This is a genomic window from Streptomyces sp. NPDC002926, from assembly GCF_053591755.1.
In genome coordinates, this window is record NZ_JBSFUK010000007.1 from 1 (window position 1) to 111,289 (window position 111,289).

A 111,289-nucleotide genomic window follows, 5' to 3' on the forward strand; every position below is an offset into this window, starting at 1 on the left:
CGCCCGGTTACATTCCGAACCCGGAAGCTAAGCCTTTCAGCGCCGATGGTACTGCAGGGGGGACCCTGTGGGAGAGTAGGACACCGCCGAACAATTATTGTGGGAAAGCCCCGTACCGTCATGGTGCGGGGCTTTTCTGCGTTCAGAACCCATTAGGCAACGCTACGGAGCGGGCGGCGGGGCCAGGCGGTGCGCAGTACCGGAGTACGACGGTGAAACCCCGTTGCTCAGGAGCACAGGCCCGGTCAGTATCGGCAGATGGATCAGAACGACTTTGTCATCCGCGCGGTGCGCGCCGAGGAGTGGGCGAAGGCCAGGGAGCTCCGGCTCGCCGCTCTGCAGGACCCGGCCGCACCTCTCGCCTTCCTGGAGACGTACGAGCAGGCGGTGGAGCGGCCGGACGGCTTCTGGCAGGACCGGGCCTCCACAGCGGCGGAGGGGATCGTCGCCCGCCAGTTCATCGCGGAGCACGCGGACGGGCGGTGGGTCGGCACGCTCACGGTCCTCGTCGAGCGGCCGGCCGGAGAGGTGCGGTTCGGGGAGGCGGCAAAGACCGACCAGACGCACGTGGTCGGGGTGTTCGTACGGCCCGAGGTGCGAGGCGCTGGTCTTGGGGACGCGCTGTTCGAGGCGGCGCTGGAGTGGTCCTGGTCGCTGGAGGGGCCGCCTGTGGAGCGGGTGCGGCTGTATGTGCACGAGCGCAACGCACGGGCCGCGGCGTTCTACCGGCGCGTCGGGTTTGTGCCGAGCGGGGACTCCGTACCCGCGCCCGGGGATTCCACGGCCCGCGAGGTGGAGCTCGAGGTCAAGCGTTAGCTCACGCAGTCAGCAGTTCACTCCGTGGCCGGTGCTGGGCTATTGGGGGAGCGGCTCGCGCCAGCGGGCGCGCGCCTGTTCGACGGAACGGAGCAGGACCAGGGTCGGCAGGCCCTGGTCCTGACCGGTTGCCAGCAGCTCCGGAAGGCTGGGAAGGGGAGCCACGGCCGCGACGTCGTCCAGGACGAGCGTCATTGGTGGGTCGAGCCGACCGTCGGATGACCGTGCGGCCATGCGGCGGCCGTGCTCGACCACGTCTGCGGCGAGTGCGGTGAGCAGAGGCATCGCGCCGGGGTGGGTTCTGGGGTCCTCGATCTGTTCACCCACCACATAAAGGGTTCCCCCTTCGTTTATGAATGATTCCAAGGTGAGGGAATCCGTTCGGTTTGGGGTGCAAGCCTCACGAATGTGGATCGAGGAGAGCGCGGAGAGCGCGCGTACCACCAACTGCTGGGCGATCTCCCGGCGTTCGGGATGCCCGGTGAGCGCGGACTCGAGCAGCCCGGCGAGTCCGGCGGTGGCCTTGGGGTGCGTACGGAGGATGCGTACCGCGTCATGGGCGTTGCCGCCCTGTGCCCAGCGGTGGAGCTGCTTGAACGGGCGTCCGTCCACAGCGGCGGCATGCAGCCAGCAGCGTACGAGCGTCTCCGCGGTGTCGGCCATGGCCGCGTCGAGGAGAGCACGGGGTCTTATGGGCGCGAGCAGGGCGGCGGCGCGTGCGGCGGCGGTGTCGGCGTTCTCGCACTGTGCGGTGGGCGACCAGTGGAGGCGGGCGGGGGTGTCGCAGAGATGCCCGGGATCGTAGACGAGAACGGGGCCGAGCTTGGCCCGCGCGTCCTTGGTCCCGGCCCACACCGTGGGATCGGAAGTGACGACGAGCGCCGGCCCTTCGGCGTCGAGGACGGCCTGAACGGTGACCGGGCGACGGGTGGCGGGATTGCCGTAGAGGATCCGGGGGGTGCGGGGGACAGGGACGATGTGCGTCTCCCGCCCGGCCGCGCCGTGCGCCGTGAAGGGGTTGGGACCCGCGGGCTCGGCGTGCGGGCTCGCGGCTGCGCCGTCACCCGTCGTGGCATGGGCCGGGTGGGGGCTCGCGACTGCGCTGTCGCCGGGTGCGGCGGCCGGTGGGGTGCCGGGCTGGTGCCCGGTTCCCGGGTAGGCGTGGGCGTCTTGGCTCGCGGCTGGGGCGTACGGGCCCGTGGACGCTCCCGGCGAGGGGGTGACGGGGCCGGAGCCGGCCCGGGGGTCCCAGCCGTTCCCTCCCTGGTCGGCAGCCCGCGGCTGCCCGCGGCGGCTGTCGGTCGGCTTCGCCGGGTCCGGGCCTCCCGTGTACGTGTCCGCGGCCGAGGAGCCCGCCGGGTCCCAGCCCTCCGCCTTCGCGACGCGGGCGGACCGATGTGAGGGCGAGCCGGAGACGCGGCCCGCGCGGACCGCGCGCCAGCGGGCGAGCGTGCCGAGGACGAACACCGTCAGTACCACCAGCACCATCAACTCACCTATGGCCAGGCCCCAGAACAGCCCGTACCCCGACAGCTCCGCCGGCGGAGTGTCCGGCCATGCGGCCGGGAGGTCGTGCGGCTTGGACGCCAGCGCCCGCATGGCCAGCGGCGTGCGGGCGAAGGTGACGTCCGCCGGCCACGAGCCGTGCGTCATCAGGGCCGCCAGCCCCGTGGCCGTCCAGACCAGCAGGGTCAGCCCGAGCAGGAAACCGAGCAGGCCCACCAGCAGGCCGTCGGGGATGCCGCGCTCGTCCCGGTCCTCGGCGTGCTGGTAGTCACGGCGGTCGCGCATGTCATGCCACCGTTGACTCGGAGGACTCGTCCAGCTGCCGCCGCTCGACCAGGGCCGCGCGCTGCTCCGCCTCCCACTCCGCGGCGGCCACGTCCTCGGGCAGCGCAGGCCCCGAGGATTCCGTCATCGCCCGGTCCGTGAAGACCAGTGGTCTCTCCGCCTCCGTCACCAGGTGTTTGACCACCTGGACGTTGCCGTTGACGTCCCAGACCGCGATGCCGGGAGTGAGCGTCGGAATGATTTCCACCGCCCACCGCGGCAGGCCGAGCACACGGCCCGTCGCCCGTGCCTCGTCCGCCTTCTGTGCGTAGATCGTTCTCGTCGACGCCATCTTCAGGATCGCCGCCGCCTCCCGTGCCGCCGCCCCGTCGACCACGTCCGAGAGATGGTGGACGACGGCCACGAAGGACAGGCCCAGTCGGCGGCCGAATTTCAGCAGGCGCTGGAAGAGCTGTGCCACAAAGGGCGAGTTGATGATGTGCCACGCCTCCTCCACCAGGAAGATGCGCTTCTTGCGGTCCGGGCGGATCCAGGTGTGCTCCAGCCACACCCCCACGATCGCCATCAGGATCGGCATGGCGATCGAGTTCCGGTCGATGTGCGAGAGGTCGAAGACGATCAGCGGCGCGTCCAGATCGATCCCCACCGTCGTGGGTCCGTCGAACATGCCGCGCAGGTCACCGTCGACCAGTCGGTCCAGGACGAGCGCGACATCCAGGCCCCACGCGCGTACGTCGTCTATGTCGACATTCATGGACTCGGCGGACTCCGCCTCCGGGTGCCGCAGCTGGTCCACGATGTCGGTCAGCACCGGCTGCCGGTCGAGGATCGTCTCGTTGACGTATGCGTGCGCCACCTTCAGCGCGAAGCCCGAGCGCTCGTCGAGTCCGTGCCCCATGGCGACCTCGATGATCGTACGGAGCAGCGCGAGCTGTCCCGTCGTCGTGATCGCGGGGTCGAGCGGATTGAGCCGGATACCGCCGTCCAGTGCCGTCATCGGGTCCAGCCGGATGGGGGTTATCCCCAGCTCCTGGGCGACGAGGTTCCACTCGCCCACTCCGTCCTCGCCCTGCGCGTCCAGCACCACCACCTGGCGGTCGCGGAAGCGCAACTGCCGAAGTACGTAGGTCTTCTCGAGCGCGGACTTGCCGTTGCCGGACTCGCCGAGCACCAGCCAGTGGGGGGCCGGCAGCTGCTGGCCGTACAGCTGGAAGGGGTCGTAGATATAACCCTTGCCGCTGTACACCTCGCGGCCGATGATCACGCCGGAGTCACCGAGGCCGGGCGCGGCGGTGGGGAGGTAGACGGCCTGCGCCTGCCCCGTCGATGTACGGACGGGCAGACGGGTCGTCTCCACCTTCCCGAAGAGGAAGGAGGTGAAGGCATCCGTGAAGACGGACAGCGGATCTCGCATGGCGGACTGCCCTCTCGTTCAGCGTCGGATGCCGGTCGCGAACGGCAAGGTGTTCACAAAGGCCCGGTGGTGCTCGCGGTCGCACCACTCCAGCTTCAGGTACGACTTGCCGGCCGAGGCCCTGATCGTGCGCTTGTCCCGGGCCAGGGCCTCGGGCGAACGCGATGACACAGTGATGTACCCGACGAGGTTGACCCCGGCCGCACCGCTGGCCAGATCTTCACCCCGCTGGTCGAGCCGTCCGTGGGCGGCGATGTCCCGGGGGTCGACGGTCCGGTTCATCTTGGCGGCGCGGCTCGCGTCCGCCTCGTCGTTCGTCTTCTCGGTGAGCATCCGCTCGATGGCGACCTCGGTGGGCTCCAGGTCCATGCAGACCGCGACCGTACGGATCACATCGGGCGTGTGGACGAGCAGCGGCGCCAGGAAGTTGACGCCGACCGGTGTCATCGGCCACTCCTTCACCCAGGCGGTGGAGTGACACCAGGGCGCGCGGGTGGACGACTCACGGGTCTTCGCCTGCAGATACGTCGGCTGCATGGCGTCCAGCTCGGCCGGCCAGGCGTTCCGTTTCGTCATCGCCTGGATGTGGTCGATGGGGTGGTCGGGGTCGTACATCGAGTGGACGAGAGAGGCAAGACGGCCCTGGCCGAGCGGCTGGCGGACCCGGATGTCCGCCTCGGCGAGACGGGCACAGATGTCGGTGAGCTCGCGGGCCATGACGACGGCGAGGCCCGCGTCCTTGTCGAGCTTGCGGCCGGACTGCGGGCGGGCGGCACGGGCCATCGCGTGGGCCTCGGCGGCCAGTTCACGGGTGTAGTGCATGCACGCGACGAGGTACGCGCGGTGCTGCTCGCTGGAGGTGGAGACCATCGACTGGAGCTGGTCGTACGAGTCCCGCAGCCACATCGGCGTCTGCTGGTCGCCGCGCTGGGCAACGTCCTTGGCGTGCGCGTCGGGGTCGGCGGGGAGCGTACGGGCGAGCATCTGAAGGCGCGTCACAAAGCCGTCGCCGTTGGCCACATGCTTCAGCAGCGTGCCGAAGCGGTCGACGAGAGCTTCCTGGTCCTCGCTGTCGCGCAGTCCGACGCCGGGGCCCTCGATCTCGATGGCGGCGGTGACGGTACGGCGGTCGGCGTGCAGCAGTACGGCGATCTCGTCCGGACCGAAGGGTGCGGCGAGCCAGTTGATCCTGCCGATGCCCGGGGGCGGGCCGACCTCGATCTCACGGCCGTCGAGGTGGGTACCGGCCTCGGCGGCGGAGGAGCGGTAGAGGGTGCCGCCGCGCAGGGTGCGCTTGTAACTGCGGTTGATCTCGAACCACTTGTAGAAGGTGCGGTGCTTGAACGGGACGTACACGGCGGCGAGAGCGAGGAGCGGGAAGCCCATCAGCAGCACGATCCGCAGGGACAGGACGGGGACCAGCAGCCCGCTCATCATGCCGAGGAACGCGCCGGCGATGATCAGCGCGATCTCGCCGGTCTCGCGGTTCTTGCCGACGATCGCGTTCGGCCGGGCACGGCCGATGAGATACGTACGGCGGGGCGTGATCGTTTGGGACTGGGTGGTCAACGCCCTCCACCTCCTGTGCTCTTGCGGTTGCTGTGCGGGTTGCTGGTGCCGGGACTGCTACGGGGCGGGGGCGCGGCGGGGGCGGATCCGCCTCCTCCGGCGCTTCCGCCGGGGTTGCGGCTGCTGTGCGCGGCGACGCCTCCGCTGATGGGGTTGGCGGGGCGCGGGGCGCTGCCGTTGTTGCTGTCGCCGCCGCCCTGGTTGCCGCGGCTGCTGTGGGTCTTGATGCCCTGCGAGACGAGGGCGGCGGGGGAGCTGATGACGGCGGCCGCCGTGTTCTCGGCGCCGTTCTGTAGGCGGTTGTTGCGGGAGGCGACGATCTCGTCGCCGAAACCGGGGACGAAGCGGTAGATCATCGCGGAGGCGAAGATGGCGAGCAGGATGATCGCGAGGCCGGAGACGACGGCGGAGAAGGACTCGGGCCCCTTGTCGGCGGCGAGGGCGCCCGCGAGTCCGAGAACGATGGCGATCACGGGCTTGACCAGGATGATCGCGATCATGATGCCGGCCCAGCGGCGGACGTGCCCCCACATGTTCTTGTCGACGAGTCCGGCGTAGACGACGACGCCGAGAAGGGCACCGATGTAGAGCAGGACGGCGCGGATGAACAGCTCGAGATAGAGCACACCCGCGGCGAGAACGGTGACCAGCGAGACGACGATCAGCATGATCGGCCCGCCGCCGATGTCGGTGCCCTTCTTCAGAGCGCCGGCGAAGTTCCCGAAGAACTGGTCGGTCTGGCCGCTGGTGCCGCCGGCGATGACCTCGGTGACACCGTCGGTCGCGGAGACGAGGGTGTAGAGGATCAGCGGGGTGAAGGCGGACGCGAGGACGGTCAGCCAGAGGAAGCCGACGGCCTCGGAAATGGCGGTGGTGAGGGGGACGCCGCGGATGGCGCGCTTGGCGACGGCGAGGAGCCAGAGGACGAGCGTGAGGATGGTGGCGGCGGCGAAGACGACGGCGTACTGGGAGAGGAATGCGGTGTTGGTGAAGTCGACGGTGGCGGTGGACTTCACGGCTTTGGAGAGGGTGTCGACGGTCCACACGGCGGCGTCGGCGCAGCCGCGGGCGAGGGAGGAGAGGGGGTCGAGGGCGTCGGCGGGATCGGGAGGGGTGGAGCGGGGGGCGCCGCCGGGGGCGCCGTTGTCGCAGTAGTCCCGTGCGGGGCCCGCGATGAGCCCGCACGGGTTGTCGCTCTTGCTCGGCGTGGGCGTCGGCGTAGGGGCAGCGGTGGCTCGGGCCGCGAACAGGAACGCCGCCGTGTGGACGGCCGTCACGATGGTCAGGATGGAGCGCGTCCGAGGGTGAGGGTTAACGGGCATACGTGAACCCTCCGAATTCCTTGACCGCGCCGGCGATTTCGTCGGACCCGGACACGGGATTGTCACCGGTGACCGGTGTGGGTCCAGTCTTCTGGCTGGTCTCCAGGATCCTCCAGTCGGACCCGTTCCACTTCAGCTTGACGTTCACCGTGAACCAGCCGCTCGTCACCGGCTTGGTGGACTTCTCGCCCGTCAGCCCGAACAGGCCCATGCACCAGACGTCGACAGCAGCCGTCTCGCCCGCGAAGTTCAGGACCTTGGTGCCCGCGGGCAGTGTGCGATTGACGAACGTCGACCCCGCTGGGGCGGCGCCATCGGCACTCAGGCCGATCTGCGCGAGGAATGCAGTGGAATAGTCGGCGTCGAACCCCGACTGGAGCTTGTTCAGCGTGCTGGCGTCGGCGACGGACTTTACGATGTCGTGACGGCGCGTCTGGTTGAACATGCCGTCAGAACCCAGCGCCACCGCATAGTTCGCCGCCGCGCTCTGCGCCCCCTGCTCGTCCTTCGCGTACCCCGAAGGAATCCCCCCGGCCTTCTCCTCCACCGGCTTCACCCCTGTCGCCGCCGTCGGCTGCGCCGCCGCCCCCTTGCCCCCGCCCTCCGACGGGTCGGCCTCGCCCGCGCCGCCGCCCTGGTTCGCGAACGCGATAGCCGCGATCAGCAGCACCACCACGCCCATCACCGTGATGAGGGAGCGTGAGCTCCGTACGGGTCTGCGCGCGCCGCCGTAGACATCGGTTTCGCCGCCGCCCGGCAGGCGCGTACGGGTCTGGCCCGAGCCGCCGAACCCCTCCGCCGTACGGCCGCCCGACTCGCCGCCGTAGCCGTGCTCGTCACCGAGGCTCATCTCGGGTAGTCCCCCTCAACCGTTCGCAGTTCCGCGTAGTACGACGCGCATTCCGACGCGTAGTACGACGGTAGTCGTGCTGCTTCCCTTGCGGGCGTGGTGTGGTGACTCGACATCAGGGAGACGCAACCTCAAAGGGTGGGCCGGGGCACGCCCGGAGAGGACCGGCGGGGGATCAGACAGCCATCCCGTACACGATGGTGAACAAGGTCCCCAGCGACCCGATGATGAAGACGCCGGTCAGACCGGCGACGATCAGGCCCTTTCCCTGTTCGGCGCTGAAAGTGTCGCGGAGTGCCGTCGCTCCGATGCGCTGTTTGGCCGCGCCCCAGATCGCGATGCCGAGGCACAGGAGGATGGCCACGGCCATCACAACCTCGATCATCACTCTGGCCTCGTTCCCCAGACTCCCGAAAGGCCCCCAGTTCGGGGCGATTCCGCCGATGATGGTGGTGATGTCGCCCTTTTCGGCTGCCAGGATCATGTAACTCACCGCCCCTGTTGGGTTGTTCAGTGCCCTTGCCGCTCGGCATGGGCCGTCGTTCTATCTTCGCTGATGAAACCGCCCCCGTAAGCCGACTTGGAGGGTCTCTTTACCCGATCTCCGCACGTTTGACCGATCCAGCCTCCCTGACCTGCGGTGGCATCGACCGGAGAAGGCGCGAGGAGTACGTATGGTAACTCTGTGTATCACGGAGGGTGACTCCGGGCAATTACTGTCGTTGTTACACGTTTGGGCGCTGCGGACGTCCATCGTCCGCGGTTGTCGATACGACGAGGCCCCCATGCCCCGTAAGAGGACAGCGGCCCTCCCTCCTGCTCTGTCGCCGGTCTTGCAGTCCGGGTCGACGTGGGGAGCGCTCACCGGTCCGGCCGGAGCCGTGGCGGGAGACCCGATGCGGGGGAGCCGCGGCAGGACCGCCGGGCTGAATGCCCTTCGCCTCAACATCGCTCCTGCCGCGCCGAGTTGGCTATCTTGGACCGTGTGACCGATAACGCGCACTTACTCGCAAGGATCGACACCACGCGCCCCCACACCGCCCGGATCTGGAACTACTGGACCGGTGGCAAGGACAACTACACCGTTGACCGCGAAGCCGGTGACCAGATCCGTGCGCTCCATCCCGGGATCGGCGACTACGCCCTCGCCGACCGGCTGTTCCTGGGGCGGGCCGTGCACCATCTCGCCGCCGAGGTGGGTATCCGGCAGTTCCTCGACATCGGGACCGGGCTGCCCAGCGCGGACAACACCCACGAGGTGGCCCAGCGCGCCGAGCCCGGGGCCCGCATCGTGTACGTGGACAACGATCCCCTCGTCCTCGCGCACGCCCGCGCCCTGCTCACCAGTACGCCCGAGGGCCGCACCGACTATCTCGACGCGGATCTGCGCGACGTCGACACGATTCTGGAGCGCGCCGGCCGGACGCTGGACCTCAGCCGGCCGGTCGCGCTGATGCTGCTCGGCGTCGTGATCTTCATCGAGGACGACGAGGAGTCGTACGGCATCGTCCACCACCTCATGGACGCGCTGCCCGCCGGAAGTCATCTTGTCCTGTCCCACACCATCACCAGTCCGGCGATGCCGGATGTGGATGCGGCCGTCGCGTTCTGGAACGAGCACGGCACGCCCCGGCTCACCCAGCGCACCCCGCAGCAGCTCACCCGGTACTTCGACGGCCTCGAAATGCTGGAGCCCGGCGTGGTTTCGTGTTCCCAATGGCGGCCCGAGGTGACTGCGGATGAGGTCGCCATGTTCGGCGGCGTGGGACGCAAACCCTAGGCGCGCGGGTGGAGACGGGCAGGAACGCGGCTTGGATGGGGGAGGGTTGAGGGCGTGCGAAAAGTCTGGATGGCCGGTGGAGTCGGGATCGGGCTGTGCCTGAGCTTCGTCGCGCTGCTCGTCGTCGGGACCTACTCCGCCGCTGCCGGGCTCATGGGCGGTGTGAACGGCGGCGGTCGTGCCGTCGGGCTGGCCAAGGGTGCCGTGCCCGCGCTCTATCAGCCGCTCGTGCAGAAGTGGGGCAACCTCTGCCCGGCCATCAACCCCGCTCTGCTCGCCGCCCAGCTCTATCAGGAGAGCGGCTGGAACCCCAGGGCGCAGAGCCCCGCCGCGGCCCAGGGCATCGCGCAGTTCATCCCCGGCACCTGGGCCGCGCACAGTGTCGACGGCGACAAGGACGGCGACCGGGACGTCTGGGATCCGGCCGACGCGATTCCGTCCGCCGCCTCGTACGACTGTGAACTGGCCGGATATGTAAAGAAAGCGCCCGGCAACGCGACCGACAACATGCTCGCCGCGTACAACGCCGGCGCCTACGCCGTCATCAAGTACCAAGGCGTACCGCCGTACCGCGAGACACAGAACTATGTGAAGGTCATCCGCACCCTGGAGAAGAGCTTCGCCAGGCCCGTCGGACGGGTCGAGCCGTCGCGGCAGGCGGCCGGGGCGATCTACTTCGCACAGCAGAAGCTCGGTACGAAATATCTGTGGGGTGGCAACGGCACGCCCGAACAGGGCGGCCGCTTCGACTGTTCCGGGCTGACCCAGGCCGCGTACCGGACTGTCGGGATCGAGCTGCCGCGCGTCGCGAACGACCAGTACAACGCCGGCGAGCATCCGTCACGGGACGAGCTGCTCCCCGGCGATCTGGTCTTCTTCTCCGACGATCTCACCAACTCGCGGGCGATCAGGCATGTCGGGCTCTATGTCGGCGGCGGGTACATGATCGACGCTCCGTACACCGGCGCCGTGATCCGCTTCGACAAGATCGACACTCCGGACTACTTCGGTGCGACCAGGGTCACCAAGGACGGTGCGAAGGCGCTGCCGACGCCGTTGCCGGAAGCCTGACGAGCTGTCCGGAGTGGCTGGAACTCTCTGCTGAGCCACGTCTCTGAGCTGCAACGATGTGTCACTCTTCGATAACGTCATGGTGATCGTTCGGTGGAGAGTGGAACGTATACAGGGAACGGGGCGTTCCCTGGACTGGGACAGCCGCACTGACCATGCAGCAGACACCGCACTGACCACGGGGGTTGGCACAGGCGACGCACTTGGAGGTGCGTCGCGGCAGGCGACAAGGCAAGGGGCCGCAGCAGATGGCTGGACTCGCATTGGGGTTCCCCCTGACGGAGTCAAGGGGCGGGTCCGATCCCGATCTCAGCCTGCTCTACGACATCAACGGCCTGGCCAAGGACGCCCCCTCGTGGCTCGATCGCACCATGGAATTCATCGGCGAGTACGGAATCATGCTCGCGATGGTGCTCGTGGTGCTCTGGTGCTGGTGGAGCGTGCGCCGGCGCGGCACCACCGAGGACTCGGTCTCCGCGGTCGCCGGGCTGGTCTGGGCGCCGCTCGCCGCCGGACTCGCGCTGCTGGTCAACATCCCCATCCGCGGGTTCGTCGAACGGCCGCGGCCGTTCCTGGACCACCAGGGCATTGAAGTCCTGGTGGCCGGAAAGACCGACTACTCGTTCGTGAGCGACCACGCGACGATGGCGATGGCCCTCGGCGCCGGACTCTTCCTCGCGCACCGGAAGTTCGGGCTCGCCGCGATCGGTCTCGCGCTGGCCGAGGGCTTCTGCCGCGTCTACATGGGCGTGCACTACCCGACCGATGTGGTCGGCGGATTCGCGCTCGGGACGGCGGTGACGCTGCTGCTCGCGCCGCTCGCGCTGGCGCTGCTGACACCGCTGATGTCGGCGGTCGCCGGGTCGGGGCGGGTGGCGTGGCTCGTACGGTCGAAGCGGGCGGCGGCGGGGTCGGCGGACCGGCCGGAGGCGGTCGGCATTCCGGAGCCGAGGACCGAGGGGTCCGGAGCCGGGGACAAAGACCTGGCGGCCTGACGCCCGGCGGGCCGTACCTGGCGGGCTGCGGACCGGCCCGTACCTGGCGGCCTGAGGCCGACCCCGTAGCCCGGCCGCCCGTACCTGGCGGCCCGTACCCGGCGGCTGAGGACCCCGGCCCGCACCTGGCGGCCCGAGGCCGGGTCCGTATGTAGCGGCCTGCGCCCCGCCCCCGGCCTGGCCGCCCCGCCTCCCCGTACGTCTACAGCGCCTGCGGGAAGTTGAAGACCCTGCCCGGGTCGTACTGCTTCTTCAGCCGGGTGAGGCGGTCCGCGGCAGGCCCGTAGTACGCCCGGCGCCAGTCGGTCAGCGTCGGATCTATGTAGTTCTGGTACGCGGCTCCCGACGCATACCGGCGCATCGACGCGTGGGCGTTTTTCAGCCAGGCCTGCTGGGCGGTGCCCGAGGTGCCAGGACGCCAGGAGCCGATGTACTGCGCGAGCATCCGGGACCGCCGGTGGACGAACGACGTCGCCAGCGGGTCCACACGGTTGACCGCTCCGCCGAGCGCGGTGAGTGCGATGGAGCCGCCGCCCCCGCCCTGGCCGGGCGTGATCCTCGTGAACGCCTCGGTCGCGGAGATCAGGGCGCGCACTCCGGCCGGGGAGAGGTTGCGGTCGAAGAAGTCGGAGGCCGCGGCGTAGGTCTCGCGCTGCAGCGCGCCCTGAGGCGTACGGCCCGGAGTGGTGCCCGGCAGATGGCACTGCGCCTGGGTGATCGTCGTGCAGTTCGCGTAGCCGAGCATCGCCTCCCGGTAGCTGCGGCGGCGCACCGAGACAGAGCGGGCGGGCGAGCCGGCCTTGTCGGCGAGACGGTCGAGCGCGTTCTTGAGGTCTCCCTCGCTGCCGAGGGAGAACGCGGCGATGGAGAGGGTCGGCGTGCCGCCGGGCCCGGCGGCGAGATGCGCGGACGACCAGATCTCGTCCGGCTGGTCCGGTCCCCACTGCTGCCAGGCGCCGAGGACGGCCGCGGCTTTCGCCCAGGGCCAGGTGAGATAGGCGGTGACGGTGGGTGGCGTGGGACGTGTACGGAAGTGGAGCCGGGTCACGACGCCGAAGTTGCCGTTGCCGGCACCGCGCAGCGCCCAGAAGAGGTCCTTGTTCTCGGTGGCGCTCGCGGTCAGCTGCTTGCCGTCGGCCGTGACGATGGTCGCGGCGGTGAGGCTGTCGCAGGTCAGGCCGTAGGCGCGTGAGGTGACGCCATGACCGCCGCCGAGAGTGAGACCGGACACACCGACGGAGGGGCACGAGCCCGCGGGGATGGTGCGGTTGTGGCGGGCGAGGCCGTCGTAGACGTCGATGAGCTTGGCGCCGGCCCCGACGGAGCCGTCCTGGCCGACGCGGTTCAGCGAGGACACATCGATGACGAGGCGGCCGTTGCCCGATGACCAGCCGGCATAGGAATGGCCGCCGTTGCGGATGGAGACGGGGACGCGGTGGGCTCTGGCGTAGGCCAGGCACTCCTTGACGTCGTCCTCACCGGCGACATAGGCGACGGCGGCGGGCTTCAGCGAGTCGAAGCGGGTGTTGTAGAGCTGCCGGGCGGAGCGGTACGCGACGTCGCCGGGGCGTACGAGTTTCCCGTCGAGGCCGCGCGCGAGCGCGGTCCAGTCGGCCGCGGCGGAGGTGGTGATGGTGCTGCCGGCCGCGGGTCTGCCCGGTGAGCGGCTGCCGCCGGGCGTGCCGGTGGGAGCCGCGGCAGCGCCGTTGCCGTTCTTGCCTGTGCAGGCGGCAGCGGTGATGACTACAGCGGTGGTGAGCAGTGCGCGCCGGTCCATGGGGCCTCCTGGGGAACGAGACGGTTCCGGCGGGCGCGGGGTTCCCCCGGGGCGGGTGGTTTTCCCTGTGCCGCAGGGGCAAGGGCCGCGTCAGCGCTCCGTCGCGGGCATCGCGGGCGTCGCTGTGTGCAACTCGGCGTCCGAACGTGCCCTTTCGCGGGAACGCCGGGCAGGCCCGAACCACCCACAGGTACAGCGGGCGACGGCGAATGAGCCGCGGTCGGCCGTGGTGGCTCGGTGCGGCGGGGTCTCGCCGGTGAAGTCTTGCGGAGGCACCGCTCCACGGTACTGGGGCAGCGCCGAGGACGGACCCCCGCGTGACGAGGGGCCAGGGCGGTCGTTATGCGGGACGGGTGGGCTCCAGTACAAGCAGCGGTCCCGTGTTGGGGGTTGGCAGGCGATGGTGGTGCAGCAGCACAGGCGCAGAGGCGGGGCGTTCGCCGTCGCGGCCGTCGTACTGGGGGCGGTGGCGACGAGCGGGTGTTCCGTCGGCGGCGGTGCCGCGGCGGACGACCGGTGGGGCGGCGGCGGTGCCGACGACGTACGGAAGGCCGCCGACGTACTGGCAGGGGCAGGCAGCTCCAAGGCCCGTACGTCCATGGAGATGGCGACCGGCGGGACCCGGGTGACCATCCGGGGCGAGGGCGGCTACGACTTCAGGCGGCGGACCGGTCGGCTCAGGATCGTACTGCCCAAGGATCCGGCGGGCGCCGACGAGCACCGTCCGATCACCGAGTTGCTGACGCCCGGGGCGCTGTACATGAAGAACCGGGGCGCCGGAGTGCCGGCCGACAAGTGGGTCCGGGTCGACACGACCACGCTCGAGGACGGCAACCTGGTCACCGGCGGCGCGACCGATCCGCTCGCCGCCGCCGAACTGCTGCGCAGCGCGCGGGACGTGACGTACGTCGGAGAGGAAGCGCTGGCCGGGACGAGGGTGCGTCACTACCGGGGTACCACCGACATCGCGCAGGCGGCGCGGGTGGCCGAACCTCATGCGCGGGCCTCGCTGGCCGCCGCGGCGAAAGGGTTCGCCAAGGACATCGTGCCTTTCGACGTGTACCTCGACGACGACGGCCGGCTGCGCAAGGTGCGCCACCGGTTCAGCTTCACCAATCACGGCCGCCCGGTCGCCGTCACCTCGACCACCCTGCTGTACGACTTCGGGGCGCCGGTTGCCGTACGTCTCCCAGACCAACGGGACATTTACGCCGGGAAGATCAGGGCCTAAATGGTCCGGACGTGCCATGCGCGGTCCGTGCATCACTCCCTACGCTAGGAAGTCGACACCGGCAGGAAGAGGTGAATGCACGTGGCTCCGCCCAGTACTGCGACCGTCCAGGACCACGTGGCCCTCGCGGAGATCGAGCTGTGTGGTGAGTTGATCATCGCGGCGTCGGCCGCGGACGAGGAACGGCTCAGCCCGGACCGTATCGACGAGGTGCTCAAGGTGGTGGCCGAGCGGCCTGCGTTCTCGGGCTCGTCGCGGCAGGAGTGACCAGAAACACCGGGGCAACCGCTCAATCGAGCCACCGGCCGATTGATCACCGGGCGGCCGGGGCGCGGCCGGGACGCCGTGGCCGCGCCCCGCTCATGTACTAGGTGCGCAGAAGGCGCGTACTAGGTGCGCAGAAGGCGCGCGATCGCCTTCGTCGCCTCCTCGACCTTCGCGTCGATCTCTTCCCCGCCCTTCGCCGCGCCCTGCGCGGAGCTCTCGATGGCTGCACTGGCGACGCAGTGCCGCAGATGCTCCTCCAGCAGCTGGAGCGCGAACGACTGCAGAGCCTTGGTGGACGCGGAGACCTGGGTGAGTATGTCGATGCAGTAGACGTCCTCGTCGACCATCCGCTGCAGGCCACGGATCTGGCCCTCGATCCGGCGCAGCCGCTTGAGGTGCTCGTCCTTCTGCTTGTGATAGCCGTGCACACCGTGGTCGTGGTCGGTGACCGGGGGGCCGGCCGCCTCGGTGGTCGTCATCGCGTCCTCCCGTTGTCCGTCTGTCCTTGTCGGATGTGCTCTCGGACTGTCCTGTCCGGCTTCGCTGTGCGACTGTGCTGTGCGACTGTGCTTGTCCAGAAAGGGACTACATACCCCTCGTGGGTATATGGTAACGAATCGCGTGAGATCGGGGGCGGGGGGCCCGTGCGGACCACTGTGCCTGATGGGCGACACTGAACAACGCCGGTTAGCCGTGGCCGGATGATGCACCTAGCATCAGCCTGGCCGAATCCAAAGCATCCCGAGGACCCCACGTGCGATTTCGTCTGACCCCCAGGGAGACGAGCTTCTACGACATGTTCGCCGCCTCCGCGGACAACATCGTCACGGGCTCGAAGCTCCTGATGGAACTGCTCGGTGCGGATGCCTCCGCCCGGGCCGAGATCGCGGAGCGCATGCGGGCAGCGGAGCACGCGGGGGACGACGCCACCCACGCGATCTTCCACCAGCTGAACTCCTCGTTCATCACGCCGTTCGACCGCGAGGACATCTACAAGCTCGCCTCGTCGCTCGACGACATCATGGACTTCATGGAGGAGGCCGTCGACCTGGTCGTGCTCTACCAGGTCGAGGAGCTGCCCAAGGGCGTCGAGCAGCAGATCGAGGTACTGGCGCGGGCGGCGGAGCTGACCGCCGAGGCCATGCCGCATCTGCGGACCATGGAGAACCTCACCGAGTACTGGATCGAGGTCAACCGCCTCGAGAACCAGGCCGACCAGATCCACCGCAAGCTCCTTGCGACGCTCTTCAACGGTAAGTACGACGCCATCGAGGTGCTCAAGCTCAAGCAGATCGTGGATGTGCTGGAAGAGGCCGCGGATGCCTTCGAGCATGTCGCGAACACCGTGGAGACCATCGCGGTCAAGGAGTCCTGAACCTCGTGGACACCTTTGCACTGATCGTGACCATTGGTGTCGCGCTCGGATTCACGTACACCAATGGCTTTCACGACTCGGCGAACGCGATCGCGACCTCGGTCTCCACGCGGGCGCTGACGCCGCGCGCGGCGCTGGCGATGGCCGCGGTGATGAACCTCGCCGGTGCGTTCCTCGGCCAGGGCGTGGCCAAGACTGTCAGCGAGGGGCTCATCGAGACGCCCCAGGGCTCGCGCGGCATGGGCATCCTGTTCGCGGCGCTGCTCGGCGCGATCGTCTGGAACCTGGTCACCTGGTACTTCGGTCTGCCGTCGTCCTCCTCCCACGCGCTGTTCGGCGGCATGGTGGGCGCGGCGCTGGCCGGCGGGACCGAGGTGATCTGGAGCGGCGTGCTCGAGAAGGTCGTCATCCCGATGCTCATCTCGCCCGTCGTCGGTCTGGTCGTCGGCTATCTGGTGATGGTCGCGATCATGTGGATGTTCCGTAACTCCAACCCCCACAAGGCCAAGCGCGGTTTCCGGATAGCGCAGACGGTCTCGGCGGCCGGCATGGCCCTCGGCCACGGTCTGCAGGACGCGCAGAAGACGATGGGCATCGTGGTGATGGCGCTGGTCATCGCCGATGTGGAGGACCAGGGCGACGCGATCCCGGTCTGGGTGAAGATCGCCTGCGCGATGATGCTGTCGCTCGGTACGTACGCGGGTGGCTGGCGCATCATGCGGACGCTCGGCCGCAAGATCATCGAGCTGGACCCCCCGCAGGGCTTCGCGGCCGAGACGACCGGTGCGTCGATCATGTTCGGCTCGGCATTCCTCTTCCAGGCACCGATCTCGACCACGCATGTGATCACCTCGGCGATCATGGGTGTGGGTGCGACAAAGCGGGTCAACGCGGTCCGCTGGGGGGTCGCCAAGAACATCATTCTTGGCTGGTTCATCACGATGCCGGCGGCGGCGGCGGTTGCCGCGTTGAGCTACGGCGTCGTCTACCTGATCTTCGGCTGACCGCCGGCGGCCGCCGTGCCGCTGCCGCGCTGGAACGCTTGTGGGCCCGCCCCCTGGGAGAGGGGGCGGGCCCTTCGCCTTGCGGTGGCACCGCCATGCAGCACCGCGAGACGTGTTAGGGGGTCACGACCGGGCAATCACCGGTTGTACGGCGCCTCGCCCGCGTGCCCGTAGCCGGTAACCGCAGGGGTGTGGCGGTCCGCGGTGTGCCCGTGGCCGGTACGCCCCAGGAGTGCGACGGTCCGCCCGTGTGTCCGTGGCGGGTACGCCCCAGGAGTGCGACGGTCCGCCCGTGTGCCCGTGGCCGGTACGCCCCAGGAGTGCGGCGGTCCGCCGGTGGAAACCACCCACCGGAGAGCAACCACCAACGCCCCCGGCCCACGCCCACCACATGACCGGGTTCTAACCGAAGCGGCCGGAGATGTAGTCCTCCGTGGCCTGCACCGACGGGTTCGCGAAGATCCGCTCGGTCTCGTCGATCTCTATGAGCTTGCCGGGCTGGCCGACCGCCGACAGGTTGAAGAACGCCGTACGGTCCGAGACCCGCGCCGCCTGCTGCATGTTGTGCGTCACGATGACGATCGTGAAGCGCTCCTTCAGCTCGCCGATCAGGTCCTCGATCGCCAGGGTCGATATCGGGTCGAGCGCCGAGCACGGCTCGTCCATCAGCAGCACATCCGGCTCGACCGCTATCGCGCGGGCGATGCACAGACGCTGCTGCTGGCCGCCGGAGAGACCGGAGCCGGGCTTGTTCAGCCGGTCCTTGACCTCATTCCAGAGGTTCGCGCCCTTCAGGGACTTCTCGACGACGTCCGCCAGCCGGTTCTTCTTGTACGAACCGTTCAGGCGCAGGCCCGCCGCCACATTGTCGAAGATCGACATCGTCGGGAAGGGGTTCGGCCGCTGGAAGACCATGCCGACCGTGCGGCGCACGGCGACCGGGTCGACGCTCGAGCCGTACAGGTTCTCGTCGTCCAGCAGCACCTTGCCCTCGACGCGGCCACCGGGAGTGACCTCGTGCATCCGGTTCAGGGTGCGCAGGAAGGTGGACTTGCCGCAGCCGGACGGGCCGATGAAGGCCGTCACGGAGCGGGGCTCCACGGTCATCGAGATGTCCTCGATCGCCTTGTGGGAGCCGTAGTAGGCGGTGAGGCCGCTGACGTCGATGCGCTTGGCCATGTGAATCACTTCGCTTTCACGTGGTCGCGTCAGCGACCGGTCTTCGGGGCCTTCCAGCGGGCGATGCCGCGGGCCACCAGATTGAGGATCATGACGAAGGCGATCAGGACCAGGGCGGCGGCCCAGGCGCGGTCGTACGACGCCTCGCTGCCGACCCGGTACTGCTCCCAGACGTAGAAGGGGAGCGAGGACTGGGCGCCTTCGAACGGGTTTGTATTGATCAGCTGGCTGCCGAAGACCAGGAGCATGATCGGCGCGGTCTCGCCGGCGATACGCGCGATGGCGAGCATCACACCCGTGGTGATACCGCCGAGCGCGGTCGGCATAACCACCTTGAGGATTGTGCGGTACTTCGGTACGCCCAGGGCCAGCGACGCTTCGCGCAGCTCGTTGGGTACGAGCTTGAGCATCTCCTCGGTGGAGCGCACCACGACCGGGATCATCAGGATCGCCAGTGCCAGCGCGCCCATCAGGCCGGACGGCTGCAGCTCGAGGATGAGCATGATCGAGAGGATGAACAGACCCGCGACGATCGACGGGATACCCGTCATGACGTCGACGAAGAAGGTGACGGCCTTGGCCAGCGCGCCCTTGCCGTACTCGACCAGGTAGATCGCGGTCAGCAGACCGATCGGCACCGAGATCGCGGTGGCGAGGCCGACCTGCTCCAGCGTGCCGATGATGGCGTGGTAGACGCCGCCGCCCGGCTCGAAGCCGGGGACGCCGGCCATGGAGTGGCTGAGGAAGTAGGCGTTGAGCACCTTCGTACCGCGGCTGACGGTCACCCAGATCAGCGAGAACAGCGGGATCACGGCGAGGATGAAGCACACCCAGACGACGCTGGTGGCGAGACGGTCCTTGGCCTGGCGCTTGTTCTCGACGGCGGTGGTCACCACGTACGAGATGGTCACGAAGAGGAGGGCCGAGATCAGGCCCCACTGAACGCGGCTCTCCCAGCCGGCCGCCGCGCCGATGCCGACGCCGAGCGCGATGGAGACGACCGCGAACGCGATGGGTGCCCAGCGGGGGAGCGACCGGCCGCTGAGGCTTCCCCTGCCGACGGGCGGCGTCGGCGTGGGCCTGTCCTTGATGGCTGCCTGGCTCATGCGTTGGCCCCCGAGTACTCCTTGCGGCGCGCGATGATCAGGCGGGCCGCGCCGTTGACCAGCAGTGTGAGGATGAAGAGGACCAGGCCGGAAGCGATCAGGGCGTCGCGCCCGAGCTCATTGGCCTCGTCGAACTTCGCTGCGATGTTCTGGGCGAAGGTTCCGCCGCCCGGATTGAGCAGATGGAGAGAGATCAGGAAGCTTGGGGAGAGGACCGTGGCGACGGCCATCGTCTCGCCGAGCGCGCGGCCCAGGCCCAGCATCGAGGCGGAGATCACGCCCGAGCGGCCGAAGGGAAGAACCGAAAGCCGGATGACCTCCCAGCGGGTGGCGCCGAGGGCCAGGGCTGCCTCTTCGTTCATCCGCGGGACCTGCAGGAAGACCTCGCGGCTGACGCTGGTCACGATCGGCAGGATCATGATCGCCAGCAGCACGCCCACGGTGAACAGTGAGCGGGCGACGCCGACCTCGGTCTTCTCGAAGATGTACGTCCAGCCGAAGAACTCGTCCAGCCAGAGGTTGAGGCCCTCCATGTACGGGACGAGGAAGAGGGCGCCCCAGATGCCGTAGATGATCGACGGCACGGCGGCCAGCAGATCCACGACGTAGGCGAGGGGGGCGGCGAGGCGCCGCGGCGCGTAGTGCGAGATGAACAGCGCGATGCCGACGGCGATCGGTACGGCGATCGTCATCGCGATGATCGAGCTGACGACCGTACCGAAGAGCAGCACCGCAATGCCGAAGACCGGCGGGTTGCCCGCCGGGTTCCAGTCGAAGGTGGTGAGGAAGTTGCCCTCGTCCTTCGAGAGGGCAAGCGTCGCGCGGTAGGTGAGGAACGCGGCGATCGACGCCATGATCACCAGGAGCAGGATGCCCGAGCCGCGGGACAGGCCGAGAAAGACCTTGTCGCCGGCGCGGCCGGTGGACTTTCCGCGCTTCCTGTTGACCGGCGGAGCCGGCGTTGGAGGAGGAGAAGCTATCGGTGTTGTAGAAGCCATGATCTTTCCGGTCTGTGGTGGGGAGTGATCGGACTCCCCTGGCGGCGGTGCACCGGATGGGTGGCCGGCGGGGGCGCAGGGCCCCCGCCGGCCGGTTTCGTTACTTCAGACCCGCGATGGTTTCGCGGACCTTGGCGTTGATCTCGGCCGGGATCGGGGCGTAGCCGGCGCCGGAGAGGAGCTTCTGGCCCTCGTCGCTGGCGGTGTAGGTCAGGAAGGACTTGACCGTGCCCAGGGTGTCGGCCTTGTTGCCGTTGTCGCAGACGACCTCGTAGGTCACCAGGACGATCGGGTAGGCGCCGTCGGCCTTGGTGGTGTAGTCGAGACCGAGCGCCAGGTCCTTGCCGGTGCCCTTGATCTTGGCGGCGGCGATCGCCTTGGAGGCGTTCTCGGAGCTGGCCTCGACCGGGGCGGCGGCACCCGTGTTGATCTTGACGGTCGGGATGGACTGCGAGGTCGCGTACGAGAGCTCGAAGTAACCGATCGAGCCCTCGGCCTGCTTGACCTGCGCGGCGACACCGGCGGAGCCGGAGGCGGCCTGGCCACCCGGGGCCGGCCACTTCTTCTCGGCCTCGTAGGGCCAGTCGGCCTTGGCGGTGGCGCCGAGGTACTTGCCGAGGTTCGCCGTGGTGCCGGAGTCCTCGGAGCGGTGGAAGGCCTGGATCGCCTTGTCGGGGAGCTTGGCGCCCTTGTTCAGGGCGGCGATCGCCGGGTCGTTCCAGTTCTTGATCTTGCCGTTGAAGATCTTGGCGAGGGTCGGGGCGTCCAGGGTCAGGTTGTCGACGCCCGGCACGTTGTAGCCGATGGCGATCGGACCACCGACCATGGGGAGGTTGATCCCCTGGCCGCCCTTGCAGATCTTCTTCGAGTCGGTGACCTCTTCGGGCTTGAGCGCCGAGTCGGAGCCGGCGAAGCCGACGGTGCCCTGGTTGAAGGCGATGATGCCCTCACCGGACGAGGAGGCCTTGTAGTTGATCTCCACGCCCTTGCAGCCGGCCATGTAGTTCTTGACCCACAGGTCCATGGCGTTCTTCTGCGCGCTGGAACCGGACGCAAGGAGCTTGCCCTTGGCGTCGTCGCACTTGATGTTCGACGCCGCGCTGGTCTGCTCGCCCGTGCCGCCGGTGCCGCCCGCATTGTCGTCCGAGCCACACGCCGTGAGAACCAGGGCGCCGGTCACGGCGAGGGCACCGAGCGCGGTGGCGCGAAGCCCGTTCGTGCGCTGAAGCTTCACTTGGGGTGTTTCCTTCCAGGAGCCGCCGGACGCTGACCGGGTGTCGTTGGCGTTCTGTGGCGGCGTGGTTCGGGGTGGGGGGACCGGCACGTGCCGGTCACCGTGTAAGGCCGAAATTAGGCAGATCAGGTGAAGCGGCCAACGGGAGAGAGTGAACGGAAGGTGAACCGTGTCGGGCGGCCTGGTGCCTGCCGCCGAGTCGCCGCGCGCCGTGCCCGTCCATATGCCCTTCACGCCGAGTGGAGGGCCGCGACCAGCGCGTCCAGAAGGGTGCGATCGCGCGGCTGGGTGAGGCGGTTGCGGGCCGCCGTCGGGGAGAGCCAGAGGATGCGGTCGACCTCCTCGCTCGGGGTGAAGGTGCCCGTGGTCGCCTCGGCGGCCCAGTAGCTGACCTGCTTGGGGCGTCCATTCGCAATGTAGTGGGCGGTGGGCAGGCGGGCACCGGGGACGCACTGGTGCCCGGTCTCCTCGAGCACCTCGCGCAGCGCGCCGAAGAGCGGGTCCTCGCCGCGCTTCAGCTTGCCCTTCGGGTGCGACCAGTCGTCGTACTTGGGACGGTGTACGAGGCAGATCTCGATGCCGTCGTCCCCGTACGGGGAACGCCGCCACAGCACACAGCCTGCGGCGGGCACGACGTCGTCCCCCAGGCGATTCACGACGCCGCCCTCACGGTGCGGTCACCGCCGCGGCCCGCTGCCACACCTGCTGGAAGGCGAATCGGGCGGCTTCGACCTCGTGCCGCTGATCGGCGTGCAGCACACCCAGGGCGTACGCGGTGGCCGGGGCGATCCGTGGTGTGCGGGCCGCGGTGGCGGCCGCCGCGGCGGCTTCGGCCGCGTCGCGGTGGCGGTCGAGGACCAGCCCCGCATGGCACAGCACCGGGTCCGCCTTCGGGTGCAGCACCTCCTGTGCGTACCGGTGCAGTCTCAGCAGCAACCGCACCTGGTGCCAGGGGGCGTCCTGCGCCTCTCCGGCCGACGCGGCGGCGAGGCCGTGCACCAGGGCCTCCGCGTTGTACGGATGCGCCGCGCGGGTCAGCGGCAGCGCGGCCACCGCCTCCCGGAACCGGCGCTCGGCGAGCTCCGCGGGCAGCGCCAGGGCCTCGGCGGCCGGGGCGTCCGCCGCCGGGCCGAGCGGCAGCTCAGAGGCGAGTACCGCGACGGCGTCGGCGACCGCGTGGAAGCGGGAGGAGCCGAGCGCCTGCAGCGCGGCGGAGTGGGCGCGGGTCCGGGCGAGGGTGAGCTGCCGCTCCAGCAGCGCCCCGGCCCGCGCGGCCCCGACCGTGAGAGTGCCGGTACTGCGGGGCGTCTCGGCGCCGGGCCCGGAAATGGTCGTCTCGAGCGCGCCGGGTTCCCCCCTCGTGGGCGGCAGCGGCGTGGCGCCCGAGAGCCGGGCGAGCGCCTCCAGCAGCCGGCCGAGCCGTGAGGTGCAGGCGTGCTCCTGGGCCAGCGTGGCGGACAGCCAGGCCAGTTCGGTGCGCAGACCGTCCGCCCAGGCGGGGTCGAGCAGCGGCCGGAAGGTGTGCAGCGTTCCGCTGATCCGCCGGGCCGCCCGGCGCAGCGCGCGGGCTGCCGCCGCCACGCCCGCCGTGTCCGCGCCGCTCTCGCTGTGCAGCCGCAGACTGCGCAGGAAGTCGCCCGCCTGCGCATGGAGATACCGGGCAAGGACCTCGCCCGCCGTGACCGTGGCCGGGAGTCCGGCCGGGACGGCGGCAGTGTCCTGCCGGGAGATATCAGGGCTGTGCACGCCGGCGCCTCCGGGCGTCTATGAGCATCTCCTGTACATTCCGCAGCGGCTGGCCGTCCGAGTCCGTCGGATGCCGGATCCACGAGCCGTCCGGGCCGAGGTGCCAGGAGGACGTCTTGTCGGACATGCCGGTCTCCAGCAACCGGGTGAGGGCCGCGCGGTGGGCCGGATCGGTGACCCGTACCAGTGCCTCGATACGGCGGTCGAGGTTGCGGTGCATCATGTCGGCGCTGCCGAACCACACCTCGGGCTCACCGCCGTTGCCGAAGGCGAAGATCCGGGAGTGTTCCAGGAAGCGGCCGAGGATCGAGCGCACCCGGATGTTCTCCGAGAGGCCGGGCACGCCGGGGCGTATCGCGCAGATGCCGCGGACCCAGATGTCCACCGGCACGCCTGTCATCGCCGCCCGGTAGCAGGCGTCGATGATCGCCTCGTCCACCATCGAGTTGACCTTGATGCGTACGGAGGCGGGCCGCCCGGCGCGGTGGTGCGCGGCTTCCTTGTTTATCCGCGCGATCAAACCGTCGCGCAGGGACTTGGGCGCGACCAGCAGACGGCGGTAGGTCTCGCGGCGCGAGTATCCGGAGAGCCGGTTGAACAGGTCCGAGAGGTCCGCGCCGACCTGCGGGTCCGCCGTAAGCAGCCCCAGGTCCTCGTACAGCCGGGCCGTCTTCGGGTGGTAGTTGCCGGTACCCACGTGCGAGTAGCGGCGCAGCGTCTCGCCCTCCTGGCGGACCACCAGCGACAGCTTGCAGTGGGTCTTCAGGCCGACCAGACCGTAGACGACATGGCAGCCGGACTCCTCCAGCTTGCGCGCCCACTTGATATTGGCCTGCTCGTCGAACCGGGCCTTGATCTCCACGAGCACCAGGACCTGCTTGCCCGATTCGGCGGCGTCGATCAGCGCGTCGACTATCGGGGAGTCGCCGGAGGTGCGGTACAGCGTCTGCTTGATGGCGAGTACGTCCGGGTCGGCCGCGGCCTGCTCCAGGAAGGCCTGCACGGACGTCGAGAACGAGTCGTACGGGTGGTGCAGCAGTACGTCACGCTCGCGCAGCGCCATGAAGATGTCCGGCGCGGAGGCCGACTCGACCTCGGCGAGATCCCGGTGGGTGCCCGCGATGAACTTCGGGTACTTCAGCTCGGGCCGGTCCAGCGCCGCGATGCCGAAGAGGCCCGTCAGGTCCAGCGGCCCCGGCAGCGGATAGACCTCGGCGTCGGACACCTTCAGTTCGCGGACCAGCAGATCGAGCACGTACGGATCGATGGACTCCTCGACCTCGAGCCGCACCGGCGGGCCGAAGCGGCGCCGCATGAGCTCCTTCTCGAGAGCCTGCAGAAGGTTCTCCGCGTCGTCCTCCTCCACCTCCAGGTCCTCGTTCCTGGTCACCCGGAACATGTGGTGCGCGAGCACCTCCATACCGGGGAACAGCTCCTCCAGATGCGCGGCGATGACGTCCTCGAGGGGGACGTAGCGCTGCGGGGAGGCCTCCAGGAAGCGGGACAGCAGCGGCGGGACCTTCACCCGGGCGAAGTGGCGGTGGCCGCTGACGGGGTTGCGCACGACGACCGCGAGGTTCAGCGAGAGACCGGAGATGTACGGGAAGGGGTGCGCCGGGTCCACGGCCAGCGGGGTCAGGACCGGGAAGATCTGCTGCCGGAAGAGCGTGAAGAGGCGGGCCTGCTCCTTCTCGGTGAGGTCGGGCCAGCGGATGAGGTGGATGGACTCCTCGGCGAGCGCCGGGGCGACGTCCTGCTGGTAGCAGGCGGCGTGCCGGGCCATGAGCTCGCGGGAGCGGTTCCAGATCAGGTCCAGGACCTCGCGGGGCTGCAGACCGGACGCGGAGCGGGTGGCGACGCCGGTCGCGATACGGCGCTTCAGGCCGGCCACCCGGACCATGAAGAACTCGTCCAGGTTGGACGCGAAGATCGCGAGGAAGTTCGCCCGTTCGAGGAGCGGGGTGGCGGGATCCTCGGCGAGCTCCAGGACGCGCTCGTTGAACGCGAGCCAGCTGCGTTCGCGGTCCAGGAACCGGCCCTGGGGAAGTTCGGCGCCGTCTCCCTCGTAGCCCTCCTCGTACGCGTCGAGGTCGGCATCGATGTCAGGCTCGAGATCGGACACCGTGGCCGCGACGGTGTGCGGCCGGTGCGCGGCGATGGAACCGACGGACGGCTGGGGATGCTGGACCGGTACCTCGGCGGGCTGCTGGCTCATAAACCCATTGTTCCGCGTGGAGAGGGAAACGGGCGCGTCGGAGCCGGTCGGGGCGAGGGGGATATTGCCGTTGGGGGATGCGGGCACAGCGGGCTGCATTGAGAGAGGGTCGCAAGGGTGTCTGAATACCCGGTAACGACGACATGACATGCAGGCGCGGTCGTGGTGAGCGGCGGTCGGCCGGGGGATTTACGGGACCCCGGCCGAGGACCCTCACAGGCGTGGAGACCCCCGTCCGCCATGCCTGGGAGGACGGCTCGGGCCGGCGCGGCCCAGGATCCGGAACCGGGGGTGACCGGCGGCGCGCCGCCGGTGCAGCCGACGGGCCGGCCGGGTCGGCCCCGGGGGGCGAACGCGGTCATGCCGCCCGCCACCTCCGCGTCCCGCTCCGCGTGAGCGGCGCCGGGGCCGCGGAGGTGGGCCATGGGCAGTTCCCCGGGACGGCCGCCGTCTGCCGGATGTGCTCGAGCGGGCCGTCCCGCCGTAACAGCACGGTGAGTTGACGCCTCGTCGTACGGGACCCGACGACTGGCGTGCGGCGTGCGGCTCCCCGGCCGGGCCCGTCGGCGGGGTGTGCGCGGCGAGCGGGTCCTGGCGTCCCGCCGCCGAGGCGGATCGGGCCGCTGCCGGGGAGCGGGGCGTGGTCGCAGGTGGTCTACGGCTCGGAGCCGGGCGCGGTCAGGACTCGGTCCGGTACATGAGATCCACCTCGTGGGTGACGAAGCCGAGCCGCTCGTACACCGTCAGCGCCGCCGTGTTGTCCGCGTCGACGTAGAGCATCGCGGTCGGCAGTCCCTCGGCGGCGAGATGGCGCAGTCCGATCGTGGTGAGGGCCTTGCCGAGGCCGCCGCCCTGTGCGTCGGGCCGGATGCCGACGACGTACACCTCGCCGAGGTGCTCCGCGGCGTGCACCTTCGTCCAGTGGAAGCCGATGAGCTGCCCGTCGCGCTCGGCGAGGAAGAAACCCTTGGGGTCGAACCACGGCTCGGCCTTGCGGTCGTCGAGGTCCCGCTGTGTGAGTGAGCCCTGCTCGGGATGGTGGGCAAAGGCGGCGGCGTTCACGGCGAGCCAGGCGGCGTCGTCCTGCCCGGGCACAAAGGTGCGTACGGTCACGCCGGGCGGGAGCACCGGCTCGGGGATGTCCAGCGGGCTCAACGGCCGCCGCAGTTGCCGCAGTTCACGGAAGAGGGTCAGCCCGAGGACCTGGGCCAGATGCCGCGCGGCGGACTTCCCGCCGTGCGCCCACACCCGCAGCCGCTTGCCGGAGGCTCCCAGCAACGCGGTCCCCAGCGCCCGCCCGTGACCGCGCCCACGGTGCGAGGGATGCACGACCAGCTCGGCGGCCGGGGCCTCGACAGGGTCCGTGTCCTCCAGCTGTGCGTACCCGACGAGCTGGTCGGCGACGGTGAGGAGGAGATGCCGAACACCCTCCCGCTTCCCGCCGCGCAGCTGCAGCCGCCCCTGCTCGGAGACGGCCTGCATCCCGTCGGACCGGGCGGCGTCACCGAGCATGCCGAGCACGGCCTGGGCCTGCTCGGGGGTGAGCTCCTCGAGGGTCTGAATCTGCCGGCCGGGCTCGAGTGCGGCTGTTGCGTCTGTCATGGGTCGAGGGTACGGCGGGGGGCGGGGGGTGCGGGATCCGCGCGGCCCGGCATTTGTCCGCCGGTTCACCGCCGGAGGCAGTCCGGACACCCGAACCGGGACGGGGCCTTCGCCGCAACCACGTTCTCCATGCCGTACGCACGTGCGGCGCCCGCCCGTGCGGTGGCGCTTCTGCTGGTATATGCCCGCCGCGCGGGTGATACGCGAAGAAACACCCGTTGACGAACGATGGCAACCAGGTCGTAACCCGCTAGCCCCTGTCGTGCTACGCGCGTTGACTCTAGGCTGCCGCTCGCAGCCCTCACACCACGCTGAACTGACAAGGGGACAGATGTCAGCGACACAACAGAAGAACCGCGCGGCCCGGCGAACCCGGCGGATACTCGCCACCGCCGCGGGACTGGCCACCGTCGGCGCGCTCGTCGCCGCGATGCCGGCCGGTGCCACCACCACCAGCAGCGACCACCACGGCGACCGTCACCACAAGCCCGCGCGCACCGTCGATGTACAACTGCTCTCTTTCAATGACCTGCACGGGAACCTGGAGCCGCCCGCCGGCTCGGCCGGGTCGGTCAGTGAGAAGCAGGCCGACGGCACCGTCAAGACGATCCCGGCCGGTGGCGTCGAGTATCTGGCGACCTCACTGCGCGGTGCGCGCAAGGGGCACCCGTACTCCATCACCGCCGCCGGCGGCGACATGGTCGGTGCAAGCCCGCTGCTCTCCGGGCTCTTCCACGACGAGCCGACCATCGAGGCGCTCAACAAGATCGACCTCGATGTGACGGCCGTGGGCAACCACGAGTTCGACGAGGGCGCGGTCGAGCTCGCCCGGCTCCAGAACGGCGGCTGTCACCCGGTCGAGGGCTGCTACGAGGCGGGGAAGAAGTTCAAGGGCGCGGACTTCCCCTACCTCGCGGCCAACGTCACCAAGGAGAAGACCGGCAGGCCGATCCTCAAGCCGTACACGGTCTGGAAGAAGAACGGCGTCAAGATCGGCTTCATCGGTGTGACCCTCGAGGGCACGCCGGACATCGTCAACGCCAACGGCATCAAGGGCCTCAAGTTCAACGACGAGGTCGAGACGATCAACAAGTACGCCCGTGAGCTCGACCGCCAGGGCGTTAAGTCGATCGTCGCGCTGATCCACGAGGGCGGCTCGCCTGCTTCCTCCTCGTACAACTACGACTGCGACTCGCCGGGCGCGGGGGACGGCATCTCCGGCCCGATCGTCGACATCGCCAAGAACATCACGCCCAAGGTGGACGCGCTGGTCACCGGCCACACCCACCAGGCGTACGTGTGCACGGTCCCGGACCCGGCCGGCAATCCGCGCATGGTCACTTCGGCGGCCTCGTACGGCAAGCTCTACACGGACACCACGCTCACGTACGACCGTCGCACCAAGGACATCGTCCGTACGTCGGTGACGTCGGCGAACCACATCGTCAGCCGTGACCAGGCCAAGGCCGAGGACATGACGGCGCTCATCGCGCGCTGGAACAAGATGGCCGCGCCGGTCGCGAACCGCCCCCAGGGCTGGATCTCGGCCGACATCAACGGCCGTGGCTCGACGGCGCCCGAGAAGCCGCTCGGCGACCTGATCGCGGACGCGCAGTTCGAGGGTCTGGCACCGGCGGACAAGGGCGGGGCGCAGCTCGCGCTGATGAACCCGGGCGGGATCAGGTCCGACCTGGTCTTCAAGGCCTCGGGCAGCGAGGGCGACGGCGTGGTGACGTACGGCGAGTCGTTCACCGTGCAGCCGTTCACCAACATGATGAACGTCGTCGACCTGACCGGCGCGCAGCTGATCACCGCGCTCCAGCAGCAGGTCAGCGGCCCGAACGAGGCCTCTCCGAAGATCCTTCAGGTCTCGAGGGGCTTCACCTACACGCTGGACCTGAAGAAGACGGGTGCGGCCAGGATCGATGTGGCCTCGGTGAAGCTGAACGGCGTCGCGCTCGACCCGGCGAAGACCTACCGGGTCGCGCTGAACGAGTTCCTGGCGGGCGGCGGTGACGGCTTCCCGGTGCTGAAGGAGCACAAGAACAAGCTGGTCGGCGCGTCCGACCTGGATGTCTTCAACGCCTACCTGGTGGCGAACTCGACGGCGGCCAAGCCGATCACGCCGCCGGCCGCCGACCGGATCACGGTCGTGCAGTAACGGAACCGGTGGACCGACGGTGGGGCGGTGGGCCAAGTGCCTGCCGCCCCACCGGCGTTGTCGGGGCGGTGCGGGACACCACGAGCCCTCGCCCGCCGGCTCGGCCTGAGGCTCCGGCCCGGCAGAGGCTGGATCCGGCCACTTCTGACTGGCGGGTAATGACCCTGGTCATTCTTGACGTGACCCCGCCATAATCCCGGACCATGGACAGACGGAGCTTTCTCGCGGGTGCGGCAGCAGTCTCCGCGACCGCCCTCATCGGCGCACCGGCGTTCGCCGCACCGCGACGCACCCTGTCCGCACAGGACTGGATGGCGGGCGCCGGCGACTCGACCGCCCTGGCGCGGCTGACGATCCCCGGCACCCATGACTCGGGCGCGCGCTTCGGCGGGCTCTGGACGGAGTGCCAGAACACCACCATCGCGGACCAGTTGAACAGCGGCATCCGCTTCCTGGACGTACGGTGCCGCATCACGGGCGACTCCTACGCCATCCATCACGGGGCGTTCTACCAGAACCTGATGTTCGGTGATGTGCTCATCGCCTGCCGGGACTTCCTCGCCGCCCACCCCTCCGAGACGGTCCTGATGCGCGTCAAACAGGAGTACTCGCAGGAGAGCGACGCCGCCTTCCGCCGTGTCTTCGACATCTACCTCGACGACAAGGGCTGGCGCTCGCTGTTCCGCATCGGCGACGGGCTGCCGACACTGGGCCAGGCGCGCGGCAAGGTCGTGCTGCTCGGCGACAACGGCGGACTGCCCGGCGTCCGCTACGGCGACGGGAACCTCTTCGACATCCAGGACGACTGGAACGCCGCGCCGAACGCCAAGTACCCAAAGATCGAATCCCACTTCCGCAAGGCGGCCCAGCAGCCCGGCAAGCTGTACATCAACTTTGTCAGCACCTCGGCGTATCTGCCGCCGCGCTGGAACTCCGACAACCTCAATCCGCGGGTCCACTCGTTCATCGGCGGCTCCGAGGCGAGCGGGTGGAAGGGGCTCGGCATCGTGCCCTTCGATTTCCCCAACACCCGCTCGGGACTGGTCGATTCACTCATCCGGCACAACTGACCGGACGGGCGGCGGGGTCGCCGCCCCCGGCAGCCGTATCACCGCGCGCGTACCGCCGCCCGCCGCCGGAACGAGCACGATCTCGCCGCCCGACTGCTGGACCGTACGGGCCACGATCGACAGCCCGAGCCCCGACCCCGGCAGAGCGCGCGCGGACGGCGAGCGCCAGAACCGCTCGAAGACATGAGGGAGTTCATCGGCGGGGATACCGGGGCCGTGGTCCCGTACCGTCAGCTCGCCGCCTCTCAGAGCCACCTCGACCGTCCCGCCCGGCGGCGAGAACTTCACCGCGTTGTCCAGGACATTGACCACGGCCCGCTGCAGCGCGGCGGGCTCCGCGCGGACGTACCAGGGCGCCAGGTCCGCCGTGAAGGCCAGCTCGGGGCCGCGCAGCCGGGCCCGCTCCAGCGCGGCCTCGGCGATCTCGTGCATCGCGACGACCTTCAGCGGCTCGGGGTGGACGGCGTCAGGCCGGGACAGCTCCTGCAGGTCACCGATGAGCGCGGCCAGTTCGGTCATCTGCGCCGTGACAGAGGCCATCAGCGCCGTGCGGTCCGCGGGCGGGATCGCCCGGCCGGTCTCCTCGCTGCGCGCCAGCAGCTCGATATTCGTACGCAGCGAGGTCAGCGGCGTACGCAGCTCGTGCCCGGCGTCCGCGATCAGCTGCGCCTGCCGGTCCCGCGAGGACGCGAGCGCGGCGGTCATGGAGTTGAACGACCGGGACAGCCGGGCGATCTCGTCCTCGCCCTCGACCGGAATGCGTACGGTCAGATCCTCGGTACGGGCGACATGCTCGACAGCCTCGGTGAGCTGGTCGACGGGCTTGAGACCGGTCCGCGCGACCCATAGACCGGCGGCGCCCGCGCCCAGCACGCCGATGCCCGCGAGGGCGGTGAGCAGCAGCGCGAGCCGGTTCAGCGACGCCTCGATCTCCGCCAGCGGACGCGAGACGGAGACGGCGACCGTGCCCCACTGCGGGCCGAGCGGGACCAGAGTGGTGCGGACGCGTACCGAGGCGCCCTTGTCGGTGACGCTGTCGTGCAGTGTGTCGCGCCGGGTGCCCGCCGCGACGGCGACGTCCGGCGCCTGGACCTTCACCGGCTGCGAGTCCGGCGCGACGCAGCGTTCCCCGCGCGACCCGACGATCTGGATGTACGCGAACCCCGAGGCGGGCGCGTCGGCAGTCTCGCTCCGCGAGGCGCGACAGGCGATCAGGGCCTGCTGCACCGTGCCTTCCGGGGCACCGGTGTTCCGCAGGGAGGTGTCGAGTTCGCCGCGCAGCTGGGAACCGGTCAGCAGCCAGCAGGCGACGGACACCGCCGCGACCGCCACCGCCACCGCCACGGCCACCAGCAGCGCCAGCCGGGACCGCAGAGGCAGCGTACGGAACCTTCTGATCACTCCACGCCGCCCGACCGCAGCGCGTAGCCCACGCCGCGCACCGTGTGGACCAGGCGCGGCTCGCCGGCCGCCTCCGTCTTGCGCCGCAGATACATCACGTACACGTCCAGCGAATTCGAACTGGGCTCGAAGTCGAAGCCCCATACGGCCTTGAGGATCTGTTCCCGGGTGAGCACCTGACGCGGGTGCGCGAGGAACATCTCCAGGAGCGTGAACTCCGTACGCGTCAGCTCCACCCGGCGCGTGCCGCGCATGACCTCGCGGGTCACCAGGTCCATTCGCAGATCGGCGAAGGCCAGCACATCGTCGTCGGTGGCGGCGCTCGCGGCCGTCGCGTACGAACTGCGCCGCAGCAGCGCCCGCACCCGGGCGAACAGTTCGTCCAGCTCGAACGGCTTCACCAGATAGTCGTCCGCCCCCGCGTCGAGCCCCGTCACCCGGTCGCCGACCGTGTCCCGCGCGGTCAGCATCAGGATGGGCGTCGTCGATCCGGCGGCGCGCAGTCTGCGGGCCGCGGTCAGGCCGTCCATCCGGGGCATCTGGATGTCGAGCACGATCAGATCGGGCGAGTACGCCTCCGCCCGGGCGAGGGCGTCCACGCCGTCGACGGCGACCTCGGTGCCGTACCCCTCGAAGCTGAGAGAGCGCTGGAGCGCCTCACGGACGGCGGGTTCGTCGTCGACGATGAGGATGCGGTCGCCTTCGTCACGGGGGGTCGTCATGGCATCAGCCTCGCACGCACTCAGCTGCCGCCGCCTGAGCGCAGGTCGTCCAGGTCGGCCTTGACCGTGTCGACGGGGATGGCGAAGCCGAGACCGACGCTGCCCGCGGTGGATCCGGTGGCCGAACTGGGCGAGTACATCGCGGAGTTGATGCCGATGATCTCGCCGTTCATGTTGATGAGGGCGCCGCCGGAGTTGCCGGGGTTGAGGGAGGCGTCGGTCTGGAGGGCCTTGTACGTCGTCTTCGACGAGCCCGTGTCGCCGTTGAACTGCTGCCCGCCGAACTCGAAGGGCCAGCCGCCGCCCTGCTGTTGCTGCTGCTGTCCTTGGTCCTGCTCCTTCGCGACGGTGACATCGCGGTTCAGCGCGGAGACAATTCCGCTGGTCACGGTCCCGGTCAGGCCCTCGGGCGAGCCGATGGCGACGACCTCGTCGCCGACCTTGACCTTGCTGGAGTCGCCGAGCGCCGCCGGCTTCAGACCTCCCCCGGAGCCATCGGCCCGGGAGGTACCCCCAGCACCCTCCAGCTTGATCAGGGCCAGATCCTTGCCCGGGTCGGTGCCGAGGACCTTGGCGGTGTACGTCTTGCCGTTGCTCAGCTTCACCTTGACGGAGTCGGCCCCGGAGACGACGTGGTTGTTGGTGATGATCTCGCCGTCCGAGGTGATGATCACGCCGGAACCGGTGGACTGCCCGGCGGAGGAGGTCGCACCGATCTCGACGATGCTCGGCGACACGGCCTGCGCGACGCCGGCGACGGTGCCGGTGCTGCTCCGCGACACATTGGTGCCGGCCACGCCATTGCCACTGCCGCTGGTACCGGTGTCGGTGAGCCGCTGAGCCAGTACGGACGCGCCGCCGCCGACGACCGCGGCGACGATGGCGACGGCGGCGATGAGGGCGACGGGCCGCTTGGCCCTGGCGCGGTGCGCGGGCCCCCCGACGGGACCGGCCTGCACAACCCCGCCCGGCGGCTGATACCCGGCGCCGCCGTCCCCGGGCCATACGGTGACCGGCGGGGCGGGCTGATGCGGCGGAGGCGGGGGGTATCCGCCCGTGGTGTACGGCTGCTGCTGGTAGACCTCGTCGCCGCTTCGGCGGTAGTAGTCCGTCATGGCATGACTGTCGGACACGTAGATGAGAGCGGGCTGAGGAGGCCCTGAGAAGCCAGACAGAAACCGGTTGCCGAGTCATCCGGTCATGTGGTGAGCGTGGGCCGGGGGCGTTGGTGGTTGGTGTCCGTGGGTGGTTTCCACCGGCGGACCGCTGACCCCCCCGGTGGCCCGAGCGAGTCCCGTCCGGGTGGGGAGGGGCCGTGCAGGGTCGGCCCCGTCAGTTGCCCGGTCATGTGGCCTGGGCGGGCCGGGGGCGTTGGTGGTTGCTGTGGGTGGGTGGTTTCCACCGGCGAACCGCGTCTCACCCGGTCATGTGGCCTGGGTGGGCCGGGGGCGTTGGTGGTTGGTGTGGGTGGGTGGTTTCCACCGGCGGACCGCTGCCCCCCCGGTGGCCCGAGCGAGTCCCGTCCTGGTGGGGAGGGGCCGTGCAGGGTCGGCCCCGCAGGGGATTGGCGGCAAAACCGGGGTCACGCACCAAGACCCTGTACGCCGCCGACCCCGAGGAGTCGAGCCCGGAGGGGCACCGGAGCCCGCACCCGACAAGACCCCGCCCCGCCGGAGGCAACCCGCACCCCGCCGGAGGCCCGCACCCCTGGGCCTCGCACCTCGCCGGAGGCAGCCCGCACCTCGCCGGAGGCACGGGCCCGGGCCGCAAGACCCCCGCAGCCCGCCGGAGGCTATCCGCAGCCGCAGGATCGGCGGATGACCAAGCCCGACGGGAACTGCTTCACCCGTTCCCGGCGCGAACCCGCCACCCGCAAGCCGTCGTCCAGCACCAGGTCCACCGCCGCCCGCGCCATCGCCGGGCGGTCCGAGGAGATCGTTGTCAGCGGCGGGTCCGTCAGCGCCGCCTCCTTGACGTCGTCGAAGCCCGCCACCGCCAGCTCGCCCGGCACGTCTATCCGCAGCTCCCGTGCCGCCCGCAGTACACCGAACGCCTGGTCGTCCGTCGAGCAGAAGATCGCCGGCGGCCTCTCCGGGCCCGCGAGCAGCTTCAACGCCACCTGATACGCGTCGTAGCGGTTGTACGGCGCCTGGAACAGCCGTCCCTCCACCGAACGGCCCGACTCCAGCATGGCCCGGCGCCAGCCCTCGACATGGTCCGCAACAGGGTCGCCGACGGACGGGGTCGACTCGACGCCGCCGAGGCAGGCGACGTACGGGTGCCCGTGCTCCAGCAGATGCCGCGTCGCCAGCTGCGCGCCGCCCACGTCGTCGGTGACGACGGCCACGTCGTCGATGGCCTCGGGGCGCTCGTGCAGCAGCACCACCCGCGCGTCCCACGCCTCGATCTCCGCGGCCGCCCGCTCGCTCGGGCCCTGGCTGACCAGGATCAGACCGGAGACGCGCATCCCGAGGAAGGCCCGCAGATAGTGGACCTCGCGCTCGTCGCGGTAGTCGGAGTTCCCGACGAGGACCATTTTTCCGCGTTCCGCCGCGGCCTGTTCGACCGCGTGTGCCATCTCCGCGAAGAACGGCTGCCGTGCGTCCGGCACGATCATGCCTATGAGGTCGGTCCGCCGCGAGGCCATCGCCTGGGCAACCCGGTCGGGCCGGTACCCCAGCTCCTTGATCGCTGCGAGTACCCGCTCGCGCGTGGCCGGGGCGACCGGCCTGGGTCCGTTGTTGATGACGTAGCTGACGACCGCGGTCGAAGTCCCCGCCAGTCGTGCTACGTCGTCCCGCGTCACCTTGGCCACGCGCGGCAGTCTACGCGGGGTGACCTACCTCTGGGCAGGGCGTACGCCCGCTTCCTGCGGCGTGGCCGTGTCCTCCGTACGAGGGACCGACTCGGCGACCCGGGCCGCGGACTCGGCCGCCGCCCGTGCCGCGGACTCCGCGGCGGTCTTCGCCGCTGCCTTGGCCTTCGCCTCCTCGGCAGCGCGTTCGACCTTCTCCGGCGTGACGAACCGGTAGCCGACGTTGCGCACGGTCCCGATGAGCGACTCGTGCTCCGGACCGAGCTTCGCGCGCAGCCGCCGTACATGGACGTCGACCGTCCGCGTACCGCCGAAGTAGTCGTAGCCCCAGACCTCCTGGAGCAGCTGGGCCCGGGTGAAGACCCGCCCCGGGTGCTGCGCGAGGTACTTGAGCAGCTCGAACTCCTTGAAGGTCAGGTCCAGGACCCGCCCCTTCAGCTTCGCGCTGTACGTCGCCTCGTCGACCGACAGATCACCGTTGCGGATCTCCATCGGGCTGTCGTCCGTGGTGATCTGCTGACGGCCCATCGCCAGCCGCAGCCGGGCCTCGACCTCGGCCGGACCCGCCGTGTCCAGCAGTACGTCGTCGATGCCCCAGTCCGCGGTGACGGCCGCGAGACCGCCCTCCGTCACGACGAGGATCAGCGGGCAGCCGGGTCCGGTGGACCGCAGCAGCTGGCACAGCGACCGGACCTGCGGCAGGTCTCGGCGGCCGTCGACCAGGATGACGTCGGCACCCGGGGTGTCGACGAGGGCGGGGCCTTCGGCGGGGGCGACCCGCACGTTGTGCAGCAGAAGTCCGAGAGCGGGGAGCACCTCCGTCGACGGCTGGAGGGCATTGGTCAGGAGCAGCAGTGAGCTCATCGCGCCCCACCTGCCCTGATCGTCCTACGGTCGTGCACGGTTCGCTGGCCCATAACGTCGGTTCCTCCTCGGTCCCTGCGAGGACGTTGCGGCTCTGCTTCGTACGTGGCGGTCCCGCGCCCCGGGGCCGCCGTTCACCTGCCTGTAACAACGGGCAGGAAACACAAAAGGACCCGGGGGCTTCGTTGCCCGGATCCTCTTCCCAGCAGAATAGCCCACATGAGCTCCGGGTCAGAGGGTCCTTTCCGCAGATCAATTGTTTCCTCGCTCACGTACCCACCCCTCAGGACGATTCTCCGTACGGACGACGGGGTCTGTATCGAGGCGGTGTACGAGCCGTGTACGGCCGGTTCCGCCGGCACCGCGATTGTCATCGCACACGGCTTCACGGGGTCCGTGGACCGGCCCGCCGTGCGGCGCGCGGCGGGGGTGTTCGCGCAGCATGCGGCCGTGGTGACCTTCTCCTTCCGGGGGCACGGCGGCTCGGGCGGCCGCTCCACGGTCGGCGACCGCGAGGTGCTGGATCTCGCTGCGGCGGTCGAGTGGGCACGTTCTCTGGGCCACACCCGTGTGGTGACCGTCGGCTTCTCCATGGGCGGCTCGGTGGTGCTCGGGCACGCAGCGATGCACGGGGGGCGCAAAGAAGCGCAGACCGACGCGGTCGCCGCCGTCAGCGCCCCCGCCCGCTGGTACTACCGCGGTACGGCCCCCATGCGGCGGCTGCACTGGGTGATCAGCCGTCCGCTGGGTCGTGTCGTCGGCCGCTTCGGACTCGGCACCCGTATCCATCCCGAGGGGTGGAATCCCGTCCCGCTCTCGCCGGTCGAGTCCGTGCCGCTGATCGCCCCTACGCCGCTGCTGATCGTGCACGGCGACCGCGACCCCTACTTTCCGCTGGATCATCCGCGCATGCTCGCCGCCGCGGCCCGCGAAGGACAGGCCGAGCTGTGGCTGGAGCCGGGCATGGGCCACGCCGAGAACGCCGCGGACGACGTGCTGCTCGGCCGCCTCGCGGTCTGGCTGCTCGGCGAGTAGCCCATCATGGAAGCCGATGAAAGGAGTGCCGACATGGCAGCGGGAATCATCCGCTACTGGGCCGCGGCCAAGGCGGCGGCCGGCCTCGCGGAGGAGCCGTACGCGGCGGGAACGCTCGCGGAGGCGCTCGACGCGGTGCGCGAACGGCACCCCGGTGAGCTGACGCGTGTACTGCAACGGTGTTCGTTCCTCGTCGACGGTGCCCCCGTCGGGACCCGCGGCCATGAGACCGTACGGCTTGCCGAGGGCGGCACGGTCGAGGTGCTCCCGCCGTTCGCAGGAGGGTGAACCGCACAACATGAGCAGCGATCAGCAGTATCCGTACGAACCGCAGCAGCCGTACCAGGAGCCGTATCAGCAGTCGTACCAGCAGCCGCTGCACGACTCCGGCGCGACGCAGACGTGGGAGGCCGAGACCTGGGACACGCAGTACCAGCCGGGCGTGCGGCCCGCGCAGTCCGCCGCCGACTCCCCGTATCTGCCGCCGCAGGGCGCGTACCCGCTGCCGCCCGAGGCGCCGGCCCCCGCCCCCGCCGCCCAGGAGCCGCCGACCGCGGCCGGCGGCTCGGCCGCACCGGGCACCGCCGGGTACAGCGCCCCGACCACCGTCGGGAACGCCCGGATCACCGACGCCCAGCGCGCCCGCGCCGAGGGCCGCTCGCCGGTCATCCCGCCGGGCATGCAGCCCGCCGGGCTGACCGCCGTCCTCGGACTGCTGCTGGCCGGCGGCGCGGCCATCGGCTCGTACGCCCTGCTCGTACCGCTCGTGCTGCTGCAGGCCGTCACCGCGGCCGGATGGTTCCGGCTCAACGGCATGTGGCCCGCCCGGCAGGGCATCGCGCTCGCCTTCGCGGGCGGCCTCGCCACCGACGCCGTACTGCTCGGCACCGGCCGGGAGAACGCGCCCGCCGCGATCATCGGCACGCTCGGTGTCTGGGTGCTGCTCACCCTCGTGCTCCAGCTGCGCAGTCACGCGGACGCCGACGAGCGAATGTCCGGACTGATGGCGACCGTCGCGTCCGCCGCGCTCACGATCCTGGCGGCCGGGCATCTCGCGGCCGCGGACGACGCCGTGGTGGTGGGCGGGATCGCGGTCGCGGTGGCCGTCCTGGTCCGCGCGCTGCCGCTGCCCGGCGTCGCCTCCGTCGTCCTGTCACTGCTCGCCGCGACCGGTGCGGGCATCGCGGCAGGCGGACTGACCGACATCGGCTCCAAGGGTGCGCTGCTGGGTCTTGCCGCGGGCGTCTGCGCGCTGGTCGGCCTGCGGGTGGCGAGCTACGACTACCCGTCCCGCTTTGTCCATATGACGGCGGGCGTGGCCCTGCCGCTGACCGCCGCCGCCCCCGCGGTCTATCTGATCGGCCGCGCTCTCGGGTGATCGCGCAGGAACCAAAAACGGGCGTCAGTCGTCGATCAATGAGCAGAGGTCGTCGTCCGGACTCGTCTAGGCTCGCGGGCGTCACGGGGGGCCGGACAGACCAGGGTGGGGGACACCGAGCAATGCGCGCACTGCGAATACTGTTGATCATCACTGTGATCCTCGGCGGCATCTTCGTCGCCGCGGACCGGATCGCGGTGAACCTGGCCGAGTCGGAGGCGGCCGACAAGATCAAGAGCAGCCAGGGGCTGAGCTCGACGCCGGAGATCTCCATCAAGGGCTTCCCCTTCCTCACTCAGGTGGCGGGCAAGGAACTCGAAGAGGTCGACGTCGGCCTCGCCGGTATCACCGCCACCGCGGGCGGCCACTCAGTCAACGTCACCGAGGTCAAGGCCGAGCTGCGCAACGTGAAGATCGACAGCACGTTCTCCTCCGCCGTCGCGGACCGGGCCGACGGTTCCGCCCGGATCTCCTACGCCGATCTGACGAAGGCCGCGCCGAAGGGCGCCACCGTCGGCTACGCGGGCGCCGACCGGGCCGCCAAGGGCCAGGTCAAGGTCACGGGGCCGCTCACGGACCTGCTCGACGGCGCGGGCATCCAGGTGCCGGGCGCTTTCAAGGGCCTGCTCGCGGGCCGCACGGTCAGCACGTACAGCACGGTCGCGCTCAAGGGCGGCAGTACGGTCCAGCTGCGGGCCGAGTCGCTGCCGACGCTGCCGGTGCCGGGCTTCGAAGAGAAGCTGCGCAAGGTCATCGACTACGACCTGAAGATTGACGGGATGCCGTCGAGCATCAAGCTGGACAAGGTCCAGGCGACGGACGGCGGACTGCGGTTCTCGGGCACGGGGACGAACGTCTCCCTGGCGGGCTGACGGGCCGGCCGGACTGGCGGGCCGGCCCGACTGGCGGTCCTCGGCCGGCCGATGTTGCCAGGGCAACGAGACGGGCCGGATGGCCTTGTGCCCGACTTCTTGCCGCCTCCGTGTCGCCTCTTTGCCGCCCTCCGGTCGCAGGGTGAGTCGCTTCCTTGCCACCCTCTGGCCGCATGGTGAGACGGCTGTGTCCGCTGGGTAGAAGGCATAAGGGCGCGCGGTGCCATGAGGGCGGGCGCGGGACGGGTCCGGGTGGATGGCGTCCCGCATAGTGGATGATCGCGTCTCAGCATCCGACACGCCGGTGACATGGCAGCCGAATCGTCCCTACGATCGGACCCATGAAGCGACAGGCGGATCTCACGAAGCGGCGGGCAGTAGACCTGTGCCGCGTCGCCGCCATGCTCTGTCGCACTTTCTGAGCGGGAGCCCGACTCCCGTATCCCCCGGGCCCTTCGACCGTTGTCAGGGCCACCCACCGTGCCGGTAGGCCGCGCGCTGCGCGTACCCGCACACCCCTCTTCGTACCACCCGCCGCACACTGCCCCGGAGGAGAAAGAGCATGAGCCGCAGCGACGTCCTGGTAGACGCCGACTGGGTCGAGGCCCACATCGAGGACCCGAAGGTCGTCATCGTCGAGGTCGACGAGGACACTTCCGCGTACGACAAGAACCACATCAAGAACGCCGTGCGGATCGACTGGAAGAGCGACCTCCAGGACCCGGTCCGCCGTGACTTCGTCGACCAGGAGGGCTTCGAGAAGCTCCTCTCGGCGAAGGGCATCGCCAACGACGACACCGTCGTCCTCTACGGCGGCAACAACAACTGGTTCGCCTCGTACGCCTACTGGTACTTCAAGCTCTACGGCCACGACAGCGTCAAGCTCCTCGACGGTGGCCGCAAGAAGTGGGAGCTCGACTCCCGCGACCTGGTCGACGGCTCCGAGGTCCCCAGCCGCCCGGCCGCCGAGTACAAGGCCCAGGCCCAGAACACCGCCATCCGCGCCTTCCGCGACGACGCCGTCGCCGCGATCGGCAACCTGAACCTGGTCGACGTGCGCTCCCCCGACGAGTTCAGCGGCAAGCTGCTCGCCCCGGCGCACCTCCCGCAGGAGCAGTCGCAGCGTCCGGGCCACATCCCGTCCGCGCGCAACATCCCGTGGTCCAAGAACGCCAACGACGACGGCACCTTCAAGTCGGACGACGAGCTCAAGGCGCTCTACGCCGAGGAGCAGGTCGACCTGGCGAAGGACACCATCGCGTACTGCCGCATCGGTGAGCGTTCCGCGCTGACCTGGTTCGTCCTGCACGAGCTGCTCGGCGTCCAGAACGTCAAGAACTACGACGGTTCGTGGACCGAGTACGGCTCCCTCGTCGGCGTGCCGATCGAGCTCGGCGCCAACAAGTAACCCCTCTCTCCCTTCCTCCCCGCTCACAAAGGACAGCCTCTATGTGTGGAGCAAAGGCCGGCGGCCCCGACGCTTCGACGATCAAGCCCGGCGAGACGACCATCCAGGGCAGCGTGACCCGTGACGGCGAGCCCGTCACCGGCTATGTGCGCCTGCTGGACTCGACCGGCGAGTTCACCGCCGAGGTCCCGACCTCGGCGACCGGACAGTTCCGCTTCTACGCGGCCGAGGGCACGTGGACGGTGCGCGCGCTCGTCCCGGGTGGCACGGCGGACCGTACGGTCGTCGCGCAGACCGGTGGCCTCGCCGAGGTCGCGATCGCGGTCTGACTCACCAGGTACTGGCCGAAGGGCCGCACCCCAGGGGGTTGGACGCTTCCTGATCGGGGTGCGGCTCTTCGGTCGTCCGCGTCGCCGGCCGTACGCTGGAGGTATGTACGCGCGACGCCGGCGTGGTTACTTCCTGCTGATGGGCGGATGCGTCTTCCTCTTCGTGTCCGCGTGGGCCGTCGTGCGTCTCTGGTCGATTCCCGTCGCCGTCGGCATGTGCTTCGTCGCCATGGTCATCCCGCCGCTCGCCGCGATGTTCGCGAATGCGCGCGGCCCCGAGGACCGCTGGTGGGACGACCCGTCGGGGGACCCGAAGTCCGACGAGTGGTGGGACGAACTGGACGGCAAGAAGCGCCGGTCCCAGTAGCCCGATGGTGGACAGGTCGGTTCGGTGGCCCGCTGACGGACGAACCGGCCCGGCGGCACGCTTGACGGACGAGCCCGCTAGTAGACGAGCGCCTGGACGCCGTCCGGCACGATCTCGCTGACGAAGACCTGCGCGCCCGCGATCCGTACGCCCTCGAGCACGTCCTTCTCCGTGATGTCCCGACGGGCCGCGCACTGCGTGCAGAGCGTGATCTGCCCGGTCGCCTGGATCGTCTCGATGAGATCCGGCAGCGGCGCGGCATGCGGCAGTTCGAACTCGGCCGCGCGGCCCGGCAACGCGAACCACGCGGACTCACCGGTCAGCCAGAGCGATACCTCCACACCGCTGGCCGCGGCGACGGCCGCCACCGTGAAGGCCTGCGAGCATCGCTCGGGCGCATCGGCCCCGGCGGTCACCTTGATCACGAGCTTCTTCGCCATGCTCCGAACTGTAATGCGCGGGGGACGGAGCCCCGTGCGCCGCCCGCGGGTCCGCCGCCCGCGGGTCCGCCGCCCGCGGGTCCGCTGCCCGCGGGTCCGCCGCATCGCCGCGTGCGACACGGCAGCGCCGAATCGTCCCGTCGAGCAAGGGCGGGCCCGGCGTCCCCATCCAGCCGGATGGTGTTCCACGGCACCAACTGCCCGGGCAGACCCCGCGTGCCGCCACCTCGCGGAGATCTCCGTGACCCCACCCATTAGGCTGGGACCCGGCCCTTACCGCCCACACCGCACATCCGAGGAGCACCCCGTGCTTGAGGCATTCTTCGAAGCCCTGCTGGTCCTGGTCTGCGTCGGCGTCGCCGCCTTCGCCGGTCTGACCGTGAAGAAGCTCTACCAGGGCCAGCGTTAGTCAGCGCCGCTCCGCGCCCGTCACCCCGTATCTCTACAGATCGCCAGAGCTCCTCATGATCGAGATTCCGTCCGACCTGAACCCGGGCCTCGTCCCCCTCGCCTTCCTCCTCGGTACCTGGGAGGGTGCGGGTGTTTCCGACTTCCCCGGCGCCGAGAAGTGCAACTTCGGCCAGGAAGTCACCTTCAGCCACGACGGCCGGGACTTCGTCGAGTACGTCTCGCACACCTGGGTCCTCGACGCCGAGGGCAAGAAGGTCCGTCCGCTGGAGTCCGAGACCGGCTACTGGCGTATCGACTCCGACCGCAAGGTCGAGGTCGTCATGGCCCGTGACCAGGGCATCGTCGAGATCTGGTACGGCGAGCTCGCCGACCAGAAGCCGCAGATCGACCTGGTGACGGACGCGGTCGCGCGCACCGGGGCCTCGGGGCCGTACAACGGTGGCAAGCGGCTCTACGGCTATGTGAAGGGCGACCTGATGTGGGTGGGCGAGAAGTCCACTCCGGAGGTCCCGCTGCGCCCGTACATGTCGGCGCATCTGAAGAAGGTCGTCTCGCCGGAGCAGGTCGAGGAGTGGGCCAAGGACCTCGGAGATCTCCCGGACGACGGCATCGCGTTCTTCAAGTAGCCCGCCGGGCCTGGTTCGAGACCATGTGCGGCCGCTGATCACCGGCGCCGCGGCGACGGGTCCGGTGCTCGCGGCGGCGGACCGCCGTTCGCCGCCGCGCCGCCCGCCGCGGGATCAAGGCCGACAACCGCTCCCCGCGGCCGAAGCGCCTGCCTACACTGGGTGCGTGGTGAGCACCGACTGGAAAAGCGATCTGCGGCAGCGCGGCTACCGGCTGACGCCGCAGCGCCAGCTTGTCCTCGAAGCCGTCGACACGCTCGAGCACGCGACGCCCGACGAGATCCTCTCCGAGGTGCGCAAGACCGCCTCCGGCGTGAACATCTCCACCGTCTACCGGACCCTGGAGCTCCTCGAGGAGCTCGGCCTGGTCTCCCACGCCCACCTCGGCCACGGCGCGCCGACGTACCACCTCGCCGACCGGCACCACCACATCCACCTGGTCTGCCGGGACTGTACGAATGTGATCGAGGCGGATGTCACCGTCGCCGCCGAGTTCACTTCCAAGCTCCGCGAGACCTTCGGTTTCGAGACGGACATGAAGCACTTCGCGATCTTCGGCCGCTGCAAGAAGTGCACTGCTGAGGCCTCGACCACCGGGTCGTAGGCTTAGCGCATGAAGAGCCCTCTGCTGTCCCTGCCCGGTGCGGTCGCCGCCGAAGGCCATGACGAAGGCGTCGCCGCGCACTACGGCGATCTGTTCCGCGAGCAGCGCGCCCTCGCGGGCGGCACCGGCCTCGTCGATCTCTCGCACCGCGGCGTCGTCACCGTCACCGGCGACGACCGCCTGAGCTGGCTGCATCTGCTGCTCACCCAGCATGTGAGCGAGCTCCCGGCCGGCCAGGCGACCGAGGCGCTGATCCTCTCCGCGCACGGCCATATCGAGCACGCCCTGTATCTCGTCGACGACGGCGAGACGGTCTGGGTGCATGTCGAGCCGGGCACACAGCAGGAACTCATCGCGTACCTGGAGTCGATGAAGTTCTTCTACCGGGTCGAAGTCGCCGACCGCACCGAGGAGTTCGCGGTCGTCCACCTGCCCGCGGGCTCCATCGCCGAAGTGCCCGACGGCGTTGTCGTACGGGAGACCCCGCACGGTCGCGATCTGTTCCTGCCGCGCTCCGGCCTCGAGGCGTACGCCGCCGCGAACGGCCCGGCCGCCGGGATCCTGGCGTACGAGGCACTGCGCGTCGAGACCCACCGCCCGCGCCTCGGCTTCGAGACCGACCACCGCACCATCCCGCACGAGCTGGGCTGGATCGGCAGCGCGGTCCATCTGCAGAAGGGCTGCTACCGCGGCCAGGAGACCGTCGCGCGTGTCCACAACCTGGGGAAGCCGCCGCGCAGGCTGGTCTTCCTGCACCTCGACGGCAGTGAGGTGCACCTGCCGGGCCACGGCACTCCGGTGCGACTGGCTGCGGACGGGGAGGAGGGCCGCCAGCTGGGCTTCATCACTACCTCCGCCCGTCATCACGAGCTCGGTCCGATCGCGCTCGCGCTGGTCAAGCGCAATGTGCCGGTGGACGCGGAGCTGCTGGCGGGCGACACGGCGGCCGCGCAGGAGCTCGTGGTCGAGCCGTAGCTCCTCGGACCTCGGCGAGTACCGAGGCCTCGGCGAGTGCCGGGACCTCGGTGAGCAGCGGGACCTCGGCGAGTGCCAAGACCTCGGCGAGTACCGAGGCCTTGATCAGACCTGGACCGCGCTCAGTGCTCAGACCTCGATCAGCACGGTGAACGGGCCGTGATTGGTGAGCGAGACGCGCATGTCCGCCCCGAACCGGCCCGTCTCCACCCGCGCCCCCAGCGCCCGCAGCTGCGCCACCACCTCGTCGACCAGCGGTTCGGCCACATCGCCGGGGGCAGCGGCGTTCCAGGTGGGGCGGCGGCCCTTGCGGGCGTCCCCGTAGAGAGTGAACTGCGAAATCACCAGCAAGGGCGCGTTCACGTCGGAACAGGACTTCTCGGCCTCCAGGATCCGGACCGACCAGAGCTTGCGGGCCAGCTGCGCCGCCTTCTCCTCGGTGTCCTCGTGGGTCACTCCCACCAGCACACACAGCCCTTCGCCAACGATCTCGCCGACCGTCTCGCCCGCCACGACGACGCTCGCGCCGTCGACCCTCTGCACCACTGCACGCATACAGACCAACCTATCTGGGGCTGAACGGGTGCAGAGCACCTGCGTCGGGACCTTCCGGAGTGGCACCATGCACGGAGGCGGTGCAGCCGCATCGGTCGAGGGGACGGACATACGCACATGAGCACATCTGGCGCCGGACAGTCGTCCGGTCCCGTATCGCTTCCCACACCGCTGCCCGCAGCGCATCCACCGCCGCTTTCCGTTCCGACCTGTGCCGGCCGCCCACGTGCCGCGCGACCGCCCCAGCAGCGTTCCGGGGATGCCGTGCCTGAGCCCCCGCAGTGTTCCGGGGATGCCGTGCCTGACCCCTCGCAGTGTTCCGGGGACGCTGTGCCGGAGCCCCCGCAGTACGATCTCGCGGCACTGCTCCTGCCTGAGCTGCGGATTCTCCGCCGCGACTCGCATCGCGACGAGGCGGACCTCAGTTATGTGCGGCGGCTGCTCCAGGGCCGCATCGACATCCTGCGGGCCGAGCTGGCGCGGCGTACGGACCCTCGGACGCCGGTCGTCCCGGAGACCACCGTCGTGGACCGGCTGTCGAAGATCCTGGCCGACGCCCCCTCGCGGCACCGCTCGTCGGCCCGGCACGTGACGCTCTCCACACCGCACAGCGAGGAGTACCGTCGGCTGGCCGCCGACATGCTCTCCGAGGTCGAGCTCTCCGACCTCGACGCCCGTACGGACGAGGAGCTGCACGCGGCCATGGGCAGGCTGATCCGCTACGAGCAGCAGGTCTCGCACAGCCGTCAGCTGCTGCAGCGCACGGCGGACGATTGCAGTGCCGAGATCGCCCGCAGGTACCGTGAAGGCGAAGCACAAGTAGACGACCTGCTCACCTGAAGCGATCCTTCCGGGAGCGGGCTCACGCCCCGGAAGGCCCACGATGAGCACCTCCACCACTGCCATACCCCCGGTCCTCGCCGAAGTCGTTCGTTCCGGCTTTGTCGAGGGCCGTCACCGGGGGTCGCTCGTCGTCCTGGCGGCGGACGGCAGTGTGGAATTCGCGCTCGGGGACCCGTCAGTACCGGTCTTCCCGCGCTCCAGCAACAAGCCGATGCAGGCCGCGGCGGTACTGCGCGCCGGGCTCGACATCGCAGGGGAGCGGCTGGCGCTGGCCGCCGCGAGCCACTCGGGAGAGGGCTTCCACCTCGATCTCGTACGGAAGATGCTCGCCGAGCACACGCTGGCGGCCGATGAGCTGCAGACGCCGCCGGACCTGCCGCTGGACCCGGCCGAGGCCGAGACGTATCTCGCGACGGGCCAGGTCCGTGACAAGGTCACGATGAACTGCTCTGGCAAGCACGCGGCGATGCTGGCGGCCTGCGCGCTGAACGGCTGGGACAGGACGAACTACCTGGACCCCGGACATCCGCTGCAGCAGCTGGTCCACGACGTGGTCGAGGACGTGTCCGGCGAGCGGGTCACGGCGGTCGGCACGGACGGCTGCGGCGCTCCGCTGATGGCGATCAGCCTGACCGGACTGGCCCGCGCCTTCCGCCACTTCGTACTCGCCGAGCAGGGTTCGGCCGAGCGCCGGGTCGCGGACGCGATGCGCGCCCACCCCGAGTACGTCGCCGGTACGCGCCGCCCCGACACCTGGCTGATGCGCGAGGTGCCGGGCACGTTGTCGAAGATGGGTGCGGAGGCGGTCCAGGCGGTGGCGCTCGCGGACGGCCGTGCGCTGGCCTTCAAGGTGGACGACGGCTCGACGCGTGCGCTGGGCCCGGTGCTGGCCCGTGGCCTCGAGCTGCTGGGTGTGGACGCCGGTGTGGTGGCGCGGATCGGGCACACGCCGCTGCTGGGCGGCGGCATGGAGGTCGGCGAGATCCGGTCGGCGTTCTGAGTCGCGCGGGGCTGCCGGAAACCCGGATGCGCGCAGCTCGGCGTTCGGCCTAGCGTGAGACACATGAGTGTCGAAACCCGCCCTGTCACCGAGTCAGAATTCGCCGACTGGCTACGGGCGTTGTCCACCGGATTCCTGAGGCCGCCGGTGTTCTCCGAGGAGGAGATCGCCGAACGCCTGGCGCACACCGATCTCTCGCGGGTCCGCGGTGCCTTCGACAACGGACGCTGCGTGGCGACGTTCCGCTCCTTCGCCCAGCAGCTCACCGCGGTGGGCGGGGCCGCCCTTCCGGCGAGCGCGGTCTCCAATGTCACCGTCTCGCCCACGCACCGCCGGCGCGGCCTGCTCAGCGGGATGATGACCGCGGACCTGGCGGAGGCCAAGGAGCGCGGGGACGTCGTATCCACGCTGATCGCCGCGGAGTACCCGATCTACGGCCGGTACGGCTACGGTCCGGCCACCTCGATCACCGAGTGGGCGGTCGACGTCCCGCGCACCGGCCTGGACCCGCGCTGGTCGGGCCCGGACGGCGGCGGCCGGATCGACCTGGTCGACGGGACGGACGTACGCAAGCTCGGCCCGGAACTGCACGCACGGCTCGCGGCCCGGCAGCCGGGCGCGGTGAACCGCGACGAGCGCTGGTGGCAGGTCAACACGGGCCAGGCGGCGCTGGCGGGCGACCCCTGGACGGAGCGGTTCTACGCGGTCTACCGCTCGTCGGCCGGCGAGGCCGAGGGACTGCTCGCCTACCGGGCTGACGACAAGTGGGGCGACGCCAAGCAGCCGCTGAACACGGCGACGGTCCGGGACATGATCGCGCTGACGCCGGCGGCGGAGCGTGCGCTGTGGCACTACGTGTGCTCGGTGGACTGGATCACCACGGTCAAGTCGGGCTACCGCGCCCCGGACGACCTGCTCCCGCTGCTGCTCCCGGATCCGCGCGCGGCGAGGATCCTGACGCAGGCGGACTTCTTGTGGGTGCGGATCCTGGATGTCGTACGGGCCCTGGAGGCGCGTACGTACGGGACGGCCGCGACCCTGGTCCTGGACATCCGCGACACGGCGGGCCTGGCGGCCGGCCGCTTCCGCCTGGACGCGTCGCCGGAGGGGGCAGTGTGTGTTCCGTCGAGGGAGTCGCCCGATCTGACGCTGGATGTACGGGAGCTGGGCGCGCTGTACCTGGGTGACGAGTCGGCGGTACGGCTGGCGGCGCTGGGCCTGGTGGAGGAGGGGACGCCGGGGGCGGCGGGGACGGTTGACGCGCTGTTCCGGACGTCGAGGCGGCCTTGGTGCCCGGACATCTTCTGACTCCTGCGCTGTGATGCCCGGGCGGGTGGCGGAGGCTCGGCGGCCTGTCAGGTGCCGGCGGTCATGGCCGGAGCCACCAGCAGAACGCCGCCGATGCCTGCGCAGGTGGGGTTCTCGGCCTTCACTCCGATGGTCAGGAGGGTGAGTCCCAGCGCGGCCATGAAGCCGAACCGCCACTGCACGTACTGCTCGAAGACAAGGGTGAAGAGGGGCATTGGTGGTCACTCCTTCAGGGGGGAGGGGCGCCGGTGCCCGCACACCGTTGTGCGGCTGGGACGAGATGCAGCCTCGTTCTGAGCTCCAACTGCCATACAAATTCAACCGGTTGACCTGATGGATTAATGCCCGCCTGGGGTATGTCCGTAAACTTGTATGGTCATTCGGTTGTCTCGCTGAGTCGGGGGTCCTAGTTGTTCGGTTGTGTGGGGCATCTCTGCTTTGCCGTAGGGGAGTTGTAAGGTTGTGGGGTGACGAGCCATGGGTCTGCCCCGAGAGAGACCACGTACAGGTACAGGTGGGTCGCGGACGAGCTGCGCAAGGAGATCAACGACGGAACTCGTAGGCCGGGGGAGCGCCTGCCCACGCAGGGTGAACTGGCCACGCAGTACCAGGTCTCCCGTGCCACCGTGATTCAGGCGCTGGACCTGCTGCGGGAAATGGGGCTGATCGTCACCCGCCAGGGCAGTGGGACGTTTGTGAACGCCGAGCGGGATGCGCCGGTGGTGACGGCCGACGGTGGCGGCCACGGTGAGGATGCCTGGCCCGTCGCCTCGGAGCGCGTGCCTCCGGCACGCGTTGCCGTGCCCCCGTCCGAAGAGGTCTCGGCCCCCGGCGAGCCCCAGCAGACCGCCGCCACGCTCGGGACCCGCGTCATGGAGGCGTTCGAAGCGCCCAACGTTCGTATCGATGCGATCTGTCTGACGTCGGAGTCCCTCAACCTGGCACTCGCCGAGCCGTTGCAGGCCATTCGCTCGGATCAGATCAGGCCCGAGACGGTGAAGGTCCGGGTGATGGTGCCCTCACGAGACCTGGAGCTCGCCTTTCCCCGGCCGACCGAGGAGGAATCCGGCGACGGGCGGCTGGTGCACGAGCACTGGCTGTCGTTGCGCAACAGCCACGGCGCCGTCCTGCGGCAGAGCCTGCGCGCCCTGCGCAGCACCCGCGGCATCGATGTCGAGGTGACGCTGAAGGCTTTGCCCTTCACCCCGCCCGTGAAGCTCTATCTGCTGAACGGATGCAAGGCATTCTTCGCGTTCTACCAGATCAAGAAGCGTGAAGAGCAGATCGACGACACACCCATGGAGATCTACGACGCGCTCGGCAGCGATTCGATGCTTTTCCCCTTCGAACGGGGCGAAGGGACCTGGGACGAGGCGTTTGTGACCCAGGCGCAGGAGTGGTTCGACGGTCTGTGGGGCACGCTCGCCAAGGGGATCACCCTCGGGAGCTGACCAGCCACCGGTTCCGGAGGAGGAGCACCAGGAGGATCGGGGCGCCGCACAGCGTGCCGGTACGCCGAGGTTCCGGGCGGGCCGAACGGACCACCACCGTGAACAGCGGTGAAGCAGCCATCGGTCGCCACTGGACGACCTGGGGGAGCCACTTCACCGCAAACGGAGCCAGGGCTCTCGGTCACGCCGACATGGCCGCACCTCCCCAACCACGCAGTCGGCCAAGGCAGTTGCGGGCAAGATGGCATGTGAAGGCACCGGAACCGTGTTCTCGGCCCCGACGGACGGAGCGATGTGACTGAACCGCGCGCGACCGATCTGCGCGACCTCCTCGCCGCCGTCAAGTGCGTGCTCCTCGACTTCGACGGCCCCATGTGCCAGCTCTTCGCCAGGCACACGGCCCCTGCGGTCGCCACCGAACTCAGGGACTGGATCCAGCACCGCTTCCACGACGAGGTGCCGGTGCCCGAGGGCTCCGCCGACGATCCGCATGCCATCCTGAGCGCGGCCGCCGACAGACACCGGGGCAGCGAACTGGTGGGGCACCTGGAGGAGCTGCTCACCGCCGAGGAGCTCCGTGCCTCGGTGACAGCGCACCCGACCAAGGATGCGAACAGGCTGATACGCCGGCTCAGCGCGGTGGGTTTCCGGCTGGCCATAACGACGAACAACTCTGCGAGCGCCGTACGGAGCTATCTCGACCGTGAGGGGCTCACGGACTTCTTCGGTGAGCATGTGCACGGCCGTATGCCCGACCCGCGACTGCTCAAGCCGAATCCGGACTGCCTGAGGCGGGCTCTGGAGACCACGGGCTCGACAGCGGAGGAATCCCTGATGATCGGGGATTCGCCCGCGGACTACGAGGCAGCCAGGGAGCTCGGGGTCCGCTTTCTCGGTTACGCGCGTAACCAGGCGAAGCGGCGACGGCTGGAGGCTGTCGGGGAAATGCCGAAAGTCTCCTCGCTCGGGCAACTGCTCGACGCCGTCGAGCCGGGCCTCAGGGTGGAGTGACGGCGAGGTGTGCCTGTTGCGTGGGAATCGGATCACCGGCGCGATGGACCTTGCCGGTGATCTCTCCCCGGAATCTCCCGCCTCCACCCCGGCGGGAGCGGTAACTTCCTCAGTCAGTTCCTGATCCGGGCGGACTACCGAGGGCACGCGTACATGACAGTCGAGGCGGCATCCGAGGCTCGCCGGCAAGCGGCCGGGCTGAGCCGGGACGATCGGTTCGTGGAGGGGCCCCTCAAGGGCTACCACCATGAGACGTACGCCTTCCCGCTGCCCGCCGAGAATCCGCTGGCCACACGCTTCGAGCGAGGCAAACTACGGTCGCCGCGCGAGGAACTGCTCTGGTTCGACCGTCGGTGTTTCGCCTCGGAGGACCGGCTCCTCATCGCGCTGCGCGGCCGGATCGCCCGTATCCCGGAGTGCTTCGAGGTCGCGGAGAGCGTCTGTCTGCAGGGGTTCATCGAAGGGCGGACGCTCTCCAGCAGGCCGCTCTCGGACCGTCATCTCCATCAACTCGGCCGACTGTTCGAAGAGCTGGTGGCGGTCAAGGCGGATGAACTCGACATACGACGGAACGCCGCCGCCGACGGTCGGTCGACGGGCACCGAGACGGACAGCGACGCCGAGACGGACAGCGACGCCGACTCGGGCGCTTTCCTGCGCGGGCTCATCCGCTTCACTGAAGAGCAGGTGTACGGCGAGAACGCCGGCCGGTTCGGGACGCTCTTTAATGAACTCGGCGTCCCTGAAAACGCGTTGGAGGAGCTGAAGAGTGCGACGGTGAGACTCGCACCGCGCCCCTTCGCTCTCATCCATGGCGACCTTCACCGGGAGAACTTCATCGTCGATCCCGCGGGCGACCTGTGGACGATCGACTGGGAGCTCGCCGCGATCGGTGATCCGCTGTACGACCTGGCGACGCACCTCCATTTGATGCGCTACTCGCAGAAGGAGGAAGGCCGGGTCAGGGAAGTGTGGCGGGCGGCTGTGGAGAGGGTGCGGCCCGGCAGTTCCGACGGATGGGAGCAAGACCTTCCGGTGCTGCTCTCGTACAAGCGGGCACAGTCCGTCTACACGGATGTGATCCGTACGGCTGTGGCCCTGGGTTCCGGCCCGAAGCAGAACTGGCGGTTGCTGCCCCGGGCCGCCTGGCGGATCCATCTCGTCCTCAAGGCGGCTGCCGAGCCGCTGGGTCTGCCCGAAGTGCCCACGCTCCGGCAGGTCATGGCCGCGTATCTGCGGTGGCTCCGTGCGTACCCAGGCCGTACGGACCCTTAGCGGCACCCCCGACGGCGTGAGCGCCACCGCCGGGATCCCCTCGTCCCACAACAGCGCCGTCCACGGCTCCGCCTCACTCCGCCCCCGACCCCACCGCACTCACATCGTCAGCAGCACCTTCCCCCGCAGCGTCCGTGCCTCGATCGCCTCATGGGCCTCCGCCGCGCGCGTCAGCGGGAACGTGCCGCCGATCACCGGTCGCAGCCGGCCCGCGGCCGCCTCTTCCAGTGCCTTCGCCGCCAGGCGCACGTACTCCTCGTCCGAGAGCTGTACGTCCCCGATGCCGAGCAGCTTGATCCCACGGCGCTCCGCCTCCGCCGCATCCACCGGAGCGAAGCCGCCCGTCGGCGCCCCGTGCGCCGAGAAGATCCCGCCGTCCGCCGTCAGCGCGAAGGCAGCCAGGCCCGGAGCGCCGCCGACTCCGTCGAGCACCACATCCGCGCCGGCCGGGCCCAGCGCCGCGCGGGTCTGTGCGACCCAGTCGTCCCGGGTCGCGTCCACGACCACGTCCGCACCCAACTCCCGTACCAGGGACGTCTTCCGCTCACCCCGGGCCACCCCCGTCACTTCCGCCCCGGCGGCCTTCGCCAGCTGCACAAGCAGAGTGCCCATGCCGCCCGACGCGCCCAGGATCAGCACCCGCTCGCCCGCGCCCAGGCCGGTGGACTCCAAAAGCGCGCAGGCCGTGACGCCGTCGTGGACCAGGGCGGCGGCCTCCTGCAGTCCGAGGCCGTCGGGGACAGGGACCAGCTTGGCCACGGGGGCCACGGCCTGCTCGGCGTAGCCGCCGGTGAAGCCGAGGGCGGTGATGACCCGGCGGCCGATCCACGCCTCGTCCACCCCCTGGCCGACCGCGCGCACCGTACCTGCGATGCCGCCGCCCGGCACATACGGTGGCTGGACCGCGAAGTGCTCGCCGAACGCGCCGGACCGCACCTGCGTCTCCACGAAGATCGTGTCCACCGCGGAGACAGCCACGACCGCCTCACCCGGACCCGCCACTGGATCCGGGACCTCCGCCGTGACCAGAACCTCAGGGCCGCCGAATTCCTTCACCTGTGCCACGCGCATGCCGTCCACTCCCCAACTCGATAGCTTGCGAGAAGTCTGGAACCTCAACTGCGATTGAGGTCAACTCCGGCTCATACGCTTCGGAGTCAGTGGAGGTGAGATGGACCTGGGGAGTGCCGACCCTCGTCCGCTGCCGCTGCCGCTGCCGCTGCCGCTGCCGCTGGAGCTGGAGCTCGAGCGCGTCAGGACACCGTAGGAACTAGGCTCCCACCGTGCCGTCGATCCCCTCGCGGAGAAAGTCGGCGTGGCCGTTGTGCCGGGCGTACTCGTGGATCATGTGCAGCATCACCAGCCGGAGTGACACGTCCTCGCCCCACTTGGCCTGATAGCCGGTCACATCGAGGGACTCGGCCTGCTCCTCGATCCGGCGTGAGTGCTCGATCTCCGTCTGCCAGGCTTCGAAAGCCTCGGAGCGCGTGGACTCGCTCGCGTCGTACGCCTCCTGGAAATCGCCCTTGTCCGACCAGACGTGCGGGATGTCCTCCCCGTTGATCACTCGGCGGAACCAGGCGCGCTCCACCTCGGCCATGTGCCGTACCAGGCCGAGCAGGGAGAGCGTCGAGGGTGGCATGGACTGGCGGCGCAGCTCCTCGTCGGAGAGGCCGTCGGCCTTCATGGCGAGGGTGGCGCGGTGGTAGTCGAGGAAGGCGCGCAGCGTTTCGCGCTCGCCTCCGGTCAGGGGCGGGCCTATGCGTTCGACGGTCACTGTGCATTCCTCTCGGCGGTGCGGCGGTGCGGCGGTGCGATGGTTCGGCGGTCCTGATCCGATCCTCCCGCATACTCCGCGTTCCGCACGACGGCCCTGCACGCCCCCGCCACCACCGCGACCACCAAGTGAGCGTCTACTCCCCTGGGGCGAGTCACTGCCCGTAGACGGCGGTGAGTTCGGCCGCCAGTTGCGCGAGCCGCTCCCTGGCCTCCGGCGGGTCCAGGACCTCGACGCGCGCGCCCAGCCCCGCCAGCTGCGCCGCCACGATCTCCGGTGACGGGCCGTCGATCTCGATCTCCAGCCGGCCGTCGGCAAGGGGCGACCCGGCGATCCGCAGCCGCCCGCCGAACAGCCCCTGCAGGACCGGCTCGGCGCCCCTCTCCGCCCGGGCGCGTACCGTCGCCGCGAGCATGCGGTCCTCCATTCCCGAGGCGAGGGAGCGCCAGGCCGTGGGCAGGTCGAAGCCGTCCGGGCGGACGACCGGTTCGCCGGTCGGGGTGACCGAGATGACGCGGCTGAGGCGGAAGGTCCGCAGGCCCTGGGCCGTACCCGCGACGAGATAGCGGACGCCCGCCTTGGACGCGAGGCCGAGCGGATGGACCGTACGCTCGCCCGCGGGCCTGCCCGGGCGGGCGTATCCGAGGCGGATCTGCGTGCCTTCCACCACCGCCCTCTGGAGCGCGTCGAGATGGGGTGCCGAGGCGGTGACGGGGGAGCGCGACCAGTCGGTGTCGTCTGTGACACCGGCGTTCGCGGCGGCCTCCGCACCGGACCGCAGTGTCGACGGCAGCGCCCGTACCAGCTTGCGCAGCGCCGTCCGTAGTTCGGGCGTGGCGGACGACGGTCCCGCGAGCAGGAACAGTGCCCGGATCTCGTCGGCGGTGAGCCCGGTGAGGTCGGTCCGGGCCCCGCCGACCAGTGACCAGCCGCCGCCGCGGCCGCGCTGCGAGTACACGGGTATGCCGGCGGTCGCGAGCGCCTCAAGGTCGCGCCGGGCGGTGCGTTCGGACACTTCCAGCTCCGCGGCCACCTCGGTCACGGTCACCCGTCCCCGCGTCTGCAGGAACAGCAGGGTCGCCACCAGACGATCAGCTCTCACAGCAGATCATTCTGCCTCGGAAACCGGTCAGGATATGGCCAGTTCGGTCTCCGTGAATGTCGGACGGACCGCTCGCGCAGGCAGGCTTTCGCCACCGCCCGCGAGCAGATGACGGCCGTCTCACGGCGACCTTCGGGGGCTGGGGCCGAGCCGAGGCGCGGGCGCGGGCACAGATGGTGCGGATCGAGCCGGAAGCCCGTGGTGGACTGCACTGTCACCGTCCTGGGCGAGCCGACGGCCGAGCGGCGGCGGGCTTCCTACCGGCCGATGGAGTCGAGCTGCGCGACCGCATCGGCCGGGAGTTCGAGGCCCGCCGCGGCGATGTTCTCGCGAAGGTGGGCCACGGACGAAGTGCCCGGGATGAGGACAGTCGTAGCGGATCGCTGAAGCAGCCAGGCAAGGGCGACCTGCTGCGGCGAGGCTTCGAGGCGGGCGGCGACGCCGGTGAGGGTCTCGGACTGGAGCGGGCTGAAGCCGCCGAGCGGGAAGAACGCGGCGAAAGCGATGTTCTCCGCCTCGCACCGGTCGACGAGGTCGTCGTCCTTCCGCGCGGCGAGGTTGTAGAGGTTCTGCACGGTGACGACGGGCGCGATGGTCTGCGCCTCGGTCAGTTGCGCCGAGGAGATGCCGCTGAGCCCGAGATGACGGATGAGCCCTTGCTGCCGGAGCACTGCCAGCGCGCCGAACGGCTCCGCGATGGACTCGTCGGAGTCGCCCTCGAAGGAGCCGAGGCGGAGGTTGACGACGTCGAGAGCGTCGAGGCCGAGGTGCCGCAGGTTCTCGCGAACCTGGGCTTGGAGATCGTCGGGCTCCAGCGACGGGTTCCAGGAGCCGTCGTCGCCGCGCCGGGCGCCGACCTTGGTGACGATGCGGAGATCCGCGGGGTAGGGGTGCAGGGCTCCCTTGATGATCTCGTTCACGACCACGGGGCCGTAGTAGTCGCTGGTGTCGATGTGGGTGACGCCGAGGTCGACCGCCTCGCGGAGTACCGCTACGGCCCGGTCACGGTCCTTGGGCGGACCGAGGACGCCGGGGCCGGCCAGCTGCATGGCGCCGTAGCCCATGCGGCTGATGGTGAGGTCGTCCGCGAGCGTGAGGGTGCCGCCGGGGGCAGAGCTGGTCATTTTCTCCCTTTCGTCACTGATCGGGCGCGTGACGTTGTCCCGGTCCGCCCGATGGGTAGCCGCCATGTTGCGTGGAACACTATTGCAAGCATGTGCTTGCAATAGTTAGCACCGGCAGTGCACTATCGGGGCATGGCATCACTCAACGTCGGCAATCTCGGTGAGTATCTGCGTGAGCAGCGGCGCACAGCGCAGCTCTCGCTGCGGCAGCTCGCCGACGCCGCCGGGGTGTCCAATCCGTATCTGAGTCAGATCGAGCGCGGTCTGCGCAAGCCGAGCGCGGAAGTTCTGCAGCAGGTTGCCAAGGCGCTGCGGATCTCCGCCGAGACGCTGTACGTGCGGGCCGGGATCCTTGACGAGCGGGAGCGGGAGGAGCTGGAGACGCGTGCCGTCATCCTCGCCGACCCCTCGATCAACGAGCGGCAGAAGCAGGTGCTGCTGCAGATCTACGAGTCCTTCCGCAAGGAGAACGGGTTCGAGAACACCGACTCCACGGACATCATGGACTCCACGGACACCATGGACACCGCCGCTGAAGGCCCCCGCACGGCCGACGGCAGTGATGCCGACCAACCCTCAAACTGATCTGCGATCCGGGAGGACCACAGTCATGGCCATCACCGATGACCTGCGTAAGACCCTCACCGACCCGACTCCCCTCTACTTCGCGGCCGGAACCGCCGACCTCGCCGTCCAGCAGGCGAAGAAGGTTCCCGCGCTGATCGAGCAGCTCAAGGCCGAGGCCCCGAGCCGTATCGACGCCGTGCGCAACGCCGACCCCAAGGCCGTTCAGGAGAAGGTGACCAGCCAGGCCAAGGAGGCCCAGGCCACCGTGCAGGCCAAGGTCACCGAGGTGCTCGAGACCCTGGACACCGATCTGAAGAAGTTCGGCGAGACCGCTCAGGACCTGGCGCTGCGTGGTGTCGGTGTGGCTGCCGAGTACGCGGTCAAGGCCCGTGAGACGTACGAGAAGGTCGCCGAGCAGGGCGAGCAGGTCGTGAAGTCGTGGCGCGGCGAGGCGGCCGAGGAGATCGCCGAGATCGCCGTCGCCGTCGAGCCGAACGCCGACAAGCCCGCGGCCCAGGCCACCGGGAAGACCGAGGTGAAGGCCGAGGCCAAGAAGCCCGCTCCGGCGGCCGCCCGCAAGGTCCCGGCGCGCAAGACGACGGCGACGAAGAAGCCCTCGCCGCAGTCCGCCAAGTAACACCTGGTAACGCGTACGAGAGGACGGGCCGGGCACCATTGGGGTGTCCGGCTCGTTCTCCCGGTACCTCGGGCCCGGTACCTTGGCCGCGAGGCGCTACAAATCACTGATGAGGCGGTGCTCAGCATGTTGCGTGCGGGATTCGACTTCGGGCTCTGGCTCGTGCTCGACCTTGTCTTCCTCGGCACGTCGGTGACCGCGCTGATCATGGCGGCCATGGCCCGCGACGACGCCTACCGCGCCGCCGACAAGCAGAAGAAGTCCTTCTGGCTGATCATCCTCGGCATCACGGTCGCGGTGAACCTCTTCGTCTCCGTGCTGTTCCTGTCGATCGCCGGACTGATCGCTTCGATCGTCTTCTTCGTGGACGTGCGGCCCGCCCTCAAGCAGGTCTCCGGCAAGGGTGGCCGCCGCGGTGGCGGCTCCAGCAGCGACGGCCCGTACGGTCCGTACAACGGCGGACGGTAGACCCCGGCAGCCCGCAGGCCCCGCCCGCGGGCTACCTGCGGGCCCCGTGCCTGCTCAGCAGCAGCACCGCCACATCGTCGGTCAGTTCTCCGCCGTTGAGATCGCGGACCTCCGAGACCGCCGCCTCCAGCAGTGACTCGCCCTCGAGGCCCGCCGCCAACTGCCGGTTGATCATCTCGACCATCCCGTCCTGGCCCAGTCGCTGCTTCGCGTCCGGTCCCCGGCGGCCCTCGATCAGCCCGTCCGTGTACATCATCAGGCTCCACGCGGCGCCCAGCTCCACCTGGCGGCGCGGCCAGCGGGCGCGCGGCAGCAGGCCGAGCGCCGGGCCGTTGTCGTCGTACGGAAGCAGCTGCGCCGGCCGCCCGTGCCGGGCGATCAGCGGCGCCGGGTGGCCCGCCAGGCAGAGGCCGGCCCGCCGGCCGTCCGGCGCGATGTCGACCGTGCAGAGCGTCGCGAAGATCTCCTCGCTCTCCCGCTCGTGCTCCAGCACCTGCTGCAGCGTGGAGAGCAGCTCGTCCCCGCACAGGCCCGCGAAGGTCAGCGCCCGCCAGGCGATACGCAGCTCGACGCCGAGTGCCGCCTCGTCAGGGCCGTGGCCGCAGACGTCACCGATCATCGCGTGGACCGTGCCGTCCGCGGTGCGGACCGTGTCGTAGAAGTCTCCACCGAGCAGCGCCCGCGAGCGTCCGGGCCGGTAGCGCGCGGCGAACCGCAGATCCGAGCCCTGGAGCAGGGGAGTGGGCAGCAGACCGCGTTCCAGCCGGGCGTTCTCCTGGGCGCGGAGCCTCGACTCGGCCAGCTTCACCTGGGCCGTGTCGGCGCGTTTGCGCTCGACGGCGTACCGGATGGCGCGGCTCAGCAGCCGTCCGTCGAGCTCGTCGCGGAAGAGATGGTCCTGTGCCCCCACCCGTACCGCCTCCGCCGCGCGCTCCGCGTCGCCCGAGGTGGTCAGGGCGAGGACGGCGTGGCGCGGCGCGAGGCGCAGGACGTGCTTGAGCGGGGCGAGCTCCTCCTCGCCGGGTCCGGGCAGGGCGAGGTCGACGAGGATGCAGTGGACGTCGTCCGTGAGCAGCCGCTCCGCCTCGGTCAGGTTGCGGGCGCTGCGGATCCGGATCCTGACCCGGGTGCCGGCCGCGTCGAGCAGCTCGGGGACGGTGAAGGTACCCGCCGGGTCGTCCTCGATCACCAGAAGCGTGAGGTCGCCGCCGCTGGAGCTGCCGGCGGCGCAGGCGCTCCCACGGTCGGTCTCCGCGACGGGGACACCCCTCTGTCGCGGTACGGGTACGGGCATCGTTCCTGGTTTCCTTCCCTCCCCCCGAGGGCGCGGTGCAGCGACGATCGACGCCTCACCAGACCGGGACCATAGCGGTACCGGGTGTCGGAGCGGAATGGTGAAGTGTGAAGAGCCACTGTCATATGCCGCGCATGGGGAGGTACTTGCTCAAGAGGCCATGACGAACATCACGCGTTCGTCACCCCCCTGACGTATTTCTTTACGTGTCACTCATCCGAGTTACTCATGTGTGTCACTTGTCCGGGCGTACGACTCCGAGGATCGCCATCGAACCAGCGCCCGTAATCGTCACATTCCTCCCGGGTCGCGGCGCATGGACGATCGCTCCGTCGCCGATGTACATCCCCACATGGCTCGCGTCCGCGTGGTAGATGATCAGGTCGCCGGGCCGCAAGTCCTTGATCTCGATCCGCGGCAGCAGCCGCCACTGCTCCTGCGAGGTGCGCGGGATGCCCTTCCCCGCCGCCGACCACGCCTGTGACGTCAGCCCCGAGCAGTCGTACGACCCCGGGCCCTCCGCTCCCCACACATACGGCTTGCCGATCTGCGCCGTCGCGAACCGGACCGCCTTCTTGCCCTGCGGGCTCGCGCTGCGGCTGATCTCCTTCAGTACGCCCGAACTCAGCCAGGCCGTCTGTGCCTTGTACTCGGCGTTCCGCTCCAACTGGAGGAGCCGCTCCCGCTGCTCCTTCTCCAGCTTGTCCTCTATCTTCTTGGCCGCGGCGATCTGGGAGTTGATCTCCTTCTTGGCCTTGGCCTGCTTGACGCGGTTGGCCTCGAGCTTCCGCCACTGGGCGCTCGCGTCCTTGGTGTACGCCGCCAAGTCGGCCTGTGTCCTGGTCAGTTCGCCGAGGAGGTCCCTGGTGGCCTTCTGGCCCTGCTGGATCCGGCCCGCTCCGTCCAGGAACAGCTGCGGATCGTCGGTGAGCACCAGCCGCGCCTCGGGCGGCAGTCCGCCGTCGCGGTACTGGGCGCGGGCGGCGGCGCCCGCGCGGTTCTTGAGGTCGTCGATCCGGGCCTGTCCCTTGACGATCTCCTGCGCGAGTTTGACGATCTCGGCCGACTGCTTGTCGGCCTGCTCCTCGGCGAGGTTGTACGCGTCGGTCGCGGACGCGGCCTTGCGGTAGAGGGCTTCGATCTCCTGACGCACTTCCTCCAGCGACTTCTTGGGTGCGTCCTCGGCGGCGCCCGCCCTGCTTGCCGGCGGCGGCTCGGGGGCCGCGAAAGCCTGGCCGGTTGACGCCGGCACGGTCAGTGCGCAGACCAGAGTGATCGCGGCAGTGGCACAGCGGCGTCGGTTCACGACTCCCCCTTCGGGCTCCGGGCGAACGCCAGTAGGCCTGAATATGATTTACCGTCAGTAACTTACGGGCGACGTCGCGATGGTGCCACGACGTCCGCAAAAGCGACAGGGACGACGGGTGCCGATCTGCCGACTGGTGGATCAATCCCACTCGTCAGGGACGAACAACGGGCCCTCCGCGTTCCCTCGTTCGCGCCTGTTCATACGGAATTGGGGGCGAGTGCCGCCCAGTTCACCGTGACTTCCCCTTGCCGCCACCGCCGAGGGCCGTCCGCCAGCGGCCAGTCGACCGCCATGTCCCGTACGGCTCTGATCCAGCGCTGCCGGGCGCCCAACGAGGCGTACGGAGCGGCTGCCGCCCACGCCCGGTCGAAGTCCCGCAGGAAGGCGTGCACCGGCTCGCCCGGCACATTGCGGTGGATCAACGCCTTCGGCAACCGTTCCGCCAGATCGGACGGACGCCGCAGGGAGCCGAGCCGGGTGGCGAAGGTGAGCGTGCGCGGGCCTTCCGGGCCGAGCGCGACCCAGACGTGCCGCCGCCCGATCTCGTCGCAGGTGCCCTCGACCAGCAGCCCGTCGGGCGCGAGGCGCGCTCGGAGCCGCGCCCAGACCGCGGCGACCTCGCCCTCGTCGTACTGGCGCAGCACATTCGCCGCCCGGATGAGCGCGGGCCGCCGCTCCAGCGGGACCTCGAAGCCACCGTGCCGGAAGCTGAGCCCCTCGCGCTCGTACGGCTTCGCGGCGGCCACCCGTGCCGGGTCGATCTCGATCCCGACGACCTGGCAGCGGGGCTCGGCCCTGCGGAGCCGCTGCATCAGCTCCAGCGCGGTCCAGGGGGCGGCCCCGTACCCGAGATCGACGGCGACGGGCGCGTCGCCGCGGCGCAGCGCCGGTCCGTGCGTCGCGGCGATCCAGCGGTCCATACGCCGCAGCCGGTTGGGGTTGGTCGTCCCGCGGGTCGCGGTGCCGACGGGACGAGTCATGAAAGTGAGGGTATGCGGTCGTGACACGGCTTCCGGACGGTAATGATTTGGCAAAGCGAAGGGGGGCTGGAAATGGAAGCCGAGAGTCCGCTGTTGTGAGGCTTTGGTGGCTGCTATCGCCCCGCAGCCTGCCGTGCCCGCAGCGAGGAGGAACGCCGACGTGAGCCAGTACGTCTCCCGCCTCGGCGGCAGCCTGGTGGCACCGCGGATCCGGTTCCCCGGCGGTCATCGCAAGCCGCGCAGGGTCGCCATGCTCAGCGTCCACACGTCCCCGCTGCATCAGCCGGGGACGGGCGACGCCGGCGGCATGAATGTCTACATCGTCGAACTCGCCAAGCGGCTCGCCGCCATCAATATCGAGGTCGAGATCTTCACCCGGGCGACCGCGGGCGGGCTGCCGCCGGTCGTGGAGCTGTCTCCCGGCGTGCTCGTACGGCATGTCGACGCAGGGCCCTACGAGGGCCTCGCCAAGGAAGACCTCCCGGCCCAGCTGTGTGCCTTCACGCACGGTGTGATGCAGGCCTGGGCCGGCCACCGCCCGGGCCACTACGACCTCGTCCACTCCCACTACTGGCTCTCCGGCCATGTCGGATGGCTCGCCGCCGAGCGGTGGGGCGTCCCGCTCGTCCACGCCATGCACACCATGGCCAAGGTCAAGAACGCCGCGCTCGCCGATGGCGACTCCCCCGAGCCGCCGTCCCGAGTCATCGGCGAGACCCAGATAGTGCGCGCCGCGGACCGGTTGATCGCCAACACCGCGGAGGAGGCCGACGAACTCGTCCGCTTCTACGACGCCGATCCGGCGAAGGTCGCCGTCGTCCACCCCGGCGTGAACCTGGAACGCTTCCGGCCCGCGGACGGCCGCGCCGCCGCCCGGGCCCGCCTCGGGCTGCCGCAGGACGCGTTCATCCCGCTCTTCGCGGGCCGCATCCAGCCGCTGAAGGCCCCCGACATCCTGCTCCGCGCCGTGGCGCTGCTGCTGGACCGCGACCCCTCCCTGCGCTCCCGGCTCTTCGTGCCGATAGTCGGCGGCCCGAGCGGCAGCGGCCTCGCCAAGCCCGAAGGCCTGCAGAAACTGGTCGCCCGCCTCGGCATCGCGGACGTCGTCCACTTCCAGCCGCCCGTCGGCCAGGACCTCCTCGCGGACTGGTTCCGGGCCGCGTCCACGCTGGTCATGCCCTCGTACAGCGAATCCTTCGGCCTGGTCGCGATCGAGGCCCAGGCGACGGGCACGCCCGTGGTTGCCGCGGAGGTCGGCGGCCTCCCGGTGGCGGTCCGCGACGAGCTGACCGGCCTCCTGGTCCCGGGCCACGACCCGCAGGACTACGCGGCCGCGCTGCACCGTCTGCTGGTCGATCCGGCCCTGTCCGCCCGGATGGGCGCGACGGCGGCCCGCCACGCGAAGTCCTTCGGCTGGGACACGGCGGCGTCGGCGACGGCGGATGTCTACACGGCGGCGATGTACGAACACCGCCGCCGGGTACGCTCGCACCATGGCTGACGTACGGCAGGCTGCCCAGGTCATCGAGCAGACGCTCAAGGACGCGGAACTCGAGTGGGAGAGCCGGGAGCCCGGCTCGTACGTGGTCAAACTCCCTGGCACGCGCAAGCTGTCGACGACGTGCTCGCTGCTCGTCGGCAAGCACTCGCTGTCGATCAACGCGTTCGTGGTCCGACACCCGGACGAGAACGACGCGGTGGTCCACCGCTGGCTGCTGGAGCGCAATCTGCGCCTGTACGGCGTGAGTTACGCGATCGACCGCCTCGGCGACATCTACCTGGTGGGCAGGCTCCCGCTCTCCGTGGTCACCCCGGAGGAACTGGACCGCCTCCTCGGCGCGGTCCTTGAGGCGGCGGACGGCGCTTTCAACACGCTGCTGGAGATGGGGTTCGCGAGCGCGATCCGCAAGGAGTACGCGTGGCGGGTGTCGCGGGGAGAGTCGACCCGGAACCTGGATGCGTTCACCAACCTGACCAAGTAGGGGGTTGCCCGGTCATGCGGTGAGGGTGGGTGCGCCCGGCAGGACTCCCCATCTCGGCCCCGGCGCAAGGCCCCGTACGACCCCTTTCCGCGGGCTCGGGCTCATGGCATGCTCACTGCGGACGTTCATATGAACGTCGTTCACATACGTGGGAGGGTGGGCTCATGGAGACCGGTCGACGCGCCATCAGCAGACGGACTCTGCTCGGCAGTGCCACAGCCGTCGCGGCCACCTGCGTCGTCGGCACGCGCACCGCCGTCGCCGCCCCCGCGCCCGCCACCCCCTCTCCCCTCTGGGCCGAGTTCCGTCGAAACCCCTACAGCCACCCGCAGATCCCCTTCGTAGGCCGGGCAGGTCAACGAGCCGGAGCCCGCCGCTTCCCCCGACGCCCCGTCGTCGCCAACGTCCTTGCCCACGGCGCCGAACCGGACGGCTCCGCCGACTCCGCCCCCGCGATCAACCGTGCCGTCGCCGCTGTGGGCGAGCGCGGCGGCGGCACGGTCCTCATCCCCGCCGGCACCTACCGCATCGACGACCTGATCCGCATCGGCCACAGCGACGTCGTACTCCAAGGCGCCGGCAGCACCCGCACCAAGCTCTGCGCCACCAAGAACCTCACCGAACTCATCGGTGTGTACGGCAGCCGCTACGGCGGCGACAAGTCGTCCTGGTCCTGGGCCGGTGGTCTCATCTGGCTCTGTCCGAAGGGCCGTTGGGACAGCCTCACCACCGCCATCAAGGCCAAGGCGTGGCCCTTCGAAGGCTGGACCGGCAACAAGCGCGACGAGTGGCGCACCCTCGCCACCGTCAGGCCCGCCGAGCGAGGCGACCGGTCCGTCACCGTCACCGACGCCTCACGTCTCCGCCGCGGACAGCTCGTCCTGCTCCGCCTCGCGGACGACGCCGGCCACACCCTCCTGGAGCACATGGCAGGCGGCGGCGCGGGTCCCGAGGGGTACGTCTGGGACGACAAGACCAAGCTGACCAGTTACGTCCCCTACGAATGGCCCGTACGCATCACGGCCGTCAAACGGAACAAGGTCACCTTCGAACGGCCGCTGCCTCTCGACGTACGCCCTGAATGGGACCCGAGGATCACCACTCTCGTCACTCCGCTCACCGGCTCCGGTGTCGAAGGGCTCACCCTCGAAGCCATGGAGACCCCGCAGTCCCAGCACCTCCTCGACAAGGGCTACAACGGCGTCACTTTCCAGTGCGCGTACGACTGCTGGGCCGACGACATCACCGTCCGCCACGTCGACAACGGCTTCGGCCTGGTAGCCGCCTCCGCATGCACCCTGCGCGGCACCCGCGTCGAGGGCCGCGGCTCCCACCACCCGTACTTCTGCCGCGAGGGCTCGCACGACAATCTCATCGAGGACTTCACCATCGCCCGGCGCACCGTCCCGGCCCCCGCCAACACCCAGCTCCACGGCATCAATGTGGAGGGCCTGTCCAGCTACAACGTCTGGTCGCGCGGGAACATGGAGATGGGCACCTTCGACACGCACCGCGGTATGCCGTTCGCCAACGTCCGCACCGAGATCACGGTGGACAACAACGGCCGCCACGGCGGCGACGCGAGCGCGGGACCGCTGTACGGAGCCCGGTTCACCCACTGGAACGTCACCGTCACCAACGAGCGCGCGGGCCTGATCAGGATCGACCGGATCGCCCCGTACAGCGCGACCGTCGCCATCAGCACGGTCCGTGAGTTCGACCAGATCGACGTACCGGACTTCAGCGGGCCGCTCGGCTCGCGCATCGAGGCGTACGGACAGCCGGGCGGGGTGTGTCCGGGCAATCTGTACGAGGCCCAGCGGGCGCTGCTCGCCTGACCGCCCGCGCCTGGCCGGCCCGCGTCCGACCGCCGCTCACCTGACGGCCGCGGCCCGGAACATCGCCGAGTCCGTCACCGGCAATCCGGACGCCCAGGAGCACAGCGGCTCCGGCCCGATCGCGACGACGATACGCGCCTCGATGAACGCGATCCGGCTGGACTTCGCCGAGGCCGGCCAATGGGTCTTCTACGGGATGGCGGGCGCGCCGGCGGTGGCGTTCCCCTGCTCGCTCGCCCGGGCACCCGGGTGACGGAGGAATCGCCGGATCCGGCGGCTGCTCCTACGGGACGGACGCAGGCGGACTGACCACTCCGGCGGCGGGCACGGGCCCGACGGCATCCGCCGGGCCGTCCTCGATCCGCCGGACCGGGGCGATCCGCTCGGCCGGCGCGTCCGCGCCCGTCGCTCCCGTCGCTCCCGTCGCGCTCTCCGCGGGCAGGTTCCGCATCAGCAGCCAGTACCCGAGCCCCGCCACCGTCCCCAGCACCGCGCACATCCCCCACAGCCACTCCGCGCCGTACCGGTCGATGACGAAACCGGACATCAGCGGGGCGATGAGCGCCGCCACCGACCAGGACAGCGTGTGCATCCCCTGGTAGCGGCCACGTCCGTGCAGCGGCGAGAGCCGCACGACAAGCCCGGTCTGGGTCGGCGCGTTGATGATCTCGGCCAGCGTCCACACGCAGACGGTCAGCGCGTACACGGCGATCGACCCGGCGAAAGCGGTGAGCCCGAAGCCGTACCCCGCGAGCACCGCGGAAATGATCAGCAGCCGGCGCGGGTCGCGGTGCTCGATGAAGCGGGTGACCGGGATCTGCAGGGCCACGATCAGTACGCCGTTGACCGCGATCGCCATGCCGAAGTCGGAGCTGCTGAAGCCGTCCGCGCCCATCGCCAGCGGCAGTCCCACATGCCCCTGCATAAAGATCAGCGCGATCAGGAACGACAGCCCGACGACGCTCATGAACCGCCCGTCGCGCAGCACGGTCCCCATGCTCACCTCGGGCTCGGCGGGCTCGTCCGCGGTGGCCTTCGCCCGTTGTGGCCGTGACTCCGGCAGCTTGACGAAGACGACGACCGCGCAGATCAGTGTCATCACGGCCTCGCCGAGGAAGCCGGCGAGATAGCTGTACTCGGCGATGAAGCCCGCGCCCGCGGAGGAGACGGCGAACCCGAGGTTGATCGCCCAGTAGTTCAGCGAGAAGGCCCGCACCCGGTCCTCGGGACGGACGATGTCGGCCATCATCGCCTGCACGGCGGGCCGGGACGCGTTGGACGCCATACCCACCAGGAAGGCGACGGCCGCGATGGCCACCGGGTGCTGCACAAAGCCGAGCAGCGCCACGGACGCGGCGGTCGAGCTCTGTGCGATCAGCATGGTTGGCCGCCGGCCGAGCCGGTCGGCCATCACACCCGCGCCGAGCGAGGAGACGACACCGCCGAGGCCGTGCAGGGAGGCGACAAGTCCCGCGTACGAGGGTGAGTAGCCCCGTTCCAGGGTCAGGTACAGCGCCATGAACGTCGCGACGAAGGCGCCGAGCCGGTTGACCAGAGTGCTTGTCCACAGCCACCAGAACTCACGGGGCAGCCCCGAGACGCTCTCGCTCGCGGCACGTCTCAGACCGGCGACGGACATGCGGATTCCCCCCGGGTGTAAGTGGCTTGGCAGGCATCCGCACATTACAAGCGTGACGCTCGGCGTCGCCAGTCAATTGACGCCGACCGTCAATCGAGTCCGCTCCGCGGGCAGCCGAGCAGCACGGGGAAGACGTCTATTAGGCTCGGACACATGGCCGACGCACCGTACAAGCTGATCCTCCTCCGCCACGGCGAGAGCGAATGGAACGCGAAGAACCTGTTCACCGGCTGGGTGGACGTCAATCTGACGGAGAAGGGCGAGAAGGAGGCAGTCCGCGGCGGTGAGCTGATCAAGGACGCCGGCCTGCTCCCCGACGTACTCCACACCTCCCTCCAGAAGCGCGCCATCCGCACCGCGCAGCTCGCGCTGGAGTCCGCGGACCGCCACTGGATCCCGGTCCACCGCTCCTGGCGGCTGAACGAGCGTCACTACGGCGCGCTGCAGGGCAAGGACAAGGCGCAGACGCTGGCCGAGTTCGGCGAGGAGCAGTTCATGCTCTGGCGCCGCTCGTACGACACCCCGCCGCCGGTCCTCGAGGACGGCACGGAGTTCTCGCAGAGCGGCGACCCGCGCTACGCCACGATCCCGAGCGAGCTGCGTCCGCGGACCGAGTGCCTCAAGGACGTCGTCGAGCGGATGCTGCCCTACTGGTACGACGGCATCATCCCGGACCTGCTGGCCGGCCGTACGGTCCTGGTCGCCGCCCACGGCAACAGCCTGCGCGGCCTGGTCAAGCACCTCGACGGCATCTCCGACGCCGACATCACGGGCCTCAACATCCCGACCGGCATCCCGCTCTACTACGAGCTCGACGCCGATTTCCACCCGCTCAAGCCGGGCGGCACCTACCTCGACCCGGATGCGGCCGCGGCCGCGATCGAGGCGGTCAAGAATCAGGGCAAGAAGAAGTAGGAAAAGCGATCACGCCCCTGACCTGCACATATGATGCAGATCAGGGGCTTTCGTTTGTTCTGGGCCCACTGTGGGCCCAGAACGGGGGACCGTCCGGCCGCTGAGGTTGCCGAGAGCCTCCCGAGGGTGACCCGACTGCTCGGCACCAGGTGGGCGGGCTTGGATGGCTACGGCGTCGAAACCGCGCGACGATGGTGGGAGAGCGCTTTTGTGCAAGCGGACCACGAGGACGCGCTCCTTGCGTGATGCGGATCTTCGCGTGGGGCGTATGCGTCTTCCCGCTCATCCGGAGCGGTTTCTGCTCTGAGCCGCCCCACCACCTCAAGGCCGGTACACCGGGCTTGAGGTCCCGTAATGGGAGGGCCTCGTGAACACACCATCCGATTCCGCGACGTCTCACGGGTCGGCCGACCCCAGTGACGTGTTGGCCGATGTGGGCGGCGCATGGACGTGGTTGCTCGGTGTCGCTCTGGTGACCCTGGCGGCAGGGATCGTCGTGCTCGTCTGGCCGGACGAGACCTTGCACGTTCTGGCGGTCATCATCGGCCTGTACCTGCTCATCTCGGGCGCGTTCCGCTTCGTGACGGCCTTCTCGCGGGACAGCGAGGGCGGCGGCAGGGTGGCAGCGGTGTTGGTGGCGGTGGTGGCCATCCTGGCCGGTGTGCTGTGCCTGCGGCACCCGCTGCAGACCACCGCGGTGCTGTCTCTCGTGGTCGGTGCCTACTGGCTGGTGTCGGGGCTGCTGGCGGCCTTCGTCGTCGGCGGCGGACGCGATATGCCGCATCGGGGGTTGGCATTCGCAGTGGCCATCCTCGGGATCGTGGCGGGCATTGTGGTGCTTGCGTTCCCGGTGGAATCCGCTACCGCGCTGGCCAGACTGCTCGGGCTGTGGCTGGTCCTCATGAGCCTGGGCGAGGTTGCTGTGGCGCTCGCGCTGCGATCCGCGGCGAAGCAGCCCGAGCCCGCGCGGCGGCCCACGGTGTAGTTCGGCAATCGCTCGTCACAGGAGGTACCGGCCATGAACAAGGTAGAGGCGAAGGCGACGGCGACGCGGATGAAGGGCCAGATCAAAGAGTCCGTCGGGCATGTCACGGGCGACAGGCGCATGCGGGTCGCAGGTCGCAACGAGAAGGTGAAGGGCAAGATCCAGTTGGCTGTGGAGAGGACGAAGAAGTCCCTCAGGCACTGAGGCCGGCGCTGCATCCGCCACCCGGAGTGCCGGCCGGCCATCCCCGGAGAGAAGAACCGGACAGAAGAAGTAGCAGCGAGTCCGTCGGAAAGGGCCCCGTCCTTCGTGGACGGGGCCCTTTCCGCGTACGCGCGTGCGTACCGGGGGTCGGCTATCCGCTGCAGCCACCGCACTGGCACGGCCCACCCGACTGGCAGCCGCAGCCGCAGCCCGAGCCGCAGCCGCAGGCACCGAGGACGGGCAGAAACACCACTTCAACAGGTGTTTCCTGCTGAGAGTCGGTCATGGTGGATTCGGCCATGGGTCCCTCCTCATGGGCGTACCTGATGGTCCGCCTCTGCCCATTGCATGCCCGCTGCGACGGGCGCATCAACAGCGCGCGGAGGCACACCACGGCCCCCTGTACACGCGGGCGCCCCCGGCCGGAACACCTCCGCTAGACGCCCTCGACCTGCGTCGGCGGCTGAAGCTCGTCCGCGTGCTCGCCCGTGACCAGGTACACGACCCGCTTCGCCACCGACACCGCGTGGTCCGCGAAGCGCTCGTAGTAGCGGCCGAGCAGCGTCACATCGACCGCCGTCTCGATGCCGTGCTTCCAGCGGTCGTCCATCAAGTGCTGGAAGAGCGTCCGGTGCAGCAGGTCCATCTCGTCGTCGTCCGTCTCCAGCTGCAGTGCCAGGTCGACGTCCTTGGTGATGATCACCTCCGCGGCTTTGGCCATCAGCCGCTGCGCCAGCTGCCCCATCTCCAGGATGGTGGCGTGCAGGTCGTGCGGCACCGCCGTGTCGGGGAAGCGGAGCCGGGCCAGCTTGGCCACATGCTGGGCCAGGTCGCCCGAGCGCTCCAGGTCCGCGCTCATCCGCAGCGAGGTCACCACGATCCGCAGATCCGTCGCGACCGGCTGCTGGCGCGCCAGCAGGGCGATGGCCCGTGCCTCCAGGTCGTGCTGCAGATCGTCGACCTTCTGGTCGCCGGCGATCACACTCTCCGCGAGCTTGAGATCGGAGTCGAGCATGGCCGTGGTGGCGCGCCCGATCGCCGACCCGACCAGTCTGGCCATCTCGACCAGGCCCTCGCCGATCGAGTCCAGTTCCTCGTGGTACGCGTCCCGCATGGGTGTGTCCCTCTCTTGATGACCGGGGTCCGGGTGGGCTCGGACCCCCACGCTCCCACGTTCTGTCCGGTACGAGTCCGGCTCCTCCACCTCAAGTGAACCGGCACTATCCCCTTGGTGAACTCTGGGCGACGACTGTTCGAGGTGCCACCCGTTTGGCTGGGAGCATCTCCACTACCACGCATAACCTGGAGGCATGGACGTGAACGCGGCGGTCGCCGCAGCTGCAGCGATCGCCGGGTTGTGCACCGGTGTCATCGCGATGCTGGCGTTCCGCTGGAGCGAACGCGAACAGAAGAGACCCACCCGCACCTCCCTGCACACCGACGCCGTGCTGCCGCCCGGCGTCGACACGGTGCTGTCCGTGCTCCGCTCCTCCGCGGTCGTACTCGACGAGAGCGACTCCGTCGTCAAGGCCAGCTCCGCGGCGTACGCCCTCGGTCTGGTCCGCGGCGGAAAGCTCGCCGTCGAGCCGATGCTGCACATGGCCCGCGACACCCGCCGCGACGGCGAGATACGCCAGGTCGAACTGGACCTGCCCCGGCGCGGCACCGGCCGCGGCGAGGCCCTCGCCGTCTCCGCACGGGTGGCTCCCCTCGGCTCCCGCCTCGTCCTGCTCCTGGTCGAGGACCTCACCGAGGCCCGCCGTATCGAAGCGGTACGGCGCGACTTCGTCGCGAACGTCAGCCATGAGCTCAAGACCCCGGTCGGCGCGCTCTCCCTGCTCTCCGAGGCGGTAATGGACGCCTCGGACGACCCCGAGGCGGTCACCCGCTTCGCCGGCCGGATGCAGATCGAGGCGACCCGGCTCACCAATCTCGTACAGGAACTCATCGACCTCTCCCGGGTCCAGAACGACAACCCGCTGGAGGACGCCGAGCCCGTACGTGTGGACGAACTGGTCGCCGAGGCCATCGACAGGTCCCGGCAGCCGGCGTCCACCAAACAGATCACCATGGCCGCGGGCGGCACCGCCGACCTGCGAATCTGGGGCAATCGCGGCCAGCTCGCCGCCGCACTCGGCAATCTCGTCGAGAACGCGGTCAACTACTCCCCGGCCCGCACCCGCGTCGGTGTATCCGCACGCCGCGTCGCCGCGCCCGGCGGCGATCTCATCGAGATCGCCGTCACCGACCAGGGCATCGGTATCTCCGAGAAGGACCGCGAGCGGGTCTTCGAACGCTTCTACCGCGTCGACCCCGCACGCTCCCGGGCCACCGGAGGCACGGGTCTGGGACTGGCCATCGTCAAGCACGTGGCCGCCTCGCACGGCGGGGAGGTCACGGTGTGGAGCTCCGAGGGACAGGGCTCCACGTTCACCCTGCGGCTGCCCGAAGCGGGTGCCGTACGGGACCGCTCATCCACCGGACCGGATCGCGTCGACGAGGACGACGACCGGCCTTACGACACCGATCCGAATGCCGAAATCCCTGCCCCGGAGGTCCTTCCGTGACCCGAGTGCTTGTCGTCGAGGATGAGGAATCATTCAGCGACGCCCTCTCCTACATGCTCAGAAAAGAGGGCTTCGAGGTCGCCATCGCGACCACGGGGCCCGAGGGGCTTGACGAATTCGAGCGCAATGGCGCCGACCTCGTCCTCCTCGACCTGATGCTGCCCGGCCTGCCGGGCACCGAGGTCTGCCGGCAGCTGCGCGGCCGTTCGAACGTTCCGGTGATCATGGTGACCGCCAAGGACAGCGAGATCGACAAGGTCGTCGGCCTGGAGATAGGAGCCGATGACTACGTCACCAAGCCCTTCTCCTCGCGGGAGCTGGTCGCCCGCATCCGCGCGGTCCTGCGCCGTCGCGGTGAACCGGAGGAGGTCGCCCCGGCAGCCCTGGAGGCCGGCCCGGTGCGGATGGACGTGGACCGTCACGTCGTCACGGTCTCGGGCGGCAAGGTGGATCTCCCGCTGAAGGAGTTCGACCTGCTGGAGATGCTGCTGCGCAACGCCGGCCGGGTGCTGACCCGTATGCAGCTGATCGACCGCGTGTGGGGTGCGGACTACGTGGGCGACACGAAGACGCTCGACGTCCACGTCAAGCGCCTGCGCGCCAAGATCGAGCCGGACCCCGGTGCGCCGCGGTACCTGGTGACGGTGCGTGGCCTGGGGTACAAGTTCGAGCCGTAAACCGGCAGCGGTACGACGAGGGGCGCCCCGCCGGAAAGGATTCCGGCGGGGCGCCCCTCGTGTTCCTACGGCTGATACGACTTCCGGCGTGGCCGTCAGTGACCGGCTTCGCCCGACGCCGAGGAGGAGTCCGACGGCGTGCCGGGCTCGCCGGACCGGCCGTTGCCCGGTGCGCCCGTGGCTCCTCCCGAGGGAGAGCCGGACGGAGTCGACGAGGGGGTTCCTGAGGGCTTCTCCACGGGCTTCTCCGGCGGCTTCGGCGGGGAGCTCGGGCCGAAGCCCGTGAAGTAGCCCTCCGCCGGGACGACGAAGGCCTGAATCTTCACGTCGCCGGTCTCGCTGAAGCGGAAGACGACCTCCTGCACATTGCCGGCCTCGGCGGCCTCGCGGCCGTCCGCGATCACGGCGGACGGATTGCCCGCGCCGCCGATGACGACCGAGCCGTTGGCCGGCACCGTGACCGGGCCGGAGCCCTTGGCCGGGCCGAGCTTCACCTGGGCGCTCGTGCCGGGCAGCGTGATCGCCTCGATGGTCTGCGGCGTGGTGCTGGTGTTGAAGACCGTCGCGGAGACGACCGCGGGGCCCACCGCGCTCCGGTCCGGCTGCGTGATCACCGTCGCGTTCTGGATCTTGATGGTGTCGACCGTCGTGGAGGCATTGTCCGGCTTGACGCCGAGGGTCTGCGCGTCGGTGCCCGCTGCGCAGGCGGAGAGCGAGGCGATCGAGAACACGATGGCAGTAGCGGCGAGGGCGCCGCGTCGAAGGCTGCGGCTCACGGCGGCGGCATCTCCTAGGACGTACGGGACTGGCTACGGACGGGCGGTGAGCCGGCAGGTGAACCGGCGGTTCGAGCCGACAGCCGAGCCGGCAGTCGGACCGGCGGTTGAACCGGCTCGAAGATCGGCTAAGGGGGTGTCAGCTCGCGCTTAGGTTACCGAGCCGCCCTACCCGCCCCGCACCCGACCCGCCCCTTCGCCCGACGAGCGGTCGAGGGCCGGTCGGGAAGCGGCCCGAGGGGCATCTCGAGAGGTTCCTCGGGAGGCACTCCGGTCGTGCCGTTTCGTACGCCGTTCACATAAGCGCGTTGATCAATTCTCCGGGCCACCACGGATTGCTTACCGAATACCCCTCGTAGATCAATTCCGGATTCGACGCACATCCGTCCGTACGGGTGACCGGCCACCGAACGGAGTACGGGAAGTTCACCGCTTGGAACCCGGCAAACCGGGACGTTCGTCCTCCGGAGAGGGGGTTCTGTTGCGTGTAACGTGCGCGTTTCTCTCCGCCCGCGCAGCCGCTCCGACCTGCGAATACCCCCCTCCGGAAGGCGTCCGCAGCACGTTCGTGTTGCTGTTGTCAAGCCCCGAGATATGCCCTGACCTGCGAAAACGCCATTCAGTAGAAGCCGTTCTCGTGTTACTCTGGATAGCCACGGAAGGGGTACCTGTCACATGACGTTCAAGGTTGGCGACACCGTGGTCTATCCCCATCACGGGGCCGCGCTGATCGAGGCCATCGAAACTCGCCAGATCAAAGGCGTGGACAAGACCTACTTGGTGCTCAAGGTCGCCCAGGGCGACCTGACAGTTCGTGTGCCGGCGGACAATGCGGAGTTTGTCGGCGTACGCGATGTGGTCGGTCAGGACGGGCTCGACCGGGTCTTCGAGGTGCTGCGCGCACCATATGCCGAAGAGCCGACGAACTGGTCCCGTCGCTACAAGGCAAATCTCGAGAAGCTCGCCTCCGGCGATGTCATCAAGGTCGCCGAAGTAGTGCGTGACCTGTGGCGTCGTGAACGCGAGCGTGGGCTTTCCGCAGGTGAGAAGCGGATGCTCGCCAAGGCGCGCCAGATCCTGGTGAGCGAGCTTGCCCTCGCGGAGAACACCAACGAAGACAAGGCCGAGGCTCTGCTCGACGAGGTCCTCGCGTCCTGACGCGTACACACGCGCCACAATGCCGCGGTGCCCGCTGACATGCTGTGAAAACAGTCCTGTCGCCGGGCGCTGCGGCATGTCCGTCGTGGCACGTACACCCCCGCTCAATGCGCCTGCTCACTGCCGCTGTGCTCACACTGTGTCTGTGATCACACTGTGGCTGTGCTCACAGCTCGATTGCGCTGAACCAGTGGTGCGCCGTACCACTGGGTGTGCCGGGCCCGGGCGGCCGGCGCAGACCGGTTGTCACGGAAGGGTTCGGTCAGGGCGTCGCGCCCGGCACGCTGTGGCCATACCCATGTCGGCCAAGGAAACAAACCTGCCGGAGTGCAACCGATGTCAGACGAATCGCGCCCGTACCGCACCGGCGCAGTGATCCCGGCGGCCGGCCGGGGCGTACGGCTCGGCCCCGGCGCCCCCAAGGCGCTCCGCGCGCTGAGCGGCACGCCCATGCTGATCCACGCCGTACGCGCCATGGCGGCCTCCCGGGCCGTCTCGCTCGTCGTCGTGGTGGCCCCGCCCGACGGCGCGCCCGAGGTGAAGAACCTCCTCGACGCGCACGCCCTGCCCGAGCGCACCGACTTCCTGGTGGTGGCCGGCGGCGACACCCGGCAGGAGTCCGTACGCCTCGGCCTCGAGGCACTTCCGGACAACATCTCCGTCGTCCTCGTCCATGACGCCGCCCGCCCGCTCGTGCCCGTCGACACCGTCGACGCGGTCATCGAGGCGGTACGGGACGGGGCTCCGGCCGTCGTACCGGCACTGCCTCTCGCCGACACCGTCAAAGAGGTCGAGCCGAAGGAGAAGGGCGAACCCGAGCCGGTCGTCGCGACCCCCGAGCGGGCGCGGCTGCGTGCCGTACAGACCCCGCAGGGTTTCGACCGCGACACGCTGGTCCGCGCGCACGAGAGGGTCGCCGTCAATGGCGAGGGTGCGACCGACGACGCCGGCATGGTCGAGCAGCTCGGCGTGCCCGTCGTGGTGGTACCCGGCCATGAAGAGGCGTTCAAGGTGACCCGGCCACTCGATCTCGTACTGGCCGAGGCGGTTCTTGCCCGGAGGAGGGCCAACGATGGCTTCTGAGACGCGGATTCCGCTGGTCGGCATCGGTACGGACGTGCACGCCTTCGAGCCGGGGCGCGAGTTGTGGTGCGCCGGACTCCTGTGGGAGGGCGAGGACGGGCTCGCCGGGCACTCCGACGGCGACGTCGCCGCCCACGCCGCCTGCGACGCGCTCTTCTCGGCCGCCGGCGTCGGCGACCTCGGCGCCCACTTCGGCACCTCGAGGCCCGAGTGGTCCGGTGCCTCCGGAGTCACGCTGCTCGCCGAGGCGGCACGGATCGTGCGGGCCGCGGGCTTCGAGATCGGCAATGTCTCCGTCCAGGTCATCGGCGTACGCCCGAAGATCGGCAAGCGGCGCGAGGAGGCCCAGAAGGTACTCGGCGCGGCGGTCGGCGCGCCGGTTTCCCTGTCCGGGACCACAACGGACGGGCTGGGTCTGACGGGCCGGGCCGAAGGGCTGGCCGCCATCGCCACCGCGCTGGTCGTCAGGAACTGACCCACCGGACAGCCGGGATCCGGCTCGCATCGCACCCACGGCGTATCCGAGTCGTATTCGTGTCGTATTCGTGTTGTGTCGTATTCGCGTTGCCTCAGGGCCGTCCCACGGCCGGACAACGTCACAAACGCGTCCCGCGAACCGGAAGGGTCGCGGGGCACTGGTAACGGGCCACTACCCTTGATGCGTGACTATTCGCCTGTACGACACCAGCGCCCGGCAGATCCGTGACTTCACCCCGCTCGTGCCGGGTTGTGTCTCGATCTACCTGTGTGGCGCCACGGTGCAGGCTGCCCCGCACATCGGGCACATCAGGTCCGGTCTGAACTTCGACATCATGCGCCGCTGGTTCGAGTACCGCGGCTATGACGTGACCTTCGTGCGGAACGTCACCGACATCGACGACAAGATCATCAGGAAGTCGGCGGAACAGGACCGCCCCTGGTGGTCGATCGGCTACGACAACGAGCGCGCCTTCAACGACGGCTACGACCGGCTCGGCTGCCTGCCGCCCACGTACGAACCGCGCGCCACCGGCCACATCACCGAGATGGTCGAGATGATGCGCGGCCTCATCGAGCGCGGGCATGCCTACGAGGCCGACGGCAACGTCTACTTCGACGTGCGTTCCTTCCCCGGCTATCTGGAGCTCTCCAACCAGGAGCTGGACGATCTGCGCCAGCCGTCCGGCGAAGGTGAGACCGGCAAGCGCGACCAGCGCGACTTCGCCATGTGGAAGGCGGCCAAGCCCGGCGAGCCGAGCTGGGAGACCCCCTGGGGCCGCGGCCGGCCCGGCTGGCACCTGGAGTGCTCGGCGATGGCGCACAAGTATCTGGGCGAGGCCTTCGACATCCACGGCGGCGGGATCGACCTGATCTTCCCGCACCACGAGAACGAGATCGCCCAGGCCAAGGCCTTCGGCGACGATTTCGCCAAGTACTGGGTGCACAACGCCTGGGTCACCATGAGCGGCGAGAAGATGTCCAAGTCGCTCGGCAACTCGGTGCTCGTCTCCGAGATGGTCAAGCACTGGCGGCCCATCGTGCTGCGCTACTACCTCGGCACCCCGCACTACCGGTCGATGATCGAGTACAGCGAGGAGGCCCTGCGCGAGGCCGAGTCCGCGTTCGCGCGGATCGAGGGCTTCATCCAGCGCGTGGTGGAAAAGGCCGGCGGGCCGGTCGAGCCCGCCACCGAAGTGCCGCCGGCCTTCGCCGAGGCGATGGACGACGACCTGGGAGTCCCGCAGGCGCTCGCCATCGTCCACACGACGGTCCGCCAGGGGAACTCCGCACTGGCCGCCGACGACAAGGAAGCAGCCGTCGCCCGGCTCGCCGAGGTACGGTCCATGCTCGGCGTCCTTGGCCTGGACCCACTCGACGAGCAGTGGGCGGCCGAGGGTGAGCGCGGAGACGATCTCCACGGAGTCGTCGACACACTGGTGCGGCTGGTGCTGCAGCAGCGCGAGGCCGCTCGCAGCCGCAAGGACTGGGCGACCGCCGACGCCATCCGCGACCAGCTTCTGCAGTCCGGTCTGGTCATCGAGGACGGGCCTGACGGCCCTCGGTGGACACTCGGCCCCCGCTGAACCCACCGGGCCCGCCCGACAAAGATGTGCCGCCCGGGCGCCCGGGCGGCACACTTCACTTACGTACACACTTTTGAGCGAGCTTTACAGAAACAGGTAGGTCATGGCCGGGAACAGCCAGCGCAGGAACCGCCGCACGTCCAACAAGAAGGGCGCGCAGGTCGGCAGCGGTGGCAAGCGACGCCGCGGGCTCGAGGGCAAGGGCCCGACGCCGCCCGCTTCCGAGCGCAAGGGACACAAGAAGAACCGGGTGGCCAGTGCCCAGGCCAGGCAGGCCGCCGCCCGGCGTCCGGCGCCCCGCCGCGGCGGCGCCAAGGGCACGTCCGAGATGGTCGTCGGCCGTAACCCGGTCTTCGAGGCGCTGCGCGACGGCGTCCCGGCGACCACGCTGTACGTCCAGCAGTACATCGACAACGACGAGCGGGTGCGCGAGGCGCTCCAGCTCGCGGGCGAGCGCGGCAACATCAACCTGATGGAAGCCCCCCGGCCCGAACTCGACCGGATGACGAACGGGCTCAACCACCAGGGTCTCGTCCTCCAGGTCCCGCCGTACGAGTACGCGCACCCCGAGGACCTCACGGCCGCCGCCCACGACAACGGCGAGGACCCGCTGATCGTCGCCCTCGACGGGGTGACCGACCCGCGGAACCTGGGTGCGATCGTCCGCTCCGTCTCCGCCTTCGGCGGCCACGGTGTGGTCGTGCCCGAGCGTCGCGCCGCCGGCATGACGGCAGGCGCCTGGAAGTCCTCGGCGGGCACGGCGGCCCGTACGCCGGTCTCCCGCGTGACCAACCTGACCCGTGCGCTGGAGGGCTACCAGAAGGCCGGCATCACGGTCGTGGGGCTCGCGGCGGACGGCGAGGCCACGGTCGAGGACCTGGAAGCGCTGGGCGGCCCGGTGGTCATCGTCATCGGCAGCGAGGGCAAGGGCCTGGGCCGACTGGTCGGCGAGACCTGCGACTACCTGGTCAGGATCCCGATGCCGGGTGGCGCGGAGTCACTGAACGCGGGTGTCGCGGCGGGTGTGGTGCTGTACGAGGCGGCCAAGCGGCGTCGCTGACGGCACGAGCCGCGTCGCAGGACGTGGGGAGAAACAGGGCGGGACCGGGGCACTGCCCCGGTCCCGCCCTGTTTCTCATGTCTTGCCGCCGATGACCGGCTCCGTGGCGATGACGGACGACGGACGACGGACGAGCATGAGAGACGACGAAGGATGACGGTCAAATCGGGTTATTGGGAACGCTTGACGGGTCTCGGACAGATCGGGCCCGTCAGGGCAGTGTCCTAAACACAAGTCACTCGGTTAGATGAGTGTGGACACCAGAACGCCCCGGCCCGGGTTCGATGATCAGCCTGCGCTGAGCATGGTCAAGGTGGACTGCGATCCCGCGCAGGTCATCGTGAACCACGCCAGCTTCCGGGTGCAGCTCGCCCAGAGTCAGCGCCCCGCACGTGGCATGGCGGGCAACGCAAGGAACCCCGTTGTCGGCGGAGCCGGAACGGGTGTGCGCAGGCGGGCACCCGTTGTGTGGAGCGGCAAGTCGGCGCCGGGGGACGCCGGCGCGACCGGTCTTCTCCAGGCCGTGCGCAATTCCACCATGGGGCGGGATCCCTACGAGACGGACGCCTACGAGCGGGACGCCTACGGCCGGGATCCCTACGAGCGGGATGCCTACGACCGGGACGCTTACGGCCGGGACATCTTCGACACGGGAGCCACCCAGGTCATCCCGCGGGTCGACGTCGCCGAGCACACCACGCGGATGCCCGCAGCTGGCTCTCCCGGCGCGCCGCGCGACCCCGACAGGCCGCTGCTGCCGCCCATGCGTCAAGCGGTCGGCGCGTACGACTCGTACCACTCCTACGAGCCGGATCCCTACGAGGCGGAGCCCCACGAGCCCGAGCCCGAGCCCGAGCGCTACGGGCAGGAGTCCTACGGCCAGGAGCGCTACCAGCAGGAGGAGTTCGCCGACGCCGACGCCGAAGTGCGCTCCCATCGGCACGGCGCCGACGTCGTCCGCCACGCCTACTACCCCGGGCGGCGCATGAACCTCGGAGTGGTGCTGTTGCCGCTGCGCGTGTTCCTCGGCTTCATCTCCATCTACGCCGGCATGGGCAAGCTCTGCGACCCGGTCTACTTCGACGGCGGCGAACGCGGCTCCATGGTCAAGTGGCTCAACTCGCTGCACCCCTGGGCACTCGCCGAGCCGCTGCGCGACTTCGCGCTCTCCCACCCGGTAGGAGCGGGACTCACCGTCGCCTTCCTCCAGGTGGTCGTCGGCGTGCTCACCGTACTGGGGCTCTGGCAGCGGGTCGCGGCCGTCATCGGCGGACTGCTGTCGGCCATGCTCATCCTGACGGTGACCTGGAAGACCGTGCCGGCGTACGACGCACCCGACATCATCTACCTGGCCGCCTGGTCCCCGCTCATCATCGCGGGCGCACCGGTCTACTCGGTCGACGGCCGGCTCGCGGGCGAGGCCTGGCGCAAGCTCGGACCGCGATCGGAGCTGTGGGAGCTGCGGCGGCGCGTACTGCGACGCGGTGGCGTCGTCGCCGCCGTGGTCGTCGGTCTCACCCTGTTGTTGGGCTCGATGCTCGGCGGAGCCGTACGCTCCACGGACATGGTGACCGTGCCGGAGCCCAACCAGGACCCGACCAACCACCTTCCCGGGTCCCCGCTTCCGCAGGAGCCCAGCGGCGCGCGCAGCTCCGCAGGCACGCTCGGCGAGGACGGCAAGCCGTCGCCGTCCGCGAGCAGCTCCGGCAGCCCCGAGTCCGAGAGGTCCACGCCCTCCGAGGACACGGCCCGCGAGACCGGCCGTACCGGCGGACAGCCCAGCCAGACGCAGGGCACGGGACAGCAGCCGCCCAGCCGGTCGGTGCCGGCTCAGCCGCCGTCCAGCAGCGCCGGCCCCTCGTCGAGCGGCGGCACCGGCAGCGGTGGCGGCAGTGGGGGCGGCTCAGGCGGCTCAGGCGGCTCCGGAGGAGGCAGTGGCGGCGGCTCCGGCGGGAACGGCGGGAACGGCGGCGGCTCGGGCGGGGGCAGGGTGATCGGCGGCCTGCTGGGCTGAGATCCGCAACGAGAGGGGCGGCCACCGGACTTCGGTGGCCGCCCCTCTCGTCGTATCTCCGGGTATCGGGCCCGGGGCGGTCAACGTGCCTGCGCGGCAAGCTCCTTGGCAGCCTCGGTGAGGTCCTTCGCGGTGTCGATCGCCCGCCAGTACGCGCCGTTCGGCAGTGGGAAGCCCGCCAGCCGCTGCTCACGGGCGAGACGCGGGAACGTGGTGCGCTCATGGTCGCCCCGGTCGGGGAGGAGCGCGGTGAAGGCCGCGGAGAAGACGTACACACCCGCGTTGATCAGATACGGCGACGGCGGGGACTCGATGAAGTCCGTGATGTGGCCGAAGGTGTCCGTCTCGACGGCTCCCCACGGGATCCGGGGGCGGGCGAGGGCGAGTGTGGCGATGGCGTCACGCTCGGCGTGGAAGGCGGCCATGTCGCGCAGCGAGAAACGGGTCCAGATATCGCCATTGGTGGCGTACCAGGGCTGGTCCGGGTGCGGGAGATGAGCGGCGGCGTACTTGAGGCCGCCGCCGCGGCCCAGCGGCTCCGTCTCGACGACGGTGGAGACACGCAGCGGCAGCTCCGCGGTTTCCAGCCACCTCTGCAGAACCTCGGCGAGATGACCACAGGAGACCACGGCGTCCGTCACGCCCTCGGCGGCCAGCCAGGCAAGCTGATGGCCGATGATCGGGGTCCCGGTTCCCGGAATCTCGACCATCGGCTTGGGGCGGTCATCGGTGTACGGGCGCAGCCGCGAGCCCTGGCCGCCCGCCAGGACCACGGCCTGCGTCGGATACGAAGGCGTATGCATGCCGTGAACGATATGCGGCGGGGGCGGCGGCCCCGCGGTCAGCTCCCCTGGGTCTGCTGCGAGACGCCGGTGGCGAAGGAGGTGTCGCAGACGGGACGGGAGAACGTCTGGGCGCGGGTGGGCCCGTAGCGGTTCACGGCGGCGCGTCCGAGGGCGCGGGCGAGCGACATGCAGTGCCTGGCGAGCGACGGACGCTCCTCGACCTCGCGCTGGAGGTGGGTGAGCGCGATGCTCGGGTCCTTCTCCTGGAGTTCGGCGAGCAGCCGGTCGCGCAGAACGTCCTGCGGCGAGCGGGGCTCGGCACGCACGGAGACGTTCCGCGAGGACGCGGTGAGAATCTGCGACTCGGTGTTGTGCCCTGCCCACGGGACGCTGGTGACCGCGAGGGTTCCGGAGAGCACCAGGACGACGGGCAGAACGAGGGCGAGAGTGCGGCCGATTCGGCGGGCTGAGTGGGTCACGCGAGCGAGCGTAGCGGTCAGTGATGATTTGGCGACATTTAGTCACTCGGGCGGGGGATGGTTCGACGATGCTTTTCGAATCGGTGTTGACGTACAGGATCGAAATGGCGGATCTGCCGGGGTATTTGTCGACATGACCCATCTGGCAGCGGAACGGCCCCGCAGCGAACTGCGGGGCCGTTCCGGCGCATTGACGGTGACGTCGGCCCGGTCAGCCGCTGAGGCGCTCGCCCGTCGACGTCGAGAAGACGTGAATCTCGCCCGGCCGCGGCACGACGTGCAGCTCGGCACCCTTGTCCGGCACGGAACGCCCGCCGACGCGGACCACGAGGTCCTGGTGCTCGCCGCCGACCTGAGCGGAACCGTAGACATAACCATCGGCGCCGAGCTCCTCGACGACGTTGACGGAGACGGCGAGACCGGCCGGAGCGTCCTCGGTGTCCTTGGTGAGGGACTTGGCCGCGGAACCGTTCAGCTCGACGACGTCGAAGTGCTCGGGCCGGACACCGACCGTGACGGTGGTGTCACCCTTGTCGGCGGCCGCGGACAGGGCCTCACGGGACACCGGCACCACGCTGTTGCCGAACTTCACGCCACCGTCGGTGATCGGAACCTCGACGAGGTTCATGGCCGGCGAGCCGATGAACCCGGCGACAAAGAGGTTGGCCGGACGGTCGTACATGTTGCGCGGCGAGTCGACCTGCTGAAGCAGCCCGTCCTTGAGGACCGCCACCCGGTCACCCATGGTCATGGCCTCGACCTGGTCGTGCGTGACGTACACCGTGGTGATGCCGAGACGGCGCTGCAGGCTCGCGATCTGCGTACGGGTCGAGACGCGGAGCTTGGCGTCGAGGTTCGACAGCGGCTCGTCCATGAGGAAGACCTGCGGCTCACGCACGATGGCACGGCCCATCGCGACACGCTGGCGCTGACCACCGGAGAGCGCCTTGGGCTTGCGGTCCAGGTACTCGGTGAGGTCGAGGATCTTCGCGGCCTCTTCGACCTTCTTGCGGATCTCGCTCTTGTTGACGCCGGCGATCTTGAGCGCGAAGCCCATGTTGTCGGCGACGGACATGTGCGGGTAGAGCGCGTAGTTCTGGAACACCATGGCGATGTCCCGGTCCTTGGGCGGCAGGTGCGTGACGTCGCGGTCGCCGATGCGAATGGAGCCGGCGTTGACGTCCTCGAGACCGGCGAGCATGCGCAGGGAGGTCGACTTGCCGCAGCCGGAGGGGCCGACGAGAACGAGGAACTCGCCGTCCTCGGTCTCGATCTCGAGCTGGTCGACGGCGGGCTTGGTGGAGCCCGGGTAGACCCGGGTCGCCTTGTCGAATGTGACAGTGGCCATGGTGATGCGTCTCCTTCACCGGCAGGAACGTGCCGGACGATCCGAGTAAGGGAGTGGTCTGGTCCACACACGTGGACCCGCCGTGACGCTACCTGGCATGCCCCGTCATGTCAGCAGTTGAACGGCGATGAAATTTTCGACTCCGGCTCGGTGGGGCCAGAGCAACGCGCTTTTGACCTGGGCATGCACACGGGCGGAGCGGAATGCTTTTGACCTGCTACCGCTCGTGCGATGCTTCCTGCTTCAGCGCCCACTGCCGTGCTGGTACGACCCTCAAGGACCACACCCGGACGGTCTTACAGGGGCTCCACAGGCATTCCGGCCGACGGCCCGTCGGTCCGGTTCCTCTATGCGGCCGGCAGGACCTCTGGCAGTTCCGAGGCCTTGATCACCGGCGGCGGCATCCTCCCCGGCGGCAGCGCCGCAGCCACCAGCCGGTACGGCCGCCTCCCCTCGTCCCGGAGATTCACCGCCGCGTTCTCATCCCGGTCGTGCACCGCACCGCACTCGGCGCACGTCCACTCCCGTACGGACACATCGAGCCGAGGCCCCTTCGTATGGCAGGCGGAGCAGCGGCGCGTGGACGGGAAGAAGCGGTCCAGGATCACCAAGGTCCGGCCGTACCACTGGCACTTGTAGCGCAGCTGCCGCAGCAGCTCACCCCAGGAGGCGTCGATGATCGACTGATTCAGCCCGGCTTTCCGCCGGCGTCCCTTCCCGGCCGCCGACCGCATCAGATTGGCGATCCGCAGGTCCTCCACCACGAGCACTTGGTTCTCGCGCACGAGGCGGGTGGTGAACCGGTCCAGCATGTCCCTGCGAACGTCGTTCATGAGCGCGTACAGCCGGGCGATCCTCTTCCGGGCCTTGTCCCGGTTCTTCGACCCCTTCTGCTTGCGGTGCAGCTCCCGCTGCCACCGGGCCAGTTCCTTCGCGTACTTCTTCAGCAGCCGGGGATGCTCCAGTTTCGAGCCGTCGTCGAGCGTCACGAGCGCTGCCAGACCGAGGTCGAGCCCGACAGCTTTCGGCTCGCTCCCGCCGGGCAGGAATGCCGCGGGCAACGGCTCGATCCGTTCCTCGACCAGCACGGACAGGAAGTACCGGCCGGCGCGGTCGCGTGTCACCGTCAGCTTCACCGGCACCTGCCCACCCGGCAGCGGACGGGACCACCGCACTTCCAGCGGGGTGGTGTGCTTCGCCAGCGTCACCAGCCCCGTCCCGGGCCGTCCCGGATCCTCGACCCATCGGAAGCCCGTCCGCACATAGGTCGCCGAATCCTGCGAGCGGCGCTTCCTCTTCCGCTGCGGAAACTTCGCCGTCCCCTTGAAGAAGCGGGTATACGCCCCGTCCAGATGCCGCAGAGCCTGCTGCAACACCGTCGACGACACCTCCCGCAGCCACGACGTCGCCCCCGCCCGCCGCCAGCCGGTCAGAGCTCGGCACGTCTCCGCGAAACCCACTGAAACGCGGTGCTGCTCCCAGGCGCCCGATCGCAGGGCCAGGCCCTCGTTGTAGACCCACCGACAGGCGCCGAAGGTCTGCTCCAGTTGCCCGGCCTGGACCGGAGTCGGATAGAAGCGGAAACGGTAGACCCGCTGCCAGGTACCCGGCTCCTTGGCGCGGTGCTTGATCGGGGCCGCGGGGCGGGAGTGGTGCTTGCTCCGGTCGGCGATGCCCAGCGCCTCGCGCTTGACGCGCTTGGCCTCCGCGCCGACGACGCGCACGGGCCCCTCCGGTGGCTCGGTCATCCGCCCTCCCCGCTGTCCGATCTTCAGAACGGCACACCAGTCCGTTCAACGAACTGGTTGTCGGGAGGTCACGGGAGGCGGCAACTGCGTGGATCGGTGGATGAGGCTCTGTGTAGAGTGTGAAAGCCCTCGCGCACGGCTTCGAAGTGCGCTGTGCCGCCTTAGCTCAGTTGGCAGAGCTCTCCACTTGTAATGGAACGGTCGTCGGTTCGATTCCGACAGGCGGCTCCACCGAAACACCCTGTCCCGGACCTCTCAGGTCCGGGACACTTGTTTTTTCGGGGTGTGGGACAGGGAGCCGTGGTCGTATGAGCGGACGTTGCACCGGACTGGTCGGGGTCTGGGCCGAGGCGCAGCGGCAGCGGCAGTACTCGGGTCCTTCCGTCGCCGGGGAAGCGGTGACTGGGAGTTCGTCATCGGCGGCAAGGGCTGTCCGGGAGGACTGGGTCCAGAAGTACGGCATCGAGGTCGGCCGGCCGCGTCCGGCAGCACGGTCTAGTGACGGCCGGAGATTCGGTCCGCGATCTGTGCGACGGGGTCCGTTTCCGCGGTGCGGGCGACCGCCTCACGGCGGTCCGCGCCGCGGTAGGCCGCGTACATGCCCTGTACGCCCAGCCAGCGCAGCGGCTCCGGTTCCCATTTGCGGACCTTGTGGTTCACCCAGGGGAGCGTGGTGAGTTCGGTGGGGCCCGCCTGGCCCGAGTCCTGTTGGATCAGGTCGCGCAAGGTGCGGGCGGCGAGGTTGGTGGTGGCGACGCCGGAGCCTACGTAACCACCGGCCCAGCCCAGGCCGGTGGAGCGGTCCAGGGTGACTGTGGCGCACCAGTCCCGGGGGACGCCGAGGACGCCGGACCAGGCGTGGTCGATACGGGCGCCTGCCGTTGTGGGGAAGAAGCGGACCAGGATCTCGCGGAGCGCTTCGATGGTGGCGGGCTGGGTGCGGCCGTCGTTGTCGGTGCGGGAGCCGTAGCGGTAGGGGACGCCGCGGCCGCCGAGTGCGATCCGGTCGTCGGCGGTGCGCTGGGCGTACATGTAGGCGTGCGCCATGTCGCCGAGCGCTTCGCGGCCGTCCCAGCCGATGGTGTCCCAGACGGACCGGGGGAGGGGTTCCGTGGCGATCATGGAGGAGTTCATGGGGAGCCAGGCGCGCTTCTGGCCCTTGAGGTTCGCCGTGAAGCCTTCGGTGCAGCGCAGGATGTACGGGGCGCGGACCGTGCCGTACGGGGTGATCGCGTGCTTCGGCTTGATCTCCGTGACGGGGGTCGACTCATGGATGGTGACCCCGAGCGCTTCGACGGCTGCCGCGAGTCCCTTGACCAGCTTCACGGGGTGCAGGCGGGCGCCGTGCGGGGTCCAGGTGGAGGCGACGGCGCCGGTGACGCGTACGCGCTCGGCGGTGTCGCGGGCGCCGAGCAGTACGCGGTCCTTCTCGCCGAAGGCGATCTCGACGGCGTGGAAGGCCTTGAGGCGGGTCAACTGGGCGGGAGTGTGGGCGATTTCGAGGACGCCGCCATGGTGGATGTCGGCGTCGATCTCCTCTTCCGCGGCGACACGTACGACCTCGTCGACGGTGTCGTTCATGGCCTGCTGGAGGCGGACGGCGGCGTCGTGACCGTGGAGTTTGGCGTAACGGTCGCGGCCTGCGATGCCGTTGTAGAGCCAGCCGCCGTTGCGGCCGGAGGCTCCGTAGCCGCAGAACTTGCCCTCGAGGACGGTGATGTTGAGGAAGGGGACGGCCTTTTTGAGGTAGTACGCCGTCCAGAGGCCCGTGTATCCGCCGCCGACGATGCAGACGTCCGCGGTGATGTCGCCGGGGAGGGGCTCCCTGGGGAGGGGGGTGCCCTCCTGCGCGTACCAGAACGATATGCCGCCGTTGACGGTGTTCGTGCTCATGATGCCCCTGCTGCTCAGCTTGAGTGCGTGTGGCGGGAGGGTACTCGCAGGCCGCGGTGGCTGATCGGGCGCCTGCCCGGTGGCTTCCATGGTCGTACGCGGAGGTGATCCTCGCCACGGTCGGGGGATCCGGGACGTGACCGGACGCGGCTCCAGGCGGAGCAGGTGTCCACCGGTCGGAAACTCATGGCACGGCAGCCGGCTCGGCGGGCAGTCTGACCTCATGATTCGTATCGCCACGCCTGCTGATGTCCCCGAGATCCACCGCATGGTCCGTGAGCTCGCCGAGTACGAGAAGGCCTTGGAGGAGGCCCGGGCGAGTGAGGAGCAGCTGCACGAGGCGCTGTTCGGCGAGCGGCCTGCTGCCTTCGCGCACATGGCGGAGACCGCGGACGGCGAGGTGGCGGGCTTCGCGCTGTGGTTCCTGAACTTTTCGACGTGGCGCGGGGTGCACGGCATCTATCTGGAGGACCTGTATGTACGGCCCGGGCTGCGCGGTGGCGGTCACGGCAAGGCGCTGCTGACGGAGCTGGCGCGGATCTGTGTGGAGCGTGGCTACGAGCGCCTGGAGTGGTCCGTACTGAACTGGAACACCCCGTCGATCAACTTCTACCGGTCGCTGGGCGCGAAGCCGCAGGACGAGTGGACGGTGTACCGGCTGACCGACGAGGCGCTGACCTCTTTGGGGTCTTAGCCGACCTCTCCGGGGCCGCAGGTGATCAGGTCGGGATCTCAGGATCTGGTCGGGATCTCAGGGGATCAGGACGACCTTGCCCATCGTGGTGCGCGTCTCCAGTGCGGGGTGGGCCGCTGCGGCCTCGGCGAGCGGGAAGCGCTGTATGGCGGGGCGCAGGCGGCCGGATGCGGCCTCGGCGAGGGAGCGTTCCTCGAGGACGCGTATGTCGCCGCCCGCCTTCCGGAGCATCACCGGGCCGAGCACGCCCTCGGAGGTGATGGCGCGCTCGGTCAGTTCCTCGGCGGTGAAGGTGAGCGGGGAGCCGTTGTGGAGGCCTTCGCCGGACCAGCCGAAGACGATGTGCTTGCCGCCTCTGCCGAGCAGGTCGACGGCGGCGCGCGCGGTGGCGCCGCCGACCGAGTCGAAGACGACGGTGGCGCGGCGACCGCCGAGGTGGTCGCGGACCTGGGTGGCCCAGTTGTCCTGGGTGTAGTCGACGGACAGGTCGGCGCCGTTCGCGGCGACCCGCGCCACCTTCTCCGGGCCGCCCGCGAGGCCGACGACGTATCCGCCGGCGTTCTTTGCGTACTGCACGAGGAGGGTGCCGATACCGCCGGCCGCGGCGGGGACGATCGCGATGTCGTCGGGGCCGAGGTCGGTGAACTGCACGATGCCCATGGCGGTGCGGCCCGTCCCGATCATCGCGACGGCCTCGGCCTCGTCGAGGCCTGCCGGGATCGCGTGGAGTCTCGCGGCGTCGGCGACCGCGAGTTCGGCGTACCCGCCGGGCGCCATGCCGAGGTGGACGACGACCTTCCTGCCGAGCCAGTCCGGGTCCGTGCCCTCGCCGAGCGCGTCGACGGTGCCGGCGACCTCGCGGCCGGGGATGGTCGGGAGTTCTGTGGGGGCGGGGAAGGGGCCCTGCATGCCCTCGCGCAGGGCCGTGTCGAGCAGGTGCACGCCGGCCGCGGCCACGGCGATCCGCACCTGGCCGGGGCCGGGGGCGGGGTCTTCGGTCGGCTCGTGGACGAGGTTCTCGGCGGGGCCGAAGGCGTGGAGGCGGACGGCGTGCATGGCTGGCTCCCCTGATGTGCGAAACGGGCTGATGAGGAACACCTTCCGACCTCAAGTTCGCTTGAGGTCAACAGGTCCTGGGGTGCGCTCGGCCGCGAGCGCGGGGATCGGGGCCGCCTGCGGACCGCTGTTGAACGCCACCCCCGGTGAGCAGTCCGGCCGTGGCGACCCGGTCGCCCGCGAGGCGGCTGCCGTGTCCGCGGTCGATGGCGGGCCGGTCCCGCCGGGCCACCTGGTTCGTGGCATCGGCCTTGTCAGTGGGAGCGGGCACCATGGGTCCATGGCACGGAAACCGGAAAGATCGCGGGCAGCGCAGCGGCCGGAGGTGCGGCTGCCGCCGCTCGCCCGGTACGACGGCGGCGGGCTGGAGCCGGACGGCGACTATGACGGCCTGGAGTTCCAGGATCTGGACCTCGCCGGGCAGTCGGGGCGTGGCGCGCGCTTCATCGACTGTGCGCTGCGCGGGTGCGGCCTGGACGAGACGGAGCTGGTCAACTCCCGCTTCGTCGACTCCGTGCTCAGTGGCGTACGAGGAGTGGGCACCGATCTGGCGGGCGCGTCGCTGCGCGATGTGGAGGTGACGGACGCGCGGCTGGGCGGGGTGCAGCTGCACGGGGCCGTGCTTGAGAGGGTGCTGATCCGCGGCGGGAAGATCGACTACTTGAATCTGCGGAAGGGCAGGCTGAAGGACGTCGTCTTCGAGGGATGTGTGCTGTCGGAGCCGGACTTCGGGGGTGCGCAGCTGGAACGGGTGGAGTTCCGGGACTGTGTGCTGCGGCGGGCGGACTTCAGCGCGGCGCAGCTGAAGGACGTCGATCTGCGGACGGTGGCGGAGCTGGACATCGCGCGGGGCGTGGACCGGCTGGCGGGTGCGGTGATCAGCTCGGCCCAACTGCTGGATCTGGCACCGGCGTTCGCGGCGCAGATCGGGGTGCGGGTGGAGAGCTAGGGCGCGTCCTGGAGGCGGGGGAAGCGGGCCTGGAGGTCCCAGACGACCGGGTTGTCGTCGAGACCCTCGTGCATGTCGGAGAGGTCGGCGATCAGGTCGTGCAGGAAGTCACGGGCCTCGCGGCGCAGCTCGGTGTGGTTGAAGGTGAGGGGCGGTTCCTCGCCGGGCATCCAGTCGGCCTCGACGTCCACCCAGCCGAAGCGCCGCTCGAAGAGCATCCGGTCGGCCGACTCGGTGAAGTCCAGCTCGGCGTACTGGGGCTTCGCGGCGCGGCTGCCGAGCGGGTCGCGGTCGAGCTGCTCGACGATGTCGCACAGCGCCCAGGCGAAGTCCAGCACCGGGACCCATCCCCAGGCTGTGGACACCTCGCGGTCCTCCTTGGTGTCCGCGAGGTAGACGTCGCCGCAGAAGAGGTCGTGGCGCAGGGCCTGGACGTCCGCGCGCCGGTAGTCGGTCTGCGGGGGGTCGGGGAAGCGGCGGGAGAGGGAGTAGCCGATGTCGAGCACGTGCTCGATGGTGTCATGCCCGGTGCCGCTTCCCGTACGACCAGGTCAGGGCCGGCCGCGGCGGGATGACGGCGATGGGCGTGGCCTAGCGCGTCGTAGCGGAAACCCGCCACGGTGTTCGCCGGGCCGGACGTGAGGGTCCGGCTCTCGACGGTGAACGGGTCAGGCTCTCGACTGTGAAGGGGACGCCACTGGAGTACGGCCGGTGGCGTCGCGAAGGCCGGGCGGCAGCGGCCGCGGCTCCACGCAGCGGTGGCTGAAATCCGCCCCACATAGGATCATCCGCCCACATAGGATCAAGCGTGTGGACCAGCGAACTCTTGTACGCACTCTGACACCCGCCGTCGCCCTGCTCCTCCTCGCGGGCTGCACCGACGGCGGCGCGGGCGTGCACGGAGAGCCGGGCGCCGCGGGCGCGGGTGACCCGCTCTTCCACAGGCTCGGCAACGGCGGTTACGACGTCCAGCACTACGCCCTGACCCTGGGCTACGACCCGAGGACGGGCACCCTCGAGGGCACCGCCGAGATCACCGCCCGCGCCACCCAGGATCTGAGCGCCTTCAACCTCGACCTCCACGGGATGAGCGTCACCGGCGCCACCGTCGACGGCAAGAAGGCCGCCGCCAACCGGGCGGGCGACGAGCTGACGCTGCGGCCGCACACCGACCTCGACAAGGGCAAGACCTTCCGTGCCGTGGTCCGTTACTCCGGTATCCCGAAGACGATCGTGGACGAGGACGCCGACGCGTCGCGGGAGGGCTGGCTGAAGACCCCGGACGGCGCGCTCGCGGTCGGTGAGCCCGTCGGGTCGATGGCCTGGTTCCCCAGTGACAACCATCCGAGCGACAAGGCCACCTACGACATCAAGGTCACCGTCCCCGAGAAGCTGGAGGCGATCTCCAACGGCGAGTTGAAGAACCGGAGCACCACCGGCGGGCGCACCACCTTCGACTGGACGTCGAAGGAGCCGATGGCGAGCTACCTCGTCACGCTCGCCATCGGTGACTACCGTCTGGCGGAGTCGCGTACGCCGTCCGGTCTGCGCGTACTCACCGCCGTCGACCAGGCCGTGCCCGAGGAAAGCGCCGAGCTCCTCGGCCGGATCCCCGAGATCATGGAGTGGGGGGAGGAGAATTTCGGCCCGTATCCCTTCTCCTCCACCGGCGCGATCGTCGTGCCGGCGGGCGCTGTCGGCTACGCCCTCGAGACGCAGACCAGACCGGTCCTCCCCTTGGACCCGGACAAGCACACGCTCGATATCGACACACTCGTCCATGAGATGGCGCACCAGTGGTTCGGCGATTCCGTGACGCCCAAGTCCTGGAAGGACATGTGGCTCAACGAGGGCTTCGCCCAGTACGCGGAGTGGATCTGGGCCGAGGACTATGAGGACACCCCGGCCCAGGAGACGTTCGACAAGGCTTTCGCCGAAGAGGCCAACTGGGCCTTCCCACCGGCCGATCCGCCCTCCGCGGCGAAGGTCTCGGACGACCCGGTGTACGACCGCGGCGCGATGGTCCTGCACAAGATCCGCCAGGCGGTGGGCGAAAAGGTCTTCTTCGGCATCGTGCGGGGCTGGGCTGCGACGTACCGCCACTCCAACGCCTCCACCGCCGACTTCACGGCGTACGTCGAGAAGAAATCCGGCAAGGACCTGGGCGCGCTGTGGGACACCTGGCTGTACGGGCAGGGCAAGCCCGCGACGCCGTGACAACGGCAGGAGCCCCGGGTGGCAACGGCAGGAGCCCCGGGCCGGCGGCCAGGGGCTCCTGTGTGCGGCGCGTATGTCAGAGGTTGACGCCGAAGTCGCGGGCGATGCCCTCGAGGCCCGAGGCGTAACCCTGGCCCACTGCGCGGAACTTCCACTCCGCGCCGTTGCGGTACAGCTCGCCGAAGACCATCGCGGTCTCGGTGGCGGCGTCCTCGCTCAGGTCGTAGCGGGCGAGCTCGGTGCCGCCGGCCTGGTTGACGATACGGATGTAGGCGTTGCGCACCTGGCCGAAGTTCTGGCTGCGGCTGACGGCGTCGTAGATCGAGACCGGGAAGACGATCTTGTCGACGTCGGCGGGCAGACCCGCCAGGTTGACGTTGATCTGCTCGTCGTCGCCGCCGCCCTCGCCGGTGCGGTTGTCACCGGTGTGGACGATGGTCTGGTCCGGCGTGGCCTTGTTGTTGAAGAAGACGAAGTGCGCGTCGGAGGTCACCTTGCCACCGGGGTTCACACCGATCGCCGAGGCGTCGAGGTCGAAGTCGGTGCCGGTGGTGGTGCGGACGTCCCAGCCGAGGCCGACCGTGACGGCGGTCAGGCCCGGTGCCTCCTTGGTGAGCGAGACGTTGCCGCCCTTGGACAGGCTTACTGCCATTGGGATGTCCCCTTCGTGGTCGAGTGTGCGGGCTTCGAGTGCTCCCGAAGCTACCGTCACACCTCATAACGCAGGCAGGGGACTGCCAGGTTCCACCCGTCTTTGCTTTCTTTGCCCGCGCTGTCCGGTGGAAAAGAGGGTGACGTGAAAGGCCGCGCAGGCGACCATGGACCTATGTCCGGGACCCAGCCCCAGAGGGGGTCCGGGGGGCGTCCCCCGGGTAAACACAGCATCCGCGGTTCGGTCTTCCTGCCGGAGGCCGAGCTCATGTGGCGTTTCTCGAGATCGTCGGGGCCCGGCGGTCAGCACGTCAACACCAGCGACTCGCAGGTGGAGCTCCGTTTCGACCTCGCCAGGACCGAGGCGCTGCCGCCGGTGTGGAAGGAGCGCGCGCTGGAGCGGCTCGCGGGCCGGCTGGTCGGCGGGGTGATCGCCGTACGTGCGTCGGAGCACCGCTCGCAGTGGCGCAACCGCGAGACGGCGGCGGTCCGCCTGGCATCGCTGCTCGCGGAGGCGACGGCGCCTCCGCCGCGGCCTCGTCGCGCGACGAGGATTCCCCGCGGTATCAACGAGCGGCGGCTGCGGGAGAAGAAGCAGCGCGCGGAGACGAAGCGCGGGCGCACGGGCCGGGACTGGTAGCGCGCCCTCTGGCCGGGGCTCCGCCGCGGGCCCGGCATCTCGATCGCCGGCGGGGCCTGTGCCTGTCGCCACGGCTCCGCGCCGGACCTGACGCCTCCGGACGGGCTCGGTCGCTCAACCCAACTGGCGGTAGCGGCCCTTGAAGTACGTCAGCGGGCCGCCGTCCGCGCTCTCCAGGCCGGCCTTCAGTACCCGCCCGATCACCAGCGTGTGGTCGCCCGCCTCGATCCGCTGCTCCGTACGGCACTCCAGCGTCGCGAGCGCGCCCCGCACCAGCAGCGACCCGCACACCTCGCCCCTCGTGTAGGGGATGTCCTCGAACAGCAGCCGGTCGCTGACCCGCCCCTTCATCGCGAAGCGCCCGGCGATGTGCCGCTGGCTCTCCGAGAGCACCGAGACGCCCCACAGCGGCTGTTCCGCCAGCAGGTCGTCCATGCGGGAGCCGTTGCGCAGACTCACCATCACCAGCGGCGGGTCCAGGGACACCGACATGAAGGCCGTCGCGGTCATGCCGACGTCCTCTCCGTGCGGGCCGTAGTCGTCGTCGTGCGCGGTCACCAGCACCACACCGGCGGCCAGCCGGGACATGGCTGCGCGGAACTCCTCGTTACTCACCCCCTCAGCATGGGGGATGGCAACAGCGGCGGTGGCGGGGGTCGTCTGCAACACAGGAGGAACGCTAGTGTCGGCCGTCCGCGAGCCGCATCGGGCCAGGGGACCAGCCGAGTCCTAGGACCGGTGCACCGGATTTGCGTTCAAGAAAGCGATGGGCGCTCCCACTCGACGTGCGCAACCCTTCATCATCTGATGTGACTTGAGTCACAGAGTGCACTATTTGTTGACCCTGTGTACCGAGTGGACAGCTCGCTGTGATTCAGTGGCCGTGATACCCGCAACAAGAACGCTGATGAGAACCCTGGAGTTTGCTGTCGAGGTCTCGGGGAGAGCGAGCAATGGAGACCGAGTCGGAGCCCTACGTCCGTCTTGCGACCCTGCGGCAGCTGCATCAGGTGGTCGCGGACCTCAACACGGCCCGGAGCTTGGCCGACACTCTGCAGACCGTCGCCGACGGCATCGTCGCAGGACTCGGCTACGAGCTGGCCTGCGTCAATCTCGTACGTCCCGACGGTGATCTCGTCGTCGCCGCGTTCGCCGGCAGTGCCGCCGCGGAAGCCCTGATCACCGGCCGGGTCGGCTCCCGCCCCTCCTGGGAACGCCGGCTGTCCATGGGCGAGGCCTGGGGCGAGCTGCGTTTCATACCGCACACCGAGGGCTGGGTCCTCATCGAGGACGACGTACCGCAGTGGCACACCGAGGGCCCCGATCCCCGCTTCGAGGACGAGTGGCACCCGCAGGACCGCCTCTACGCCCCCATGTACGCGTCGGGCGGCGGCCGTGAACTCCTCGGTGTCATATCCGTCGACCGGCCGCGCAATGGCCGCAGGCCAGGACCCTGGGGCCAGGAAGCGCTCCAGATGTACGCCTCTCAGGCGGCTATTGCGATCAGCAACGCCCGGCTGCGAGCAAATATGCAGCGCGCCCTGGTCCGCCTCGAGCGCGAGCAGCAGGCCCTGCGCGCCAGCGAGGAGTCCTTCCGGCAGGCCTTCGAGTACGCGCCCAGCGGTATGGCCATAGCCGAGATGGGCGGCGACCAGCACGGCCGGCTCCTGCGCACCAACGACGCGCTGTGCCGACTGCTCGGCCGTCCCGCCTCCGCGATGCGCCGGTACTCCTTCGCCGATCTCGTGCACCCCGAGGACGTCGGCACTCTGCTGCGTACGTCCGCCGAGGGCGGCCGCGCCGAGCTGCGCCTCGGCAGACGGGACGGGACGTACGTCTGGGTCTCGCTGCGCAACTCCGTCGTCGCGGACACCGCAGACGGTCCGCGTTTTCTGCTGACGCACGTCGAGGACATCGAGGAGCGCAAGCGCCACGAGCTGCAGCTCGCCCACCGCGCCTCGCACGACTCGCTCACCGGTCTCCCCAACAGCGCCGAGCTGCGGGCCCGGCTCAGCTCCCGGCTGTGCGAGCGGCCGTACGCGGAGCGGGAGACGGCCATCGAGGCCCTGGACGCCGCGTACGACACCAGGGACGCCGGTGACGGAGAACACCTTTTCCGCAGCGAGGGCTTCGACATCGAGTCGGTCGGCGGCCCGTACAACCACCATGTGCACTCCGTCGCACCCGACGGAGAGACCGACGACGGGACGAAGGGGCTCGCGGTCCTCTTCTGCGACCTGGACGGTTTCAAGTCGATCAACGACCGCTTCGGGCACCAGACGGGCGACGCCGTGCTGGTCGAGGTGGCGCGCCGGCTGACCACGGGCGTACGGGACGGGGACACGGTGGCCCGGCTCGGCGGTGACGAGTTCGTCGTCCTCGCCGATGGCCTGGGCGCGGCCGACGCCGCCGACCTGGCCGTACGCCTGCGGAACGCGATCATCCTGCCGATCAGGGTCGGCGGCCGCGGGGTCCGCGTCGGAGCCAGCTTCGGCATCGGTTGGGCGAGCTGCGGGATGTCCGTCGAGGAGGTTCTGCGCTCCGCCGACCAGCGGATGTACATCGAGAAGCGATCCCGCGCGAAGGTGCACCGGCGGGCGGGCTGAGTCCCACGCCACCCTTTTGGTACCTCCGAACCGGGTAGGCTCGCCCGCGTCGGCGATGTGCTGACGACATGGTGAGGAGTGACTGGGAGATGACGGCCGCGAACAACGGCGCGAGCACGCCCGAGGACGACGATCCGTTCGGCTATCTGTACGAGGACGGACGGGCAGCAGGCGCGACACCGCCCGGCCAGGGCCGCGGCTACGGCTATCCGGGTCCCGCTGCGCAGCCCGGCGTCCCCAGAACCTCGTACAACCAGGTACGCACCGTCGGCGAGCGCCAGTACGGCCAGCAGGTCCCGCAGCAGCATGCGTACGGCCAGCAGCAGGGGTACGCCCAGGGCCAGCCGACCGCGCAGTACGCCGCGCCCGAGACCTACCCCGGCGGCGCCCCCACCCGGCAGGTTCCGCCGCAGGGCAACGGCCACGGCCACGGCGGCCATGGCGGCGGCCGCAGTGGCGGTCCCAACACCAAGGGCCTGCTGATCGGCGCGATCGCGGTGGTCGCGGTGGTCGTGATCGGCATCGGCGCGGCGCTCCTGACGGGCGGCGGCCAGGACGACAAGGCGGGCGGCTCGCAGGCCGGTAACGGCGGCGCGACGGCGGGCGAGTCCGTGAAGCCGAGCGACGAGCCGTCGGCGTCGGACAAGCCGGCGGAGCTGCCGAAGCAGGACGCGGCCACGCTGCAGCTCGGTGCACCGGCCGTGCTGGCGAAGGACGTCAAGGGCGCGCAAGGCGCCGACGGCGCGTACGTCACCGGCTTCAACGCGGTGGGCGCCTCGGTCACCTGGAAGGCGAGCGTCTCCGACACCAAGGAGTACCGCCTGTACGTGAGGTACGCCATCCCGGCACAGGACGCCAACGCCACCCTGACCGTCAACGGCAAGGCGAACAGCAACCCGTTGGGCCTGAAGAACTTCATCAAGTCCTCCGACCCGAACCCGGAGAAGAACTGGCAGACCACATGGGCGCCGGTCAATCTCCAGAAGGGCGAGAACGAGATCAAGATCTCATGTGAGGCGGGCAACCAGTGCAACGCCCTCCTCGACTGGCTCCAGGTCAGCGACGGGGAGCTCTGAGGGCCCGTCCACCGGTCCTGGGGCGTCAGACGAGCCCCAGGAAGCCCGCCACCGTCCCGGCCATCGCCTCGCGAGCCGGGACGAGGTACTTCCGGGGGTCGACGGTCCTAGGGTTCGCCTCCAGGAACGCCCGTACCGCGCCCGTGAACGCGGTGTTCAGTGCCGTGCCGACGTTGATCTTGGTCATGCCGGAGGTGATCGCCTCGCGGATCTCCGCGTCGGGCACGCCGGACGAGCCGTGCAGGACCAGCGGCACCGGTACCGCGTCCCTCAGCCGGCCGATCAGGGCGTGGTCCAGGGCCGCCGTGCGCTCGGTCATCGCATGCGATGAGCCGACCGCGACGGCCAGTGCGTCCACGCCCGTGCCGGCGATGTAGGCCGCCGCCTCGGCCGGGTCCGTGCGGACGCCCGGGGCATGGGCGTCGAGCGGGATCTCGCCCTCCTTGCCGCCGACCTTGCCCAGTTCCGCCTCGATCCAGATGCCGCGCTCGTGGCCCCAGCACACCGCGTGCGCGGTGGCCTTGACGTTCTCGTCGTACGGCAGCTTCGAGGCGTCGAACATCACCGAGCCGAATCCCTCGTCGTGGGCCGCGTACAGCAGCTCCACGGAGACCACATGGTCGAGGTGGAGGGCGAGCGGGGCCGAGGATGCGCGGGCGACGGCCGATGCGGCGGCGGCGACGGCGGAGAGTGACCCGCCGTGGAATTTCACGGCGTTCTCGGAAATCTGCAGGATCGCGGGGGCGCCGGCCTGCTCGGCGCCGGCGGCGATCGCCTCCGCGTGTTCCAGGGTGATGACGTTGAACGCGGCGACGCCACGGCCCTCGGCCACCGCGGCCGAGACGAGGTCACCGGTGCTGACGAGTGGCATGGTGCCCTCCGATTCCTGGGCGGCTGGGCCCGTTTGTGCGGTTGCTCCGGGCCCTCACGCCGCGGCCGGGCGCTCGGTCACCGCTATGCGCGGCAGCAGATCCTCGTACGCCCCGGCGTCGAACTCACCTGCCGCCGGGGCCAGTACGGTCGCCGCCGACAGGGCCACGGCCCGGGACAGCCGGTCCGGCCAGGCGAGTTGTTCCACGAGACCGGAGAGCAGCCCGGCCACCGCCGAATCGCCCGCGCCCGTCGGGTTGCCCTTCAGGGGTGCGGGCGGGATCGCCTGCCAGACGCCGTCAGGAGTGGCCGCCAGCACGCCGTCCGCGCCGAGCGAGGCGACCACCGTGTGCGCGCCTCGGCGGCGGGCGTCGCGGGTGGCGCGCAGCGGCTCGCGGGATCCGGTGAGCTTCGCGAGCTCGTCCGCGTTGGGTTTGACGAGGTCGGGACGGGCGGCGATGCCGCGGCGCAGTGGCTCGCCGCTGGTGTCGAGGAGGACGGGGACGCCCGCGCCGCGGGCGCGGCGGATCAGTTCGGCGTATGCGCCGACGTGGATGCCGGGCGGCAGGCTGCCGCAGAGGGCGACGGCTTCGGCGTCCCGCAGGTGGGAGGCGTAGGAGGAGAGGAACATGGCCCACTCCTCGGCGCTCACCGCCGGGCCCGGCTCGTTGAGCTGGGTCGTGTCGCCGGCGTCGTCCACGACGGCGATGGTGCGGCGTGTGGTTCCGGCGGTCGGGACGAGCGCGTCATGTGGTGCGAGTGGGGCCAGCAGCTCGCGCAGTACGGCTCCGGTGGGGCCGCCGGCGAAGCCCGTGACCACCGTCTCGTGGCCCAGTGCGGCGAGTACGCGGGCGACGTTGAGGCCCTTGCCGCCGGGGCGTTCGCGGACCTCACTGACGGGGTGGCTGGCGTGCCGGGTCAGCGCGCCCACCCTGTAGGTGATGTCCAGAGCGGTGTTGAGTGTGACCGTCAGGATCACCCGTAACACCCCCCGGAGAATGCGCGTGCCATGCTCGTACGGGCCCTGATCATGCCAAACGGAAGACGGTTGGCCCAGACCCCCGAGCCAACCACCTTGCCGTAACTTGCGCAGAAATCACCCAACTTGGGGCTCAACCAGCCATTCGCCTCTGCGCATGACCCCCTTGAGTGTGAACTCCGCGTCGAGGACCACCAGGTCGGCGTCCTTTCCGGGCTCCAGCGAGCCGACCGTGTCGTACGCGCCGAGCAGTTTCGCGGGATTGGCCGAGATGGCTCGGACGATGTCCGGAACCGGCAGCCTGTCGATCGTGGCCGCGCGTTTGAAGGCGGTGTCCAGAGTGAGTGTGGAGCCCGCGATCGAGCCGCCCTCGACCAGCCGGGCGACCCCGTCCAGGACGTCGACGGCGAGCGGGCCGAGCTGGTAGCGGCCGTCGCCGAAGCCCGCCGCGTCCATCGCGTCCGTGATGAAGGCGACCCGGTCCGCGCCGGCGCGGTGGAAGGCGAGCTCCAGAGCGGCGGGGTGCAGATGCGTGCCGTCGTTGATCAGCTCGATGGTGACCCGCTCGTCCTCGAGGAGCGCGGCGATGGGTCCCGGTGCGCGGTGGCCGAGCGGGGGCATGGCGTTGAAGAGGTGGGTTGCCACGGTCGCGCCCGCTTCGACGGCCTCGACGGTCTGCTCGTACGTCGCGTCCGTGTGCCCGATCGCGGCGATCACACCGTGTTCGGCGAGCAGGCGTACGGAATCGATACCGCCGGGCAGCTCGGTGGCGAGGGTGACCATCTTCGCCGTACCGCGCGCGGCGTCGATCAGCTTGCGCACCTCGGCCGGGTCGGGGTCGCGCAGCAGCGCCTCGCTGTGCGCGCCCTTGCGGCACGGCGAGATGAACGGGCCCTCGAAGTGGATACCGGCCAGGTCGCCCTGTTCGACGAGCTCGGAGAGGAAGCCGGCCCGGTGGGCGAGGAAGTCCATCTCGCCGGTGACAGTGGAGGCGACGAGTGTGGTCGTGCCGTGCTCGCGGTGGGTCCGTACGCCCTTCAGCACATCCTCGGCGCTGCCGGAGGTGAACGAGGCTCCGCCGCCGCCGTGGTTGTGGATGTCGACGAATCCGGGGACCACCCAGTGGCCGGAGAGATCGCGGGTGGGCGCGTCCGCCGGCGCGGCGCCGGCGATCTTCGTGCCGGCGACGACGAGCCGTCCATTTTCGACGATCCCGGCCGGCAGCACCACCCGGGCGCCGGTGAGAACTGTGCTTTCGGCGCTTGCGGCCATTAGGCGGTTACCTCCGAGTCGGTGGCGAGCAGATCCCACGCGAGCAGTCCCGCGCCCAGGCATCCGGCGGTGTCCCCGAGGGCTGCCGGGACGATGGCGGGCAGCTTCTGGAACGTGACGCGCTCCTCGACCGCGGCCCGCAGTGGTGTGAACAAGGTTTCCCCCGCCTCGGCGAGACCGCCACCGATGATCAGCGTGCGGGGATCCAGCAGGGTGATCGCGGTGACAAGGCCGGCGGCGAGCGCGTCGACGGCGTCCCGCCAGACCCGTGCGGCCCGTTCGTCGCCCGACTCGACGGCCTTCGCGCAGTCGGCGGCGTCCGCGTCCGGGTCGCCGGACGCGGCGGCCCAGGCCCTGGTCACCGCGGAGGCGGAGGCCAGCGTCTCGAGGCAGCCCCGCTGGCCGCAGCCGCAGGCGGGGCCTTCGGGGCGTACGACGATATGGCCGATCTCGCCCGCGTATCCGTGGGCGCCGGCCTCGATGGATCCCGCGATGCCGATCGCCCCGGCGATCCCGGTGCCGAGCGGCACGAACAGGAACCGGTCGGCGCCCTTGCCGGCCCCGATCCGGCCCTCGGCGAGGCCGCCGGTCCTGACGTCGTGGCCGAGCGCGACCGGTACGCCGCCGAGGCGGCCGGCGAGCAGGGCGCGCATGGGTACGTCGCGCCAGCCGAGATTGGCGGCGTAGACGGCGATGCCGCGATCGGCGTCGACGATGCCGGGCACGGCGACGCCGGCCGCGACGGCGCTCTCGCCGAGGTGCTCGGCGCCGTACGCGCGCAGTTCCTGGGCGAAGCCGAGGATGGTCTCGACGACTGCGTCGGGCCCGCGTTCGCGCCCGGTCGCGCGGCGGGCCTCGTACAGCAGCGTCCCGTCCACCCCGACCAGGGCGGCCTTCATCCCGGTGCCGCCCACATCGAGGGCGATGACGTGTCTCACCCGGACAGTCTGGCGCGTACACCCAAGAAAGGTCTAGTCCACTACGCCGGATTGTTGTGTGGTCATACAAACGGCGGAGTGACCGGGGCTTTGCCCCGGACCTCGCGCCTCAATCGGCGGACGGGCTGAAAAATCCAGCCGTCCGCCGATTGAGGACATGCGGCCGAAGGTCGCATACGAAGTGACCGGGGCGTGCCCCCGGTTCAGCAAGGGGCGGGCAGGGGAACAGGTCCGCCGCACCCGCACCCGCACCCCGCGGACCCGTCAGGCCAGAATCACGCTGCGCGACAGGTTCCGCGGGCGGTCCGGGTCGTAGCCCTTCGACTCGGCCAGCGTCACCGCGAGGCGCTGCGCACGGATCAGGTCCGCCAGCGGGTCCGCCTCCTGGCGGGCCACCAGCGTGCCGCCCACCCGGGCCACGTCCACCGACAGGCCCTCCGGCAGCGCGCCGAAGACCCATGCCACCCGGCCGGGGCCGGTGATCGCGATCGGACCGTGGCGGTACTCCATCGCCGGGTACGACTCCGTCCACGCGCCCGCCGCCTCGCGCATCTTCAGGCCCGCCTCGAGCGCCAGCCCGTACGTCCAGCCACGGCCCAGGAACGTCCACTGCTCCGCGCCCACCACCGCCTCCGCCAGCGGCTCGGTGATCGCGAGTTCCGCGTCGACCGCCGCCTCGGAGACCGGCTTCACGCCCGGGATGTCGCCGAGGCCCGCCCGCAGGAACGCCAGCGCGGTCGTGGCGAACCGGGTCTGGACGACCGATTCCTCGTCCGCCCAGTCCAGTACCGCCACCGCGTCCGCCGCCTCCATCACGGGCGTCTTCGGGTCCGCGGTCAGAGCCAGTGTCGGCACCGAGCCCTTCAGCGCGCGCAGCAGATCGAGCACCTCGGTCGTGGTGCCGGAGCGGGTGATCGCGACGACACGGTCGTAGGACCGGCCGGCCGGGAACTCGGAGGAGGCGAACGCGTCCGTCTCGCCCTGTCCCGCCGCCTCCCGCAGCGCGGCGTAGGCGATCGCCATGAACCACGACGTCCCGCACCCGGTGACGGCGACACGTTCCCCCGGCGCCGGAAGCCCCTCGAAGGAGGCGGCGGCCTCGGCCGCTCGTCGCCAGCAGGCGGGCTGGGTGGCAATCTCTGCTGCGGTACGGGACATGCGGCAAGGCTCCTAGCGACGTACGCGTAACTCGGGACCGGCACCGACCATTTCGTGCCGTGACGTGCTTAGCAGGCCGTGGCGTACCCGGGCAATGCCCCTCAGCCGTGAGCCAGACGTTGCAGAAGTGATATCCAGTGGAGTAGACCTCATCCCCCGTATGGGGGAAAATCGCTGCTCATCTCAGAAGACGTCGCGGGGGAGCCGTCTGGGACAAGACGGGGCAACCAACGGCAGAGGGTGGGGGAAGAGCTGTGCAGCAGCGCTTCTTGGGTCTGGCCGCGGCAGTAGCCGCACTGGGTATGACGGTGACGCTCGCGGGCTGTGGCAGCTCCAGCGGTTCCGGAGACGTGACGCTCAAGCTGGTCGCGGCCGATTACGACGTGGCCGGCGGCCAGAGCAGCAAGAAGTACTGGGCGGACCTCGCCGCCGCGTTCGAGTCCAAGAACCCCGGTATCAAGATCGACGTCCAGATCGAGTCCTGGAACGACGTCGACCGCAAGGTCGCCGAGATGGTCAAGGCCGGAACGGCCCCCGACGTCGCGCAGATCGGCGCGTACGCCGACTACGCCGCGGCCGACAAGCTCTACAGCGCCGACCAGTTGCTCTCCGTACCCGTGCAGTCCAACTTCCTCCGCCCGCTCGTCGACGCCGGCGAGCACAAGCACGTCCAGTACGGTCTGCCGTTCGTCGCCTCCACCCGGCTGCTCTTCTTCAACAAGAAGCTCTTCGAAAAGGCCGGCATCCGGGAGGACCCGAAGACCTGGGACGACCTCAGGGCCGACGCGGTCAAGCTGAAGGCCAACACGGACGCGAAGTACCCCTTCGCGCTGCCGCTCGGTCCGGAAGAGGCCCAGGCCGAGACCATGATGTGGCTGCTCAGCGGCGGCGACGGCTACACCGACACGGTCGGCAATTACGCGATCGACTCCCCGCAGAACGTCAGCACCTTCACCTGGCTGAAGGACAACCTGGTCGACAAGAAGCTCACCGGCCCGGTCGCGCCCTCCAAGCTGAACCGCAAGGAGGCGTTCGCCGCCTTCACCCGCGGTGAGGTCGGCATGCTCAACGGCCACCCCTCGCTGATGCAGGCCGCCGAGAAGGCGGGCGTCGATGTCGGCAAGGTGGCGCTGCCCGGCAGGAACGGCAAGGCCAAATCGGCGATGGGCGTCGCCGACTGGATCATGGGCTTCAAGCAGAACGGCCACCGGGCCGAGGTCGGCAAGTTCCTGGACTTCGTCTTCAGCGACAAGAACGTCCTCGACTTCGCCGGCCAGAACGGCCTGCTGCCCGCGACGGTCACCGCGTCCGAGACGATGGAGAAGGACCCGAAGCACCTGGCGCTGAGGGAATTCCTCCAGGAGCTCCCCACCTCGGTGCTTCCGCCGGTCGGCAAGACGTCATGGGCCGCGGTCAGCGAGAACATCAAGGGGAACATCGGCAAGGCCGTCGAGCCGGGCGGCAGACCGGCGACCGTCCTCGGCCGGATAGGCCGCGCGGCCACCGCGGCGGAGCGGGCCGAGTAGCCGAAAGGTTCCGGCAACCGGGCAACCCGGGGCAACCGGGCAACGGGGCAACCGGGCAACGGGGCAACCGGGCAGCCGAGTGCGCGGTAGCCGGGCAGCGGGCCTCGTCGCACGGATAGGTTGGATCGTATGACCGACGACGAGGTGCTCTCCGAGCGGGACCGTGCGGTACTGGCCATGGAGCACCAGTCCTGGCCGGGCCCCGGCGCGAAGGAGCGGGCCATCCGCGAGCGGCTCGGCATCTCCCCGGTCCGCTACTACCAGCTCCTCAACGCTCTTCTCGACGACGAGCGGGCCCTGGCACACGACCCCGTGACCGTGAACCGTTTGCGTCGCGTCAGAGACGCCCGGCGAAGTCGCCGATAGGGTCGGGGGCATGGGCGACTCTCCGCACGCGCACCCCTTGCCGACGCCGTCGACGCCTGCCGGCCGGGAGGGTCTGGCCGCGATCCTGGCCAGGCCGGAGAAGGCCGTCATCGCTCTGGACTTCGACGGCACCCTCGCCGAGATCGTGCCCGACCCCGAGCAGGCCAGGGCCCACCCGGGCGCGGTCCCCGCGCTCGCCGCCCTCGCCCCGCGGGTGCTGTCCGTCGCCGTGATCACCGGCCGCCCCGCAGGTGTCGCCGTGCGGCACGGCGGCTTCGCCGGGGTTCCCGGCCTCGACCATCTCGTCGTCCTCGGTCACTACGGCGCCGAGCGCTGGGACGCCGTCAGCGGCACCGTCCGCACGCCCGCCCCGCACCCCGGCGTCGCTGCCGCCCGCGCCGAGCTCCCCGGACTGCTCGAAAGCGTCGGCGCCTGGCAGGGCACCTGGATCGAGGAGAAGGGCCAGGCGGTCGCCGTGCACACCCGCCGTGCGACCGATCCGCAGGCGGCCTTCGAGGCCCTGCGTGAACCGCTCACCCAGCTCGCCACCCGCCACGGTCTGATCGTGGAGCCGGGCCGTATGGTCCTGGAGCTGCGCCCGCCCGGCGTGGACAAGGGCGTGGCGCTTGCGGAGTACGTACGTGAAGTGGACGCCGGTTCCGTGCTCTACGCCGGCGACGACCTCGGCGATCTGCCGGCCTTCGCCGCGGTGGAGAAGCGCCGCTCGGACGGCGTTCCCGGGCTGCTGGTGTGCAGTGGCAGCGCGGAGGTCACGGAGCTCGCGGAACGGGCCGATCTGCTGCTGCCGGGCCCGGCGGCGGTGGTCGGGTTCCTGTCAGACCTCGCGCAGCGCCTGTAGCTGGTCCAGGAACCACTTCTGCGGCGGCAGCGCGGTTGCCGCCGCGGCCAGCCGCTCGGTGCGCCGGAGCCGTTCGTTGTCCGGCATCGTCAGCGCCTCGTGGAGCGCGTCGGCGGTACCGGTCACGTCGTACGGGTTCACCACCAGCGCGTCCTCACCCAGATCCTCGTACGCTCCCGCCTCCCGGGACAGCACCAGCGCGCAGCCGTTGTCCGAGACGACCGGGATCTCCTTGGCGACGAGGTTCATGCCGTCCCGGATCGGGTTGACCAGGGCCACATCGGCCAGCCGGTACGCGGCCAGGGAGCGTGCGAAGTCGTCCTTCACATGGAGGACGACCGGGGTCCATGTCGGTGTCCCGTAGTCGGAGTTGATCCCGTCGGCGAGGCGCTGGACCTCCGCCGTGTAGTCGCGGTACACCGCCAGGTCCTGCCGGGACGGGTAGGCGAAGGCGACATGGACGACCCGCTCCCGCCACTCGGGCCGGGACGCCAGCAGCTGCCGGTAGGCGAGCAGGCCGCGCACGATGTTCTTGGACAGCTCGGTGCGGTCCACCCGGACGATCGTCTTCCGGGGTGCCGACGGGGTGCCGCCGATCTCTTCGCGCAGCGCCACCAGCCGCTCCGCCACATCCGGCCGGTGCGCGCGCTCCCGCAGGAAGTCCGCATCCGCGCCGAGCCCGTGCACCCCGATCCGGGTGCCCGCCAGGGAGTCCGGGCCCAGCAGCTCCGTGCAGCACGCCGTGAACGCGTCCGCCCACCGCCGGGTCAGGAAACAGGTCCGGTCCGCGCCGAGCAGACCGCGCAGCAGCTGCTCGCCGATGTCGTCGGGCAGCATCCGGAAGTAGTCGACGGGCGCCCACGGCGTGTGCGAGAAGTGCCCGATCCGCAGATCCGGCCGCAGCTCGCGGAGCATCCCGGGCACCAGCGCCAGGTGGTAGTCCTGCACCAGGACCGCCGCACCGGGAGCCGCGTGCGCGGCGAGCGCGTCCGCGAAGGCCCGGTTGTAGGTCTCGTACGAGGCCCACTGGCGGCGGAACTCGGCGTCGAAGACCGGTTCCACTGGCGTCTGGTACAGCAGATGGTGGACGAACCAGAGCACGGAGTTCGCGATGCCGTTGTACGCGTCGGAGTGGACGGCCGGGTCGATGTCGAGCATCAGCACCCCGGCCTCGCCGACTCCGCGTCGCACCGCCTCCCGGTCGCCGTCGCCCAGCGCCGCGCACACCCACAGGGCGTCCGCCTCGGAGCCGATGGCGGAGAGACCGGAGACCAGCCCGCCGCCGCCGCGCCTGGCGTCGAGCGAGCCGTCCTCGCGCAGCGTGTACGAGACCGGGCCGCGGTTCGACGCGACGAGGACCTGGGCGGCAGCGTGCTCGGAGACCATGTGGCGAAACCTAGCCCGTCCCACAAACCCTCAAACGTGCGTACGGCCGAGCAGCAGGTCAGCGGGTCGGTGATTCACGTCAGCAGATCAGTGATCGCGGCGTCCGCGGGTGGCGGCGACGGCGATCACGCCGGCCGCGGTCAGGCTCAGCGCCAGACCGCCGAGGAGCCACAGCCGCTCGGAGTCGTGGTCGCTCCGGTGCGCCGGGGCGACGGTGTCGGCCACGGCCTGTCCCTGGACGACCGCACCGGTCAGAACGGTGGCCATGACCGCCAGGGCCCCGAGGAGCCGGGACAGCCTGGCACTGCGGCGCGGAGCGCCCCTACTGCGTCTGAAGCCCATAAGTGGGAAATGTAGACAAATTGTTCGGCCGGTGGTGGTTATGCTGCGCGACGCGCCGCGTACTCACCGATCTCGCGCATCGGCGGCCGCTCCTCCGTGTCCACCGGATACGTGCGCGGTTCGAAACCGTCCTCGCCGCGCTCGAACTGCGTGAGTGCCGGCCGCACCAAGTGGCCCCGGGACAAACGCAGTTGAGCCGTACGGTAGATCGCGGCGGCCATCCGGCCCAGTGCCTGCCCGTCCTGGTGCCGGTGTTTGCGCGAGCCGACGTCCACCTGTGCCAGCGCGTCGAGACCCACCGTGTGCAGCGCGTCCACGAGCAGGCCCAGCTCCACTCCGTAACCGACGGGGAAGGGGAGCCGCTCGAGGAGGGAGCGCCGCGCCGCGTACTCACCGCCGAGCGGCTGGACCACCCCGGCCAGCTGCGGCCAGTGCAGATTGAGCAGCGGACGCGCCACCAGCTCGGTGACCCGGCCGCCCTGACCTGCCGCATCGCCGAGCGGCCGGTCGTACATCGCCTTGACGAGCTGCACCTCGGGGTCGGTCAGCAGCGGCCCCACGATCCCGGAGACGAAGTCCGCGGAGAAGTCCCTGAGGTCCGCGTCGATGAAGCAGACGATGTCGCCGCTCGTCACCATCAGTGACCGCCACAGCACCTCACCCTTGCCGGGGACCGCCGGTATCCGCGGCAGGATCGCGTCGCGGTGCACCACCCGCGCCCCGGCCGCCGCGGCCACCTCCGCCGTCCGGTCGCTCGAGCCGGAGTCGATGACGACCAGCTCGTCGACGAGCGGCACCTTCTCCATCAGCTCGCGCCGGATCACGGTGACGATCTGGCCGACCGTCGCCTCCTCGTCGAGCGCGGGCAGGACGACACTGACCGTCGTACCGCGCTTGGCGGCCATCAGGCGGCCGAGCGGGCGGTCGGCCGCCGACCAGGAACGCCGGCTCAGCCAGCGCTCCACCTCTTCCAGCACGTTCGTTGCTCCCGGGTTGCCACGCCGCGGCAGCGGCAGGATCATGATCTTCATCTCGCGGTTCGGACGACTATCTCAACCGTCCGGGCCTTCGGTTACAGTCTTGAACAACGCGGATGACCGTCGCATGCCGGGGTCATCACGCTGACAATCGAATACCGCTCATCCAGAGGGGCAGAGGGAACGGCCCGTTGAAGCCCCGGCAACCATCCCGCCGACCGCGAGGTCACGGTGGGGAAGGTGCCAATTCCGTCTCGTGGCGAAGTCCGTCACGGGGAAGATGAGGAGAAAGGGCCTCGCCTCCATGGCTGTTCAGACTGTCACAAGCACCACTCCCGTAAACCTCGGTCCCGCCGCGGCGCTCTCGTGCCGCGAGTGCGGAGAGCGTTTCGACCTCGGCCCGATCTTCGCCTGCGCGCTGTGTTTCGGGCCGCTCGAAGTCGCGTACGACCTGCCGAGCGGCGACCCGGACGCGCTGAAGAAGCGGATCGAGGCGGGTCCCAACAACATCTGGCGGTACGCCCCGCTGCTGCCCGTCCCCGCGGACGTGGCCGAGAAGCCGAATATCAACCCCGGCTTCACCAAGCTCGTCAAGGCTGACAATCTCGCCCGTGAGCTGGGCGTCACCGGTGGCCTGTTCATCAAGGACGACTCCGGCAACCCGACGCACTCCTTCAAGGACCGTGTCGTCGCGATCGCCGTCGAGGCCGCGCGCGCCTTCGGCTTCACGACTCTTTCCTGCTCCTCCACCGGCAACCTCGCGGGCGCCGTCGGTGCGGCCGCCGCCCGGGCCGGCTTCCGGTCCTGCGTGTTCATCCCGCACGACCTGGAGCAGGGCAAGGTCGTCATGGCCGCGGTGTACGGCGGCGAGCTGGTCGGCATCGAGGGCAACTACGACGACGTCAACCGCTTCTGCTCGGAGCTCATCGGCGATCCGCTGGGCGAGGGCTGGGGCTTTGTCAACGTCAACCTCCGCCCGTACTACGGCGAGGGCTCGAAGACGCTGGCGTACGAGATCTGCGAGCAGCTCGGCTGGCAGCTGCCCGACCAGATCGTGATCCCGATCGCCTCGGGCTCGCAGCTCACCAAGATCGACAAGGGTCTGCAGGAGCTGATCAAGCTCGGTCTGGTCGAGGACAAGCCGTACAAGATCTTCGGCGCCCAGGCGGAGGGCTGCTCGCCGGTGTCGACGGCCTTCAAGGCCGGGCACGACGTCGTACGCCCGCAGAAGCCGGACACCATCGCCAAGTCTCTGGCCATCGGCAACCCGGCCGACGGCCCGTACGTGCTGGACATCGCGCGCCGCACGGGTGGCGCGGTGGAGGACGTGACCGACGGGCAGATCGTCGACGCGATCAAGCTGCTGGCCCGTACCGAGGGCATCTTCGCGGAGACCGCGGGTGGCGTGACCGTGGGTGTGACGCGGAAGCTGATCGAGGCGGGTGTGCTCGACCCGGCGCTCACCACGGTGGTCCTCAACACCGGCGACGGGCTCAAGACGCTGGACGCGGTGGCGCCGACCACCGGCCCGACCGCGACGATCCGCCCCAGCCTGGACGCGTTCCGCAACGCCGGCCTGGCCGGCTGACCACCCGGGCTTCCCGAACTCCCGAGACTCCAGGAAGGCACGCACCATGAGCGTCAACGTCCGCATCCCCACCATTCTCCGTACGTACACGGGCGGCCAGGCCGAGGTCCCGGCTGAGGGCGCGACCCTTTCCGAGGTCATCGCCGACCTGGAGAAGAACCACACGGGTATCGCCGCCCGCGTCCTGGACGACCAGGGCAAGCTGCGCCGGTTCGTGAACGTGTACGTGAATGACGACGACGTTCGTTTCGAGCAGGGGCTCGAGACCGTCACGCCGGACGGTGCCGGGGTTTCGATCATTCCCGCCGTCGCCGGCGGCTGAGCTTACCCAGCGTTACAGAATTGCCCCCTCCGCAAGAGAAGCGGAGGGGGCAATTCTCTATGGTTGAGCGCGGTACAGTTGGGGAAGGCCCCTCCGCTGCTTGTGCCGACCGCATATGAGAATGCGCCCGGGCGCGACAAGAAGCAGCCAATGTGTTCCCTCGAATTGCCGCATAGGCGTTATTTGCCGGGCCCGACTTGCCCCGGAATACTTTGAATCCTGGTCAATTATCCGTTCGGTCGTGCTCAGAATTCTCGTCCGACTGACCTGTTGCAGAGGGCAGTTGGGCAGATACATTCAGCCGCGGTCGACGCGTTCCGGCGCACACCCTCTCCTGTCGGAGGGTGGAGGTCTGACCCGGGTCCGCGAAGTGCGGTCCTGCGCAAGGGCCAGTAATAGGGGAGTTAGGCATGGCTCAGGGCACCGTCAAGTGGTTCAACGCGGAGAAGGGGTACGGCTTCATCGCGGTCGACGGTGGTGCGGATGTTTTCGTCCACTACAGCGCGATCCAGATGGACGGGTACCGCACCCTTGAAGAGGGTCAGCGAGTTGAATTCGAGATCTCGCAGGGCCAGAAGGGTCCGCAGGCGGACATGGTCAAGCTCGCCGTCTGATCTCGGCGCGATCGGCCACCGACGCACGCACTCACGGCGAGGGGCCCGCATCCCACCAGGGATGCGGGCCCCTCGTGCGTCTGCTCTCGGTTCGGTCTCGTGTGTCCGCTCGCGGTTCGGCCTCGTGTGTCCGCTCGCGGTTCGGCCTCGTGCTTCCGCGGTTCGGCCCCATGCGTTCCCTCGTGCGTCTCCCGCCGTCGGTTCGTGGCCGGTTCGGGGGGTTTCGATCCGCGAGAGTCGCTTGCACTCTCCTAGGGCGAGTGCTAATCATTGGCGTTAGCACTCTGACAGTGAGAGTGACAACGAGGACCGGGTTGGTGAGGTCCGCAGGCCGGGTGGGGCAAGGAACCACAAGGCAGGCAGACCGTCCGTCGCGGGCGCCAGCGCGGTCCGGAGAATCCACCCCAGTCCGGGAGGACCACTTCACATGGCCAAGATCATCGCGTTCGACGAGGAGGCACGGCGCGGTCTCGAGCGCGGGATGAACCAGCTCGCCGACGCCGTCAAGGTCACCCTTGGCCCCAAGGGCCGTAACGTCGTCCTCGAGAAGAAGTGGGGCGCCCCCACGATCACCAACGATGGTGTATCCATCGCCAAGGAGATCGAGCTCGAGGACCCGTACGAGAAGATCGGCGCCGAGCTGGTCAAGGAAGTCGCCAAGAAGACGGACGACGTCGCCGGTGACGGTACGACCACCGCGACCGTCCTCGCCCAGGCACTGGTCCGCGAGGGCCTGCGCAACGTGGCCGCCGGCGCCAACCCGATGGCCCTCAAGCGTGGCATCGAGAAGGCCGTCGAGGCCGTCTCCGGTGCGCTGCTCGAGCAGGCCAAGGACGTGGAGACCAAGGAGCAGATCGCTTCTACGGCCTCCATCTCCGCCGCCGACACCCAGATCGGCGAGCTCATCGCCGAGGCTATGGACAAGGTCGGCAAGGAAGGCGTCATCACCGTCGAGGAGTCCCAGACCTTCGGTCTGGAGCTTGAGCTCACCGAAGGTATGCGCTTCGACAAGGGCTACATCTCGGCGTACTTCGCCACCGACATGGAGCGTATGGAGTCGTCGCTCGACGACCCGTACATCCTCATCGTCAACTCGAAGATCAGCTCGGTCAAGGACCTGCTGCCGCTCCTCGAGAAGGTCATGCAGTCCGGCAAGCCGCTGCTGATCATCGCCGAGGACGTCGAGGGCGAGGCCCTGTCGACCCTGGTCGTCAACAAGATCCGTGGCACCTTCAAGTCCGTTGCCGTCAAGGCCCCGGGCTTCGGTGACCGCCGCAAGGCGATGCTGAACGACATCGCCATCCTCACCGGCGGCACGGTCATCTCCGAGGAGGTCGGCCTCAAGCTCGAGAACGCGAGCCTGGACCTGCTCGGCCGCGCCCGCAAGGTCGTTGTCACCAAGGACGAGACGACGATCGTCGACGGTGCCGGTGAGAGCGAGCAGGTTGCCGGTCGCGTCAACCAGATC

The 111,289-nt window shown here is 69.8% G+C and carries 108 protein-coding genes, 1 tRNA gene, 1 rRNA gene and 1 riboswitch (1 of these 111 cut by a window edge); of the genes, 59 read left to right on the forward strand and 51 right to left on the reverse strand.

What is annotated here, in order from left to right; all coding sequences use genetic code 11:
- Window positions 1–92, forward strand: a 5S ribosomal RNA gene (gene rrf / locus ACWDZ6_RS14790); the annotation flags it as partial.
- Window positions 93–258: 166 nt separating this feature from the next.
- Window positions 259–816 carry a GNAT family N-acetyltransferase gene (locus ACWDZ6_RS14795; protein WP_451503148.1) on the forward strand — a complete coding sequence of 186 codons (558 nt, stop codon included), beginning with the start codon at window positions 259–261 and terminating at the stop codon, window positions 814–816.
- 39 nt (window positions 817–855) lie between these two features.
- Here the strand turns inward: ACWDZ6_RS14795 and ACWDZ6_RS14800 are convergent, their stop codons facing one another.
- The 6 genes from ACWDZ6_RS14800 to ACWDZ6_RS14825 form a co-directional block, all read right to left on the reverse strand.
- Window positions 856–2,607, reverse strand: a complete 1,752-nt coding sequence (locus ACWDZ6_RS14800; protein ID WP_451503149.1) for a type VI secretion protein — start codon at window positions 2,605–2,607, stop codon at window positions 856–858.
- A 1-nt stretch (window position 2,608) separates the two neighbouring features.
- Complete coding sequence (locus ACWDZ6_RS14805; RefSeq protein WP_366734148.1) at window positions 2,609–4,021, reverse strand: ATP-binding protein; 1,413 nt, start codon at window positions 4,019–4,021, stop codon at window positions 2,609–2,611.
- An 18-nt stretch (window positions 4,022–4,039) separates the two neighbouring features.
- Window positions 4,040–5,590: an SCO6880 family protein gene (locus tag ACWDZ6_RS14810; protein WP_451503150.1), complete on the reverse strand. Its 1,551-nt coding sequence runs from the start codon at window positions 5,588–5,590 to the stop codon at window positions 4,040–4,042.
- On the reverse strand, window positions 5,587–6,912 hold the full coding sequence (locus ACWDZ6_RS14815; RefSeq protein WP_451503151.1) for a hypothetical protein: 1,326 nt from the start codon (window positions 6,910–6,912) through the stop codon (window positions 5,587–5,589). The genes ACWDZ6_RS14810 and ACWDZ6_RS14815 overlap by 4 nt, the downstream gene beginning before the upstream one ends.
- Complete coding sequence (locus ACWDZ6_RS14820) at window positions 6,902–7,762, reverse strand: hypothetical protein (protein WP_451503152.1); 861 nt, start codon at window positions 7,760–7,762, stop codon at window positions 6,902–6,904. The genes ACWDZ6_RS14815 and ACWDZ6_RS14820 overlap by 11 nt, the downstream gene beginning before the upstream one ends.
- A 175-nt stretch (window positions 7,763–7,937) precedes the next feature.
- On the reverse strand, window positions 7,938–8,246 hold the full coding sequence (locus ACWDZ6_RS14825; RefSeq protein ID WP_142217964.1) for a hypothetical protein: 309 nt from the start codon (window positions 8,244–8,246) through the stop codon (window positions 7,938–7,940).
- A gap of 492 nt (window positions 8,247–8,738) precedes the next feature.
- Here ACWDZ6_RS14825 and ACWDZ6_RS14830 point away from each other — a divergent pair, with 492 nt between their 5' ends.
- The 3 genes from ACWDZ6_RS14830 to ACWDZ6_RS14840 all read left to right on the forward strand — a co-directional run bounded on the left by ACWDZ6_RS14830 (window position 8,739) and on the right by ACWDZ6_RS14840 (window position 11,608).
- Window positions 8,739–9,542: an SAM-dependent methyltransferase gene (locus tag ACWDZ6_RS14830; RefSeq protein ID WP_451503153.1), complete on the forward strand. Its 804-nt coding sequence runs from the start codon at window positions 8,739–8,741 to the stop codon at window positions 9,540–9,542.
- Window positions 9,543–9,611: 69 nt separating this feature from the next.
- Window positions 9,612–10,613, forward strand: a complete 1,002-nt coding sequence (locus tag ACWDZ6_RS14835) for a C40 family peptidase (RefSeq protein WP_389181769.1) — start codon at window positions 9,612–9,614, stop codon at window positions 10,611–10,613.
- Window positions 10,614–10,861: 248 nt separating this feature from the next.
- Window positions 10,862–11,608, forward strand: a complete 747-nt coding sequence (locus ACWDZ6_RS14840) for a phosphatase PAP2 family protein (protein ID WP_451503154.1) — start codon at window positions 10,862–10,864, stop codon at window positions 11,606–11,608.
- Window positions 11,609–11,810: 202 nt separating this feature from the next.
- Here ACWDZ6_RS14840 and ACWDZ6_RS14845 read toward each other — a convergent pair whose 3' ends face one another.
- Window positions 11,811–13,385, reverse strand: coding sequence for an FAD-binding oxidoreductase (locus tag ACWDZ6_RS14845; protein WP_451503155.1), 1,575 nt, complete (start codon window positions 13,383–13,385; stop codon window positions 11,811–11,813).
- A gap of 400 nt (window positions 13,386–13,785) precedes the next feature.
- Here ACWDZ6_RS14845 and ACWDZ6_RS14850 point away from each other — a divergent pair, with 400 nt between their 5' ends.
- Together ACWDZ6_RS14850 and ACWDZ6_RS14855 are read left to right on the forward strand one after the other, a co-directional pair.
- Window positions 13,786–14,616 carry a hypothetical protein gene (locus ACWDZ6_RS14850; RefSeq protein WP_451503156.1) on the forward strand — a complete coding sequence of 277 codons (831 nt, stop codon included), beginning with the start codon at window positions 13,786–13,788 and terminating at the stop codon, window positions 14,614–14,616.
- Window positions 14,617–14,691: 75 nt separating this feature from the next.
- Window positions 14,692–14,883 carry a hypothetical protein gene (locus tag ACWDZ6_RS14855; RefSeq protein WP_451503157.1) on the forward strand — a complete coding sequence of 64 codons (192 nt, stop codon included), beginning with the start codon at window positions 14,692–14,694 and terminating at the stop codon, window positions 14,881–14,883.
- A 122-nt stretch (window positions 14,884–15,005) separates the two neighbouring features.
- On the opposite strand, the gene ACWDZ6_RS14860 is transcribed toward ACWDZ6_RS14855, so the two are convergent.
- Window positions 15,006–15,362 (reverse strand): metal-sensitive transcriptional regulator, encoded by a 357-nt coding sequence (locus ACWDZ6_RS14860; RefSeq protein ID WP_389181717.1) that lies wholly within the window; start codon window positions 15,360–15,362, stop codon window positions 15,006–15,008.
- Between the two features lie 275 nt (window positions 15,363–15,637).
- Here ACWDZ6_RS14860 and ACWDZ6_RS14865 point away from each other — a divergent pair, with 275 nt between their 5' ends.
- Both ACWDZ6_RS14865 and ACWDZ6_RS14870 read left to right on the forward strand, forming a co-directional pair.
- Complete coding sequence (locus ACWDZ6_RS14865; RefSeq protein WP_326650890.1) at window positions 15,638–16,258, forward strand: DUF47 domain-containing protein; 621 nt, start codon at window positions 15,638–15,640, stop codon at window positions 16,256–16,258.
- Window positions 16,259–16,263: 5 nt separating this feature from the next.
- Window positions 16,264–17,262, forward strand: a complete 999-nt coding sequence (locus ACWDZ6_RS14870; RefSeq protein ID WP_366734157.1) for an inorganic phosphate transporter — start codon at window positions 16,264–16,266, stop codon at window positions 17,260–17,262.
- 402 nt (window positions 17,263–17,664) lie between these two features.
- On the opposite strand, the gene pstB is transcribed toward ACWDZ6_RS14870, so the two are convergent.
- From pstB to mshD, 8 genes are all read right to left on the reverse strand, one after another.
- Window positions 17,665–18,441, reverse strand: a complete 777-nt coding sequence (gene pstB, locus ACWDZ6_RS14875) for a phosphate ABC transporter ATP-binding protein PstB (RefSeq protein WP_389561320.1) — start codon at window positions 18,439–18,441, stop codon at window positions 17,665–17,667.
- Between the two features lie 29 nt (window positions 18,442–18,470).
- Window positions 18,471–19,547: a phosphate ABC transporter permease PstA gene (gene pstA / locus ACWDZ6_RS14880; RefSeq protein ID WP_389181713.1), complete on the reverse strand. Its 1,077-nt coding sequence runs from the start codon at window positions 19,545–19,547 to the stop codon at window positions 18,471–18,473.
- Window positions 19,544–20,545 carry a phosphate ABC transporter permease subunit PstC gene (gene pstC, locus ACWDZ6_RS14885; RefSeq protein WP_451503158.1) on the reverse strand — a complete coding sequence of 334 codons (1,002 nt, stop codon included), beginning with the start codon at window positions 20,543–20,545 and terminating at the stop codon, window positions 19,544–19,546. Before pstC ends, pstA begins: the two co-directional genes overlap by 4 nt.
- 100 nt (window positions 20,546–20,645) lie before the next feature.
- Window positions 20,646–21,779 carry a phosphate ABC transporter substrate-binding protein PstS gene (gene pstS, locus ACWDZ6_RS14890; protein ID WP_326650885.1) on the reverse strand — a complete coding sequence of 378 codons (1,134 nt, stop codon included), beginning with the start codon at window positions 21,777–21,779 and terminating at the stop codon, window positions 20,646–20,648.
- 230 nt (window positions 21,780–22,009) lie between these two features.
- Window positions 22,010–22,426 (reverse strand): NUDIX hydrolase, encoded by a 417-nt coding sequence (locus tag ACWDZ6_RS14895; protein ID WP_366734201.1) that lies wholly within the window; start codon window positions 22,424–22,426, stop codon window positions 22,010–22,012.
- 19 nt (window positions 22,427–22,445) lie between these two features.
- A complete protein-coding gene (locus tag ACWDZ6_RS14900) occupies window positions 22,446–23,525 on the reverse strand; it encodes a CHAD domain-containing protein (protein ID WP_451503159.1) in 1,080 nt (359 codons plus the stop codon).
- Window positions 23,512–25,740, reverse strand: coding sequence for an RNA degradosome polyphosphate kinase (locus ACWDZ6_RS14905; protein WP_451503160.1), 2,229 nt, complete (start codon window positions 25,738–25,740; stop codon window positions 23,512–23,514). The genes ACWDZ6_RS14900 and ACWDZ6_RS14905 overlap by 14 nt, the downstream gene beginning before the upstream one ends.
- Before the next feature lie 678 nt (window positions 25,741–26,418).
- On the reverse strand, window positions 26,419–27,342 hold the full coding sequence (gene mshD / locus ACWDZ6_RS14910) for a mycothiol synthase (protein ID WP_451503161.1): 924 nt from the start codon (window positions 27,340–27,342) through the stop codon (window positions 26,419–26,421).
- A gap of 331 nt (window positions 27,343–27,673) precedes the next feature.
- Between mshD and ACWDZ6_RS14915 the strand changes: the two genes are divergently transcribed.
- Both ACWDZ6_RS14915 and ACWDZ6_RS14920 read left to right on the forward strand, forming a co-directional pair.
- Window positions 27,674–29,503, forward strand: coding sequence for a bifunctional metallophosphatase/5'-nucleotidase (locus ACWDZ6_RS14915; protein ID WP_451503162.1), 1,830 nt, complete (start codon window positions 27,674–27,676; stop codon window positions 29,501–29,503).
- 203 nt (window positions 29,504–29,706) lie between these two features.
- The gene (locus tag ACWDZ6_RS14920) at window positions 29,707–30,573 is read left to right on the forward strand and encodes a phosphatidylinositol-specific phospholipase C (protein WP_451503163.1); all 867 of its coding nucleotides are present in this window, start codon (window positions 29,707–29,709) and stop codon (window positions 30,571–30,573) included.
- Here ACWDZ6_RS14920 and ACWDZ6_RS14925 read toward each other — a convergent pair.
- From ACWDZ6_RS14925 to ACWDZ6_RS14945, 5 genes are all read right to left on the reverse strand, one after another.
- Window positions 30,553–31,974 carry a sensor histidine kinase gene (locus ACWDZ6_RS14925; protein WP_451503164.1) on the reverse strand — a complete coding sequence of 474 codons (1,422 nt, stop codon included), beginning with the start codon at window positions 31,972–31,974 and terminating at the stop codon, window positions 30,553–30,555. The two genes, ACWDZ6_RS14920 and ACWDZ6_RS14925, sit on opposite strands and share 21 nt — an antisense overlap.
- Entirely contained in the window at window positions 31,971–32,696 is a 726-nt protein-coding gene (locus ACWDZ6_RS14930; RefSeq protein WP_451503165.1) for a response regulator transcription factor, read from the reverse strand. Before ACWDZ6_RS14930 ends, ACWDZ6_RS14925 begins: the two co-directional genes overlap by 4 nt.
- 20 nt (window positions 32,697–32,716) lie before the next feature.
- Entirely contained in the window at window positions 32,717–33,811 is a 1,095-nt protein-coding gene (locus tag ACWDZ6_RS14935; RefSeq protein ID WP_451503166.1) for a S1C family serine protease, read from the reverse strand.
- A gap of 677 nt (window positions 33,812–34,488) precedes the next feature.
- On the reverse strand, window positions 34,489–35,511 hold the full coding sequence (locus ACWDZ6_RS14940; protein WP_326650874.1) for a LacI family DNA-binding transcriptional regulator: 1,023 nt from the start codon (window positions 35,509–35,511) through the stop codon (window positions 34,489–34,491).
- A gap of 24 nt (window positions 35,512–35,535) precedes the next feature.
- Window positions 35,536–36,375 (reverse strand): response regulator transcription factor, encoded by an 840-nt coding sequence (locus tag ACWDZ6_RS14945; protein WP_366734169.1) that lies wholly within the window; start codon window positions 36,373–36,375, stop codon window positions 35,536–35,538.
- Between the two features lie 219 nt (window positions 36,376–36,594).
- Here ACWDZ6_RS14945 and ACWDZ6_RS14950 point away from each other — a divergent pair, with 219 nt between their 5' ends.
- The 8 genes from ACWDZ6_RS14950 (at window position 36,595) to ACWDZ6_RS14985 (ending at window position 41,764) form a co-directional block, all read left to right on the forward strand.
- The gene (locus tag ACWDZ6_RS14950; protein ID WP_451503167.1) at window positions 36,595–37,410 is read left to right on the forward strand and encodes an alpha/beta hydrolase family protein; all 816 of its coding nucleotides are present in this window, start codon (window positions 36,595–36,597) and stop codon (window positions 37,408–37,410) included.
- 33 nt (window positions 37,411–37,443) lie between these two features.
- The gene (locus ACWDZ6_RS14955; RefSeq protein WP_326650870.1) at window positions 37,444–37,698 is read left to right on the forward strand and encodes a MoaD/ThiS family protein; all 255 of its coding nucleotides are present in this window, start codon (window positions 37,444–37,446) and stop codon (window positions 37,696–37,698) included.
- Window positions 37,634–38,788, forward strand: a complete 1,155-nt coding sequence (locus ACWDZ6_RS14960; protein WP_451503168.1) for a hypothetical protein — start codon at window positions 37,634–37,636, stop codon at window positions 38,786–38,788. Before ACWDZ6_RS14955 ends, ACWDZ6_RS14960 begins: the two co-directional genes overlap by 65 nt.
- A 122-nt stretch (window positions 38,789–38,910) precedes the next feature.
- Window positions 38,911–39,660: an LmeA family phospholipid-binding protein gene (locus ACWDZ6_RS14965; protein WP_451503169.1), complete on the forward strand. Its 750-nt coding sequence runs from the start codon at window positions 38,911–38,913 to the stop codon at window positions 39,658–39,660.
- A 341-nt stretch (window positions 39,661–40,001) separates the two neighbouring features.
- Window positions 40,002–40,082 (forward strand): putative leader peptide, encoded by an 81-nt coding sequence (locus tag ACWDZ6_RS14970; RefSeq protein ID WP_350310325.1) that lies wholly within the window; start codon window positions 40,002–40,004, stop codon window positions 40,080–40,082.
- A gap of 140 nt (window positions 40,083–40,222) precedes the next feature.
- Entirely contained in the window at window positions 40,223–41,068 is an 846-nt protein-coding gene (locus tag ACWDZ6_RS14975) for a sulfurtransferase (RefSeq protein ID WP_451503170.1), read from the forward strand.
- A gap of 41 nt (window positions 41,069–41,109) precedes the next feature.
- On the forward strand, window positions 41,110–41,397 hold the full coding sequence (locus ACWDZ6_RS14980) for a DUF1416 domain-containing protein (RefSeq protein ID WP_018101653.1): 288 nt from the start codon (window positions 41,110–41,112) through the stop codon (window positions 41,395–41,397).
- Between the two features lie 103 nt (window positions 41,398–41,500).
- Window positions 41,501–41,764 (forward strand): DUF3099 domain-containing protein, encoded by a 264-nt coding sequence (locus ACWDZ6_RS14985; protein WP_351446919.1) that lies wholly within the window; start codon window positions 41,501–41,503, stop codon window positions 41,762–41,764.
- Between the two features lie 77 nt (window positions 41,765–41,841).
- Here the strand turns inward: ACWDZ6_RS14985 and ACWDZ6_RS14990 are convergent, their stop codons facing one another.
- On the reverse strand, window positions 41,842–42,204 hold the full coding sequence (locus tag ACWDZ6_RS14990) for a DsrE family protein (RefSeq protein ID WP_366734174.1): 363 nt from the start codon (window positions 42,202–42,204) through the stop codon (window positions 41,842–41,844).
- A gap of 464 nt (window positions 42,205–42,668) precedes the next feature.
- Between ACWDZ6_RS14990 and ACWDZ6_RS14995 the strand changes: the two genes are divergently transcribed.
- The 3 genes from ACWDZ6_RS14995 to ygfZ all read left to right on the forward strand — a co-directional run bounded on the left by ACWDZ6_RS14995 (window position 42,669) and on the right by ygfZ (window position 44,820).
- A complete protein-coding gene (locus tag ACWDZ6_RS14995) occupies window positions 42,669–43,241 on the forward strand; it encodes an FABP family protein (protein WP_366734175.1) in 573 nt (190 codons plus the stop codon).
- Window positions 43,242–43,407: 166 nt separating this feature from the next.
- A complete protein-coding gene (locus ACWDZ6_RS15000) occupies window positions 43,408–43,845 on the forward strand; it encodes a Fur family transcriptional regulator (protein ID WP_451503171.1) in 438 nt (145 codons plus the stop codon).
- A 9-nt stretch (window positions 43,846–43,854) separates the two neighbouring features.
- Window positions 43,855–44,820 carry a CAF17-like 4Fe-4S cluster assembly/insertion protein YgfZ gene (gene ygfZ / locus ACWDZ6_RS15005; protein WP_451503172.1) on the forward strand — a complete coding sequence of 322 codons (966 nt, stop codon included), beginning with the start codon at window positions 43,855–43,857 and terminating at the stop codon, window positions 44,818–44,820.
- 129 nt (window positions 44,821–44,949) lie between these two features.
- Here the strand turns inward: ygfZ and dtd are convergent, their stop codons facing one another.
- Window positions 44,950–45,375: a D-aminoacyl-tRNA deacylase gene (gene dtd / locus ACWDZ6_RS15010; protein ID WP_351446909.1), complete on the reverse strand. Its 426-nt coding sequence runs from the start codon at window positions 45,373–45,375 to the stop codon at window positions 44,950–44,952.
- A 117-nt stretch (window positions 45,376–45,492) separates the two neighbouring features.
- On the opposite strand from dtd, the gene ACWDZ6_RS15015 reads away from it, so the two are divergent.
- From ACWDZ6_RS15015 to ACWDZ6_RS15025, 3 genes are all read left to right on the forward strand, one after another.
- Complete coding sequence (locus ACWDZ6_RS15015) at window positions 45,493–46,215, forward strand: RsiG family protein (protein ID WP_451503173.1); 723 nt, start codon at window positions 45,493–45,495, stop codon at window positions 46,213–46,215.
- A 43-nt stretch (window positions 46,216–46,258) separates the two neighbouring features.
- Window positions 46,259–47,218, forward strand: a complete 960-nt coding sequence (locus tag ACWDZ6_RS15020; RefSeq protein WP_451503174.1) for an asparaginase — start codon at window positions 46,259–46,261, stop codon at window positions 47,216–47,218.
- Window positions 47,219–47,281: 63 nt separating this feature from the next.
- Window positions 47,282–48,526 (forward strand): GNAT family N-acetyltransferase, encoded by a 1,245-nt coding sequence (locus ACWDZ6_RS15025; RefSeq protein ID WP_451503175.1) that lies wholly within the window; start codon window positions 47,282–47,284, stop codon window positions 48,524–48,526.
- A gap of 47 nt (window positions 48,527–48,573) precedes the next feature.
- On the opposite strand, the gene ACWDZ6_RS15030 is transcribed toward ACWDZ6_RS15025, so the two are convergent.
- Window positions 48,574–48,741 (reverse strand): hypothetical protein, encoded by a 168-nt coding sequence (locus tag ACWDZ6_RS15030; RefSeq protein WP_351446897.1) that lies wholly within the window; start codon window positions 48,739–48,741, stop codon window positions 48,574–48,576.
- Window positions 48,742–48,993: 252 nt separating this feature from the next.
- Here ACWDZ6_RS15030 and ACWDZ6_RS15035 point away from each other — a divergent pair, with 252 nt between their 5' ends.
- From ACWDZ6_RS15035 to ACWDZ6_RS15045, 3 genes are all read left to right on the forward strand, one after another.
- Window positions 48,994–49,977 carry a GntR family transcriptional regulator gene (locus ACWDZ6_RS15035; protein ID WP_451503176.1) on the forward strand — a complete coding sequence of 328 codons (984 nt, stop codon included), beginning with the start codon at window positions 48,994–48,996 and terminating at the stop codon, window positions 49,975–49,977.
- A 294-nt stretch (window positions 49,978–50,271) separates the two neighbouring features.
- Window positions 50,272–50,988 (forward strand): HAD family hydrolase, encoded by a 717-nt coding sequence (locus tag ACWDZ6_RS15040; RefSeq protein ID WP_451503177.1) that lies wholly within the window; start codon window positions 50,272–50,274, stop codon window positions 50,986–50,988.
- Window positions 50,989–51,207: 219 nt separating this feature from the next.
- Window positions 51,208–52,263: a phosphotransferase gene (locus tag ACWDZ6_RS15045; RefSeq protein ID WP_451503178.1), complete on the forward strand. Its 1,056-nt coding sequence runs from the start codon at window positions 51,208–51,210 to the stop codon at window positions 52,261–52,263.
- Between the two features lie 99 nt (window positions 52,264–52,362).
- On the opposite strand, the gene ACWDZ6_RS15050 is transcribed toward ACWDZ6_RS15045, so the two are convergent.
- The 4 genes from ACWDZ6_RS15050 to ACWDZ6_RS15065 form a co-directional block, all read right to left on the reverse strand.
- The gene (locus tag ACWDZ6_RS15050) at window positions 52,363–53,334 is read right to left on the reverse strand and encodes a zinc-binding dehydrogenase (RefSeq protein ID WP_451503179.1); all 972 of its coding nucleotides are present in this window, start codon (window positions 53,332–53,334) and stop codon (window positions 52,363–52,365) included.
- A gap of 199 nt (window positions 53,335–53,533) precedes the next feature.
- Window positions 53,534–54,040 (reverse strand): DinB family protein, encoded by a 507-nt coding sequence (locus ACWDZ6_RS15055; RefSeq protein ID WP_451503180.1) that lies wholly within the window; start codon window positions 54,038–54,040, stop codon window positions 53,534–53,536.
- 154 nt (window positions 54,041–54,194) lie between these two features.
- Window positions 54,195–55,142: a helix-turn-helix transcriptional regulator gene (locus ACWDZ6_RS15060; protein WP_451503181.1), complete on the reverse strand. Its 948-nt coding sequence runs from the start codon at window positions 55,140–55,142 to the stop codon at window positions 54,195–54,197.
- A gap of 257 nt (window positions 55,143–55,399) precedes the next feature.
- The gene (locus ACWDZ6_RS15065) at window positions 55,400–56,266 is read right to left on the reverse strand and encodes an oxidoreductase (RefSeq protein WP_451503182.1); all 867 of its coding nucleotides are present in this window, start codon (window positions 56,264–56,266) and stop codon (window positions 55,400–55,402) included.
- Window positions 56,267–56,398: 132 nt separating this feature from the next.
- Between ACWDZ6_RS15065 and ACWDZ6_RS15070 the strand changes: the two genes are divergently transcribed.
- The 3 genes from ACWDZ6_RS15070 to ACWDZ6_RS15080 all read left to right on the forward strand — a co-directional run bounded on the left by ACWDZ6_RS15070 (window position 56,399) and on the right by ACWDZ6_RS15080 (window position 57,938).
- Window positions 56,399–56,851, forward strand: coding sequence for a helix-turn-helix domain-containing protein (locus ACWDZ6_RS15070; protein WP_326650842.1), 453 nt, complete (start codon window positions 56,399–56,401; stop codon window positions 56,849–56,851).
- Window positions 56,852–56,876: 25 nt separating this feature from the next.
- Window positions 56,877–57,470 (forward strand): hypothetical protein, encoded by a 594-nt coding sequence (locus tag ACWDZ6_RS15075; RefSeq protein ID WP_451503183.1) that lies wholly within the window; start codon window positions 56,877–56,879, stop codon window positions 57,468–57,470.
- Window positions 57,471–57,596: 126 nt separating this feature from the next.
- The gene (locus tag ACWDZ6_RS15080) at window positions 57,597–57,938 is read left to right on the forward strand and encodes a DUF2516 family protein (protein WP_351446870.1); all 342 of its coding nucleotides are present in this window, start codon (window positions 57,597–57,599) and stop codon (window positions 57,936–57,938) included.
- Between the two features lie 31 nt (window positions 57,939–57,969).
- On the opposite strand, the gene ACWDZ6_RS15085 is transcribed toward ACWDZ6_RS15080, so the two are convergent.
- The 3 genes from ACWDZ6_RS15085 to ACWDZ6_RS15095 form a co-directional block, all read right to left on the reverse strand.
- Entirely contained in the window at window positions 57,970–59,232 is a 1,263-nt protein-coding gene (locus ACWDZ6_RS15085) for a PP2C family protein-serine/threonine phosphatase (protein WP_451503184.1), read from the reverse strand.
- Window positions 59,233–59,467: 235 nt separating this feature from the next.
- Complete coding sequence (locus ACWDZ6_RS15090; protein WP_451503185.1) at window positions 59,468–60,538, reverse strand: NlpC/P60 family protein; 1,071 nt, start codon at window positions 60,536–60,538, stop codon at window positions 59,468–59,470.
- 200 nt (window positions 60,539–60,738) lie between these two features.
- Entirely contained in the window at window positions 60,739–61,521 is a 783-nt protein-coding gene (locus ACWDZ6_RS15095) for a class I SAM-dependent methyltransferase (protein ID WP_451503186.1), read from the reverse strand.
- Window positions 61,522–61,681: 160 nt separating this feature from the next.
- Between ACWDZ6_RS15095 and mshA the strand changes: the two genes are divergently transcribed.
- The 3 genes from mshA to ACWDZ6_RS15110 all read left to right on the forward strand — a co-directional run bounded on the left by mshA (window position 61,682) and on the right by ACWDZ6_RS15110 (window position 65,341).
- The gene (gene mshA, locus ACWDZ6_RS15100; RefSeq protein WP_451503187.1) at window positions 61,682–63,022 is read left to right on the forward strand and encodes a D-inositol-3-phosphate glycosyltransferase; all 1,341 of its coding nucleotides are present in this window, start codon (window positions 61,682–61,684) and stop codon (window positions 63,020–63,022) included.
- On the forward strand, window positions 63,015–63,503 hold the full coding sequence (locus tag ACWDZ6_RS15105; RefSeq protein WP_451503188.1) for a YbjN domain-containing protein: 489 nt from the start codon (window positions 63,015–63,017) through the stop codon (window positions 63,501–63,503). Before mshA ends, ACWDZ6_RS15105 begins: the two co-directional genes overlap by 8 nt.
- A 164-nt stretch (window positions 63,504–63,667) precedes the next feature.
- A complete protein-coding gene (locus ACWDZ6_RS15110) occupies window positions 63,668–65,341 on the forward strand; it encodes a glycosyl hydrolase family 28-related protein (RefSeq protein WP_451503189.1) in 1,674 nt (557 codons plus the stop codon).
- Between the two features lie 283 nt (window positions 65,342–65,624).
- Here the strand turns inward: ACWDZ6_RS15110 and ACWDZ6_RS15115 are convergent, their stop codons facing one another.
- Window positions 65,625–66,980 (reverse strand): MDR family MFS transporter, encoded by a 1,356-nt coding sequence (locus ACWDZ6_RS15115; protein ID WP_451503190.1) that lies wholly within the window; start codon window positions 66,978–66,980, stop codon window positions 65,625–65,627.
- A 153-nt stretch (window positions 66,981–67,133) separates the two neighbouring features.
- On the opposite strand from ACWDZ6_RS15115, the gene ACWDZ6_RS15120 reads away from it, so the two are divergent.
- The 3 genes from ACWDZ6_RS15120 to ACWDZ6_RS15130 all read left to right on the forward strand — a co-directional run bounded on the left by ACWDZ6_RS15120 (window position 67,134) and on the right by ACWDZ6_RS15130 (window position 69,084).
- On the forward strand, window positions 67,134–67,895 hold the full coding sequence (locus tag ACWDZ6_RS15120; RefSeq protein ID WP_451503191.1) for a phosphoglyceromutase: 762 nt from the start codon (window positions 67,134–67,136) through the stop codon (window positions 67,893–67,895).
- Window positions 67,896–68,262: 367 nt separating this feature from the next.
- The gene (locus ACWDZ6_RS15125; RefSeq protein WP_451503192.1) at window positions 68,263–68,880 is read left to right on the forward strand and encodes an HdeD family acid-resistance protein; all 618 of its coding nucleotides are present in this window, start codon (window positions 68,263–68,265) and stop codon (window positions 68,878–68,880) included.
- Between the two features lie 33 nt (window positions 68,881–68,913).
- A complete protein-coding gene (locus ACWDZ6_RS15130; RefSeq protein ID WP_366734198.1) occupies window positions 68,914–69,084 on the forward strand; it encodes a CsbD family protein in 171 nt (56 codons plus the stop codon).
- Window positions 69,085–69,520: 436 nt separating this feature from the next.
- Here ACWDZ6_RS15130 and phoU read toward each other — a convergent pair whose 3' ends face one another.
- Window positions 69,521–70,198 carry a phosphate signaling complex protein PhoU gene (gene phoU, locus ACWDZ6_RS15135; RefSeq protein ID WP_326650827.1) on the reverse strand — a complete coding sequence of 226 codons (678 nt, stop codon included), beginning with the start codon at window positions 70,196–70,198 and terminating at the stop codon, window positions 69,521–69,523.
- Between the two features lie 196 nt (window positions 70,199–70,394).
- On the opposite strand from phoU, the gene ACWDZ6_RS15140 reads away from it, so the two are divergent.
- Window positions 70,395–71,651, forward strand: coding sequence for a sensor histidine kinase (locus ACWDZ6_RS15140; protein ID WP_451503193.1), 1,257 nt, complete (start codon window positions 70,395–70,397; stop codon window positions 71,649–71,651).
- Window positions 71,648–72,328 (forward strand): response regulator transcription factor, encoded by a 681-nt coding sequence (locus ACWDZ6_RS15145; protein ID WP_108149499.1) that lies wholly within the window; start codon window positions 71,648–71,650, stop codon window positions 72,326–72,328. The genes ACWDZ6_RS15140 and ACWDZ6_RS15145 overlap by 4 nt, the downstream gene beginning before the upstream one ends.
- Window positions 72,329–72,423: 95 nt before the next feature.
- Here the strand turns inward: ACWDZ6_RS15145 and ACWDZ6_RS15150 are convergent, their stop codons facing one another.
- Entirely contained in the window at window positions 72,424–73,104 is a 681-nt protein-coding gene (locus tag ACWDZ6_RS15150; protein ID WP_451503194.1) for a DUF461 domain-containing protein, read from the reverse strand.
- 675 nt (window positions 73,105–73,779) lie between these two features.
- Between ACWDZ6_RS15150 and ACWDZ6_RS15155 the strand changes: the two genes are divergently transcribed.
- The 6 genes from ACWDZ6_RS15155 to ACWDZ6_RS15180 all read left to right on the forward strand — a co-directional run bounded on the left by ACWDZ6_RS15155 (window position 73,780) and on the right by ACWDZ6_RS15180 (window position 80,482).
- The gene (locus ACWDZ6_RS15155) at window positions 73,780–74,262 is read left to right on the forward strand and encodes a CarD family transcriptional regulator (RefSeq protein ID WP_003953493.1); all 483 of its coding nucleotides are present in this window, start codon (window positions 73,780–73,782) and stop codon (window positions 74,260–74,262) included.
- Window positions 74,263–74,598: 336 nt separating this feature from the next.
- Complete coding sequence (gene ispD, locus ACWDZ6_RS15160; RefSeq protein WP_451503195.1) at window positions 74,599–75,345, forward strand: 2-C-methyl-D-erythritol 4-phosphate cytidylyltransferase; 747 nt, start codon at window positions 74,599–74,601, stop codon at window positions 75,343–75,345.
- Window positions 75,335–75,820, forward strand: coding sequence for a 2-C-methyl-D-erythritol 2,4-cyclodiphosphate synthase (gene ispF, locus ACWDZ6_RS15165; protein WP_351446829.1), 486 nt, complete (start codon window positions 75,335–75,337; stop codon window positions 75,818–75,820). The genes ispD and ispF overlap by 11 nt, the downstream gene beginning before the upstream one ends.
- A 187-nt stretch (window positions 75,821–76,007) precedes the next feature.
- Window positions 76,008–77,408: a cysteine--tRNA ligase gene (cysS, locus tag ACWDZ6_RS15170; protein ID WP_451503196.1), complete on the forward strand. Its 1,401-nt coding sequence runs from the start codon at window positions 76,008–76,010 to the stop codon at window positions 77,406–77,408.
- A gap of 103 nt (window positions 77,409–77,511) precedes the next feature.
- Complete coding sequence (gene rlmB, locus ACWDZ6_RS15175; protein WP_366736284.1) at window positions 77,512–78,468, forward strand: 23S rRNA (guanosine(2251)-2'-O)-methyltransferase RlmB; 957 nt, start codon at window positions 77,512–77,514, stop codon at window positions 78,466–78,468.
- A 247-nt stretch (window positions 78,469–78,715) separates the two neighbouring features.
- On the forward strand, window positions 78,716–80,482 hold the full coding sequence (locus ACWDZ6_RS15180) for a DoxX family protein (protein WP_451503197.1): 1,767 nt from the start codon (window positions 78,716–78,718) through the stop codon (window positions 80,480–80,482).
- A gap of 80 nt (window positions 80,483–80,562) precedes the next feature.
- Here ACWDZ6_RS15180 and ACWDZ6_RS15185 read toward each other — a convergent pair whose 3' ends face one another.
- The 4 genes from ACWDZ6_RS15185 to ACWDZ6_RS15200 all read right to left on the reverse strand — a co-directional run bounded on the left by ACWDZ6_RS15185 (window position 80,563) and on the right by ACWDZ6_RS15200 (window position 84,842).
- The gene (locus ACWDZ6_RS15185; RefSeq protein ID WP_451503198.1) at window positions 80,563–81,285 is read right to left on the reverse strand and encodes a nucleotidyltransferase family protein; all 723 of its coding nucleotides are present in this window, start codon (window positions 81,283–81,285) and stop codon (window positions 80,563–80,565) included.
- A 38-nt stretch (window positions 81,286–81,323) separates the two neighbouring features.
- Window positions 81,324–81,746 (reverse strand): hypothetical protein, encoded by a 423-nt coding sequence (locus ACWDZ6_RS15190; protein WP_326650816.1) that lies wholly within the window; start codon window positions 81,744–81,746, stop codon window positions 81,324–81,326.
- A 211-nt stretch (window positions 81,747–81,957) separates the two neighbouring features.
- Window positions 81,958–83,094: an ABC transporter ATP-binding protein gene (locus ACWDZ6_RS15195; RefSeq protein ID WP_366730819.1), complete on the reverse strand. Its 1,137-nt coding sequence runs from the start codon at window positions 83,092–83,094 to the stop codon at window positions 81,958–81,960.
- A gap of 347 nt (window positions 83,095–83,441) precedes the next feature.
- On the reverse strand, window positions 83,442–84,842 hold the full coding sequence (locus ACWDZ6_RS15200) for an RNA-guided endonuclease InsQ/TnpB family protein (RefSeq protein ID WP_451503199.1): 1,401 nt from the start codon (window positions 84,840–84,842) through the stop codon (window positions 83,442–83,444).
- 155 nt (window positions 84,843–84,997) lie between these two features.
- On the opposite strand from ACWDZ6_RS15200, the gene ACWDZ6_RS15205 reads away from it, so the two are divergent.
- A tRNA-Thr gene (locus ACWDZ6_RS15205) sits at window positions 84,998–85,073 on the forward strand.
- Window positions 85,074–85,337: 264 nt separating this feature from the next.
- Here ACWDZ6_RS15205 and ACWDZ6_RS15210 read toward each other — a convergent pair.
- On the reverse strand, window positions 85,338–86,735 hold the full coding sequence (locus ACWDZ6_RS15210) for an NAD(P)/FAD-dependent oxidoreductase (protein ID WP_451503200.1): 1,398 nt from the start codon (window positions 86,733–86,735) through the stop codon (window positions 85,338–85,340).
- Window positions 86,736–86,958: 223 nt separating this feature from the next.
- Here ACWDZ6_RS15210 and ACWDZ6_RS15215 point away from each other — a divergent pair, with 223 nt between their 5' ends.
- Window positions 86,959–87,429, forward strand: a complete 471-nt coding sequence (locus ACWDZ6_RS15215; RefSeq protein ID WP_451503201.1) for an N-acetyltransferase family protein — start codon at window positions 86,959–86,961, stop codon at window positions 87,427–87,429.
- Window positions 87,430–87,486: 57 nt separating this feature from the next.
- On the opposite strand, the gene ACWDZ6_RS15220 is transcribed toward ACWDZ6_RS15215, so the two are convergent.
- Window positions 87,487–88,485, reverse strand: a complete 999-nt coding sequence (locus ACWDZ6_RS15220) for a zinc-binding dehydrogenase (RefSeq protein ID WP_451503202.1) — start codon at window positions 88,483–88,485, stop codon at window positions 87,487–87,489.
- Window positions 88,486–88,765: 280 nt separating this feature from the next.
- Here ACWDZ6_RS15220 and ACWDZ6_RS15225 point away from each other — a divergent pair, with 280 nt between their 5' ends.
- Entirely contained in the window at window positions 88,766–89,434 is a 669-nt protein-coding gene (locus ACWDZ6_RS15225) for a pentapeptide repeat-containing protein (RefSeq protein WP_451503203.1), read from the forward strand.
- Here the strand turns inward: ACWDZ6_RS15225 and ACWDZ6_RS15230 are convergent.
- Window positions 89,431–89,940 (reverse strand): hypothetical protein, encoded by a 510-nt coding sequence (locus ACWDZ6_RS15230; RefSeq protein ID WP_326650806.1) that lies wholly within the window; start codon window positions 89,938–89,940, stop codon window positions 89,431–89,433. The genes ACWDZ6_RS15225 and ACWDZ6_RS15230 overlap by 4 nt on opposite strands.
- A gap of 304 nt (window positions 89,941–90,244) precedes the next feature.
- On the opposite strand from ACWDZ6_RS15230, the gene ACWDZ6_RS15235 reads away from it, so the two are divergent.
- The gene (locus ACWDZ6_RS15235) at window positions 90,245–91,651 is read left to right on the forward strand and encodes a M1 family metallopeptidase (RefSeq protein ID WP_451503204.1); all 1,407 of its coding nucleotides are present in this window, start codon (window positions 90,245–90,247) and stop codon (window positions 91,649–91,651) included.
- A 76-nt stretch (window positions 91,652–91,727) separates the two neighbouring features.
- On the opposite strand, the gene ACWDZ6_RS15240 is transcribed toward ACWDZ6_RS15235, so the two are convergent.
- Window positions 91,728–92,303, reverse strand: a complete 576-nt coding sequence (locus tag ACWDZ6_RS15240; protein WP_351446797.1) for a TerD family protein — start codon at window positions 92,301–92,303, stop codon at window positions 91,728–91,730.
- Between the two features lie 174 nt (window positions 92,304–92,477).
- Here ACWDZ6_RS15240 and arfB point away from each other — a divergent pair, with 174 nt between their 5' ends.
- A complete protein-coding gene (gene arfB, locus ACWDZ6_RS15245) occupies window positions 92,478–92,942 on the forward strand; it encodes an alternative ribosome rescue aminoacyl-tRNA hydrolase ArfB (protein WP_326650803.1) in 465 nt (154 codons plus the stop codon).
- Window positions 92,943–93,056: 114 nt separating this feature from the next.
- On the opposite strand, the gene ACWDZ6_RS15250 is transcribed toward arfB, so the two are convergent.
- Window positions 93,057–93,557, reverse strand: coding sequence for a flavin reductase family protein (locus ACWDZ6_RS15250; RefSeq protein WP_451503205.1), 501 nt, complete (start codon window positions 93,555–93,557; stop codon window positions 93,057–93,059).
- A gap of 338 nt (window positions 93,558–93,895) precedes the next feature.
- Here ACWDZ6_RS15250 and cdgB point away from each other — a divergent pair, with 338 nt between their 5' ends.
- Entirely contained in the window at window positions 93,896–95,548 is a 1,653-nt protein-coding gene (cdgB, locus tag ACWDZ6_RS15255) for a diguanylate cyclase CdgB (protein WP_366730828.1), read from the forward strand.
- Window positions 95,549–95,637: 89 nt separating this feature from the next.
- Window positions 95,638–96,624 carry a CBM35 domain-containing protein gene (locus tag ACWDZ6_RS15260; RefSeq protein WP_451503206.1) on the forward strand — a complete coding sequence of 329 codons (987 nt, stop codon included), beginning with the start codon at window positions 95,638–95,640 and terminating at the stop codon, window positions 96,622–96,624.
- A gap of 25 nt (window positions 96,625–96,649) precedes the next feature.
- Here the strand turns inward: ACWDZ6_RS15260 and ACWDZ6_RS15265 are convergent, their stop codons facing one another.
- The 5 genes from ACWDZ6_RS15265 to ACWDZ6_RS15285 all read right to left on the reverse strand — a co-directional run bounded on the left by ACWDZ6_RS15265 (window position 96,650) and on the right by ACWDZ6_RS15285 (window position 101,841).
- On the reverse strand, window positions 96,650–97,495 hold the full coding sequence (locus ACWDZ6_RS15265; RefSeq protein WP_451503207.1) for a class II fructose-bisphosphate aldolase: 846 nt from the start codon (window positions 97,493–97,495) through the stop codon (window positions 96,650–96,652).
- A 54-nt stretch (window positions 97,496–97,549) separates the two neighbouring features.
- Complete coding sequence (locus tag ACWDZ6_RS15270) at window positions 97,550–98,473, reverse strand: 1-phosphofructokinase family hexose kinase (protein ID WP_451503208.1); 924 nt, start codon at window positions 98,471–98,473, stop codon at window positions 97,550–97,552.
- A gap of 117 nt (window positions 98,474–98,590) precedes the next feature.
- Window positions 98,591–99,745, reverse strand: coding sequence for an N-acetylglucosamine-6-phosphate deacetylase (gene nagA / locus ACWDZ6_RS15275; protein ID WP_451503209.1), 1,155 nt, complete (start codon window positions 99,743–99,745; stop codon window positions 98,591–98,593).
- Complete coding sequence (locus ACWDZ6_RS15280; protein WP_451503305.1) at window positions 99,745–100,644, reverse strand: ROK family protein; 900 nt, start codon at window positions 100,642–100,644, stop codon at window positions 99,745–99,747. The genes nagA and ACWDZ6_RS15280 overlap by 1 nt, the downstream gene beginning before the upstream one ends.
- Window positions 100,645–100,947: 303 nt before the next feature.
- A complete protein-coding gene (locus tag ACWDZ6_RS15285; protein ID WP_366730833.1) occupies window positions 100,948–101,841 on the reverse strand; it encodes an SIS domain-containing protein in 894 nt (297 codons plus the stop codon).
- A 302-nt stretch (window positions 101,842–102,143) separates the two neighbouring features.
- Between ACWDZ6_RS15285 and ACWDZ6_RS15290 the strand changes: the two genes are divergently transcribed.
- The 3 genes from ACWDZ6_RS15290 to otsB all read left to right on the forward strand — a co-directional run bounded on the left by ACWDZ6_RS15290 (window position 102,144) and on the right by otsB (window position 104,592).
- Window positions 102,144–103,367: an extracellular solute-binding protein gene (locus ACWDZ6_RS15290; RefSeq protein ID WP_366730974.1), complete on the forward strand. Its 1,224-nt coding sequence runs from the start codon at window positions 102,144–102,146 to the stop codon at window positions 103,365–103,367.
- Window positions 103,368–103,496: 129 nt separating this feature from the next.
- The gene (locus ACWDZ6_RS15295; RefSeq protein ID WP_451503210.1) at window positions 103,497–103,733 is read left to right on the forward strand and encodes a DUF3263 domain-containing protein; all 237 of its coding nucleotides are present in this window, start codon (window positions 103,497–103,499) and stop codon (window positions 103,731–103,733) included.
- 10 nt (window positions 103,734–103,743) lie between these two features.
- Window positions 103,744–104,592 carry a trehalose-phosphatase gene (otsB, locus tag ACWDZ6_RS15300; protein WP_451503211.1) on the forward strand — a complete coding sequence of 283 codons (849 nt, stop codon included), beginning with the start codon at window positions 103,744–103,746 and terminating at the stop codon, window positions 104,590–104,592.
- On the opposite strand, the gene ACWDZ6_RS15305 is transcribed toward otsB, so the two are convergent.
- The 3 genes from ACWDZ6_RS15305 to ACWDZ6_RS15315 all read right to left on the reverse strand — a co-directional run bounded on the left by ACWDZ6_RS15305 (window position 104,569) and on the right by ACWDZ6_RS15315 (window position 107,297).
- On the reverse strand, window positions 104,569–105,978 hold the full coding sequence (locus ACWDZ6_RS15305) for an alpha,alpha-trehalose-phosphate synthase (UDP-forming) (protein WP_451503212.1): 1,410 nt from the start codon (window positions 105,976–105,978) through the stop codon (window positions 104,569–104,571). The genes otsB and ACWDZ6_RS15305 overlap by 24 nt on opposite strands.
- An 87-nt stretch (window positions 105,979–106,065) precedes the next feature.
- On the reverse strand, window positions 106,066–106,245 hold the full coding sequence (locus ACWDZ6_RS15310) for a hypothetical protein (protein WP_451503213.1): 180 nt from the start codon (window positions 106,243–106,245) through the stop codon (window positions 106,066–106,068).
- A 113-nt stretch (window positions 106,246–106,358) separates the two neighbouring features.
- Window positions 106,359–107,297, reverse strand: coding sequence for a glucosyl-3-phosphoglycerate synthase (locus ACWDZ6_RS15315; protein ID WP_451503306.1), 939 nt, complete (start codon window positions 107,295–107,297; stop codon window positions 106,359–106,361).
- 159 nt (window positions 107,298–107,456) lie between these two features.
- Window positions 107,457–107,584: riboswitch (SAM riboswitch) on the forward strand.
- 17 nt (window positions 107,585–107,601) lie between these two features.
- On the opposite strand from ACWDZ6_RS15315, the gene thrC reads away from it, so the two are divergent.
- The 4 genes from thrC to groL form a co-directional block, all read left to right on the forward strand.
- Entirely contained in the window at window positions 107,602–108,885 is a 1,284-nt protein-coding gene (thrC, locus tag ACWDZ6_RS15320) for a threonine synthase (RefSeq protein ID WP_451503214.1), read from the forward strand.
- 46 nt (window positions 108,886–108,931) lie between these two features.
- Complete coding sequence (locus tag ACWDZ6_RS15325; RefSeq protein WP_326650788.1) at window positions 108,932–109,207, forward strand: MoaD/ThiS family protein; 276 nt, start codon at window positions 108,932–108,934, stop codon at window positions 109,205–109,207.
- Window positions 109,208–109,617: 410 nt separating this feature from the next.
- A complete protein-coding gene (locus ACWDZ6_RS15330; protein ID WP_005315736.1) occupies window positions 109,618–109,821 on the forward strand; it encodes a cold-shock protein in 204 nt (67 codons plus the stop codon).
- 427 nt (window positions 109,822–110,248) lie between these two features.
- Window positions 110,249–111,289: the 5' portion of a chaperonin GroEL gene (gene groL / locus ACWDZ6_RS15335; protein WP_326650787.1), read on the forward strand. 582 nt of this gene lie beyond the right edge of the window; only the first 1,041 of its 1,623 coding nucleotides appear in the window; its start codon is at window positions 110,249–110,251; its stop codon lies off the right edge, out of view.

Coding starts and splice junctions, on each gene's coding strand:
- ACWDZ6_RS14795 (WP_451503148.1), top strand. CDS start 259: ATGGATCAGAACGACTTTGTCATCCGCGCGGTGCGCGCCGAGGAGTGG.
- ACWDZ6_RS14800 (WP_451503149.1), bottom strand. CDS start 2,607: ATGCGCGACCGCCGTGACTACCAGCACGCCGAGGACCGGGACGAGCGC.
- ACWDZ6_RS14805 (WP_366734148.1), bottom strand. CDS start 4,021: ATGCGAGATCCGCTGTCCGTCTTCACGGATGCCTTCACCTCCTTCCTC.
- ACWDZ6_RS14815 (WP_451503151.1), bottom strand. CDS start 6,912: ATGCCCGTTAACCCTCACCCTCGGACGCGCTCCATCCTGACCATCGTG.
- ACWDZ6_RS14820 (WP_451503152.1), bottom strand. CDS start 7,762: ATGAGCCTCGGTGACGAGCACGGCTACGGCGGCGAGTCGGGCGGCCGT.
- ACWDZ6_RS14825 (WP_142217964.1), bottom strand. CDS start 8,246: ATGATCCTGGCAGCCGAAAAGGGCGACATCACCACCATCATCGGCGGA.
- ACWDZ6_RS14835 (WP_389181769.1), top strand. CDS start 9,612: ATGGCCGGTGGAGTCGGGATCGGGCTGTGCCTGAGCTTCGTCGCGCTG.
- ACWDZ6_RS14840 (WP_451503154.1), top strand. CDS start 10,862: ATGGCTGGACTCGCATTGGGGTTCCCCCTGACGGAGTCAAGGGGCGGG.
- ACWDZ6_RS14845 (WP_451503155.1), bottom strand. CDS start 13,385: ATGGACCGGCGCGCACTGCTCACCACCGCTGTAGTCATCACCGCTGCC.
- ACWDZ6_RS14850 (WP_451503156.1), top strand. CDS start 13,786: ATGGTGGTGCAGCAGCACAGGCGCAGAGGCGGGGCGTTCGCCGTCGCG.
- ACWDZ6_RS14855 (WP_451503157.1), top strand. CDS start 14,692: ATGCACGTGGCTCCGCCCAGTACTGCGACCGTCCAGGACCACGTGGCC.
- ACWDZ6_RS14860 (WP_389181717.1), bottom strand. CDS start 15,362: ATGACGACCACCGAGGCGGCCGGCCCCCCGGTCACCGACCACGACCAC.
- pstB (WP_389561320.1), bottom strand. CDS start 18,441: ATGGCCAAGCGCATCGACGTCAGCGGCCTCACCGCCTACTACGGCTCC.
- pstA (WP_389181713.1), bottom strand. CDS start 19,547: ATGAGCCAGGCAGCCATCAAGGACAGGCCCACGCCGACGCCGCCCGTC.
- pstC (WP_451503158.1), bottom strand. CDS start 20,545: ATGGCTTCTACAACACCGATAGCTTCTCCTCCTCCAACGCCGGCTCCG.
- ACWDZ6_RS14905 (WP_451503160.1), bottom strand. CDS start 25,740: ATGAGCCAGCAGCCCGCCGAGGTACCGGTCCAGCATCCCCAGCCGTCC.
- mshD (WP_451503161.1), bottom strand. CDS start 27,342: ATGACAGACGCAACAGCCGCACTCGAGCCCGGCCGGCAGATTCAGACC.
- ACWDZ6_RS14915 (WP_451503162.1), top strand. CDS start 27,674: ATGTCAGCGACACAACAGAAGAACCGCGCGGCCCGGCGAACCCGGCGG.
- ACWDZ6_RS14920 (WP_451503163.1), top strand. CDS start 29,707: ATGGACAGACGGAGCTTTCTCGCGGGTGCGGCAGCAGTCTCCGCGACC.
- ACWDZ6_RS14930 (WP_451503165.1), bottom strand. CDS start 32,696: ATGACGACCCCCCGTGACGAAGGCGACCGCATCCTCATCGTCGACGAC.
- ACWDZ6_RS14935 (WP_451503166.1), bottom strand. CDS start 33,811: ATGACGGACTACTACCGCCGAAGCGGCGACGAGGTCTACCAGCAGCAG.
- ACWDZ6_RS14945 (WP_366734169.1), bottom strand. CDS start 36,375: ATGAGCTCACTGCTGCTCCTGACCAATGCCCTCCAGCCGTCGACGGAG.
- ACWDZ6_RS14950 (WP_451503167.1), top strand. CDS start 36,595: ATGAGCTCCGGGTCAGAGGGTCCTTTCCGCAGATCAATTGTTTCCTCG.
- ACWDZ6_RS14955 (WP_326650870.1), top strand. CDS start 37,444: ATGGCAGCGGGAATCATCCGCTACTGGGCCGCGGCCAAGGCGGCGGCC.
- ACWDZ6_RS14960 (WP_451503168.1), top strand. CDS start 37,634: ATGAGACCGTACGGCTTGCCGAGGGCGGCACGGTCGAGGTGCTCCCGC.
- ACWDZ6_RS14965 (WP_451503169.1), top strand. CDS start 38,911: ATGCGCGCACTGCGAATACTGTTGATCATCACTGTGATCCTCGGCGGC.
- ACWDZ6_RS14970 (WP_350310325.1), top strand. CDS start 40,002: ATGAAGCGACAGGCGGATCTCACGAAGCGGCGGGCAGTAGACCTGTGC.
- ACWDZ6_RS14975 (WP_451503170.1), top strand. CDS start 40,223: ATGAGCCGCAGCGACGTCCTGGTAGACGCCGACTGGGTCGAGGCCCAC.
- ACWDZ6_RS14980 (WP_018101653.1), top strand. CDS start 41,110: ATGTGTGGAGCAAAGGCCGGCGGCCCCGACGCTTCGACGATCAAGCCC.
- ACWDZ6_RS14985 (WP_351446919.1), top strand. CDS start 41,501: ATGTACGCGCGACGCCGGCGTGGTTACTTCCTGCTGATGGGCGGATGC.
- ACWDZ6_RS14990 (WP_366734174.1), bottom strand. CDS start 42,204: ATGGCGAAGAAGCTCGTGATCAAGGTGACCGCCGGGGCCGATGCGCCC.
- ACWDZ6_RS14995 (WP_366734175.1), top strand. CDS start 42,669: ATGATCGAGATTCCGTCCGACCTGAACCCGGGCCTCGTCCCCCTCGCC.
- ygfZ (WP_451503172.1), top strand. CDS start 43,855: ATGAAGAGCCCTCTGCTGTCCCTGCCCGGTGCGGTCGCCGCCGAAGGC.
- dtd (WP_351446909.1), bottom strand. CDS start 45,375: ATGCGTGCAGTGGTGCAGAGGGTCGACGGCGCGAGCGTCGTCGTGGCG.
- ACWDZ6_RS15015 (WP_451503173.1), top strand. CDS start 45,493: ATGAGCACATCTGGCGCCGGACAGTCGTCCGGTCCCGTATCGCTTCCC.
- ACWDZ6_RS15020 (WP_451503174.1), top strand. CDS start 46,259: ATGAGCACCTCCACCACTGCCATACCCCCGGTCCTCGCCGAAGTCGTT.
- ACWDZ6_RS15025 (WP_451503175.1), top strand. CDS start 47,282: ATGAGTGTCGAAACCCGCCCTGTCACCGAGTCAGAATTCGCCGACTGG.
- ACWDZ6_RS15030 (WP_351446897.1), bottom strand. CDS start 48,741: ATGCCCCTCTTCACCCTTGTCTTCGAGCAGTACGTGCAGTGGCGGTTC.
- ACWDZ6_RS15050 (WP_451503179.1), bottom strand. CDS start 53,334: ATGCGCGTGGCACAGGTGAAGGAATTCGGCGGCCCTGAGGTTCTGGTC.
- ACWDZ6_RS15065 (WP_451503182.1), bottom strand. CDS start 56,266: ATGACCAGCTCTGCCCCCGGCGGCACCCTCACGCTCGCGGACGACCTC.
- ACWDZ6_RS15070 (WP_326650842.1), top strand. CDS start 56,399: ATGGCATCACTCAACGTCGGCAATCTCGGTGAGTATCTGCGTGAGCAG.
- ACWDZ6_RS15075 (WP_451503183.1), top strand. CDS start 56,877: ATGGCCATCACCGATGACCTGCGTAAGACCCTCACCGACCCGACTCCC.
- ACWDZ6_RS15080 (WP_351446870.1), top strand. CDS start 57,597: ATGTTGCGTGCGGGATTCGACTTCGGGCTCTGGCTCGTGCTCGACCTT.
- ACWDZ6_RS15085 (WP_451503184.1), bottom strand. CDS start 59,232: ATGCCCGTACCCGTACCGCGACAGAGGGGTGTCCCCGTCGCGGAGACC.
- ACWDZ6_RS15095 (WP_451503186.1), bottom strand. CDS start 61,521: ATGACTCGTCCCGTCGGCACCGCGACCCGCGGGACGACCAACCCCAAC.
- ACWDZ6_RS15105 (WP_451503188.1), top strand. CDS start 63,015: ATGGCTGACGTACGGCAGGCTGCCCAGGTCATCGAGCAGACGCTCAAG.
- ACWDZ6_RS15110 (WP_451503189.1), top strand. CDS start 63,668: ATGGAGACCGGTCGACGCGCCATCAGCAGACGGACTCTGCTCGGCAGT.
- ACWDZ6_RS15115 (WP_451503190.1), bottom strand. CDS start 66,980: ATGTCCGTCGCCGGTCTGAGACGTGCCGCGAGCGAGAGCGTCTCGGGG.
- ACWDZ6_RS15120 (WP_451503191.1), top strand. CDS start 67,134: ATGGCCGACGCACCGTACAAGCTGATCCTCCTCCGCCACGGCGAGAGC.
- ACWDZ6_RS15130 (WP_366734198.1), top strand. CDS start 68,914: ATGAACAAGGTAGAGGCGAAGGCGACGGCGACGCGGATGAAGGGCCAG.
- phoU (WP_326650827.1), bottom strand. CDS start 70,198: ATGCGGGACGCGTACCACGAGGAACTGGACTCGATCGGCGAGGGCCTG.
- ACWDZ6_RS15140 (WP_451503193.1), top strand. CDS start 70,395: ATGGACGTGAACGCGGCGGTCGCCGCAGCTGCAGCGATCGCCGGGTTG.
- ACWDZ6_RS15155 (WP_003953493.1), top strand. CDS start 73,780: ATGACGTTCAAGGTTGGCGACACCGTGGTCTATCCCCATCACGGGGCC.
- ispD (WP_451503195.1), top strand. CDS start 74,599: ATGTCAGACGAATCGCGCCCGTACCGCACCGGCGCAGTGATCCCGGCG.
- ispF (WP_351446829.1), top strand. CDS start 75,335: ATGGCTTCTGAGACGCGGATTCCGCTGGTCGGCATCGGTACGGACGTG.
- rlmB (WP_366736284.1), top strand. CDS start 77,512: ATGGCCGGGAACAGCCAGCGCAGGAACCGCCGCACGTCCAACAAGAAG.
- ACWDZ6_RS15180 (WP_451503197.1), top strand. CDS start 78,716: ATGAGTGTGGACACCAGAACGCCCCGGCCCGGGTTCGATGATCAGCCT.
- ACWDZ6_RS15185 (WP_451503198.1), bottom strand. CDS start 81,285: ATGCATACGCCTTCGTATCCGACGCAGGCCGTGGTCCTGGCGGGCGGC.
- ACWDZ6_RS15195 (WP_366730819.1), bottom strand. CDS start 83,094: ATGGCCACTGTCACATTCGACAAGGCGACCCGGGTCTACCCGGGCTCC.
- ACWDZ6_RS15200 (WP_451503199.1), bottom strand. CDS start 84,842: ATGACCGAGCCACCGGAGGGGCCCGTGCGCGTCGTCGGCGCGGAGGCC.
- ACWDZ6_RS15210 (WP_451503200.1), bottom strand. CDS start 86,735: ATGAGCACGAACACCGTCAACGGCGGCATATCGTTCTGGTACGCGCAG.
- ACWDZ6_RS15215 (WP_451503201.1), top strand. CDS start 86,959: ATGATTCGTATCGCCACGCCTGCTGATGTCCCCGAGATCCACCGCATG.
- ACWDZ6_RS15220 (WP_451503202.1), bottom strand. CDS start 88,485: ATGCACGCCGTCCGCCTCCACGCCTTCGGCCCCGCCGAGAACCTCGTC.
- ACWDZ6_RS15225 (WP_451503203.1), top strand. CDS start 88,766: ATGGCACGGAAACCGGAAAGATCGCGGGCAGCGCAGCGGCCGGAGGTG.
- ACWDZ6_RS15240 (WP_351446797.1), bottom strand. CDS start 92,303: ATGGCAGTAAGCCTGTCCAAGGGCGGCAACGTCTCGCTCACCAAGGAG.
- arfB (WP_326650803.1), top strand. CDS start 92,478: ATGTCCGGGACCCAGCCCCAGAGGGGGTCCGGGGGGCGTCCCCCGGGT.
- cdgB (WP_366730828.1), top strand. CDS start 93,896: ATGGAGACCGAGTCGGAGCCCTACGTCCGTCTTGCGACCCTGCGGCAG.
- ACWDZ6_RS15260 (WP_451503206.1), top strand. CDS start 95,638: ATGACGGCCGCGAACAACGGCGCGAGCACGCCCGAGGACGACGATCCG.
- ACWDZ6_RS15265 (WP_451503207.1), bottom strand. CDS start 97,495: ATGCCACTCGTCAGCACCGGTGACCTCGTCTCGGCCGCGGTGGCCGAG.
- nagA (WP_451503209.1), bottom strand. CDS start 99,745: ATGGCCGCAAGCGCCGAAAGCACAGTTCTCACCGGCGCCCGGGTGGTG.
- ACWDZ6_RS15280 (WP_451503305.1), bottom strand. CDS start 100,644: ATGAAGGCCGCCCTGGTCGGGGTGGACGGGACGCTGCTGTACGAGGCC.
- ACWDZ6_RS15285 (WP_366730833.1), bottom strand. CDS start 101,841: ATGTCCCGTACCGCAGCAGAGATTGCCACCCAGCCCGCCTGCTGGCGA.
- ACWDZ6_RS15290 (WP_366730974.1), top strand. CDS start 102,144: ATGACGGTGACGCTCGCGGGCTGTGGCAGCTCCAGCGGTTCCGGAGAC.
- ACWDZ6_RS15295 (WP_451503210.1), top strand. CDS start 103,497: ATGACCGACGACGAGGTGCTCTCCGAGCGGGACCGTGCGGTACTGGCC.
- otsB (WP_451503211.1), top strand. CDS start 103,744: ATGGGCGACTCTCCGCACGCGCACCCCTTGCCGACGCCGTCGACGCCT.
- ACWDZ6_RS15305 (WP_451503212.1), bottom strand. CDS start 105,978: ATGGTCTCCGAGCACGCTGCCGCCCAGGTCCTCGTCGCGTCGAACCGC.
- ACWDZ6_RS15310 (WP_451503213.1), bottom strand. CDS start 106,245: ATGGCCACCGTTCTGACCGGTGCGGTCGTCCAGGGACAGGCCGTGGCC.
- thrC (WP_451503214.1), top strand. CDS start 107,602: ATGGCTGTTCAGACTGTCACAAGCACCACTCCCGTAAACCTCGGTCCC.
- ACWDZ6_RS15325 (WP_326650788.1), top strand. CDS start 108,932: ATGAGCGTCAACGTCCGCATCCCCACCATTCTCCGTACGTACACGGGC.
- ACWDZ6_RS15330 (WP_005315736.1), top strand. CDS start 109,618: ATGGCTCAGGGCACCGTCAAGTGGTTCAACGCGGAGAAGGGGTACGGC.